Source organism: Streptomyces sp. NBC_01445 (assembly GCF_035918235.1).
Lineage (GTDB): Bacteria > Actinomycetota > Actinomycetes > Streptomycetales > Streptomycetaceae > Streptomyces.
In genome coordinates, this window is record NZ_CP109485.1 from 9984134 (window position 1) to 10097776 (window position 113643).

Annotated in this window: 103 protein-coding genes and 11 pseudogenes (2 of these 114 only partly in view); 54 read left to right on the top strand and 60 right to left on the bottom strand. The window is 68.8% G+C overall.

The genetic code is table 11. The features are described from left to right. From OG574_RS45685 to OG574_RS52915, 3 genes are all read left to right on the top strand, one after another. Nucleotides 1-1440 carry the 3' portion of an MFS transporter gene (locus tag OG574_RS45685; RefSeq protein WP_442816902.1) on the top strand. Its footprint begins 117 nt before the window's first position, so only the last 1440 of its 1557 coding nucleotides appear in the window; the start codon falls outside the window, past its left edge; it ends in the stop codon at nt 1438-1440. Between the two features lie 215 nt (nt 1441-1655). Further along, nucleotides 1656-2981 carry an ATP-binding protein gene (locus tag OG574_RS45690; protein WP_326778093.1) on the top strand — a complete coding sequence of 442 codons (1326 nt, stop codon included), beginning with the start codon at nt 1656-1658 and terminating at the stop codon, nt 2979-2981. A 419-nt stretch (nt 2982-3400) separates the two neighbouring features. Beyond that, a complete protein-coding gene (locus tag OG574_RS52915; protein WP_442816903.1) occupies nt 3401-3853 on the top strand; it encodes a DUF5959 family protein in 453 nt (150 codons plus the stop codon). Here OG574_RS52915 and OG574_RS45695 read toward each other — a convergent pair. Further along, nucleotides 3835-4053 (bottom strand): annotated as a pseudogene (locus OG574_RS45695) (IS5/IS1182 family transposase); the annotation flags it as partial. The gene OG574_RS52915 and the pseudogene OG574_RS45695 sit on opposite strands and share 19 nt — an antisense overlap. Before the next feature lie 25 nt (nt 4054-4078). Between OG574_RS45695 and OG574_RS52920 the strand changes: the two are divergent. Further along, the gene (locus OG574_RS52920; protein ID WP_442816904.1) at nt 4079-4330 is read left to right on the top strand and encodes a transposase; all 252 of its coding nucleotides are present in this window, start codon (nt 4079-4081) and stop codon (nt 4328-4330) included. Here OG574_RS52920 and OG574_RS45705 read toward each other — a convergent pair. Both OG574_RS45705 and OG574_RS45710 read right to left on the bottom strand, forming a co-directional pair. Next, the gene (locus tag OG574_RS45705) at nt 4319-4573 is read right to left on the bottom strand and encodes a hypothetical protein (protein WP_326778094.1); all 255 of its coding nucleotides are present in this window, start codon (nt 4571-4573) and stop codon (nt 4319-4321) included. The genes OG574_RS52920 and OG574_RS45705 overlap by 12 nt on opposite strands. A 416-nt stretch (nt 4574-4989) precedes the next feature. Next, nucleotides 4990-5619, bottom strand: coding sequence for a TetR/AcrR family transcriptional regulator (locus OG574_RS45710; RefSeq protein WP_326778095.1), 630 nt, complete (start codon nt 5617-5619; stop codon nt 4990-4992). 189 nt (nt 5620-5808) lie between these two features. Here OG574_RS45710 and OG574_RS45715 point away from each other — a divergent pair, with 189 nt between their 5' ends. The 3 genes from OG574_RS45715 to OG574_RS45725 all read left to right on the top strand — a co-directional run bounded on the left by OG574_RS45715 (nt 5809) and on the right by OG574_RS45725 (nt 9822). Beyond that, nucleotides 5809-7302 carry an APC family permease gene (locus tag OG574_RS45715; protein WP_326778096.1) on the top strand — a complete coding sequence of 498 codons (1494 nt, stop codon included), beginning with the start codon at nt 5809-5811 and terminating at the stop codon, nt 7300-7302. Continuing rightward, complete coding sequence (locus tag OG574_RS45720) at nt 7302-8402, top strand: alcohol dehydrogenase catalytic domain-containing protein (protein ID WP_326778097.1); 1101 nt, start codon at nt 7302-7304, stop codon at nt 8400-8402. Before OG574_RS45715 ends, OG574_RS45720 begins: the two co-directional genes overlap by 1 nt. An 85-nt stretch (nt 8403-8487) precedes the next feature. Continuing rightward, a complete protein-coding gene (locus OG574_RS45725; RefSeq protein WP_326778098.1) occupies nt 8488-9822 on the top strand; it encodes an NAD-dependent succinate-semialdehyde dehydrogenase in 1335 nt (444 codons plus the stop codon). A 369-nt stretch (nt 9823-10191) separates the two neighbouring features. On the opposite strand, the gene OG574_RS52925 is transcribed toward OG574_RS45725, so the two are convergent. Then, on the bottom strand, nt 10192-11151 hold the full coding sequence (locus OG574_RS52925) for a replication initiator (protein ID WP_398379206.1): 960 nt from the start codon (nt 11149-11151) through the stop codon (nt 10192-10194). Nucleotides 11152-11293: 142 nt separating this feature from the next. Next, nucleotides 11294-11872 carry a hypothetical protein gene (locus OG574_RS45730; protein WP_326778099.1) on the bottom strand — a complete coding sequence of 193 codons (579 nt, stop codon included), beginning with the start codon at nt 11870-11872 and terminating at the stop codon, nt 11294-11296. A 263-nt stretch (nt 11873-12135) separates the two neighbouring features. On the opposite strand from OG574_RS45730, the gene OG574_RS45735 reads away from it, so the two are divergent. After that, complete coding sequence (locus OG574_RS45735; protein WP_442816905.1) at nt 12136-13383, top strand: IS701 family transposase; 1248 nt, start codon at nt 12136-12138, stop codon at nt 13381-13383. Between the two features lie 141 nt (nt 13384-13524). Further along, nucleotides 13525-14321 (top strand): IS5 family transposase gene (locus OG574_RS45740; protein WP_442816954.1). Its coding sequence is split into 2 segments (ribosomal slippage): nt 13525-13837 and nt 13837-14321, totalling 798 coding nucleotides; the frame shifts between segments, so codons are not numbered across the junction. 217 nt (nt 14322-14538) lie between these two features. Here the strand turns inward: OG574_RS45740 and OG574_RS45745 are convergent. Further along, nucleotides 14539-14862, bottom strand: a complete 324-nt coding sequence (locus tag OG574_RS45745; RefSeq protein WP_326778100.1) for a hypothetical protein — start codon at nt 14860-14862, stop codon at nt 14539-14541. Between the two features lie 221 nt (nt 14863-15083). Further along, nucleotides 15084-15911, bottom strand: coding sequence for a class I SAM-dependent methyltransferase (locus OG574_RS45750; RefSeq protein WP_326778101.1), 828 nt, complete (start codon nt 15909-15911; stop codon nt 15084-15086). Between the two features lie 72 nt (nt 15912-15983). Between OG574_RS45750 and OG574_RS45755 the strand changes: the two genes are divergently transcribed. After that, on the top strand, nt 15984-16586 hold the full coding sequence (locus OG574_RS45755) for a TetR/AcrR family transcriptional regulator (protein WP_326778102.1): 603 nt from the start codon (nt 15984-15986) through the stop codon (nt 16584-16586). A gap of 12 nt (nt 16587-16598) precedes the next feature. On the opposite strand, the pseudogene OG574_RS45760 reads toward OG574_RS45755, so the two are convergent. From OG574_RS45760 to OG574_RS52930, 3 genes and pseudogenes are all read right to left on the bottom strand, one after another. Then, nucleotides 16599-16827: pseudogene (locus tag OG574_RS45760) on the bottom strand (IS21 family transposase); the annotation flags it as partial. A 1059-nt stretch (nt 16828-17886) separates the two neighbouring features. Then, nucleotides 17887-18252, bottom strand: coding sequence for a peptidoglycan-binding domain-containing protein (locus tag OG574_RS45765; RefSeq protein ID WP_326778103.1), 366 nt, complete (start codon nt 18250-18252; stop codon nt 17887-17889). Nucleotides 18253-18415: 163 nt separating this feature from the next. Further along, nucleotides 18416-18596: pseudogene (locus OG574_RS52930) on the bottom strand (hypothetical protein); the annotation flags it as partial. A gap of 362 nt (nt 18597-18958) precedes the next feature. Between OG574_RS52930 and OG574_RS45770 the strand changes: the two are divergent. Then, entirely contained in the window at nt 18959-19330 is a 372-nt protein-coding gene (locus OG574_RS45770) for a zinc ribbon domain-containing protein (RefSeq protein ID WP_398380972.1), read from the top strand. On the opposite strand, the gene OG574_RS45775 is transcribed toward OG574_RS45770, so the two are convergent. Then, nucleotides 19313-19831: a PP2C family protein-serine/threonine phosphatase gene (locus OG574_RS45775; RefSeq protein WP_326778104.1), complete on the bottom strand. Its 519-nt coding sequence runs from the start codon at nt 19829-19831 to the stop codon at nt 19313-19315. The genes OG574_RS45770 and OG574_RS45775 overlap by 18 nt on opposite strands. Nucleotides 19832-20283: 452 nt before the next feature. On the opposite strand from OG574_RS45775, the gene OG574_RS45780 reads away from it, so the two are divergent. The 7 genes and pseudogenes from OG574_RS45780 to OG574_RS45805 all read left to right on the top strand — a co-directional run bounded on the left by OG574_RS45780 (nt 20284) and on the right by OG574_RS45805 (nt 25329). Next, nucleotides 20284-20442 carry a hypothetical protein gene (locus OG574_RS45780; RefSeq protein WP_326778105.1) on the top strand — a complete coding sequence of 53 codons (159 nt, stop codon included), beginning with the start codon at nt 20284-20286 and terminating at the stop codon, nt 20440-20442. A 730-nt stretch (nt 20443-21172) separates the two neighbouring features. Then, nucleotides 21173-22225 (top strand): FUSC family protein, encoded by a 1053-nt coding sequence (locus OG574_RS45785; protein WP_326778106.1) that lies wholly within the window; start codon nt 21173-21175, stop codon nt 22223-22225. 377 nt (nt 22226-22602) lie between these two features. Beyond that, the gene (locus OG574_RS45790) at nt 22603-22740 is read left to right on the top strand and encodes a hypothetical protein (RefSeq protein ID WP_326778107.1); all 138 of its coding nucleotides are present in this window, start codon (nt 22603-22605) and stop codon (nt 22738-22740) included. Between the two features lie 64 nt (nt 22741-22804). Continuing rightward, a complete protein-coding gene (locus OG574_RS45795; RefSeq protein ID WP_326778108.1) occupies nt 22805-23104 on the top strand; it encodes a hypothetical protein in 300 nt (99 codons plus the stop codon). Beyond that, entirely contained in the window at nt 23101-23289 is a 189-nt protein-coding gene (locus tag OG574_RS45800) for a hypothetical protein (protein WP_326778109.1), read from the top strand. The genes OG574_RS45795 and OG574_RS45800 overlap by 4 nt, the downstream gene beginning before the upstream one ends. Nucleotides 23290-23736: 447 nt before the next feature. After that, a pseudogene (locus OG574_RS52935) lies at nt 23737-23940 on the top strand (DUF7691 family protein); the annotation flags it as partial. A gap of 186 nt (nt 23941-24126) precedes the next feature. Next, nucleotides 24127-25329: an RNA-guided endonuclease InsQ/TnpB family protein gene (locus OG574_RS45805; protein WP_326778110.1), complete on the top strand. Its 1203-nt coding sequence runs from the start codon at nt 24127-24129 to the stop codon at nt 25327-25329. 51 nt (nt 25330-25380) lie between these two features. Here the strand turns inward: OG574_RS45805 and OG574_RS45810 are convergent, their stop codons facing one another. Then, nucleotides 25381-26676 carry an MFS transporter gene (locus OG574_RS45810; RefSeq protein WP_326778111.1) on the bottom strand — a complete coding sequence of 432 codons (1296 nt, stop codon included), beginning with the start codon at nt 26674-26676 and terminating at the stop codon, nt 25381-25383. Next, nucleotides 26673-27212, bottom strand: a complete 540-nt coding sequence (locus OG574_RS45815; protein WP_326778112.1) for an ArsR/SmtB family transcription factor — start codon at nt 27210-27212, stop codon at nt 26673-26675. Before OG574_RS45815 ends, OG574_RS45810 begins: the two co-directional genes overlap by 4 nt. A gap of 256 nt (nt 27213-27468) precedes the next feature. Between OG574_RS45815 and OG574_RS45820 the strand changes: the two genes are divergently transcribed. Further along, on the top strand, nt 27469-27768 hold the full coding sequence (locus OG574_RS45820; protein WP_326778113.1) for a recombinase family protein: 300 nt from the start codon (nt 27469-27471) through the stop codon (nt 27766-27768). A gap of 622 nt (nt 27769-28390) precedes the next feature. Here OG574_RS45820 and OG574_RS45825 read toward each other — a convergent pair. The 3 genes from OG574_RS45825 to OG574_RS45835 all read right to left on the bottom strand — a co-directional run bounded on the left by OG574_RS45825 (nt 28391) and on the right by OG574_RS45835 (nt 30177). Beyond that, a complete protein-coding gene (locus OG574_RS45825; protein ID WP_326778114.1) occupies nt 28391-29071 on the bottom strand; it encodes an HAD family hydrolase in 681 nt (226 codons plus the stop codon). Nucleotides 29072-29165: 94 nt separating this feature from the next. Next, complete coding sequence (locus OG574_RS45830) at nt 29166-29711, bottom strand: SDR family oxidoreductase (RefSeq protein WP_326778827.1); 546 nt, start codon at nt 29709-29711, stop codon at nt 29166-29168. Nucleotides 29712-29937: 226 nt separating this feature from the next. Beyond that, nucleotides 29938-30177 (bottom strand): hypothetical protein, encoded by a 240-nt coding sequence (locus OG574_RS45835; RefSeq protein WP_326778115.1) that lies wholly within the window; start codon nt 30175-30177, stop codon nt 29938-29940. A 60-nt stretch (nt 30178-30237) separates the two neighbouring features. On the opposite strand from OG574_RS45835, the gene OG574_RS45840 reads away from it, so the two are divergent. Continuing rightward, nucleotides 30238-31092, top strand: a complete 855-nt coding sequence (locus OG574_RS45840; protein ID WP_326778116.1) for a hypothetical protein — start codon at nt 30238-30240, stop codon at nt 31090-31092. 476 nt (nt 31093-31568) lie between these two features. On the opposite strand, the gene OG574_RS45845 is transcribed toward OG574_RS45840, so the two are convergent. From OG574_RS45845 to OG574_RS45865, 5 genes are all read right to left on the bottom strand, one after another. Then, the gene (locus OG574_RS45845; protein WP_326778117.1) at nt 31569-32780 is read right to left on the bottom strand and encodes a DUF6236 family protein; all 1212 of its coding nucleotides are present in this window, start codon (nt 32778-32780) and stop codon (nt 31569-31571) included. Nucleotides 32781-32861: 81 nt separating this feature from the next. After that, nucleotides 32862-34115: an RNA-guided endonuclease InsQ/TnpB family protein gene (locus OG574_RS45850; protein ID WP_326778118.1), complete on the bottom strand. Its 1254-nt coding sequence runs from the start codon at nt 34113-34115 to the stop codon at nt 32862-32864. 1082 nt (nt 34116-35197) lie between these two features. Beyond that, complete coding sequence (locus tag OG574_RS45855) at nt 35198-35623, bottom strand: DUF4267 domain-containing protein (RefSeq protein ID WP_326778119.1); 426 nt, start codon at nt 35621-35623, stop codon at nt 35198-35200. Nucleotides 35624-36210: 587 nt separating this feature from the next. Further along, nucleotides 36211-36561, bottom strand: a complete 351-nt coding sequence (locus OG574_RS45860) for an antibiotic biosynthesis monooxygenase family protein (protein WP_326778120.1) — start codon at nt 36559-36561, stop codon at nt 36211-36213. Between the two features lie 46 nt (nt 36562-36607). Next, nucleotides 36608-37054, bottom strand: a complete 447-nt coding sequence (locus OG574_RS45865) for a DUF1772 domain-containing protein (protein WP_326778121.1) — start codon at nt 37052-37054, stop codon at nt 36608-36610. A 90-nt stretch (nt 37055-37144) separates the two neighbouring features. Here OG574_RS45865 and OG574_RS45870 point away from each other — a divergent pair, with 90 nt between their 5' ends. After that, nucleotides 37145-37723 carry a TetR/AcrR family transcriptional regulator gene (locus OG574_RS45870; RefSeq protein ID WP_326778122.1) on the top strand — a complete coding sequence of 193 codons (579 nt, stop codon included), beginning with the start codon at nt 37145-37147 and terminating at the stop codon, nt 37721-37723. A gap of 156 nt (nt 37724-37879) precedes the next feature. Here OG574_RS45870 and OG574_RS45875 read toward each other — a convergent pair whose 3' ends face one another. The 3 genes from OG574_RS45875 to OG574_RS45885 all read right to left on the bottom strand — a co-directional run bounded on the left by OG574_RS45875 (nt 37880) and on the right by OG574_RS45885 (nt 39788). Then, complete coding sequence (locus tag OG574_RS45875; protein ID WP_326778123.1) at nt 37880-38596, bottom strand: FG-GAP repeat domain-containing protein; 717 nt, start codon at nt 38594-38596, stop codon at nt 37880-37882. Between the two features lie 27 nt (nt 38597-38623). After that, nucleotides 38624-38854 (bottom strand): DUF6480 family protein, encoded by a 231-nt coding sequence (locus tag OG574_RS45880; protein ID WP_326778124.1) that lies wholly within the window; start codon nt 38852-38854, stop codon nt 38624-38626. A gap of 514 nt (nt 38855-39368) precedes the next feature. Then, on the bottom strand, nt 39369-39788 hold the full coding sequence (locus OG574_RS45885; RefSeq protein WP_326778125.1) for a hypothetical protein: 420 nt from the start codon (nt 39786-39788) through the stop codon (nt 39369-39371). 516 nt (nt 39789-40304) lie between these two features. Here OG574_RS45885 and OG574_RS45890 point away from each other — a divergent pair. Together OG574_RS45890 and OG574_RS45895 are read left to right on the top strand one after the other, a co-directional pair. Continuing rightward, nucleotides 40305-40802: a MarR family winged helix-turn-helix transcriptional regulator gene (locus tag OG574_RS45890; protein WP_326778126.1), complete on the top strand. Its 498-nt coding sequence runs from the start codon at nt 40305-40307 to the stop codon at nt 40800-40802. After that, nucleotides 40799-41257 (top strand): MarR family transcriptional regulator, encoded by a 459-nt coding sequence (locus OG574_RS45895; protein WP_326778127.1) that lies wholly within the window; start codon nt 40799-40801, stop codon nt 41255-41257. The genes OG574_RS45890 and OG574_RS45895 overlap by 4 nt, the downstream gene beginning before the upstream one ends. Before the next feature lie 30 nt (nt 41258-41287). Here the strand turns inward: OG574_RS45895 and OG574_RS45900 are convergent. After that, nucleotides 41288-41498: pseudogene (locus OG574_RS45900) on the bottom strand (hypothetical protein); the annotation flags it as partial. 135 nt (nt 41499-41633) lie between these two features. On the opposite strand from OG574_RS45900, the gene OG574_RS45905 reads away from it, so the two are divergent. Then, entirely contained in the window at nt 41634-42674 is a 1041-nt protein-coding gene (locus tag OG574_RS45905) for a hypothetical protein (protein ID WP_326778128.1), read from the top strand. Nucleotides 42675-42795: 121 nt separating this feature from the next. Here the strand turns inward: OG574_RS45905 and OG574_RS45910 are convergent. Beyond that, nucleotides 42796-43352, bottom strand: a pseudogene (locus OG574_RS45910) (RNA-guided endonuclease InsQ/TnpB family protein); the annotation flags it as partial. 127 nt (nt 43353-43479) lie between these two features. On the opposite strand from OG574_RS45910, the gene OG574_RS45915 reads away from it, so the two are divergent. Then, nucleotides 43480-43707, top strand: a complete 228-nt coding sequence (locus tag OG574_RS45915; protein WP_326778860.1) for a hypothetical protein — start codon at nt 43480-43482, stop codon at nt 43705-43707. On the opposite strand, the gene OG574_RS45920 is transcribed toward OG574_RS45915, so the two are convergent. Together OG574_RS45920 and OG574_RS45925 are read right to left on the bottom strand one after the other, a co-directional pair. Then, the gene (locus OG574_RS45920) at nt 43704-43940 is read right to left on the bottom strand and encodes a hypothetical protein (RefSeq protein ID WP_326778129.1); all 237 of its coding nucleotides are present in this window, start codon (nt 43938-43940) and stop codon (nt 43704-43706) included. The two genes, OG574_RS45915 and OG574_RS45920, sit on opposite strands and share 4 nt — an antisense overlap. Nucleotides 43941-44012: 72 nt before the next feature. Next, nucleotides 44013-44813: a helix-turn-helix transcriptional regulator gene (locus tag OG574_RS45925; RefSeq protein WP_326778130.1), complete on the bottom strand. Its 801-nt coding sequence runs from the start codon at nt 44811-44813 to the stop codon at nt 44013-44015. 110 nt (nt 44814-44923) lie between these two features. Between OG574_RS45925 and OG574_RS45930 the strand changes: the two genes are divergently transcribed. After that, complete coding sequence (locus OG574_RS45930; protein ID WP_326778131.1) at nt 44924-45661, top strand: SDR family oxidoreductase; 738 nt, start codon at nt 44924-44926, stop codon at nt 45659-45661. A gap of 55 nt (nt 45662-45716) precedes the next feature. On the opposite strand, the gene OG574_RS45935 is transcribed toward OG574_RS45930, so the two are convergent. The 7 genes and pseudogenes from OG574_RS45935 to dgoD all read right to left on the bottom strand — a co-directional run. Further along, entirely contained in the window at nt 45717-47861 is a 2145-nt protein-coding gene (locus tag OG574_RS45935; protein WP_442816906.1) for an alpha-galactosidase, read from the bottom strand. Further along, nucleotides 47858-48700, bottom strand: a complete 843-nt coding sequence (locus OG574_RS45940; RefSeq protein ID WP_100597860.1) for a carbohydrate ABC transporter permease — start codon at nt 48698-48700, stop codon at nt 47858-47860. Before OG574_RS45940 ends, OG574_RS45935 begins: the two co-directional genes overlap by 4 nt. Continuing rightward, a complete protein-coding gene (locus tag OG574_RS45945; RefSeq protein ID WP_326778132.1) occupies nt 48700-49644 on the bottom strand; it encodes a carbohydrate ABC transporter permease in 945 nt (314 codons plus the stop codon). The genes OG574_RS45940 and OG574_RS45945 overlap by 1 nt, the downstream gene beginning before the upstream one ends. Before the next feature lies 1 nt (nt 49645). Next, the gene (locus OG574_RS45950; protein WP_326778133.1) at nt 49646-50944 is read right to left on the bottom strand and encodes an ABC transporter substrate-binding protein; all 1299 of its coding nucleotides are present in this window, start codon (nt 50942-50944) and stop codon (nt 49646-49648) included. An 80-nt stretch (nt 50945-51024) separates the two neighbouring features. Beyond that, nucleotides 51025-53124: a glycoside hydrolase family 27 protein gene (locus OG574_RS45955; protein WP_326778134.1), complete on the bottom strand. Its 2100-nt coding sequence runs from the start codon at nt 53122-53124 to the stop codon at nt 51025-51027. A gap of 274 nt (nt 53125-53398) precedes the next feature. Continuing rightward, nucleotides 53399-54256, bottom strand: coding sequence for an SMP-30/gluconolactonase/LRE family protein (locus OG574_RS45960; protein WP_326778135.1), 858 nt, complete (start codon nt 54254-54256; stop codon nt 53399-53401). Nucleotides 54257-54267: 11 nt separating this feature from the next. After that, nucleotides 54268-55416 (bottom strand): annotated as a pseudogene (gene dgoD / locus OG574_RS45965) (galactonate dehydratase); the annotation flags it as partial. Between the two features lie 176 nt (nt 55417-55592). Between dgoD and OG574_RS45970 the strand changes: the two are divergent. Then, nucleotides 55593-56810: pseudogene (locus tag OG574_RS45970) on the top strand (RNA-guided endonuclease InsQ/TnpB family protein); the annotation flags it as partial. Nucleotides 56811-56891: 81 nt separating this feature from the next. On the opposite strand, the gene OG574_RS45975 reads toward OG574_RS45970, so the two are convergent. From OG574_RS45975 to OG574_RS45985, 3 genes are all read right to left on the bottom strand, one after another. Next, on the bottom strand, nt 56892-57650 hold the full coding sequence (locus OG574_RS45975; protein WP_326778136.1) for an SDR family NAD(P)-dependent oxidoreductase: 759 nt from the start codon (nt 57648-57650) through the stop codon (nt 56892-56894). Continuing rightward, nucleotides 57647-59062 carry a sugar porter family MFS transporter gene (locus tag OG574_RS45980; protein ID WP_326778137.1) on the bottom strand — a complete coding sequence of 472 codons (1416 nt, stop codon included), beginning with the start codon at nt 59060-59062 and terminating at the stop codon, nt 57647-57649. Before OG574_RS45980 ends, OG574_RS45975 begins: the two co-directional genes overlap by 4 nt. A gap of 88 nt (nt 59063-59150) precedes the next feature. Then, nucleotides 59151-60065: an aldose 1-epimerase family protein gene (locus tag OG574_RS45985; protein WP_326778138.1), complete on the bottom strand. Its 915-nt coding sequence runs from the start codon at nt 60063-60065 to the stop codon at nt 59151-59153. A 214-nt stretch (nt 60066-60279) separates the two neighbouring features. Between OG574_RS45985 and OG574_RS45990 the strand changes: the two genes are divergently transcribed. Continuing rightward, on the top strand, nt 60280-61008 hold the full coding sequence (locus OG574_RS45990) for a FadR/GntR family transcriptional regulator (RefSeq protein ID WP_326778139.1): 729 nt from the start codon (nt 60280-60282) through the stop codon (nt 61006-61008). A 432-nt stretch (nt 61009-61440) separates the two neighbouring features. Here OG574_RS45990 and OG574_RS45995 read toward each other — a convergent pair whose 3' ends face one another. Next, nucleotides 61441-61644 carry a hypothetical protein gene (locus OG574_RS45995; RefSeq protein ID WP_326778140.1) on the bottom strand — a complete coding sequence of 68 codons (204 nt, stop codon included), beginning with the start codon at nt 61642-61644 and terminating at the stop codon, nt 61441-61443. Nucleotides 61645-61719: 75 nt separating this feature from the next. After that, nucleotides 61720-62892, bottom strand: a complete 1173-nt coding sequence (locus OG574_RS46000) for an RNA-guided endonuclease InsQ/TnpB family protein (protein WP_326778141.1) — start codon at nt 62890-62892, stop codon at nt 61720-61722. A 304-nt stretch (nt 62893-63196) separates the two neighbouring features. Between OG574_RS46000 and OG574_RS46005 the strand changes: the two genes are divergently transcribed. After that, the gene (locus OG574_RS46005) at nt 63197-64858 is read left to right on the top strand and encodes an IS1182 family transposase (protein ID WP_326771527.1); all 1662 of its coding nucleotides are present in this window, start codon (nt 63197-63199) and stop codon (nt 64856-64858) included. A gap of 80 nt (nt 64859-64938) precedes the next feature. Here OG574_RS46005 and OG574_RS46010 read toward each other — a convergent pair. Beyond that, nucleotides 64939-66096, bottom strand: a pseudogene (locus OG574_RS46010) (MFS transporter); the annotation flags it as partial. A 158-nt stretch (nt 66097-66254) separates the two neighbouring features. On the opposite strand from OG574_RS46010, the gene OG574_RS46015 reads away from it, so the two are divergent. The 5 genes from OG574_RS46015 to OG574_RS46035 all read left to right on the top strand — a co-directional run bounded on the left by OG574_RS46015 (nt 66255) and on the right by OG574_RS46035 (nt 70951). Next, nucleotides 66255-67172, top strand: a complete 918-nt coding sequence (locus tag OG574_RS46015; RefSeq protein WP_326778142.1) for a sugar kinase — start codon at nt 66255-66257, stop codon at nt 67170-67172. Nucleotides 67173-67176: 4 nt separating this feature from the next. After that, nucleotides 67177-67923 carry an IclR family transcriptional regulator gene (locus OG574_RS46020; RefSeq protein ID WP_326778143.1) on the top strand — a complete coding sequence of 249 codons (747 nt, stop codon included), beginning with the start codon at nt 67177-67179 and terminating at the stop codon, nt 67921-67923. Then, nucleotides 67911-68540 carry a bifunctional 4-hydroxy-2-oxoglutarate aldolase/2-dehydro-3-deoxy-phosphogluconate aldolase gene (locus OG574_RS46025; protein ID WP_326778144.1) on the top strand — a complete coding sequence of 210 codons (630 nt, stop codon included), beginning with the start codon at nt 67911-67913 and terminating at the stop codon, nt 68538-68540. Before OG574_RS46020 ends, OG574_RS46025 begins: the two co-directional genes overlap by 13 nt. A gap of 888 nt (nt 68541-69428) precedes the next feature. Continuing rightward, entirely contained in the window at nt 69429-69797 is a 369-nt protein-coding gene (locus tag OG574_RS46030; RefSeq protein WP_326778145.1) for a hypothetical protein, read from the top strand. Nucleotides 69798-70804: 1007 nt separating this feature from the next. Further along, the gene (locus OG574_RS46035) at nt 70805-70951 is read left to right on the top strand and encodes a hypothetical protein (RefSeq protein ID WP_326778146.1); all 147 of its coding nucleotides are present in this window, start codon (nt 70805-70807) and stop codon (nt 70949-70951) included. Between the two features lie 194 nt (nt 70952-71145). Here the strand turns inward: OG574_RS46035 and OG574_RS46040 are convergent, their stop codons facing one another. Next, a complete protein-coding gene (locus tag OG574_RS46040; RefSeq protein WP_326778147.1) occupies nt 71146-72603 on the bottom strand; it encodes a multicopper oxidase family protein in 1458 nt (485 codons plus the stop codon). Between the two features lie 331 nt (nt 72604-72934). Here OG574_RS46040 and OG574_RS46045 point away from each other — a divergent pair, with 331 nt between their 5' ends. Then, a complete protein-coding gene (locus OG574_RS46045) occupies nt 72935-73621 on the top strand; it encodes a helix-turn-helix domain-containing protein (RefSeq protein ID WP_326778148.1) in 687 nt (228 codons plus the stop codon). 79 nt (nt 73622-73700) lie between these two features. Continuing rightward, nucleotides 73701-74345 (top strand): alpha/beta hydrolase, encoded by a 645-nt coding sequence (locus OG574_RS46050; RefSeq protein ID WP_326778149.1) that lies wholly within the window; start codon nt 73701-73703, stop codon nt 74343-74345. Here OG574_RS46050 and OG574_RS46055 read toward each other — a convergent pair. Beyond that, nucleotides 74320-74898 (bottom strand): SpoIIE family protein phosphatase, encoded by a 579-nt coding sequence (locus OG574_RS46055; protein WP_442816955.1) that lies wholly within the window; start codon nt 74896-74898, stop codon nt 74320-74322. The genes OG574_RS46050 and OG574_RS46055 overlap by 26 nt on opposite strands. A 515-nt stretch (nt 74899-75413) precedes the next feature. After that, nucleotides 75414-75569: a hypothetical protein gene (locus tag OG574_RS46060; RefSeq protein ID WP_326778151.1), complete on the bottom strand. Its 156-nt coding sequence runs from the start codon at nt 75567-75569 to the stop codon at nt 75414-75416. A gap of 99 nt (nt 75570-75668) precedes the next feature. Between OG574_RS46060 and OG574_RS46065 the strand changes: the two genes are divergently transcribed. After that, the gene (locus OG574_RS46065; protein WP_326778829.1) at nt 75669-76109 is read left to right on the top strand and encodes an SDR family NAD(P)-dependent oxidoreductase; all 441 of its coding nucleotides are present in this window, start codon (nt 75669-75671) and stop codon (nt 76107-76109) included. Between the two features lie 696 nt (nt 76110-76805). Here OG574_RS46065 and OG574_RS46070 read toward each other — a convergent pair. Next, on the bottom strand, nt 76806-77732 hold the full coding sequence (locus OG574_RS46070; protein ID WP_326778152.1) for an NmrA family NAD(P)-binding protein: 927 nt from the start codon (nt 77730-77732) through the stop codon (nt 76806-76808). A gap of 143 nt (nt 77733-77875) precedes the next feature. On the opposite strand from OG574_RS46070, the gene OG574_RS46075 reads away from it, so the two are divergent. Next, nucleotides 77876-78073: a recombinase family protein gene (locus OG574_RS46075; protein WP_442816907.1), complete on the top strand. Its 198-nt coding sequence runs from the start codon at nt 77876-77878 to the stop codon at nt 78071-78073. Between the two features lie 238 nt (nt 78074-78311). Further along, on the top strand, nt 78312-79061 hold the full coding sequence (locus tag OG574_RS46080) for an SDR family NAD(P)-dependent oxidoreductase (RefSeq protein WP_326778153.1): 750 nt from the start codon (nt 78312-78314) through the stop codon (nt 79059-79061). Between the two features lie 107 nt (nt 79062-79168). On the opposite strand, the gene OG574_RS46085 is transcribed toward OG574_RS46080, so the two are convergent. Beyond that, nucleotides 79169-80104 (bottom strand): GlxA family transcriptional regulator, encoded by a 936-nt coding sequence (locus OG574_RS46085; protein WP_326778154.1) that lies wholly within the window; start codon nt 80102-80104, stop codon nt 79169-79171. Between the two features lie 72 nt (nt 80105-80176). Between OG574_RS46085 and OG574_RS46090 the strand changes: the two genes are divergently transcribed. Further along, nucleotides 80177-80512, top strand: coding sequence for a cupin domain-containing protein (locus tag OG574_RS46090; protein WP_326778155.1), 336 nt, complete (start codon nt 80177-80179; stop codon nt 80510-80512). Nucleotides 80513-80524: 12 nt separating this feature from the next. On the opposite strand, the pseudogene OG574_RS46095 reads toward OG574_RS46090, so the two are convergent. Then, a pseudogene (locus tag OG574_RS46095) lies at nt 80525-80871 on the bottom strand (transposase); the annotation flags it as partial. A gap of 117 nt (nt 80872-80988) precedes the next feature. Next, nucleotides 80989-82176, bottom strand: a complete 1188-nt coding sequence (locus OG574_RS46100; RefSeq protein WP_326778156.1) for a UDP-N-acetylglucosamine--N-acetylmuramyl-(pentapeptide) pyrophosphoryl-undecaprenol N-acetylglucosamine transferase — start codon at nt 82174-82176, stop codon at nt 80989-80991. A gap of 182 nt (nt 82177-82358) precedes the next feature. Between OG574_RS46100 and OG574_RS46105 the strand changes: the two genes are divergently transcribed. Then, nucleotides 82359-82982: a hypothetical protein gene (locus tag OG574_RS46105; protein ID WP_326778830.1), complete on the top strand. Its 624-nt coding sequence runs from the start codon at nt 82359-82361 to the stop codon at nt 82980-82982. A gap of 54 nt (nt 82983-83036) precedes the next feature. Here OG574_RS46105 and OG574_RS46110 read toward each other — a convergent pair whose 3' ends face one another. From OG574_RS46110 to OG574_RS46130, 5 genes are all read right to left on the bottom strand, one after another. After that, nucleotides 83037-83258 carry a hypothetical protein gene (locus OG574_RS46110; protein ID WP_326778157.1) on the bottom strand — a complete coding sequence of 74 codons (222 nt, stop codon included), beginning with the start codon at nt 83256-83258 and terminating at the stop codon, nt 83037-83039. Between the two features lie 384 nt (nt 83259-83642). Next, nucleotides 83643-84815, bottom strand: a complete 1173-nt coding sequence (locus OG574_RS46115; protein ID WP_326778158.1) for an RNA-guided endonuclease InsQ/TnpB family protein — start codon at nt 84813-84815, stop codon at nt 83643-83645. Nucleotides 84816-85138: 323 nt separating this feature from the next. Beyond that, nucleotides 85139-85840 (bottom strand): GntR family transcriptional regulator, encoded by a 702-nt coding sequence (locus tag OG574_RS46120; protein WP_326778159.1) that lies wholly within the window; start codon nt 85838-85840, stop codon nt 85139-85141. 37 nt (nt 85841-85877) lie between these two features. After that, nucleotides 85878-86645, bottom strand: coding sequence for a maleate cis-trans isomerase family protein (locus OG574_RS46125; RefSeq protein ID WP_326778160.1), 768 nt, complete (start codon nt 86643-86645; stop codon nt 85878-85880). A 146-nt stretch (nt 86646-86791) separates the two neighbouring features. Next, the gene (locus tag OG574_RS46130; protein ID WP_326778161.1) at nt 86792-87676 is read right to left on the bottom strand and encodes a maleate cis-trans isomerase family protein; all 885 of its coding nucleotides are present in this window, start codon (nt 87674-87676) and stop codon (nt 86792-86794) included. Between the two features lie 468 nt (nt 87677-88144). Here OG574_RS46130 and OG574_RS46135 point away from each other — a divergent pair, with 468 nt between their 5' ends. Both OG574_RS46135 and OG574_RS46140 read left to right on the top strand, forming a co-directional pair. After that, entirely contained in the window at nt 88145-89161 is a 1017-nt protein-coding gene (locus OG574_RS46135) for a D-2-hydroxyacid dehydrogenase (protein WP_442816908.1), read from the top strand. Then, on the top strand, nt 89158-90594 hold the full coding sequence (locus OG574_RS46140) for an amidase (RefSeq protein ID WP_326778162.1): 1437 nt from the start codon (nt 89158-89160) through the stop codon (nt 90592-90594). The genes OG574_RS46135 and OG574_RS46140 overlap by 4 nt, the downstream gene beginning before the upstream one ends. 121 nt (nt 90595-90715) lie before the next feature. On the opposite strand, the gene OG574_RS46145 is transcribed toward OG574_RS46140, so the two are convergent. Together OG574_RS46145 and OG574_RS46150 are read right to left on the bottom strand one after the other, a co-directional pair. Then, the gene (locus OG574_RS46145) at nt 90716-91234 is read right to left on the bottom strand and encodes a DUF3830 family protein (protein WP_326778163.1); all 519 of its coding nucleotides are present in this window, start codon (nt 91232-91234) and stop codon (nt 90716-90718) included. A gap of 71 nt (nt 91235-91305) precedes the next feature. Continuing rightward, nucleotides 91306-92808 (bottom strand): NAD-dependent succinate-semialdehyde dehydrogenase, encoded by a 1503-nt coding sequence (locus OG574_RS46150; RefSeq protein WP_442816909.1) that lies wholly within the window; start codon nt 92806-92808, stop codon nt 91306-91308. Between the two features lie 218 nt (nt 92809-93026). On the opposite strand from OG574_RS46150, the gene OG574_RS46155 reads away from it, so the two are divergent. Both OG574_RS46155 and OG574_RS46160 read left to right on the top strand, forming a co-directional pair. Continuing rightward, on the top strand, nt 93027-94298 hold the full coding sequence (locus tag OG574_RS46155; RefSeq protein ID WP_326778164.1) for an aspartate aminotransferase family protein: 1272 nt from the start codon (nt 93027-93029) through the stop codon (nt 94296-94298). Nucleotides 94299-94495: 197 nt separating this feature from the next. Beyond that, entirely contained in the window at nt 94496-97444 is a 2949-nt protein-coding gene (locus tag OG574_RS46160; protein ID WP_326778165.1) for an FAD-binding and (Fe-S)-binding domain-containing protein, read from the top strand. 899 nt (nt 97445-98343) lie between these two features. On the opposite strand, the gene OG574_RS46165 is transcribed toward OG574_RS46160, so the two are convergent. Then, the gene (locus OG574_RS46165) at nt 98344-99021 is read right to left on the bottom strand and encodes a GntR family transcriptional regulator (RefSeq protein ID WP_326778166.1); all 678 of its coding nucleotides are present in this window, start codon (nt 99019-99021) and stop codon (nt 98344-98346) included. A 249-nt stretch (nt 99022-99270) separates the two neighbouring features. On the opposite strand from OG574_RS46165, the gene OG574_RS46170 reads away from it, so the two are divergent. The 3 genes from OG574_RS46170 to OG574_RS46180 all read left to right on the top strand — a co-directional run bounded on the left by OG574_RS46170 (nt 99271) and on the right by OG574_RS46180 (nt 103430). Next, on the top strand, nt 99271-100587 hold the full coding sequence (locus OG574_RS46170) for an amino acid permease (RefSeq protein ID WP_326778167.1): 1317 nt from the start codon (nt 99271-99273) through the stop codon (nt 100585-100587). A 17-nt stretch (nt 100588-100604) separates the two neighbouring features. Beyond that, on the top strand, nt 100605-101888 hold the full coding sequence (locus tag OG574_RS46175) for an aminotransferase family protein (RefSeq protein ID WP_326778168.1): 1284 nt from the start codon (nt 100605-100607) through the stop codon (nt 101886-101888). Nucleotides 101889-101972: 84 nt separating this feature from the next. Then, nucleotides 101973-103430: a purine-cytosine permease family protein gene (locus OG574_RS46180; protein ID WP_326778169.1), complete on the top strand. Its 1458-nt coding sequence runs from the start codon at nt 101973-101975 to the stop codon at nt 103428-103430. Nucleotides 103431-104020: 590 nt separating this feature from the next. Here the strand turns inward: OG574_RS46180 and OG574_RS46185 are convergent. Further along, complete coding sequence (locus OG574_RS46185) at nt 104021-104671, bottom strand: TetR/AcrR family transcriptional regulator (RefSeq protein WP_326778170.1); 651 nt, start codon at nt 104669-104671, stop codon at nt 104021-104023. A gap of 117 nt (nt 104672-104788) precedes the next feature. On the opposite strand from OG574_RS46185, the gene OG574_RS46190 reads away from it, so the two are divergent. After that, complete coding sequence (locus tag OG574_RS46190) at nt 104789-105487, top strand: hypothetical protein (protein ID WP_326778171.1); 699 nt, start codon at nt 104789-104791, stop codon at nt 105485-105487. A 565-nt stretch (nt 105488-106052) separates the two neighbouring features. Here the strand turns inward: OG574_RS46190 and OG574_RS46195 are convergent. Next, the gene (locus tag OG574_RS46195; protein WP_326778172.1) at nt 106053-106730 is read right to left on the bottom strand and encodes a hypothetical protein; all 678 of its coding nucleotides are present in this window, start codon (nt 106728-106730) and stop codon (nt 106053-106055) included. Nucleotides 106731-107144: 414 nt separating this feature from the next. On the opposite strand from OG574_RS46195, the gene OG574_RS46200 reads away from it, so the two are divergent. Together OG574_RS46200 and OG574_RS46205 are read left to right on the top strand one after the other, a co-directional pair. Next, on the top strand, nt 107145-108353 hold the full coding sequence (locus OG574_RS46200) for a HEAT repeat domain-containing protein (RefSeq protein WP_326778173.1): 1209 nt from the start codon (nt 107145-107147) through the stop codon (nt 108351-108353). Nucleotides 108354-108427: 74 nt separating this feature from the next. Beyond that, nucleotides 108428-108604 (top strand): annotated as a pseudogene (locus tag OG574_RS46205) (HNH endonuclease); the annotation flags it as partial. Nucleotides 108605-108637: 33 nt separating this feature from the next. Here OG574_RS46205 and OG574_RS46210 read toward each other — a convergent pair. Next, nucleotides 108638-109423 (bottom strand): RNA-guided endonuclease InsQ/TnpB family protein, encoded by a 786-nt coding sequence (locus tag OG574_RS46210; protein ID WP_326778174.1) that lies wholly within the window; start codon nt 109421-109423, stop codon nt 108638-108640. A 160-nt stretch (nt 109424-109583) separates the two neighbouring features. Here OG574_RS46210 and OG574_RS46215 point away from each other — a divergent pair, with 160 nt between their 5' ends. From OG574_RS46215 to OG574_RS46225, 3 genes are all read left to right on the top strand, one after another. Further along, entirely contained in the window at nt 109584-110822 is a 1239-nt protein-coding gene (locus OG574_RS46215; RefSeq protein WP_442816910.1) for a PP2C family protein-serine/threonine phosphatase, read from the top strand. A 437-nt stretch (nt 110823-111259) separates the two neighbouring features. Continuing rightward, nucleotides 111260-112675 carry an MFS transporter gene (locus OG574_RS46220; protein WP_326778833.1) on the top strand — a complete coding sequence of 472 codons (1416 nt, stop codon included), beginning with the start codon at nt 111260-111262 and terminating at the stop codon, nt 112673-112675. A 176-nt stretch (nt 112676-112851) separates the two neighbouring features. Beyond that, nucleotides 112852-113250, top strand: a complete 399-nt coding sequence (locus OG574_RS46225; protein WP_326778176.1) for a hypothetical protein — start codon at nt 112852-112854, stop codon at nt 113248-113250. Here OG574_RS46225 and OG574_RS46230 read toward each other — a convergent pair. Continuing rightward, nucleotides 113219-113643, bottom strand: partial view of an IS5 family transposase gene (locus OG574_RS46230; protein ID WP_326778177.1) — the end only. It continues 787 nt past the right edge of the window; the window shows 425 of its 1212 coding nt (coding positions 788-1212); the start codon falls outside the window, past its right edge; it ends in the stop codon at nt 113219-113221. The two genes, OG574_RS46225 and OG574_RS46230, sit on opposite strands and share 32 nt — an antisense overlap.

The window sequence follows — 113643 nt, forward strand, 5'->3', positions numbered from 1 at the left end:
CGATGGCGGGCCTTGTGGGTCACGCTGGTGGCGGGCTTCATGATCCTGCTCGATGTGACGATCGTCGCGGTCGCGCTGCCCTCGATGCAAAGGGAACTGGGCGCCTCCCCGGCCGCAGTGCAATGGGTGGTGTCCGGGTATGCGCTGACGTTCGCGCTTGCGCTGGTGCCGGCCGGACGTCTTGGCGATGCGATCGGCCGACGCCGGATCTTCCTCGGAGCGCTCGCGGCCTTTGTCTTGTGCAGCGTCGCAGCGGGGGCGGCCCCGACGATCACCCTGCTCGTCATCGCCCGCATGGCGCAAGGAATCGCCGCCGGCTGCCTTGCTCCGCAGAATTCTGCGCTGATCCAACAGATGTTCACTGGAGCCGAGCGTGCTCGTGCCTTCGGGTTGTTCGGTGCCACTGTCGGCATCTCCAGTGCGGTCGGTCCGATCACCGGAGGCGTCATCCTCGCCTTGGCCACCGGACCCGAGGGCTGGCGCTGGATCTTCTTCGTCAACGTCCCCGTGGGTGCCGTGGCACTCGTACTCGGCTACCGGCTGCTGCCCCGCGTCGCCCCGGGCAGGAGGGGACACCTCGATCTGTCGGGCGTTGCCCTGATCGGTTGCGGTGTCCTGGCGGTCCTGCTGCCGTTGGTCCAAGCCGACTCCGGCGGCGTGCGCCGTCTGTGGTGGCTCTTCCCAGTAGGGGCACTGCTGCTGGTCGGCTTCGGGCGGTGGGAGCGCCGAGTCGCCGCCCAAGGCGGGGAACCGCTGCTGCATCCAAGGTTGATTACCGAAACCCGTGGCTATGCGACCGGTGCCAGCCTGGCGACGCTCTACTTCATGGGATTCAGCGGTGTGTGGATTGTGTTCGCGCTGTTCTTCCAGAACGGCCTGGGCTATTCGCCGCTGCAGTCCGGACTGGCCGTGACACCGTTCGCCGTGGGCTCCGCGGGAGCGGCCGTCGTGGCCGGACGGCTTGTGGAGCGGATGGGCAGGCTGCTGACCGTGCTCGGCCTGGTCGGCGTCATTGCTGGGCTCGCCGCAGCGGCGCTGCTGCTCAGGTTCGCCCCGCCTTCGGTCGCTGTCTGGGCCGCTGTCCCCGCCCTCCTCTTGGGCGGTATCGGCAGTGGTTTCGTCATCTCCCCGAATGTGACGATGACGCTGCGGGATGTTCCGGTGCGGATGGCGGGCGCCGCCGGCGGTGCGCTGCAGACCGGACAGCGCCTGGGTGGGGCAGTGGGGACGGCCGCGCTGCCCGGCACGTACTACCTGGTACTGACCTCAAGCGGGGACGACTACCGGCTGGCCGTGGCAGCGTCCGTCGGCATCGGCATCGCCGCCATCTTGGCGGCGTTGGGCATCGCGCTCATCGAGTGGCGTACCGACCGTGGCGCAACAGCGGCCCCGTGCCCGCCCGAAGTCGTCCACGGGCACTGTCATGCCGCCCAAAGCTGAGACTGGTCGGGCTCCGACCCGGACAGTGGTCCTCGGCTCAGGCTGGAGCAGACAGTGCCGATCGCGCGAGTTGGCTGGCATCGACCGCGGCGATCCACGCAGGGAGCATGGCGCCGCGCCGGCCCTGTCTGTCGTCATCGGCGGATCTTTCGACGTGCGGCTGCGTGACGACGGCGCGGAGAATGGAGGAAAGGTCCGGTGGCGGGAGGACCGCCATGCCCCGGGGCAGTGGTGGTGACCTCCTCACGGAGGTGGTGACGATGCCGACGTGGCGATTGCGGGATTTCCGCGACGACGATCTGGACCGTGCCATCCAGATCTGGGACCAGAATCAGCAGGCGGACGAGGCACCTGCCGTCTTCCCCGTATCGGAGGTCGTGACCGCGGCCAGGGCCGACGGGCCGACCGTCGTGGCGGTGGTCGGTGACGAACTGGTGGGCATCGCTGTGGCGCAGACTCACGGCGAACGGGGCTGGATCACATTGGTGGCCCTGGGCGTCGGGTGGCGTAACCGCGGGATCGGAAGCTCCTTGATCGCCGAGATCGAGCGGCGCCTGCGGTCACAGGGGGTCCGCCGGATCGGTGCGCTCCTCGTGCCGGGGGCGACCGGATCCGCTGCTTTGGAGCACTCCGGTTACCGGTCCCGCGGTGGGCTCGTCTTCTACGAGAAGGTCGAGCACCTCGGCGCGAGCGACGCTGGACTTCTCGCGGAACTCGGGGGAAGGATGGTGCCTGGGGGACTGTGGGACAGCCTCGCGGGAATGGAACGGGTGAAGGAGACCATCGAGCGGCGGATCGTGCTGCCGCTGGCCCAGCCCGCGCTCGCCGAGCAGTACGGAGTGGTGCCGCCGAAGGCGGTCATCCTCTTCGGGCCGCCGGGCACTGGCAAGACCAGTTTTGCCAAAGGGGTCGCCTCCCGGCTGGAGTGGCCCTTCGTGGAGCTCTTCCCCTCCCGGCTCGCATCATCGGGGGAGGGCGGACTGGCGACCTCGCTTCGCGAGGCGTTCACCGATTTGGCCGAGCTGGAGACGGTGATCCTCTTCATCGACGAGGTCGAGGAGATCGCCTCCGTCCGGTCCGGCACGGCTGGCGACCCCGGTCACGGAGTCACCAACGAACTCCTCAAGCTGATACCCGGCTTCCGCGACCACGATGATCGGCTCCTGATCTGTGCCACGAACTCCGTCCGCTCCCTCGACCCAGCGTTCCTACGGCCGGGCCGCTTCGACTACGTCATCCCCGTCGGCCCTCCGGATCCGGTGGCCCGGACGGCGGTCTGGCAGCGCTATCTCCGCCCTGCCGCGGCCGATGTCGACCTGCAACGCCTGGTGGAAGCCAGCGAGATGTTCACACCGGCCGACATCGAGTTCGCGGCACGCAAGGGCGCGCAGACCGCCTTCGAACGCGAAGTCGCCCACGGGAAAGGCACACCGCCCAGCACGGAGGACTACCTCCAGGCTATTGCGCAGACCCGCCCCACACTGACTGAGCAAGCGCTGAAGGACTTCGCCGAGGACACCGAGCAGTACGTGCGCATGTGACCTCGAGACGCCGGCCCCATGCATGATGAGGAACTCCTCGCGCACGGCACTGAGCACGGAGTCCGCCTGTTCATCACCCTCGGGCGGGGCCCGGGCGATGGTCACGGCGCCCACGATGGAACTCACCGCCTCCCATGCCTGCCGATACTGCTCATCAGCAGTGCCGTGCGGGGCCGGGGCCAAAACAGTGACCGGGTCCGCCATCTGGCGTCTGTACGCGTCCCGCACGGAGTCGCCCGCGCGCGCCACGTCGGCGCTGAGCGGCGGCGTGACGCATCCGTCGGCGGGGTTGGCTTGGTGCTGCTCGCTGAGTCAGAAGTCCTAACGGAATGAGGCTGGGACAATCTGGTTGTGGCTGAGGCGCTGGTTCACCACCATGAGCCCTGGCGGTTGAATGCAGTCAGAACAGCGGGTGCAGGGTGGAACTGATCAGTCTCTCGGATGGGGACAACGGCTTCCGGGTGCGTGTGCTGGGGCGTCGGTCACCGGGTGTGCTGCACCTTCATGACCAACTCGACGCAGAGGCCTTGATTACGAGCAGTTTCGTCAGCGGTCGATTGACCATGTCCCTGTTCCCGTCCGACCTGGACGACTGGTCCTGTGCTCTGGATCTCCTCGCTGCAGGGCAAGACATCTGCTGGAGGGACGACGACCATAGCCCTGAGATCAGGATCCAGCCTCACAACGAAGAGCATGGGACTCTCACAGTTTATGTAGAGGATCCGAGCAGTTCGTGCGTCTCCGTGTTCCTTCCCATGAACCTTGAAGAGGGTTGGATCGACGAGCAACGGAGGCTGCTTGGGCGGGTGCTGAAGCAGTGGCCGAGCGAGGTCCTGCGGTCCTCACCAGGCGTCTATGAGTGGCGGCGCTGAACTGCTGCCAGGCGTCGCCAGCAGATGAGTGCGCATCCCAGGGTGAGGAAGGCTTCGTGGATGTCGTCGTGGATCTCCCAGCGGATCCGCAGGCGACGGAACCAGTGCACGTGAGCGAACGCGCGCTCCACAACTCAGCGTTGGGCGCCGAGCCCGGAGCCGTGCTCGATGCCCCGTCGAGCGATCAGCGGCTTCACGCCGAGATCCCAGACCAGACGGCGATACTTGTCGACTTCGCTCGCGAACACCTCGTCCCTGGCCCTGACCATCGTCAAGCGCCCCGACGACAGCGCCGGCTTCACCGTCTTGCCTCGGCGGTGGTGCGTCGAGCGCACCCTGGCCTGGCTGATACGCCGCCGGGGCCTGGTCCGTGACTACGAACGGCTGCCCGTGACGAGCGAGGTGATGGTGATGTGGTCGATGACCGTGCTCGTGGGACGCCGTCTGGCCCGGCTCCGGCCGCCCTCACCCGGCTGAGGCCCTCGCCGCCGCGAACCGCCCGGACGCCGACTGCACCACCCAGCCCCGTTCCTCCAGGCGCTTCAACTTCGCCCTCAGTCCCTCGACCTTCGCGGGGACCAGCTCGAGTTCCAGCAGCTGGGCCAAGTCCTTGGCCCGCAGCCCGCCTTGAGGCGTCCGGGCGGCAAGCGCCGGCATGATCCGCTGGTAGTCCGGCGCGAGCACCTCCACGTCGAGGCCCTCCCGGCGATGCGGCACCACCTAGCCCTGCTTCGGCACCACCCGGGCGTATCCGGGTAGTCCACCGCCGCCCATCAGCTCGTGGGCGACGTGACGCCGGGCTCTGCCTCACCGTCGCCGGCGCAGGGTGCTTCCCGAAGCTGGCCGGCAGCCGCAGTTCGTGGGCGTAGCGCCGTGACGGTCGAGTGCCCGCCGGAGCGACGGTGGACGGATCGAGGATCTCCCTTGGGCCACTGTCCCGTAGGAACTGGACCACCTTTCGACCCAGGTCTTGATCGCGTGAGACTGGCTCGTCAGCCTGTTGTCAGGTTCTGCAGTCCTTGATGTCCGGTCGGGTGGCTCGTCCACGACGTGCCCGGGCTCGACGCACGTCGCAGTTCTGCATCGTCGTCGAGGAAGTCTTGTCCTCCTCTCCTGGTGGGGAGTGGTCAGGGTGATCACAGACTGTCGGCCGGCAGGTCCAGCTCGGCCTCTGCGATCTTGCGGGCAAAGCCGGTGAGAGGTGCCGTGCGCTGATCGGCGCTGGTGTTGATGTATGCGCTGGCCCCGTCGACCACGGCGAGAATGCGCACGGCGGCCGCCCATGGATCGTTGCAGCGGAACGCCTGGTCCTCGACTCCCTCGGCGATGATCTGCTCGATGCGATGACACCAGCGCAGTTCCTGGCTCACCACCTGCTCGTGGAGCGCGGGGCGGTAGCGCGACAGGTTTCGCGCGTTGAGCCAGAGCCGGCTGATGTTGTCGAACTCGACGCCCGAGATCAGGGTGAAGAACCGCTGGAGGGTGTGCAGGGCGTCGCCGCTGCGGCGCTCGGGGGAGGACTCCGGCAGGAGACTGTCCAGCTCCGCCATGGTGGCACTGGTGAACGCCTCGGCCACGAGGTTCTCGACCGCCGGGAAGTAGTGGTGGATGAGTCCGGGCTGCACTCCGAGGTCGTCGGCGAGCCGCTGCCGAGTGATGCACTCCAGGCCTTCCTGGAGTCCGACCTGCGCGGCCGCTGTGACGATCTCGTGGCGGCGTTCGGCCGCTGACTTGCGAACTTGCTTGCCGGAGCCTCTTGACGTCATGGCGGCAATGCTATTGGCTTTGCAGCCAAATAGGCAATTGGCTCTACAGCCAATAGCTGGGTGCTGCCAGGGGCGACCGCCGCCGAGCAGGCCCCGTCACCCCGAGCAAGGCCGACTCGACAGTCGGCGACTCGGGGTGGGCGACGCGACCAGGGGCACCCGCACTTGAACCATTGCCAGGAGACCAACGTGCACGACACCCGCACCGATGCCGGTGATCTGGCCGAGTACGGCTACCAGCAGGAACTGAAACGCACCCTGTCCGCGTGGGCCGTGTTCGCGATCGGATTCGCGACGATCTCACCCGTGGTCGGCATCTACGCCGTCGTACAGCTGGGATTCGCCTTCGCCGGACCCGCCTGGATCGGGGCGGTCGTCGTCGCCTTCCTGGGGCAGCTGCTCGTGGCTACGGTCTATGCCGAACTGTCCTCACAGTTCCCCATCACCGGAGGCGTCTACCAGTGGGTCCGGCGGCTGGGCGGGCCACGGCTGGGCTGGCTGGTGGGCTGGATCTATCTCGCCTCGGCCGTCGCTTCCCTGACCACTGTGGCCTACCTGGGTGCGACCTGGCTGCACATGCTCGTCAGCGATGAGGCGCTGTCACCAGTGACCCACGTCCTGCTGGGCGTGGTCTTCATCGCCGTGGCTCTCGGCATCAACCTGCTGGGAGTCAACCCGGTCAAGCACTTCCTCAACGCGGGCATCATCGCCGAGGGCGTCGCCTCCATCGCCGTCAGCGTGATCCTGCTCCTCTTCGCGCGCCACAACGGGTTCGGCATCCTGCTCGACACCCTGGGCGCTGAAGGCGCCTCCGGCGGGTCAGTCGCGGCCGGGTTCCTGACATGCCTGGCGGTGGCCGGCTGGGCCTTCCTGGGTTTCGACGCCACGACGCAGGTCGCCGAGGAGACCGAGCAGCCCCGTCGCAGCGTGCCGCGGGCCCTGCTGCGCTCCTACCTGTTCGTCTCCTTCACCGTCCTGCTCACCTCGCTCGCCGTGACACTCGCGCTGCCCCGCCCCGAAGACGCCGTCTCCGGGAAGATCGTCGACCCCGTCTTCGCCGCCGTCACCGCAGGCCTGGGGGCATGGAGCGAGAAGCCCTTCATCGTCGTTGTCCTGATTGCCTTCTTCGCCTGTGCCATCTCGATCCAGACCTACATCGGGCGGGCCGTCTACGCCTTCGCACGTGACCGGCAGCTGCCCTTCTCCGCCCGGCTCGCCACCGTCGGACCGCGCCAGATTCCCTGGGTCTCGCTCGTCGTGACAGCCGCCCTCGCCGGCCTTGGCCTCGTGCTCGGCCTGAACGGCAACGCGGCGGCCACGCTGATCGCCTTCGGGTCGGGTGGCTTCTACTTCATCTTCCTGGCGGTCGCCGCCGTCGCACTCTTCGCGCGCCTGCGCGGTCGTTGGAATCCGACGGCGGGCGACCTGTGCCTGGGCCGGACCGGCCTGCTGATCAACGTGCTTGCCGTGGCGTGGCTGCTCTTCGAGGCAGTCAACATCGCCTGGCCCCGCGCCGAACTGGCCCCGGCCGGAGGCAGCTGGATACAGGTCTGGGCCGTGGTCCTGGTCTTCTCCGCGCTGTTCGCCGTGGGCCTGGCCTACGTCGTGATCGCCAAGCCGCACACCCAGCTTCCGCTCCACCAGATCACCGAACAGACCACCGAAGAAGTTGAGGCGTCCTGATGTCCACACAACTGTCTCCCGCCATCGCCTTCGACCCCGCCGTGGGACTCCACACCCGCGAGATCACCCATCGGCCTGCCGGGCCGGGCGAGGTCGAGATCGACGTGCGCGCTGCGGGGGTGTGCCACTCCGACCTCCACATCCTTACCGGCGACTGGCCCAGCGACCGCCCCCTCGTGCTCGGCCACGAGGCTGCCGGCGTGGTGACGGCAGCGGGGGAGGGAGTCACCGCACTGAAGACAGGCGACCACGTCGTACTGTCCTGGTTTGCTCCCTGCCGCCGTTGCCGCAAGTGCCTGGCCGGAATGGCCTGGCTGTGTACGGGCACCCAGGCTGTGGCCAACACACTGCCCGACGGAACGACGCCGTTCACGGATGCCGACGGCGAGGAGGTCTGGCCCTACCTGGGGCTGGGCGCGTTCACCAACCGGCTCGTCGTTCCGGAATCGGCTGCGGTCAAGGTTCCGGACGAGCTGCCGTTCGGCATCGGAGCCCTTCTGGGCTGCTCCATCTCCACCGGCATCGGCGCGGTCCTGAACACCGCTGGTGTCCGGCCCGGCGAATCCGCCGTCGTCATCGGCGCCGGAGGGGTGGGGCTGTCCGTGGTGATGGGCCTGCGGCTGGTCGGAGCCGACCCCATCATCGCGGTCGACCTCTCGCCCGAACGCCTCGCCGCCGCCGAACGCTTCGGAGCCACCCACACTCTCAACGGCGCCACGACCGACGTGGCCGCCTGGTGCCACGAGGAACTCGGCGGGGCCGACTACGCCTTCGAGGCCATCGGCAACCCCAAGGTCATCGAAACCCTCCCGGCCATGCTCACCTCCGGCGGGGCGGCCGTCCTGGTCGGCATGGCCGCCGTCGGGGCGACAGGCGCGTTCAACCTCTTCGACCTCGCCGACCAGGGCAAGCGCATTCTCGGATGCAACTACGGCTCCAGCGTCGGTGCGATCGACATCCCCAAACTGGCCCGTCTCTACCTGGCAGGCCGCCTGCCCCTGGACGAGCTGATCGGCTCCGTCCGTCCCCTTCGGGAGGCAGCCTCCGCGTTCGAGGACCTCGCGTCGAACGTCGGGGTCCGCACGATTTTGGAGCCGTAGAACTCCTCAACGCCGGTCCCGTGGTGCACATGTACGTGGGAACGGCCTCCGGCCCACCACACCCCCAACATTTCCTGGAGACTTGATGTACGCCGTCACCGACCCGTCCACCGGCACGACCGAAGAGACCTATCCGACTGCCACCGATGCCGAGGTCACGGCAGCCGTCGAGGCCGCCCACACGGCCGCCGCCTGGGGACGCGACAGCTCAGTGGCCGAACGTGCCACGCTCCTGCGCCGACTCGGCGACCTGCACAGCCGACACCGTGCAGAACTGGCGGGCAGCATCGTGCGGGAGATGGGCAAGCCGCTCGCGGAGGCCGAGGGCGAGATCGACTTCTGCGTCGACATCTACCACTACTACGCGGACCATGCCGAGGCATTCCTCGCCGATGAGGAACTCGACGTGACCTCGGGCCCCGGCCGTGCCGTCATCCGGCGCAGCCCGGTGGGCGTCCTGCTCGGCATCATGCCGTGGAACTTCCCCGCCTATCAGGTCGCGAGGTTCGCTGCCCCGAACCTCGCCCTGGGCAACACGATCGTCCTCAAGCACGCCCCGCAGTGCCCGGCCACCGCGGCGCTGCTCGAGCGGCTGTGCACCGAGGCCGGCTTCCCCGCCGGCGCGTACGTCAACGTCTACGCCACCAATGAACAGATCGCCCAGGTGATCGCCGACCCACGCGTCCAGGGCGTGTCCCTCACCGGCTCCGAGCGGGCAGGCGCCGCGGTGGCCGAGATCGCCGGACGGCACCTGAAGAAGGTCGTCCTCGAACTCGGCGGCTCCGACCCGTTCATCGTGCTGGCCACGGACGACCTCGATTCCGTCGTAGAGGCCGCAGTCTCCGCCCGGCTCGACAACACGGGCCAAGCCTGCAACGCCGCCAAGCGATTCGTCGTCGTGTCCGACCTCTACGACGCGTTCGTCGAGAAGTTCACCGCCCGGCTCCTCGCCCGTCAGACTGGCGCACCGTTGTCGTCGGTCGCCGCCGCCGACGCCCTCGGCCGCCAGGTGGACGCCGCCCTCGCCGAAGGCGCAACGCTGCACACCGAAGGGGAACGTTACGGCGCCTACTTCCCCGCCGGAGTCCTCACCGGACTCACCACGGAGCACTCCATGGCACGTGAGGAGCTCTTCGGCCCGATCGCGATGGTCTTCCCGGCGATCGACGAGGACGACGCGCTACGCATCGCCAACGACACCCCCTATGGCCTCGGCTCCTATCTCTTCACCACGGATCCGGCACAGGCCGCACGCGTCGCCGACCGCATCGAAGCCGGCATGGTCTTCATCAACGGCGTCGGCGCCGAGGGAGCCGAGCTGCCGTTCGGCGGCATCAAACGCTCCGGATTCGGACGAGAACTGGGCCGGCCGGGCATCGAAGAGTTCGTGAACAAGAAGCTCATCCGCACGATCGCATGAGTCCCGACGGGCGGCTGTCGGAGGGCAGTTGGAATTCCCGCCGACGGCCGCCTGACCGGGGACTTGCTTGGCCACGCCGATTTTCACCGGCTCCGGCTGCTGGGATGGCGAAGGCGGCCCGGGCGCCGTCGCGTTCGTCGTCGATGAACCGCTTGCGGCCGTCGACCGAAAACGCTGTGCCCAAGCTGGAGACAGGTTGCTCCCACCGCGAGAGCGCTTGATCATCGGCGACAGCTGACGTGGATCGCGGCGACCCAGGAACCGGCCGCGCTCATCGACGCCGGGGCTGCCGAGACTCGTCGGGCCGCACCTGCGCGGTGGCCGTCGCCTCCAACGCCAGCCGGTCCAACGCAGGGGCCCAATGCCACGTCAGAGCCCAATCGTCCGGGGGGCCGCACGGTTGGCTTGTGTGAGAGGCCGTGCGACGACGATGCCGCGCCGGAGTGTTCCGGCGGGGCAGGCGCGCGCTGCAGGGTGCCGTGTCAGGCGTGGGCATCGTTGTACTCGCGAGGCTCGCCCCGGTCCTCGCATAGCCCGTATCCGCCGGCGCCGGGGCGTTCCCGCGTTCTGGGGCATGACGTTTGGGGCCGTGCGCCTGCGAGCGCGGAACGGGCCCCTCTCGCGATCGCTATCAGAAGTGTCCGTCGCTGGAGGGCCGAGACACCGGGCCGTGAGCAAAACGGGACAAACACGTATGGATACCCAGGGTGTGTTGCAGGGGCGTCGGGATCCCATGCGTGCCCGCTGCTCAGGGCGGGGTGCTGCGTTGGGCTGATCATGAGCGACCGACGTGAACACGACGAATACGCCAGCGGCGTCCGTGCAGAACTCAACGGAAGCTACTGGCTCGACGCCCCCGAGCGCGACGGGCACAATCCAGGCGACTGCCGATGGTGCAAAGCCCTGGCGAAGGCCGAAGCCGAGGCGAGGCGGCGTAGGAATTCCCAGACCGGTACCGACTGAACCCCGCCCCCATTTCCGGCGGGCGCGCCCGAGTTCGCCACCTCGACACGCCCGCCGGTCCTCACCCGCAGGAGCGGCGGGTTTCGACGGGGTAGTGCACGCAGCCGCAGCTGAGAGGCCGTATGCGTTCGCAGTTGGCTGCTTCGCGGCGGGGCGGCGTCGTTCGCCAGATCGGTGGACAGGACCGAAGGCCGGCGCCGTCAGGATGACGAAGAGCCGGCGTCGATCGCCGACCGCCGGGGGCGTTCTTACTGCCCACGAGGCCGGCGAGGACGAGGTGGAAGGTGTTCCCGCGCGGAGTCGGGAGCACGGGACGCAGACGGCCGCGAGTCTGTTACGGCAGCGGACGGAAAGCCGCTCGCCCAGCTCGTGGCGGTTGGCCTCATCCTTATCAGGTCGATCACTGCGGGTTCCTGACGCTGTAAGTCGGCGAGCGCGCGGCGCCGGAGTGGTCGCTAGCGTCTGCCTCGATCTGACTCGGCTCTTGAGGGCTGGTTGTGTCCGGGTTCTAGGCCGAGGCTTCCTCCAGCAGCTTCTGGAAGGCCGGCGTGGCCAGCAACTCGGCGTTGGCCGGGTTGTCCAGCGCCGCCCGGAATTCGGGGGTGTCCAGCACCGCTTGGAACGCGTCGTCCACGCGCTGGTCCTTCCAGATCTGCTGAACGGTCAGATCGGGATACGAGCTGACGAAGACCCCCGCGGGCTCCTGATGGGCGACGAACCAGTCCTTCGCCCCTGGATCGCTGACGCCAGGGAACCCTTCGCTGTGCGAGAAGATCACGTCGAAGTTCGCGCCGACCACCGTTTTGCCGAAGTCGTCGATATATGTGTCCCAGGAGCCGTCGAAGACACTGGCGAACATGAACTGAGTGTCGTTGTCGAAGATCACGTGCCGTGCGTCATGCAGTGTGCCGATCTGGCGCAGCGCCGCACGGTTCTCCACGCTGGCGATCCTGGCGAGATCCTCACGCAGGGCATCCGCATGGCCCGGCTTGATCTTGGTGAAGACGGTGAACTCGCTGCAGACCCCATCTTTCCTGCCCGGGCGCTCGGGATGTGCTGATTGGGCTGCACCTGTCGTCGCAGTCATCGTGAGATCCTCCTGCCACGGATCGGTCCGAGGGTCGCCAAGCGCTCGGACATAAGGCGCCATCGCCCTCACCTCCAATCCTCACTCCAGACGCACCGCCTTGCACCCCTGGCCATGGGCCGTGTGATCATCCGCCGGCGCGGATTCTCGATTACCTGTGGATAGAGAGCCTCTATGGCTGGCAGGCAGGGCACGCGGTCGGCGGAGTCTTAGTACTCCAGTGAGATTTCGTGTCCTGAGCTGCTGTTTGTCGTTGGTCGGGTATGGACGTGATACCTGAAGTCGATTGCTGGAAGGCCGAGTTGGAGTCGGTTTTGGCTCGGGTGGCGGGCCGGTTCGGGCGGGCGGATCTGCGGTGGCGGATGCGTGACTACGTGCGGGGACTCATGGCGCCGGTCGGGCGGAAGAACGGCTGGCAGCTGGCCGAGTGGGCCGGCCACCGTGATCCGGCGGGCCTGCAGCACCTGCTGAACGGTGCCCGCTGGGACGCCGATGCCGTTCGCGACGACGTGCGGGACTATGTCGCCGAGCGGCTCGGCCCGGGCGGGGTGCTGATCATCGATGACACCGGGTTCGTCAAGAAGGGCACCACCTCGGCCGGGGTGGGCCGGCAGTACACCGGAACCTCGGGCAAGATCGACAACTGTCAGACCGGCGTGTTCGCCGCCTACGCCACCAGCTCGGGCCGGGCCCTGGTGGACCGGGAGCTCTACCTACCGAAAGCCTGGACCTCCGACCGCGAGCGGTGCCGGGCAGCAAAAATCCCTGATGAACGCGGCTTTGCCACCAAGGGCGAGCTGGCCCGGGAGATCGTGCGCCGCTGCCTGGCCGCGGGCCTCCCGGCCGCCTGGGTGACCGCGGACGAGGCTTATGGGCAGGACTGGAACTTCCGCCGCCTGCTCGAGCAGCTCGGCCTCGGTTACGTGGTTGCGGTGCCCAAGTCCCAGCAGATCAAGTCCCTAGCCGGCTGCTGGCGCATCGACCAGCTCATCGACGAAGCCCCCGCCGATGCCTGGCAGCGGCTGTCCTGCGGTGACGGGGCGAAGGGCCCGCGCGTCTATGACTGGGCCGCGGCGAAACTGCCCGCCAACATCATTTTCGACCCAGATCCGCCGACCCATAATCGCTGGGTGCTGGCCCGCCGCAGCCTGTCCGACCCCACCGAGATTGCCTACTACCTTGCCCACGCACCCGTCGGCATCGAGATCGACGAACTCGCCCGGATCGCCGGTAGCCGGTGGGCAGTCGAGGAATGCTTCCAGGCCGCGAAGAACGAGTGCGGCCTGGACGAGTACGAGGTCCGCCGCTATCCGGGCTGGTATCGGCACATCACCCTGGCCATGCTCGCGCATGCCTTCCTGACCGCCCTGGCTGCCCAAGAGGCCCACCGGGAAACCGCAGAAACGAACCGACCAGCCTCGTCTCCCTCACCGTGGCAGAAATCCGACGGCTCCTGGACACTCTGCTGCCCCACCCCAGACCCGAACTCAACCAGCGTCAGCATGCCCTGAGATGGTCCCACTAGCGCAGACACCACCAAGCCATCGCCCAACGATGCCACTACCGGAAAAGAGCCAGCTCAGGACACCAAATCTGACTGGAGTATTAGAGATCATCTCAATTGGCGATGCCGGTAACCTGATGATGTGTTGCTGACTGAGCGTCTGGTCCCTGATGGACTGTGGGAGTTGTTCCAGCGGGTGGTGCCGGAGGCGCCGACTCGGGCGCAGGGTGGTGGTCGGCGCCGTTATGGGGACCGTGAGGTGTTGGCGGCGATTGTCTTTGTGGCCACGACCGGTTGTACGTGGTCGCAGGTCCCGCCGGTGTTCGGGCCGTCGGGGGCCACTGCTCACCGCCGGTTCATGGAGTGGAGCCGACAACGGGTCTGGGCGAAACTGCATCGTCTGGTTCTGGACGAGCTGGGGGCTCGAGGCGAGCTGGACTGGTCACGATGCGCAATCGACTAGGTGAACATGCGAGCCCTCAAAAAGGGGACCTGACGGGTCCGAATCCTGTAGATCGGGGCAAGTACGGCTCGAAGATCCACTTGATCACCGAGCGGACCGGACTGCCGCTTTCCGTCGGCATCTCCGGCGCCAACCTTCATGACAGCCAGGCCCTCGAACCGCTCGTGCGCGGCATCCCACCGATCAGATCCCGGCGCGGTCCACGCCTTCGGCGCCCAGCCAAGCTTCACGCCGACAAGGCTTACGACAACCGTCACCTGCGGCAATGGCTCCGCTTACGCCATATAACACCGCGCATCGCCCGCAAGGGAGTTGAGACGTCCCAGAAGCTGGGGCGCCACCGGTGGACCATCGAACGCACCATGGCCTGGCTCGCCGGCTGCCGACGTCTCCACCGTCGCTACGAGCGGCAGGCAATCCACTTCCTGGCCTTCACCAGCATCGCCTGCACCCTCATCTGCTACCGCAGACTCACCAATTGAGATGATCTCTTAAATGACCCAGTCAAGCGTCGCTGCCCAGGTTCCGGGGCGTTGGCATCCGGAGGGCACGGGTTGCCGCTGGCCACCACTTTGGGAGCGAGGTGGAGCGAGGCGGGCCGCGACCTGCGACAACCCGACATCTGCTTCCCCTGCCAACCACTGGAGTTCCCCGTGGTTCCCTGCTCGATCTGGCACGTTTGTGGCACGCCCGCAGCGCTCAGACTGTTTCGCGATCCAGCAAGACAAGCCCGTCTACGTTACTCAGGCGGTCACGCATTTCGTCGTTCGGCGTCTCGGTGATGGTGAACAACAGCGTCCCAACCATGGGGTGTTCCGGAGCGTAGAGATCGACCGAGTGGTCATCACCAGGGATGGTGTTGGGCTGAATCTCGATCCTGCCGCAACTGGCCTGGGCAACGTGGTAGGCGCCTCGGTAGTCACTCTCGCGCTCAACGAACTGCACTCCGAGGGACGTGCTGATGAGGCGAATCAACGCAGTCGGGGTGTGAGCGTTCGTGCCGTAGGCGTCGTAGTCAAGCATCGCGCCGACCCTAGCCTGTGGGCGCCGGCCCCAGGACTTGAACCTGTGGCCTCATCCTTATCAGGTCGATCACGGGGCCCTGAACCGGTATCGGCAATCCGCCCGGGTAGCAACGCCTGGCCGAGATGGCCGTCAATGTGGCTGGCCGCACTGCGCCTGCGCGCGGCAGAGATTTGAACGGCTGCGTTGATCCTAGGTCGGCGGCGACTTGACGGATGGACTCAGCAGGCGCCGACGCGAACGGCGGTCGCGGCCAGGGTGGTGTAGTACATCGTGAAGCGTCCCCCCAGGGAGTCGATGGCGCCCCCGACGGCATCCAGTACCTCGGCCAGTTGATCGGGACGGAGTTGGGTGAGACCGCCGGTGGTGGGTAGCGGATCCAGCCATTGGTCGCGCGTGTAGGACTGCTCCCAGTCGAATCGCCACTGTTCGGGATCATTGAACTGTTCGGTCTCCCGGATCTTGTCGGCGAACTTCGCGTATGCCGCCTGGTAGAGGTCGAGCGGACGTCGGGCCGGTTGGCCGTTGAGCGGGGAGTCGGGCGCCGCCCGCCGGAAGGCAGCGGCGAACGGTTCGGCCACCGCGGCTGGCGGCTCGTACACGTGCCCGAAGATCGCCAGCCGTCCCCCTGGACGCAGCACACGTGCCGCCTTCACGGCGCCGGCGACCGGATCGACCCAATGCCACGACTGGGCGGCGATGACCGCGTCGAACGTCCGGCCGGCTGGCTGCCAGGCTTCGAAGGTCGCCACTTCGACCTCCAGGCCGCGGGCTCGCGCGACGTCGGCCATCCGCCCATCGGGCTCGACGCCGAGCACGGCGGAGCCGGCCGCCTGGAACTGGCGGGCTGCGATGCCGGTGCCGCAGCCGATGTCGAGCACGTCGGGCCCAGGGCTCCCGGCAACGATCCGCGTCACCAATGCATCTGGGTAGCCGGGCCGGGCCTGGTCATAGCGTTGCGCGTCCATGCCGAACGACTCGGCCATCCGCCGGGCCTTATGCGACTCCGCTGGGGGCGGTTCCGATTGCTCTGGCGGTAGAGTGGGCATGCGCCCACCTTAGTGGGCGCATGCCCACTCGACAACGGGTGCTAGCGAGCTGATGCACGAGAGGATCTGCGAGTGCCGACTGGGGTGCACCTTCGCGACGCGCGGCAGCAACTGTTCGACGCTGCCGAACGCGTGCTTCTGCGGGACGGGCCGAACGGGCTGACCAGCCGGGCCGTCACTGACGAGGCGGGATGCGCCAAAGGCGTCCTGCACCGGCACTTCTCCGACTTCGACGCCTTCCTCGCCGACCTCGTACTCGACCGTGCCGCGCAGCTCGAGACGCAGGCGAGTGCACTGCGCGAGTCCGCAGGCACCGGCACAGTCGCCGACAACCTCACCAGCGCGCTGACCAGTCTGTTCGGACCGATTCCGGTGGCAGTCATCCCGCTCATCACCTTCCGGGACGAGCTGCGCGCACGGCTGCGGCAAGCAATGCCCGGAGGCGGCATCGCGATACTCGCCCAGGCCACGACAGCGTTTTCCGCATATCTGGCCGACGAGCGTGAACTGGGCCGCATCGCGGCCGACACCGACATCGACTCACTCACTCTCTCCCTGGTCGGTGGCGGGCATCTCCTGTTCACAGACCGCGACCCCGGCCCGCCGACCACGGCAGTCGTCAACAAACTCGTGACAGCGGTCATCGCCGACGCCGTGCAACGACGACCGAATTAAGGGCCACTTGGCGATCTCGGCGGGCGGGAAGCACGGATCGCACGAGGCCAGCTCGCCAGGTCCATAGACCGTCCGGGACGCCGGATCGACGGGCCGGACGCAGTTCCCTGACGCGCTCTTTCAGCACGGTCAGGCCACGGCCCCAGCCGATTCGTTCGGCGATCACCGTCGCCGGCATCTGCGGCCACTGCTCGAGCAGTTCGCGGATCTGCGGCTCGACGACATCGATGATCGAGCCCTTGCTGCCCGCTGATACTGATCCGTCGGCTTCTCCGGGCCGAGGAGATGCGGTGAGAGTCATTGCGAGGAAGTTGAGCATCTCGAGGAACGCCGTTCGCAGAGCCATTGCGGACGATGCTCCACCGAGAGCCAGGCTGCTGGAGGGGCAACTGTCCAGCGTCCGATACCGGTCCACTTTTCAGCCGTGGCAGACAGGCCGCCGCTGTTCGCGTCTGTTGGTGTCAGCTGCTGACGTCAGGAACCGGGGCGCTCGACGAGTTCGGGCTACTTGCACGCCGGATCATCACCACAACGTGCACCGCCTGCTCCGGGTAGGCCCATAGCCGTACAGGCACTCCAGCCCCTTCACACTCGATCACCAGTGCTCTGGTCGGGACCCACAACATTTCGCGGAAGGTCGCTCGGCGCGCGCGGATGTAGCGCAGATCTTTCGGGAGTTCACGCAGCCGCGTCCTCGACCAGCGAGGCTTCCACTGGAACCTGCCGCCGGCGCGCACGTGACCAAGGCTGTATCGGCGCCCATCGTCAGGCAGGTTGGCCCCGACCTGGAAGTAGACTGCTTGCCCTGCTTCGGTCTGAGTGATTGTTCGCCGAGCTCGCCGCGCCAGGAGAAGCCTCCCGATCACCCCGCCGAGGAAGGCACAGAGCGCCGTAATCATGAGCGAAGTAGAACAGGCGGCCAACTCATCGCCAAGAGTTTTCCATGCATTCGGTCACGTACGCGGGACATCCCCGCAGGTGCGGGGAGCACGACAGGGCCAGAACAAGTGCAAACTCCATGACGCACCGGACGACGTCCACTTCCCCGGCACCCTCGGCGCCGAGGCCCTCGACGTCGTGTTGGACAACGCGCGCGTCCACGGGCGCGGCACTATCCGCCTGGCCGTGCGCTATCTCGACGACGCGCTCGCCTTCGACGCCAGTGACGAGGGCACCGTGCACGACGGGGCCCCACTGTTCGACCGCGGTCACAGCGGCGAAGTCACAGGAGCGGGCATCGGCCTCGCCCTCACCCGCGAACTGGCCATCTCCCTCATTCGGGGCGGGGGTAATCGGTTACTCAGGCTGGATATGAGTTGTAGCAGTCCAGGGCCGGGTGGTACAGCACTTGCCAGGTGCGGTCCTCGATGATGCCGCTCGCCGGGAGACCGTGGCAGCCCTGGATCCACTCGATCTTCTTCAGCATGACCGAGTCAAAGACCCCGTCGAGGGTGAGCTTGGGCGGCTCGCCTCCCCACGCGTTGCTCAAGCATTGCGCCTGCTTTACCCCCACACCGCTGTCCCCGAACATAACTGTGGGCCGAGACGCCGACGAGAGGTAGGAACACTGATGCGGGACGGCAGCGGCGACAGGTGGCACTGCCAGGCCTAGTGCTGCGGCTGTACACAGCGCCGCACCCAAAGTGGCCAGTCTGTGCTGTCTCATGCCGCTCCTTCCGGTCCGGCCGCTTGCTGGAGCGGCTCGGCGTCTGGGGGTGATGGATGGGACCCATTGTCCCCACAGTCAACAACGCCTGCGAGTTGCGACCGTTACGGGCGTGGCACCGGCGTAATGAGGCGGCTGGACGGTCCACTAGCTCGCGTACGTGGTGCGCCAGCTGCACAGCTGACGACCGGCCCATGTGGGGTCGCAGGGCAGCGGTGTGCATGGAACTCGGCGGTCTGATGTTGCCCGAGCGAGAGGTACGCGGAAAGTGCGAGGGAATCTCGCTCGGCCTGGTCGTAGAAGGCGACCATGCACACGGGACGGTGGGCGTCGGGGTCCTCGCGGTCTGGCGGGCTAGCTCAGCGACTCGGGCGTGTACCTCAGTCAGGTCGCGGGCGGCGGTGGCATGGTCGCGGGCATCGCGTGCGGACTCGGTGCCGACGGTCTTGGTGACTTGCTCGAGGGCGCCATCGAGGGCCCCGTCGGTGAGCTGCTTGCGCCGCCGCACGGCAGCATCTGCTCGGCGGGTCTCGGTGGCTGCGGCGACGCGAGCGCCGCCGGCGAACATGAGTCCCTCGGCGTTGGCGATCTTGCTCACTGCGGCGGCGCTGCGCCAAATGGTCCTCGCGATGTGGTTACGCGACTTGCCTCGGCGTGCAGGCGGCGCACTGCGTCGCGGTGATGGGCGGCGGTGATCGGCTCGGCCATGCGCTCACCTTCCGGCAGACATGCGTCTGCCCCGCGACGGGGCGAAGTGGCGGGGCAGACGAGTGAGGGGGCCGACGTTTCCGGGCACGCCGGAGGCTCCCGCATCTGCGCCCAATGTGGCCACATCGACAAGGCGAACCGGGCCAGTCAGGCCCGCTTCGTATGCCGGTCCTGCAGATTCGTTGCACACGCGGACTGGAACGGCTCCCGCAACATCCGCCACCGTGCGGAAGAGTTGTGGCGAAGCGGGGCGCAGTCATCCGCCCCAGACCCGCCTCCGGACACCGGGCGTGGGACAGGACGCAAACGCAGCACCACAGCCAGTGGCGCCCGTTGTGCAAGCCCAGGACTTCTAGTCCCGGGTGGGTGACATGAGGGCCATGGCGAGTACGGCCTGGTCGTCTGCCTCGGAGGTGGCCGACCAGTTTCTGGTGTCGGTCTCCAGGAACGCCACGACCGCCTCCGGATCCGTCCTTTGTGTGCCGCGGAAGTGTTCGGTGAGCCTTTCCAGGACGGGGTAGAAGTCGCCGTCGGAATTGCGGGCCTCGCTGATGCCGTCCGTGTAGAGGACGAGGACTTCGCCGGGCGGCAGCCTGTGCAAGGTCGTCAGCCCTGGGACGGGAGAGAGCTCCTTGAGTCCGAGGGGGAGTGCGGGGGCTGTCGCCAGGATGCGGGCGCCGTGGGGGCCGACGGCGATCGGGGGTGGGTGGCCGCGGTCCATGATGCGTACGGTGTCCTGCTCGAGTTCCAGGACCAGTGCGGTCACGAACAGCTCGGGGTCTCCGACCGTTCTGCGTGTCACGTTGCGGTCGATGCTGAGCTCCAGCCGGTCCGCCAGGAGGGGGAGATCTTTCCATTCGTGCGCGGACACCCGGAACCCCCCCCAGGACCGCGGCAACCGCCTGCACCGCGTCCAGTCCCTTGCCCCGCACGTCGCCGATGATCGCCCGTACTCCGAACGGCGTCTCACACACGTCGTAGAGATCACCACCGACGAGCGTGCCTCCCTCCCCGGCTGTGTAGAAGGCGGCGGCGCGCACATGCCCGATCCGGGGTGGTACGGGCCGCAGCAGGGTCCGCTGCAAGGCCTCCGCCACCGAATTCGCCCGGATCAGATGCCTCTGCGTGCGCTCCCGCTGCACGGAGAGCAGGATGCTGACCACGCCGATGAGGAATGTCGCCACATACAGCGCCACATGATGCTGCTCGTCGAAGTGGCCCGGACGTCGCCAGGCCATCAGCATCTGCAGTCCTAGACACACCACCACCGAAACGGCGGTGCCCCTGGGCCCGCGCGTCGCGGCGGCCAGCGCGGGAACGCCCGTGAGCAGGAAACTGACCGGCTCCCGCCCGCCCAGGGCGGCCTCCGAGATCAAGTCCAGGCCCACCGCCGCGAACGGCAGCCACCACACCCACCCGCGGCTCCACACGGACAGCCGCCCACTCGGCGAAGAGGATTCCAAGGACACCTGCGCACTGTAGAACCACACCGCCCGCCCCACCGCCCCGGCACGCGTGGCTTTGTCGGCCAGCTGAGGCCTGTTGTCCGCGCCGGGAGCCGACACTCATCGGCCGGAGCCCGTGGTGCCAGGCGGGCGGAGGAGCCGCTGGTAGACCCAGAGCTCCGCACCGCTGCCGCCGGAGTCGACCACCACCGACCCAGGCGGCAGGTCCACGCCTCCTCGATGGCGGCCGCGGCCTTGTTGATGTCGCTCGCTGGTCGGCCGGGCACGTGCTGCGCGTGTCCGACCAGCCGTCGTCGTGCTCCAGCACATCGAGCACCGCGCCCGGCAGCGGCCCGTTGGGGGAGGCGATCTCACGGTCCCAGATGTCCTGCGCTCCCTTGCCTCGCTGGAGGAACTGCCCCCGCCTGCGCTGCTGTTCGTGGTCCGTCATTGCCCCGCTTCCTGTAGATCGGCCCTGAACCTTCCGTTGTACCGACCGCGCCGCGCAGATGGACGGCGGAGGGATTCTTGGGCTGAGGTAGCCGCTTCGATGCCGTGAGGGCAACGTGTTTGCCTGGTTGGCTGGATCAGGGGGCGCTGTGGGGGACGCCACTCACTCAAACCGGGCAAAATGTGCGACTCTCTAAATTGTGCAATCTTCAACCATCGCTCCCCGGCAAGGCCGGGTGCCGTCATTGCCGGGCCCGCGGCTTCTGCTGTCGCGAATTGTCGGGGCGACCCGTCCGGGCTGGGGACGGCATGTCCTGGTGCACGGCACCAAGAATCTGATCGCGGCGCTGCTTGCCTGGGAGGCCGCCACTCTCTGGATCCCGGGAGAGTCGTCGTATGTGGCTGTGGCCACCGCGCTGCTCATGGTCAATGCTGCGACGGTGTACCGCTCTGTGACGCAGGCTGTTCGGAGCGTTGCCATCCGGGCGATGGGAGTGCTGTTGGCTCTTGGCACCGTGTGGTTGCTGGGGTCCACCGCCGGCAGCATCGCAGGCATCGTGGGGATCGCCCTGGTCGCGGCCGGGCGTCGAGCCTCCGACGACCGGCTCCAGGTTGCATCGACGGCGGTTCTCACGCTCACCACTGCGGCCGCTGTACCGGTCGGGAACGTCGTCTTCACGGCGGTCGCGGCACTGAGCGGCGCGGTGGTGGGTGTTGCGGTGAACGCGCTGGTCCTGCCGCCGATGCATCTGGAGGAATCCGATGACGCGGTGCGAGACCTTGCCCAAGTCATGGGGGCATTGCTGCGCGACATGGGCCACGGACTGCGAGAGCGGCAGCATGCCGCCCGCGCGCATGGCTGGGTGCAGGACGGCAGAGGCCTGGGGCGGCGCGTCGCGGATGCGCGCGAGCATGTGCAGCAAGGACAGGAGAGCCTGCGCTGGAATACCTGCTGGGTGGTGCGTCCGCGGCACCGGCCTGTGACTTACGGTGACATGCTCAATACTTTGCATGGCGTATCGCTCCAGGTGCGCGGAATCGCTCGAACGCTGGCCGACAACGTGTACGACGATCACGCCGACCACCACCTGGGACAGCAGTTCCTCGATCGGTACGCCGAGATGCTCGAGTTGGCGGGGCAGGCGGTCGAGGCGTTCGTCGAGGCCGAGGCCGAGAGCGCAGCCCGCCCGGCGGAAGCCCGCGAGGGACTGCGCGAAGCGATCGACGGTGCTCGGGCGTGGCACGAGACCATGACCGACCTCATCGGCCGGGGCGCGTTGGTCAAGCCGGGTGCCTGGCATGTCTACGGATCCCTCATGACCGACGTGGAGCGCCTCCTGACCGACCTGGACCACGCCGACAGGCTCTGACTCCGAGGGCGCAGCGCGAAGGTCTGGCCTCAGGGGTGATCGCACACCCACGGGCCGAGGCACGCGGCGCAGAAGTTCGATAACCCCGCCACCATTGCCGCCGTCCTCAGAACCCCGCCGGGCGCATTTCGTCTATCGCCGCCGACCGGGCGAACCACGACGGTCGAGGTCCTGCTTGCGGATGCCTCGAAGGGCGCGCGACGTGAGGGCGGCGGAACAGAGCACGGTCGCGCACGGCGTCCTGCGGATCGCGACCACGGCGAAGGGCCGCGCAGGGCCCGGCCAAACCCGACGAGGCGGCGAGCGTCTGCCTCACCGTCCTCGACGGCGAGGTCTCGGTCGCCCGCCACGACGTCTACCAGGACCGCCGCACCTACGTGTGGGACAACCGATCCGACACCGCCATCCTGCGCAACGACCATGACCGCTACGTCGACGACGCTTCCTGGGGCCGCCACGAGCACCAGGCTCGCGGCTGGAGAATCCTGAGCCGCACCCGCGGCGCGTGCCCCTGACTGCGGCCCCGTCGACCGTGAGCCCTGGTGGGGGTACGCGGGGTGGTGGGGTGCGCAGGAACATGTGGACGGGTTCAACGGACCGATGGGCCCGTACCCGAAGCGTCAGCTGCCAGGCGTATTCACCGACGAACCTTGCGGGGGTGCTGACAAGCCGCCGGCGGATCCACCGGCGGATCCACCTGGGGAGCAGCACGCGCCCAAGACGAAGAAGGGGGCGATCAAGCGCTACGAGCAATTCCTCCACGCCGTGGGCCGGGAGGACATCGACACGGTCTGCGAAGTGGCCGGGCCCGCGGCCAAGCAGGCCGAGGACCAAGGGTTCGGTCCGTGCAAGGGGACGTTCGTCATCACGTCCAGATGATCTCTCCGGCGCAGAAGAAGGCTCTACAGACCGCGACCGTCGACCCACAGCGCGTCGTCGAGCTGACGCCCGACAGGTTCGAGATGCCGACCGAGTCGATCAGGTCCTCGGTGACGTTCTCCGAGAGCGACCTCGGCGACTCCACCATGGAATACATGAAGGACGAGTGGTACATCGTCGACTGACGGGCTTTATCCAGCGTACAGTTGAGCGCGGATCGAGCTTTTGAGGTGTCGTCCATGGCCCGCCGGAGTCGTCGGCGTAGTCGCGCACTCGGGTGGCGGCGAGCTCGTGCTCGCGACCGGCGAGCGCGAAGTGCATGAGCGCCAGGGGCGTGGGCCTCGGCGACGACTTTCTGATGATGATCTCTGAGAGCGGTTCTCTCCCGGCTCATGTCGCCTGTGGACACCGTGAGGCACGAACCTCGACACGGCATCAGACATGGCCCCATCCCTGCATCCTTGATCACCTGTGGCTGCTGCCCGTTAGTCTTCCGGGGTGCACTCGTACGAGGAACTCACGTTGGCGGAGCAGCAGTTGTGGGACGCCTATCCCGCTGGCCATTTGGTGGACTTCCGTACCGGTGGTCCGGAGGACGACCCTGAGAACGAGGGCGGCCCAAACCCTCCACCTTCTTCAGCCTGATGGATGACGAACTGCGACGCCTGGGCGTGCCCCTCGATCTGCTGCCGTACGGCTATCTGTTCGCCGGGCCGCCCGATGAGATTCCCGTCCGCATCCCGTATCCCGTGGACGGCCCTCACATCGGCATGCTCCCGCTGGCTAAGGCCAAGCCCGCCGCCGACGCCTACCGTGCGGTCCTGGAACAGGTGGAAGTTTCACCGGATTCGTCCGAGAGTGCGCTGGCCTTTGGGCCGGGGAGGTATCGGATTCCTGGGGAGCAGGGCAGAGAAGGCCGGATCGTCGTCGGGGCGATCCGGCGTCCATCCCGCGTGATGATGAGGAACCCTAGCGAGATCGGTTGTGCTCAACTGTCAGTCCTCCCAGATAGGTTGTGCTTCGTGACGACCGGAGCGTTGGCGGCAGGTGGCGGGCATGCCCGCTACACTTTCCGGCTGCGTCTGTCGTCCACGGCCATCCGCGCGCTGGAAGCGGAATGGGCGCGCTGCCGCTGGGTGTGGAACGAGTCGGTGGCCAAGTCGAAGGCCGTGCATCTGCACAACAAGGCCACCGGCGAGAAGACAACGTGTGGCCCGGCGCAGCTCGACAAGATGCTGACCGCGGTCCGTACCGCGAATGCGTGGCTGCGTGAGGGCTCCAGCGTGGTGCAGCAGCAGTTGATACGGGACTTCGCGAAGTCCCGGGCGAAGGCGCTGAAAGACATCAAGGCCCGGTTGCCGATGCGGCAGCGGGCCGGTATGCCGAAGTACAAGAAGAAGCATCAGGTCGACCCGAGCCTGAACTACACCCAGCGCGGTTTCCGGGTGAAAGACGGCCGTCTGCATCTGGCCGGCGGCATCGCGGCGACGGTCGTGTGGTCGCGTGAGCTGCCCGAGCCGCTGTCCAGCGTGCGCGTCTACCGCGACAGTCTCGGCCACTGGTACGCCTCGTTCGTTGTCGCCACCAGCATCCAGGCGCTTGTCGAAACCGGCTGCGTGATCGGCATCGACTGGGGTGTGAAGGAGACCGCGACCACCACATCCGACGACTACGACCTTCCCCATCCCGAGCATGGCCACAAGGCCGCGCAGCGCCTCGCCCGCTACCAGCGGATGATGGCCCGCAGGAAGCCGAAGAAGGGCCGGCCCGGTTCGAACGGCTACAGGGGCGCCAAGAAGCAGGCGGCGAAGCTCCACAAGAAGGTGGCCCGGCAGCGCCAGGACACCGCCCGCAAGTGGGCCAAGCGTGTAGTCCGCGACCACGATGCCTTGGCGGTAGAGGACTTCCGCCCGAAGTTCCTGGCGAAGTCGACGATGGCCCGCAAGGCCGCCGACGCAGCGATCAGCGCGACCAAGAGCGCCCTGGTCGAGATGGCCCGCAAACACGGCCGCGCCGTGCACCTCGTCAACCCCGCGTACACCACCATGGACTGCGGGCACTGCGATGCGAGAGCCAAGCATCGCCTACCTCTCTCCGAGAGAACGTATACGTGCACCGCGTGCGGAACCGTGTCCCCCAGGGACAAGAACTCTGCCCGCGTGATGCTCGTCCGGGCTGGTCTCAACCCGGCTAGTGCTGATCTTGTAAGCCCTGCCACCTGCTAGGTGCCAGGCAAAGTGAGCTAGGAATCCCCCTGCTTCAGCGGGCGGAGGACGTCAAAACAAGTCGGGTGCACTCTCCTGGGCGGGATCCTGGGATGCCGGGTGATCCGGGCCGCCGGCCGGGGCAGCGGCACGCAGCGCCGCTTCGACCCGGCGGTTGCTGGTCATGGATGCCGTGACGGCCGTCATCGCCAGGAGGAGGCCGGCGGCGGCGTAGAGCGGGGTGCGGATGTCGTACGTGGTGGCCAGCCAGCCACCGAGGAACGCCCCGACGGGGGCGGCGCACATGGCCAGCATGCGAGAGGTGGAGGCGACCCGGCCCATCAGGTGGGCCGGGACGATCGCCTGCCGGAGGGAGGGCGCGAGCACCATCGTGGCGCCCATGCCGGCCCCGCAGACGGCGAGCGCCAGCCCGGCCACGTACGGGTTCGGGGCAGCGGCCAGGCCCAGGATGGCAAGCCCTTCGACGGCGGCCGTGCAGCTCAGTGCGGTGCCGGTGCCGAGTCGTCGGCCAAGGTAGGAGGCGATGCCTGCCCCGAGCAGACCGCCGGTGGCCTCCGCTGTGAGGAGCAGGCCGAAGCCGTAGGTGTCGATGCCGAGGCGGTCGTGCGCGAAGAGGGCGAGGACGGTCTCCACAGCGAGGAAGGCGACGTTCCCGACCGCTGGGCGGAGGGCGAGCCCCAGCAGCACCCGGTCCCGGAAGACGTATGAGGCTCCGGCCCGCGCCTGCCGAAGCAGCGACTCGCGGACCTCCGGCACGGGCCGGGGCATGGCGGGCAGTGTACGGACGAGCAGGGCGGAGAGCAGGAACGACACCGCGTCGGTGAGCAGCGGAACCGCCCGCCCGAGCGTGAGCAGCGCACTGCCTGCAGGCGGCCCCGCGAAGCCGGACATGGCGGTCTGGGCGCCGCGCAGGCGGGAGTTGGCGCTCTCCAGGAGTGCGGGGTCGCGGCGGAGCAGATCCGGCAGATAGGCCGTGGCGGCCGTGTCGAAGAAGAGTCCGCCGAGGCCGAGCAGGAAGGCGACGGCCGCGAGCAACGGAATGCTCAACGCGTCGAGTGCGGCCGCTGCCGCGGGTATCGCGAGCAGCACCGCACGTGCCGTGTCCGCGACCCACATCGTGCGCCGGCGGTCCCAGCGGTCCACCAGCGCACCGCCGAGCACCCCGAAGAGCAGCCACGGTAGCGTCCCGGCGGCCGTGACGACGGCGAGCGCCATCGGATCCCGCGTCAATGTCAACGCGAGCAGCGGCAGCGCGGCATGCGTTACCCCGTCACCGAGCGAGGAGATCGTCTGCGCGGTCCACAGCCGTCCGAACCCGGTCGGCAACTTCGGAATGCCTGAGGTCACTTGGCGCCCCCCTCGGCCTGCTCGCGCGATGCCGGGTGGAACAGTGCGAAGACGAGTGACGCGTCCGGCAGCGACGGATCGGACAGCTCCCGGTACTCGTCCGCCAGTGCCTGCAGCCGAGCCCCCAGCTCCGCGAACTGCTCCTCGGTGAGTCGCAGATGCGCCATCCGTACGTGCCGCTCGCCGTCCGCCGGCGCCGCCTCCAGGTCCGCCACCGCATGCCGCATCAGCACATCCGGCCCTCCCTCGCCCGGGTCCGGCAACGCGATCGCCCGGGCGGCCATGGCGTAGTACCGCTCGGTGACGCCCCGGACTTTCCGCGTCCGCACCACCTTCACCAGGCCGGCCCGCTCCAGCAGCCGCACGTGATAGCTGGAACTCCCCTTCGCAAGGCCCACCCGCTCGGCGATCTGCGTAATCGTCGCCGGCTCGAAGCGGAGCACGGCCATGATCCGGTGGCGCGTGAGATTGGAGACGGCGCGCAGCTGCTCGTCAGTGGTGACGTGAAACGTGTCGGGAAGATCATCGGTAGGCATGCGAGTAATGGTCAACGATTCTTGACCATTGCGCAAGGGGATTCGCACGAGCCTCCAGAATCTGCTGTCCGGCGCGCGAGGCCTTCTGTCAACCCCCCACCCCGCTGCCGATCCGGGGAGCTGTCAAAGAACCTTCGCTTTCTGAAGATCTCTCCCGATGAGTCCGCCCAGCCCCCTCGGAGCCTTCAAAAGGCCCTTCAAAAACCTCAGGCGTTCAAGAACCCCGGACCACCGTTTTCAGACATGATCCGGGGCCATGACGACCACTCAGGAGCCAGCGCACGACGCGGACGCGCTCGTCGCAGAGCCGCTCGTGCGCACCGACATCGGATTCGGGTACGTCCGGGTGTCGACCGGCGGGCAGGAACTGGAGCGGCAGCTCGACGCGCTCACCGCCGCCGGGTGCCAGAAGATCTTCGCGGACAAGAAGTCCGGGAAGGACGCGCTCCGTCCCGACCTGCCCACCTGCCGGTCAGTGCTGACGCGGATATACCCCACGATCCTCATGCGCGCATGGTGCCGCAGGGGACTGACATCCCCAGCGGCATATCTGTGACACCGAACCGTGCCGCCGGAGCCTCTGTCTGTGCCGTCGACGGCGAGGGGAGCGCCCGTGGCGACGTGGCCAACGCCCAGGGCCGGAGTGCCCTGCCCACTGGCGGACACTGGTGGGCAGGTGCGCCTGGCCGCAGCCCAAGGACGCTCTGTCTGGTTCCCGTCGACGCCGTCACGGAGGTTCCTCCTCCCGCGCGGCACGACGGTGTGCCCGGTACGCCTTCTGTCGGCAGGCGCCTTGAGCAGTACAGGTGCCGGCGTCCCCGCTGGCTCGGCGGCGCGTAGTGGCGGCCGCACTGGTGGCACTCCGAGTGATGGGCCAAGTGCGCGTCGGATGAAGGCTGGCTGATCGAATTCCTCCGCACGATGAACGACCGGCGAATTCTCGCCACATGGCTGATACTCCACGGAAGAACGTTTCCTCGCCACGAATAGTCGAATTGAGTTCTACGGTCGCCTGGGCCCGGAGGCACGGATGGATACGAGGATCCGGCGATCACCGTGAGTTGTGGATCGACGGCTGCCACGCAGGCACCGGGCTGGTCCTCGACGATTCTCGGACGCTCTGCCGGCAGCAACGTGGCCGCCGCCCAGCAGAGTGCAGGAAACCGTGCAGGACCGTGTCAGAACAGGTCCAGCAATTCCGCCAGGGACGCGATGGAAGGCACATCCGAGTTCGTCGAGTCCCGACAGACCGCGCGCCCCGCATATCCGAGTGCGACCGCGGCGGCGACCAGGCTCGGATCGTCGTCGACGAAGAGGCATTGTGCGGGCGCGAGATTCAGCGCGGTGCTGGCGTGGTGGTACATGTGCGGGTCCGGCTTGTCGCAACCGAGTTCGGCGGAGATCGCATACGCCTCGAAGAACTGGCCGATCCCAAGGCCTGCGTGGAGGTCGGGCAGATCGGGCCAGGCATCCGAGACCACCGCCATCCGCACGCCCCGCCGGCTCAGCTCTTCCAGAGTTCCCACTACCTCCGGGTACGTCTCCAGGACCGTGGCAGGTGGGACTTCGCGGCGCAGGTCGGCAAGGAGCTGCAAGGTCGGTTCCACGCCGAGGTCACGAAGCATCACCCGGTGGTATTCGTCGTAGTCGGGTGTCGATGACGAGGCGGCGAAGAATTGGTCGCCCCTGACAATGGCCGCGGCGAATTGTTCCGGCGTGATCGAGGGGGCGTAGGAGAGGACGGTCTGCTCGAAGTCGGCTCGTGGGTTCCACCGGCCGCCAATTGGCCGCATCAGCACGCCGCCTGAGTCGAAGAGAACAGCACGGAGATCTTCAGGGGTGGATGGTCGTGTCGTCACCCGCCCAGTCTGGTGACCGGACGCCCCGCTGGTCGCAGAAACGGCGCCCACTGGCATATGCCGCAGGTTGAGTTGCCTGCACTCTCTTGAGACATCATGCAGGTAACCGTCTCAGCCAAGTCCGGGCACCGTAGGTCAGGGGACCGCCTTGCCCAGGCCTATCTGAGAGTTCGTGGCTGTAGCCCTCCGTCGGCACGACTCCGGGGCTGATGATGTTGAAGCGGATGCGCCGGTCCTTCAGGTCGGTCGTCCAGCTGCGTGCCAGGGAGCGGACTGCTGCCTTCGTGGAGGCGTGGACAGCGAAGCCGGGAAGTCCCATGTCGGGGGTGATCGAGGCGTTGAGCGTGATGGTGGCCCCGTCACGCAGGACACCCAGCGGGCTCTGCACCGTGAGGATGACTCCCTTGATGTTGATGCCGAGTTCGCTGGCGATCTGCTCGTCGGTCAGTTCCGCCAGGGGTGGGGCGTGGCCGCCGCCCGCATTCGCGAAGAGGACGTCCAGCAGGCCGTGTTCGGCCTTGATGGTGTCGGCGACGCGCTGCATGTCGCTCTTGCTGGTGACGTCGGCCTGGATGCCCCTGACGGATGAGCCGAGCCTCTCGGCGGCGGCGTCAAGTACGTCCTTGCGGCGGCCGGTGATCTAGACGAAGGCGCCCTCGTCGATCAGTCGCTGGGCGGCGCCGAAACCGAGACCGGTGGTGTGCCTCCGGTGACCAGGGCGATGCGTCCCTTGTGTGCCTGCGTTGTCATGCCTTCTTCTCCGGTGGCGCTTGTTCCCTGACGAAGCGCCTGCGTGGCGCTTCGTCAGGGGAGGTGTGGTGCGTGCGTTGGCTTGCCGTGCCGGGGACTGGGCACGGGGCGCAGTGTTACCGGTTGATGGGTTTCTGCTGCGCTGCCGTGTAGCGCTCGCCCTGGATATGGATCCGGTCCAGGGCGGCCTCGATCCGCTTCAGGTCCTCGGCGGTCAGCTCGACGGCGTCCGCGCCGATGTTCTCCTCCAGGTGGTGCAGCTTGGTCGTGCCCGGGATCGGGGCGATCCACGGGTTCTGGGCGAGTCGGCCCGCGAAGCCCTTGCCGCCTACATCACCGCCCTCCATACCGCCCACGGCCCCGACGTCTGGACCACGCCCAAAACCCTGCTACGCCGCGCCTACCAGGAAGCCATCATGGCCTTGGCACGTCTGGGCGATCTGCGTGCCCTTCCGACCCTGCTGACGGCGCTCGACAGCGACAACGACACCTGGCGTGCTGTGCAGGTCGCCGCTCACCTACGACTGGCCACCGCCGAGCTGGTGCCGCGGCTCTCCCGGCTTCTGGCCGATGCCGACTTCTCCGGACAGTGGTCCGACATGAGCGCTGGGGCCCTGATATCCGCCCTGGCCGAACTGGGCGACTCTGCCGCTGTGTCGGTGCTCGTGCACGCCGTCATCGCCGCCGTCGAACACGAGCAGGGACACACAGCCGCCTCGGCACTCAAGGCCCTTGCCTCTGTTGGCCTCCGGGCCGCGTCTGCCCTTCACGCGATCCGTCCGCTGGCCGACGCACAGAACGTGAACGTCCGTGCCGCCGCCACGGCCACGGTATGGGAGCTCGAACGCGATCCAGAGCAGGCCGTGCCACGGCTGGAAGCCCTGCTCGACACCGCCTGCAGCCACGATGCGGCAGACACCTTGGGCCGGATCGGTTCGCCCGCACGCGCTGTGCTGCCGCACCTTCGGGAGATGATGATTGCCGGATACGAATGGACCCGAGTGCACGCCGCAGCAGCGCTGTGGGACATCGCAGGCGAGGCCGAAGTCGAGCCCGTAGTGCAGACGCTGCTGACGGCATGGGAGGCCAACGATGCCACCTCGAACCATGTCCTGGTCTGCCTGAACCGGATGGGGCCTGCTGTCGCACCGGCCCTGCCCCGCATCCAGGAGGAACTCGCACGGAGCCGCCGCAGTGGCCGTTTTGCCAGCATGTCCAATGACGAGGAACTCCAGCGCGCCTGCCGGGCCATCCTGATCCGACTCGTCTGACCTCGAACTCAAGTACGTCGGGGGCGGCCCGGTCCCGCCTCGGGCCGCCCCTCAGCGGGCAAGTGCCATCCGCGATGCACATTCAGTGCCAACTGGCCCGCGAACACATGGCCGTTCCATCTGCTCAAAGCTCGGTGCAGGTGTCAGGCAGCTCGAAAAGTCGCAGCGCGATAGTTGGCCTTACGTTCCTGGGACGGGATTGCCGAGCCCTTCGGATGGTTGGGCCGCCCAGGGGCGCCGGGTGTCGCTTTGAGTCGGCTGCCGTCCGTGGCTGCAGTGGCTTAGCCGCCCGGCGCCGCACGACGACCCAGCCGCCAGATTGGAAAGTACGACAAAGATCGCTGCGTAAGGCCACGCCGGCGCGCTCGCCTGCGGCAGACCTGCAGAGTGGCGGCAGGTTGGAGCTGGTCAGGTCGATTCTCGGGTTCTACGCCGTTCGCGATGACGGGGCCTCGGCGTACGCAGCGCCCCGGAAGTCAGGTACCGATTCCGCTCACCCTCCCGAGGGTTCCAGTCGCGCGGTGCACGAAGGAGGTCGGCCCAAGGCCCTCTGCCCTGACCAGGTAGGAGACTGGCGAGTCGGCCAGGATTTGATCGCGTGTTTGTGCCGTCACCTGACGCAGGGTTACCAAGCCGAGTGCGAGCGAACCGGCGGTGACATAGGGCATGTTGGCGGCTACACCTCCGATAGCTGCCCAGGCCGGCAGCTGTGCCTGGACGTTCATGACGCCGAGGCCGGCGCCGAACTTCAGCCCTCTGATGGCGGCCTTGAGGTCGCGCAGAGGCTGGTCGAACCGCTTCCTTTTCATGTCCCTTACATGGGCGGAGAGGATGCCCGGGTCGCTCACCTGCAGCAGTTCCTCGCGTAGGTCCGCGGCTGCCTCCGTCAGCAGATCGGTGAACCTGTCGAACTCGGATGCATATCTGGTCCGCAGCTCGACGATTTTCTCCACCGGGGCCTCGGCGATTGCTTCAGGAACGGGTAGCTCGGCCGCGAGTATCCCGAGGGTGGAGGTCGGCGACACCCCGTGAGGGTGCCAGTCGAAGAGCGCCGCGGCGATGCGCTGGGAATCCCAGTCGTGGAGCGTCTGCTGTACGCCGCTCTGGTCGGTCAGCGGCGTCAGATTGTTGCGCTTCGCCAGTTCTTCGGTGAGCGCCAGTTTGTATACCCAGGCCAGTTTGGGGTCCATGGACATCCAGGGGGCTTCGACGCTGCCGGAGCCGAGGGTGGGCCGCCAGGTGTTCAGGCCGAGCCCGGCATCGAGCATCGCTTGGCGCAGGTCGGGGGCGATCTCGCCCCAGTGGACTTCGACCAGGCTCGTTCCTTCCGGCCTACGTCGCCAGAGCTCTGCAGACGTGACATACCGATTGACCAGGCGCCACTCGGGGTTGTTGCCGGCGGCGTCGTCGATCTCCTCGGGCGTTACGCCGAAGTTGCGCTGCAGTTGATCCAGATTGTCGTGGATCACGCCGATGAAGCGAGCGGCGATGGCCTGGGCGGCTTCCTTCGGGTTGACAGGGATCAGGAAATCGAGGCCGTCTGCCAGGGCCTGCACTGTCGCCCCGTCGTGGACCGGATAGTCGGGCGAGACCACCCGGGCGATCTGGGGCCAGTACAGGGCGGTGGTCTTCAGCCAGGTGTCGTCACGGAAGTGAACATACGGAAAGTAGAGCCCTATCCGCCCCATGTTGCCCCATCCGGCAGCTACTTCGTCTTAACCGATCGACCGGTCACCGTCAATCATGCCCTCAGTTCTCACTGCCATCAGTCAACCACCCGGGACGAAAAGTCCTGGGCTTGCACAACGGGCGCCACTGGCTGTGGTGCTGCGTTTGCGTCCTGTCCCACGCCCGGTGTTCGGGGGCGGGTCTGGGGCGGTTGACTGCGCCCCGCGTCGCCACAACTCTTCCGCACGGTGGCGGATGTTGCGGGAGCCGTTCCAGTCCGCGTGTGCAACGAATCCGCAGGACCGGCATACGAAGCGGGCCTGACTGGCCCGGTTCGCCTTGTCGATGTGCCCGCACTGGGCGCAGGTGCGGGAGGTGTACGCCGGATTGACGTGCACCACCGGCACCCCCGCCTTGCGGGCCTTGTACGCGATGAACTCTCCGAGCTGGGCAAAAGCCCAGGAGGAGTGGGTGGCCCGTTGGGGCTTGCGAAGCCGTACCCGTGCGCGGATGCCCGTGAGGTCTTCCAGGGCGATTCCGCGACCGGTGCGTTCTGCCTCGGCCACCACATGTTTCGCGATCTTGTGGTTGATGTCCCGCACCCGCCGCGCCTCCTTACGGCGCCGCTTCTTCAGGCGCCGTTTGGCGGACGGGGTGTTCTTGCGCTGGAGTTTCATACGCAGGGTGCGTTCGCGCAGACGCCCGCGATTCAGCCGGCGCCCGGCCATGATCTGACCGTCCGAGGTGGTCGCGATGTTCACGATCCCCAGATCGATCCCCAGGAACTGGGTGACGGTGGTGTTGAGTTCGGCCTCGGGGACCTCGCAGGTGGCGATCAGGAACCACATGCCGTCGCGGAACAGCAGGTCGGACTCGCCCCTGCGGCACAGGGCCAAGCGGGCCAAATGATCGGGGGCGGCAGTGAACGCCACCTGCTTCATCCGGCCCGACAGCGTCCAGAGCGACACCGTGCGCTGCGTGTACTGCCAGGACAGCATCCGGTCGTCATACGGCTGCGCGCCCTCAGGCCGAAAGGCGATCGACTTCTCGACTGCCCGCCGGTAACGCTGCGAGCCCGGCTTGCCGAGATTCCCGGCCGTCAGGTTCGCCCTCAACGTGCGGTAGGCATCGCAGGTCTTCTTGATGACGTGCTGGGCGGCCTGCGCTCCCAGGCTCCAGCGGTCCTTGACCGCCGTGTAGGTGTGCTCGCGCAGGGCGAAGTTGCGCTTGATGTCCTTCTCGAACGCCACGGACGACACCCACGTCGCGGCCTCGTTGCAGGCCTTCAGGGTTGCCTCAAGTGCCGCCGCCTGCACGGGCGTCGGCAGGAGTTTCACCTGCACGGTCAACTTCACGGCCGTGACGTTACCTGCCGCCTGACGTACCGGCATTCGAACAGCGCACATTCCTCACCGGGCACTCCGACCCGGTCTCTTGCGGGCGCTCCGCGCCCGCTGCCGTGGCGATGCTCCGCATCGCCATCACCGGATGCGATTCCCCCCGGGGGTAACCTCCCAGGGTTCCTCGCAAGAACACGCTGAAGTTCCACAGTGAGGGTTGAAGCGCTGATGTCCTGCTGTGGGGGCCGAAAGTCTTTCGCCGCCGCCCCGCAAAGATGCGATCAGTCGTAGCGCGATGATGCGCTCAAACTTCGATGGCACACGCTCAAGATTCGCTTTCACAGGACACTGCGCCGATGGCCCTGTGTGATGGCGAGAACGCCTTGAAGGTCAGCCTAGGCGCTCGCTCTTCTCTAGGGAGAAGGCCGTCTGAGCAGGTAGCTACTCACACCGCGCACCCCTGTCGGCGGCGCTACCTGACGCGTGTCACCGTCACCATGGTGTGCCGGGTCGTCCCCGCTAAGACCTCCACCACGAGGCAGTGGCTGGTCGTCACGTAAGCCTCGCCGGCCGACGTCCGAGCCCTGCGCCCCGGCCCCGCGTCGAGGCCATGCCGGGCGATTTCCGCAGCGACAGAAGCTATCAGCGCCTGCGACAGCACGCGGCTCCCGTCCGGCAGCAGGACCGCCACACGGTGAGGCCGGGATGCCGGGCCGACGTAACCGACAACGTCGGCGTCGACGGTGTCCGATGCCGCACCTTCTTCCAGATCCGCCCGGCCCGGTACGGGGACGTGGCGCGCTTGCACACGACGCCCTCGACGCCGTGGTTGTTTACGCAGTGGGTGTGTCCCGTACTGGTCGCGTCTCATTGAGTTGGATCAGCGCGGGATCCGATGTCCCGCTGAGGCGGGAGTTGGTGTCGCTCTGCAGGGCTGCTGGAGGCCGCCGCCTTGGGTGATGTGTCGAACCGGCGTGTTGTCGCCTGCAGTTGCAGCTGGATGAGCTGCCTGGCCTTTCCCGGCGGACGCTGACACGGGAATACCGGCGCGCACCAAGGTGGCCCGGCCGGGTCCGGGCCACCTTGGACCGATGGGATCAGGCGGGCTGTGGGGCGGGCGTCGCCGGAGCGGCCGCGATCTTGCGGGTCTCGCGCATCATCAGCAGGCCGTTGACCATCATCAGCGTCGCGGTCAGGCCGTGGACGCCGAGCGCGGTGGCCACGGAGCCGTGGTGGGCCAGCACGTTGGTCATGTCGCCGTACGCGGCGAGGGCTTCCACGAGCAGCGCCCAGCCCAGCGCCCGGCGGTGGCGCGTCACCAGCAGGATGCCCAGGACCAGGGCCATGACGACGTCGCGGATTCCCTTGATGATCAGGAAGCCGTCACCGTCGCCGGACGGCCAGCTCGGCAGGCCGTAGCCCGGCGCAGTCGTCTCTGGGCTCAGGATGAACTCGGTCCCGAACCAGAGGATGAAGAGGATGAAGGCGGTGGCCAGGACGGTGTTGATCTTCTTCAGCGACATTGTTCTTCTCCATGCGAGTCTTCGTGAGCTTGGTGGAGCCTGGTGAGTCGTATGGGGCCTGGTCAGACGGCGCGGACGCGGCTGATGCGGCGGGCGTAGCGAGGGCGCCCGATGACGTGTCAGGTGTCGCGTACCGGCTTGGGGAGGGCGGACGGGAGCGTGCGCGCTCGGCCGGGTTCGCCTCCTCCAGGACGAGGCCGACGAGGGTGAGCTTGGGGTGCCCACCAGGTGGTCGCCCAGGGAGCCCCGTCCCTTTTCGGTGATGTGCTCGGCCGCGAGCGGAAGGAGGGTGGGTCTCCTCGCCGTCGAGGTAATCGAGCAGGACTGCCCGGTGATCGGCGAGGGTCGCCACGAGGGTGTCGCGCTCGTCGGCTCCGGCGGTGGCCGCCCACGCCGGGACCGCGGCGTCCGGCGTGGTCAGCGTGGCCTCAACGCGCTCGTGCTGGGCCTGCATACGCAGGACGATGGCCGCCTCCGGATCGACCGGGCAGGAGCCGCGGCCACAGTATTTCGGGCCGCCGCGCACCCGCCCGGACCATGTGCTGGGCGACAAGGGCTACAGCAGCCGTGCTGCTACAGCTGTCGTGTCATCCGTCGATCTGCTCGAAGATGTGCGGGTACGACACGATGTCGTCTGGGAACTCGGCCGCCATGCGCTGGAACTCCGGGCTACCGAACGCCGTGGCGAGCGCCTCGGTCGACTCCCAGACCGCGACGTTCATCAGAAGCTGACTGTCCGCCGTTCCCTTGTGCATCTGCAGGGAGACGAATCCCGGCTGAGCCTTCATGAACTCGGCCTGCCTCCGAAAGAGGGCCAGGAACGCTTCAGCCCTCTCCTTCGGGACGAAGAAGGTGTTGGCCAGGACGATGGGCCCGGTCTTCTCCTTGAACTGCGCGAACATCGGCGTGTGCGGGTCGAGACTCTGCAGCTTGGCCATTTTCGGTACTTCCTCTCCGCTGTCGGTTCAGTGGGTGGTGGGCGGCTCAGGTGAGGGCGGCGACCAGCAGGGCGAAGGCGGCGATGATGACGGCGACGCGGACGTAGTGGAAGCGGTCCCAGCGGTTCATCTGCTCCTTCCAGTCGGCGGGCCGGTTGTCAGGGGTCCACGTCTTGCCCCGGTTGTTGATCGGGACGAGCAGCAGGATCGACATGACCACGCTGAGGATCAGCAGCGCGCCGGCGGTGACGACGAGGCCGGTGCCGTTGTGGTGCCATCCGGCGACGGCCCAGACCGCGACGAGGACGAGCGAGCCGATGTACCAGAACGGCATCACGGCGCCGAGCATCCGGCCCCCGTGGGCCCGGCCGAGTTGGCCGCTGTCCTCCGGGAGTGCGTTGAAGATCCGGTTCATGACGAAGGCGACGGAGAACTCCACCCCCACCATCACGCCGACGACCACGGTGGTGACGATCTCAAGTGCGTTGAGCATGACTACCCCTCTGGGATCTAGCATCGCTAGGTGATGGGGCAACGCTAGTACTGTCGCCGCTTGCTTGTCTAGCGGTGCTAGGATCGAATCATGTCGGTAAAAGAACGCAAGGAGCGCGAACGGGCGAGCCGGGAGCGCCTCATCGTGGCCACCGCCCGCGAACTCGCCGAGCAGCAGGGCTGGGACGCCGTCACCACCCGCCAGCTCGCCGAGCGCATCGAATACAGCCAGCCCGTCCTCTACAGCCACTTCCGCGGCAAACGGGAGATCATCGGCGCCGTCGCCCTGGAGGGCGCCGCCGAGCTAGCCACGGCGGTGCGCACCGCGACCGCCGCCGCAGACGGCCCGCGCGAGCGGGTATACGCCCTCGCCCGCGCCTACCTCGACTTCGCCGCACGCAACCCGGCGGTCTACGACGCCATCTTCCAGCTCGACGGCGGTCTCCCGTACGCACAGGCCGACACCCCGGAACCTCTCAAGGACGCCTTCGCCGCACTGCTGGAGAGCCTGGGCGAGGTCGCCGGGGACGGCGTCCACCCGGGGCTGTTCACCGAGATGTTCTGGGCGTCCCTGCACGGACTGGCGACCCTGACCCGGTCGGGACGGCTGCCACCGGAAGACACCGAACCGAGGGTGGAGCTACTGGTGGACCGGCTCGCCATGGTCTGACACACCGTCCCGGCGAGCACGCAGCCGAGGCCCTCGGGCCCCGCTGCCTGCGGGCGGTAGCCCTTTTGGCCACTCGCGCCCACACGGCGCAGCCGCAGATCGCCGGGCCCCGTACCCCAGAGAGTCCGGAAGCTGCGATGATCACGTGATCATGCCTCAGCCGAGACACCGGACAGCAGCTGTCCCATGGCAGCGGGCACGGACGGTTCGACCCGGCAGTAGGCCCAGGTGTCGCGCCACTCCGGAGGCAGCGTGCAGTCGTCCTCTCCGGGAGCGGGCCGCTCCCTTGCCGCGGTCTATCAGGTCGAGGGACCCGTCACCGTTGACATCGGCCACGGCCTTCGCGAGGAACTGGCGCTGGGCGGCCACGGTCACCGGTTTGCCGCCGTTCATACCGCCGAACATGACCACCGCCTGGTAGGTGGCGCCCGGCTCGGCCTTTCGGTCCAGTCGCGTGGGTTCACGGGTGGCGACCAGGTCCGTGAATCCGTTGCCGTCGAGGTCGCCGTGGAGCAGCGGGCGGCTGTAGACGTCTCTGTAGCGCGTGGCGCGGGCCGCGTCCAGTCCGTTCTTCGAGCCCGGGACGACTAGGTGCCAGGCCCATGACTCGCCGGGGGCGCGGTTCGCTTCGACGGTGACGAAGTCGTCGTAGCCGCCCTTGTCGAAGTCGCCGGTGCCGGCCTCGCTGCGACCGTGGCGGCGCGGTGCGAGTCCTCCATGGCCTTCCTCTGGGCTCGTGACACTCCACGGGATACGACTAGGACCCAGGCGGCCGGCTTGTACTCGTGCCCGGACCTGTGAGGGACGCCGGGTGTCCGCTCGCGCGTCTGCTCGTGCCGACGGAAGCCCGGTAGCCGTCCAGCTTTCTCCCACCCTCCTGGCGCCCCGCACTTCCCACACTCAGAGCAGCAGCACGAGCGCGTACGCGAGGAAGAACGCCGCGACCAGCACCACGAGCACGAGGATCAGCGTCAGAGGCGCCCTCGCCCATCCCTTGAACGGGTTGTAAGTCTCCTGAGGACCCGCCCCCGACATGCTGCCTTCGGCCGGTGAGGCCTCCCCCGGCTGCACGCTCCCGCCGGGTTCCAGTCCTGTGGTCCTCTGCGGATCCGGATTCGTCGAAGTAGTCATGTAGTGCGAGTTCCCCGATCGCCACAGGATTCGCCTGCCACCACAGGACAAGTGGCGCGCGTGGGGATTGAGGTGCGTTGCCGAGGAGCCACCGACAGCTCTGGCATGCGAAGCCGGGAAAGAGTGGCCGGTCAAGCCTCGCACTGGGGGCCCGCCTGGAGCGTGATGCGCGCGTTGGGCGATCTGCACGGCGCATCCAACGTGCGGCTCGTTGTCTGGTTCCACTGACGTCGTGACTCCAAGCTGAGCGTTCGACGGTGAGACATCTTGTCCCGTCTCACTCGATCTGGTCCCAGTCTCAGATGATCTGGTACGTCAGGACACCTGTCGGCGGGAGGCTGCCCTGGGCCTGGGCCTGGGCCTGGGCCTGGGCGTCGGGGAGGCTGGCTATCGAGCGAGGTCGCGTCGCGGAATCCGGCGAGGCCGATAGCGAGGAAGGCGAGGGCCCGCGATCAGCGCGGTGACGGCGTCTGGGACAGACCGGTCACGGTGCGGATTTGAGAGCGTCCGCACATCAGCGCGGCCGCTGAGGCGGACGGCCCTGCGCCCACGCCTGGCCGCTGCCCTCTCGCTGGGACTCGTGCCAGCGAAGTCGCTCCCGCCGAAGACGGCGCCGTCGTCGCTCAGTCCTGATGCGCTTGCTGCACTCGGTTCCCACACCCACGATCAGCAGCAGCGCGAGGAGAACGGCCATGGCCACCTGGGACACACAGGCCACCGGCAAAGCGGCCAGAGAGCAGCCGTACCCAATGAAGGCCGAGGAAGCCGCCGCCACGCTCAGCGCCAGCACGTCCCGGCCCGTCCGATCGGGAACCGGTGCTCCCTTGGCAGCCCACCTCTCCATTGCTCCCACGAACCAGACAGCAAGCAGCCCCGCCACTTCGAGCCCTGCCAGCAGGACGGCCAGACCGACATCGAAAACCCACTTAGCCATGCTTTCCATATTGGGCACGCGAGCGGGCCGCACGACTGAGTACAGCTACTCAAATACGCTGGCCGGCACGCGAGATCAGGCAGCGCTCTCCGTCGGCCGCCATGGCGCTGCCCTGGCCGACGAGGTCGGCGATCTCGGGGTGCGCAGGGAGTACTGCGCCGGGCTGCCCAGAGCAGACTGAGACACCACCCCCTTTGCCCAGACTCGCGCGAGACGCGAGCCCTGTTGCCCAGAGAACTCCGCGACTGCCCACTCTTCGCTGAGACAGGACATTACTGACCAGCGGTGAAGACGCCTGCTGCCGGCTAGTTAGGTGTGACTGTGCACCGTCGGGCCAGATGGGGGTGCTCGCGAGGCCCTAGCTCTAGGGCTTGTCTTCAGTCCTGATCATGTGGCGGGGCGGAGGCGGTCCCGCTAGAGGTGTTCCGTCGGTCCGTTGCTGCGCCGAGTCGGGTGCGGCGTCACATTCGAGAAAAATAATAGCCATGGACATAGTATCCATGTACTCTATTTCGTATGAGCAAGGATTCATCGCCGGGCCCCACGCCCGGCTTCCTGGTATGGCGGCTCGCCAACAAGTGGCGTGTCGCGGTCGATCGCGCGGTGGCTCCGCTGGGTCTCACTCACGCGCAGTACGTACTGGTTGCGTCACTGCACGGCATGCAGGGCGCTGGCGAGCGGCCCAGTCAGCGCCGACTCGCCGACCACACCGGCCTGGAGGCGTTGTACGTCTCGAAGCTGGCGCGTGCCCTGGAGTCGGCAGGCATGATCGAGCGCACCCGTGATCCCCGCGACCCGCGCGCCGTGCAGCTCGCGCTCACCGAGCAAGGTCAGGCTGTCACGCGGCAGGCCATCGCGGTGGTCCAGGAACTGCTTCAGCAGTTGCTGGAGCCGCTCGGCGGCCTCGACGCCCTGCGGACGCGCGCGTTCACCGACGAGCTGACGACCCTGCTCGACGTACCTCTCGCTCCATCCGTACCGAACGACCAGAGCACTCGGAGGAGAACACCATGACCACCACCGCATCCACGGCTACCGCGCCCGTTGCCGACGCCCGCGGCCTCGCCCTGGCGCACCATGCCGCGCGCGGCGTCCTGGAGCACGTCCTGGCCCGGCACGGCGCCACGTTCCAGGAGCAGGTCGCCCTGCGCACCGCCATCACCACCGAGACCCCGCAGACGCCGGACGATCTCATCACCCAGGTCCAGGGCTCTCTCAAGTCCGATCCGGCCGACATCCGCACCACCCTCGACGAACTGCTGGCCAAGCGGCTGCTCGTCGCGGACGGCGAGCACCTTCACCCCACGGACGCGGGGCGCGAGCTGCTCGCCGCCGCCGGCGCAGAGACCGCCCCCATCTCCGCCCGCATCTGGGGCGGGATCCCCGCCGAGGACCTGGCCGCCGCCGGCCGCGTCCTCGCCCTGGTCACCGAGCGCGCCAACGCGGAGCTCGCGGCGCTGACCGCCTGACCTCCCGACCGGTCCTGTAACTGGCCCTGATCACAGGATGGTTCGAGTAAGGTCCTTGATCCAGATCATGGAGGCGCGGTGATGCAGGCCGGCGACGTAGCTTTCGGGTCTCTTGTCGTAGCGAGTGGCGATGCCCCGCCAGGCCCTTGTCCCCGGCGACCGCGTCGGGCCGGGTGCGGGGACGGCCGACCCACTGGCGGACCCGCACCTTCTTGAGCACCGGGATGAACTGAGGGCTGTCGGCGTCCATGACGCGGGCGCCCGCTGACACCCGCCGGCCCCCGTCCGCCCGGCCGGTCCGACTCTGGCCAGGTGGCCTGCAGGCGTGGACTTTCGGCCGATGCCCGCGCCGCCCGGCGTCCCTAGCGTCGACGTCATGCCCCACGAACTCGGACCACGCCACCGCCTCCTCCTCGCGGCCGCCCTGTTCCTGCTCGCCCCACTGGTGGGCGAGTTCCTCCTCGGCAACCAGCCGGTCACCGCGCTGCCCTCACTCGTCCTCCTGGCCCCGATGTACGGCGGCGGGGCCCTGCTGATCCGCGAGGCGACCCGACGCGCGGGGCGCGGCTGGCCGACGATGATCCTGCTCGGCGCGGCGTACGCCCTGCTCGAGGAGGGCCCGATCGACCAGATGCTGTGGAACCCGCATTACGGCGGCTTCGACATGGGGCTCGCCTACGCCGGAACCCATGTCCCGGTGCTCGGCGTCAGCGTGGAAATGGTCCAGGACGTGCTGTCGATGCACACGGTCTGGAGCATCTGCGTGCCGATCGCGATCGTCGAGACGTTCAGCCGCGACCGTACGCGTCCCTGGCTCGGCCCGGCCGGACTCGGGGTCACGGGCGTCGTGTTCGCCGCCGGGTCGCTGTTCCTGGCCTTCGCCCAGGCCGAGTCCGAGCACTTCATGGCGTCACCGGCCCAGTTCGGCGGCGCGGCGGTCGTCATCGGCGCGCTGGTGACGGCGGCGTTCGCGTTGCGCCCCCGCTCGACCTCTGCGACCGGGCGCACCGCTCCGACATCGTGGGTGGTGGGCGCCACGGCGTTCGCCGCGTCCAGCCTCTACTGGGGCCGCGAGTTCCTGCCGGACGGGGTGCCGGCCTGGGGCACGGTCGGCGCATGGTGCGTCCTCGTCGCCGCGGCCGTGGCACTGTGCGCCTACTGGTCGCGCGGCCGAGGATGGGGCGCGCGGCACCGACTCGCCCTTGCGGGCGGCTCGCTGCTCACCTACGTGTGGGTGGGGTTCGGGCACGCGCGCGACATGGGCGTCCCGTACGCGACGTCTCTGGTCGGCAATGTCGTCCTCGGCGTGGGCGCGATCGTTCTTCTGGTGGGGGCGGCGGCCGTGGTGCGCGGCCGCGAGAGCGCGCACCACGGACCTGGAACCCGTACAGCGCTGATCACTGCGAGAAATGAGTGAGTTGAGATGCGAGACATCATTCTGGGCATGTCGGTTTCCCCCGACGGTTACATCGAGGGACCGGACCGCGACATCAGCTGGCACCGGTACTTCGAAGTCATTTGAATGAGGGGACTTCTCGCTACGCCGGTGCGGCTTCGCGACGGACCAGCCCGGCCCGTAGAACGTTCAGGGCGCCCACCGTGTCAGCGTGCGCTGTGTGGCCGCACGAGACGCAGTGGAACTTCTCCTGTGTGGCCGGTTCTCCGCGCAGGTGTACCCGCATTCGGGGCATTGGCGGGAGGTGTTGCGGGGGTCCACGGCGATCACTTCCCGTCCGGCGCATTCAGCCCTGGCGGCCAGGATCGTCAGGAACACCCCCCATCCGGCATCGGCAATCGAGCGGTTGAGTCCCGTTTTCGCACTGGCCCCGTTGGGCAGGAAGGCTCCCGACTTGTCAGGGTCGGGCTTCGGCGCGGCACGCCGGACCATGTTGCGGATCTTGAGGTCTTCGTGCGGGATGAAATCGTGTTGGCGTACGAGGTCAAGGGCGGTTTTGTGTGCGTGGTCGAGGCGCTGCAGGCGGATCTTGCGGTGCAGCTTCGCGACCTTCTCGACCGCTCTCCGGTGGTTGGCTGTCCGCTTGTCGCGGCGCACACGCGGAAACCTCGACAGGGCCTGCTGTGAGGCTTCGAGCGCCTCACGGAGCTCTGTCCCCCTCCCACCCCCCACCAGCAGCCGGTGGACTGGGCACACGTCGAGTCCACTCTGGGCGCCCCGCTCCCCGACGGGAGCCGGTGCATCTCGCCGCCCTTCAACGACGCGAGTGAGCCTCGCCGCGGCGATGAACGCGCGGCTCCAACACCCCGAGCAGGCTGCCGCATTGCGCGTCGACCCCACGTTGTCCTTGGGGGCTTGGGAGGCAGCGCTGCGCTGGGACGCACCGATCCACTTCGTCTGGCGCGATCTGATCGCGCCGATGGAGGTGGCTGGACAGGAGGTAGAGGCCGGCACGCACATGGTGCTCGGCCTGGCCGCTGCGAACAGGGACTAGCGCATCACGGTGACCCGCGGCTGCACCATGCCTGTCGCGGCAGCGAGCTCGGTGACCCGGCGCGGCCCCGGTTCGAACGCGTCGAGCGGGGCTGCCTGGCTGCGCGTGATCCCGAACTCCGCTGCCCGGAAAAGGGCTTGGGTCAGCTGCCCGAGCCCCCGCAGCAGGCCGCGGGCGGCGCCTTCGATGGGCTGGGCCTCGACGGTGTCGGACGACCTCGAGGATAGATGCATACTCAAAATACATACATGCCGCAGGCAACCATTCAGCCGGGGCGGGCCCCTGCTCCCGGCGACCGCGTGGCCCTACTCCCGCGATCCGCCCGTCTCCGCGTAGATCACCAGCGTCCGCTCCGGCTGTCCGGCCACGTGGAACGCGGTGTAGTCGTACGTGACCACGCCGCGCCCCGGACTCCGCAGCCGCTTGCGCCCGCCCCGGCGCGCCTCGACCTCAAACCGGGGCCACCAGTCCCGTACTTCGGGGCTGCCCTCGTGGAGTTCGTCGACGAGTCGCGTGTAGCGGGGATCGCCCGGGTGCCCGCCGGCCAGCGTGCGCACCCGGGCGAGCAGGCCCCGCGCCTCGGGCTCCCAGTCGACCAGCACCTCCCGCGCCAGGGGCTCCAGAAAGACCCAGCGCACGAAGTTGGGCCGCCGGCCGTCCTCGGTGACCAGGCGCGGGAACACCTCTTCCGTCGCTCCGTTGTGACTGAGCACGTCGTACGTGCCGTCGATGACGTACGCGGGATGCGGCTGGAGCAGCAGCGGGACGGCGGCGACCTCCGGGGCGAGCGGCTCCACGTCGGGGATGTCGGCCGCCGGCGCGCGCCCGGCGAGCTGGAACAGGTGCTCGCGCTCGTGCGGTGCGAGCCGCAGGGTCGTGGCGAGCGCGTCCAGGACCTGGTCGGAGGCGCGGATCTCGCGGCCCTGTTCCAGGTACGTGTACCAAGTGGCGCTCATCCCTGCGAGCAGGGCCAGCTCCTCCCGCCGCAGCCCCGGGGTCCGGCGCCGGCCGGTCGACGGCAGTCCCGCCTCGACCGGCGTGATCCGCGCCCGGCGGCTGCGCAGGAACGCACCGAGTTCACGACGTCGCTCCGCCGTCTCGGACATGGTCCTACCACCTCTGGTTCCAGAATAAATGGGCTCTGGATACCAGGCTAAAGCCGGACCACACTGACAGAGAAGCCGGAGCAGAACCGGCGAGAAGTGAGGAGAAGACGATGTCAGGCATCACGGGCAAGGTCGTGGCCATCACGGGGGCGAGCAGCGGCATCGGCGAGGCGACCGCACTGCTGCTCGCCGAGCGCGGAGCGCGCCTCGTCCTCGGAGCGCGCCGCTCGGAGCGGCTGGAGGAACTGGTCGCACGCATCGAGAAGGCCGGCGGCGAGGCCGTGCAGATCCGTACGGATGTGACCCGCCTCGACGACGTACGCGCCCTGGTCGGGCTCGCGGGCGAGCGGTTCGGCCGGCTCGACGTGCTCATCAGCAATGCCGGGGTGGGCACCATCTCGCCCCTGGACGATCTGCGCACCGCGGAGTGGGACCACATGGTCGACGTCAACATCAAGGGCGTCCTGCACGGCATCGGCGCCGCACTGCCCGTCTTCCGGGCCCAGGGCTGCGGCCACTTCGTCACGACGGCGTCCACGGCCGCGTTCCGCGTCGCACCGGCGATGGCCGTCTACGCAGGAACGAAGATCGCGGTGCGGGCCATCTGCGAGGGCCTGCGCCAGGAGGCGGGTCCCACGGTACGGGTGAGCACCGTCTCACCCGGGGTGATCGACACGGACTTCCCCGAGGCGTCGACGAACGAGCGGGTCCGCGCCGAGATCGCCGGGATGCGGGACCGGGTCGCGATCCCGCCCTCGGCGATCGCCCGGGCCATCGCGTTCGCGATCGAGCAGCCCGCCGACGTGGACGTCAACGAGATCGTCGTCCGGCCGACCGCGCAGACCTGAGCGGAAAGAACGCGTCCCCTCGGATCCGGCCGGAGGCCCGCCGATTCGACGTGCGTCACAGGCGGCGCAGCACCGTGAGTTCGGCGTCGTACTCGGCGCTCCAGCAAAACGGCAGGCCCGCGTGACGCAGGTACGCGCCGCCGTACTCTTGGCCATCGGTCTCGTCCCGGTACCGCGCCCCGGCGTCAACTCCCTTGAGGCGCAGGCGATCGGGGCGGCCCGGGACCAGTGGCGATCCGTCGAGCCGGCCCGTGCTCAGGGCGGCGACCACGACACGGGCCCCGTCGGGCGCGACGGACTCGACGCCGAATGTCGGTTCGTCCGGCGAGCCCAGGACGTAGGTGTCGCCGTGGTGGACGACGTCCCGGACGTCCTTGTAGCGAGCGATCCACCGTGCGGCCGAAGCCAGTTGTTCCTCGCTCCACGTGCCGAGGTCGGCACCGATGCCGAGGACGCCCGTCATCGCGCTGACGAAACGGAACGCGAGGGAACGCGGCCGTGGGTCGAACAACCCCTGCGCGTCGGTGACCCAGGAGCTCATGGTGTGCGGTGCGTGCGCGTGGAGGTAGCCGTACTGGATCCGGAGCCGGTCCAGCGGGGCGGTGTTGTCGCTCGGCCACACCACATCGGTGCGGGCGAGCGTGCTGTGGTCGACCCGGCCGCCGCCGCCCGCGCAGCCCTCGACGGTGACGTGCGGGTGGCGGGCGCGGAGGTGGTCCAGGACGCGCAGGTAGCCCGCCACGTGCGCGGCGTCGAGGTCGAGCTGCTGCGCCGACTTCGGTCCGGGGCGGCCGCGTTCGGTGGGCGGGCGGTTCATGTCCCACTTCAGGTACGAGATGTCGTAGCGCCCAAGGAGTCGGTCGAGGGTACCGAGGACGAAGTCCTGGACGTCCTCGCGGCCGAGGTCCAGGAGGAGCTGGTTGCGGACACGGCGGTCCGTGCGATGCGGCAACTGGTAGATCCAGTCCGGGCGTTCGGCGTAGAGCTTCGATGCCGGGCTGACCGCCTCGGGCTCCACCCACAGTCCGAAGTCGAGGCCGAGGGCGCGTATGTCGTCGATGAAGCGGTCGAAGCCCTGGGGGAACAGTGCGGGATCGGGGTGCCAGTCGCCCAGTCCGCCGGTGTCGTCGTGTCGGCCGGTGAACCAGCCGTCGTCGACCACGAACAGCTCCGCGCCCAGGTCCGCGGCCCGGCGGGCGAGCGTGAGCTGGTGGTCGGCCCGCACGTCGAACTCGGTCGCCTCCCACGAGTTGTAGAGGACGGGACGGCGGCGGGTGAGCCGGTCGCCCGCCAGGTGGCGCTCGTAGCGGTGCCAGACGCGGGACAGACCGTCCAGGCCGTCCGGGCTGAACGCGCAGGCCAGCTTGGGCGTCACCAGTGTCTCGCCGGGGACGAGCAGTACGGCACCCTCGTGCGGGACCCGACCCGCGCGCACCCGCACTGCGCCACCGGGCTCCGCGTCGACGGCCATGTGCCAGTTGCCCGCCCATTCCAGGGCGATGCCGTACGTGGGGGAGTCGGCGCCACGGTCCGGGTGCGCCGCGTCCTGGACCGCGAGCCAGGGTGCGTAGGCGTGCCCCGGCACACCCTGAGTGCTGCCGAACTCCAATGTGCCGCGCGTCAGTTGGGTCTGCGTGAAGCTGAACTCCTGCGACCACTGGCCGGTCAGATACGTGACGCGGGCGCCCTGCGCCGACACGGGCACGTTGACGGCCGCCGAGTCGATCCGCTCCAGGCGTAGCGTCTCGTCGCCCGTGCAGGTCAGTTCGGACCAGCGGCGGATGACGTCGGTGCCGGGAACGATGGCGTAGCGGACCGTGACGCGCAGGCCGAGGACGTCGTCGTCGAAGGTGAGGTCGAGGGCGGTGTCATTCTCCTGGTGCGCCTCGGTGAAGCGCCACCAGACTCCGCGCTCGCCACCGGGGCGGCTCGCGGTCAGGTCGGCGCCGTTGAACGGGCGAAGGCCGTGCGGGATGTACTCGGCTGGCGCCAGGTCGGCGGGCGTGACGAAGTGCGTGCGGCGCGACCACTCCAGCGGGGCCGGACCGTCCTCCGCGCCCGCCGGCCCCCACACCGCCAGCTCGGGCCAGATCCCCGCGCCGGGACCGTCGCCCTCGCCGTCCCCGCCCAGTGTGACGGCGTAGACGGTGGTGGCCGTGCGCAGGACCCAGCGGTCCGACGGGCGGTCGGTGGTGCTCACTTGACTGCTCCAAGATTGAGGCCGGCCACGAAGTGGCGCTGGAAGCGGAGGAAGACGAGGACGGTCGGGGCCGCGGCGATGACGGAGCCCGCCGCGATCACGTTCCACTGCGAGACGTACTGGCCCTGCAGATTGATCAGCGACGCCGTGATCGGCATGTGTGTCTCCGTGCGGAGCACGCTGATCGCCCACAGCAGGTCGTTGAAGATCCAGGTGAAGGACAGGGCACTGAGCGCGGCGAGCGCGGGGCGGGCCAGCGGCAGCACGATCCGCCAGTAGATCGTCGCGGGCCCGGCCCCGTCGATCACCGCCGCCTGCTGCACCTCCGGCGGGATCGACCGCATGAAGCCGTGCAGCACGAAGACGTAGAAGCCGATGCCGAAACCGACCTGTACGCCGATGAGAGCCCACAACGAGTCGTAGATGCCGACGAGTTCGCTCATCTTGGAGACGGGGATGAGCAGGATCTGCGGGGGCAGGAGGTTGCCTGCCAGCATGACGAGCAGCAGGGTGCGCCGACCTGGCAGGGAGTAGCGGCTGAGCGCGAACGCGGCCATCGACGCGAGCAGCAGGGAGATGAGGACGCTGGGTACGGTGACGAGCAGGCTGTTGATCAGAGCCTGCTTCTGTCCGCCCTCGGTCCAGGCCTGACGGAAACCGTCGAGGCTGAAGGAGTGCGGTGCCGAGCCGAGGCCGTTGGCGGCGATGTCGTCGAAGGTGCGGGTCGCGGTGATCACGACGAGGACGATCGGGACGAGCCACAGCACGGCGAGGGCTCCCGCGCCGAGGTGGAACCCGGCGGTGGCGGCGCGGCGGCGCAGCAGGGTGGGGCTGTTCATCAGTCGGCCTCCCGGAAGGCGCGGACGAGATAGGAGGCGATGACGCCGAAGGCCAGCAGGAAGATGACGACGGCGAGCGCGGAGCCGTAGCCGAGGCGCAGCGACTGGAACGCCGTCGAGTACATGTAGGTGCTCAGGAGCTCGGAAGAGTGGTACGGGCCGCCGCGGGTCAGCGACCAGACCACGTCGAAGGAGCGCAGCGAGTCGATGATGATGACCGAGAGGACGACCGCGTTGACGCTCTTGAGCTGGGGGAGTGTGACGTGCCGGAGCTGCTGGAGACGACTGGCGCCGTCGACCTTGGCGGCCTCGTACAGCATCGGGTCGATGCCCTTGAGGCCGGCCAGGTAGAGGACCATCACGTACCCGATCTGCCGCCACAGCGCGGGCAGCAGGACCGCGTACAGGGCGGTGTCGCGGTCTGCGAGCCAGGAGCGGGTGAGGTTGTCGAGGCCGACGCCCTCCAGGACCTGGTTGATGAGTCCGTCCGGCTGGTACATCGCCTGCCAGACGAGGGCGGTGGCGACGAGCGAGAAGACGACGGGCAGGAAGAGCGCGGCGCGGTAGAAGCCGACGCCGCGGCGCTCCTGCTGGAGCAGCAGCGCGGCGCCGAGCCCGAGTACCGCGGACAGACCGCCGAACAGCACCAGCCACTTCGCCGTGTTGGCCAGGGCGTGCCAGAAGACCGTGTCGTGCGCCATCTCGCGGAAGTTGCCGAGGCCGATCAGGTGGGCGGCGGAGATGCCGTCCCAGTCGGTGATCGCGAGATAGAAGCCCTGGAGGGCGGGCCAGAACACCCAGAAGCCCTCGGCGAGCAGGGGGACGAGGACGAAGGCGACGACGAGGGGCGGTACGCGGGTGGCGGCGCCCCGGCGCGGGCGGCGGGCGGACGACGTCTTGCGCGGGCCCGCGGCCGGGCGGGTGTCGGTGTCGAGGAGGGCCATGTCACTTCCCCCAGATCTTCTCGGCGTCCCGCTGCCACGTGGTCAGGGTCGACGCGATGCGGTCCGGCTCGGACAGATAGCGGATGAGGGCGGTGTCGGCGGTGGGGGATAGCTCGTCGCTGGAGTCACGGTTGAAGAACTGGGTGACCTCGGCGGCCGACTCGACAAGCGCGCGGCCCTTCTTCACCAGGGCGGTCCCGCTGTCCTTGGCGTCGGGATGCGTCGGCAGCGCGGTGCCGGAGGAGCTCTTGAGGTAGGTCTCCTGCGCCTGGGCGGTGGCGAGGTAGCGCAGGAACTCCTTGGTCTGGCGCCCGCGCGGAGTGCGCGCGCCGGCGAAGTAGCCGTCGGTGGGCGCCTCTTCGGCCATCGGCACCTTCGGGTCGATCTCGGGGAACCGGAAGAAGTCGATGTCGTCGAGCTGGTCCTTGGGCACGGAGTCGGCGAAGAACGTGCCGATGAGCATCATTCCCGTACGTCCCTGGAGCAGTTCGGTGGTGGCGTCCTGGAAGGCGAGGGCCGTGCCGCGCTTGTCGATGAAGGGGCGTGCCTCGTCCCAGCGGTCGAAGACGCGCCGTACCTCCGTGTCGTCGAAGCGGTGCCGGCCCGCGAGCAGGTCGCGGTGGTACTGGGCGCCGTTGATGCGGATGTTGAGGTAGTCGAACCAGGAGGACGCGACCCACGCGGTGCCGCTGCCCGCGCCGAGCCCGATGGGGGTGACCTTCTTGCGCTGCAGGGTCTCGCACAGGTCGAGGAAGTCGTCCCAGGTGCGCGGCTCGTCCACGCCCCACTTCCTGAAGTTGGACTTCCGGTAGAAGAAGCCCCACCAGTAGTAGCTCGTCGGCACGAACACCTTGTGGCCCGCGCGCGACGTGCACAAGCTCTTGAGCGCCTTGCTGTAGCGGGACAGGTCCGGGCTCTGCCACACGTCGTCGAGGTTGAGCAGGAGGTCGCGGCGCGCGTACGCGTCGGCCACCGAACCCGGGTACCAGGTGTACAGATCGGGCGGGTTGGCCGAGGTCAGGTAGGTGGGCAGCTGAGTGCGGAAGGTCTCCGAGGCCACGGTGTTCAGCGAGGCCGAGGCGCCGCCGCGCTGGTTGAAGCCGTCGACGACCTTCTGCAGCGCGGTCTTCGCCTGCGGTGCCGAGAGGTTGGACTGCAGGGTGACGTCGCCGCCGGAGGAGACGTTGGAGCGTACGGACGTGACGCAGCCGCTCAGTGCGGCACCGGCGCCGAGGGCTCCGACGCCGGTGAGCAGGCGCCGTCTGCTGGGACGTGAACTGCCGGTGGGCAAGGGGGACATGGTGACTCCTGGAAGGCCCGGGACCGGACCGTGCGGTGGCGGTCCCGGGCGGTGTGCGGGTGGGGGAGAAGGCCTGCCGGTCAGTCGGAGGCGGGCAACGGGGCCTGCCACAGCTGCCCGTCGACACCCCGGAACGTGGCGGTCAGCGGCGTGCCGGTGAGGGAGGGTGTGCCCGCGAGGGCCGCGCTGGCGAACTCGGTGCGCTTGGACCAGCCGCTCCACGCGTCGTCGCCCTGGCCCGCGGCGAGCGAGCGCTGCCACACGGTGTAGTCGCCGGCCCGGGACACGAGTCGTACGGTGTCGCCGTCGAGGGCGAGGGCGGGCGAGGCGCTGGTGGCGCCGCCGAGCGAGGCCCAGGGGGACCAGGAGCCGTCGGTGTCGTGGACGCGGGTCCACACGGCGCTGTCGGTGGCGCGCACCGCGACATGCACGCGCCCGTCGGCATCGGTCACGGCCGCCGGGTCGTCGTACAGGCCGAGACCGTCGGGGGCGCCGAGCCGCTGCCAGTCGCCCGCGGCCGAGCGGACGAGGAGGCCACCGTCCTCGCCGCGCACGGCGAGGGTGTCGGGGGCCGTGCCGGTTCCGGCCGTCGCGGGAGCGGAGGAGACGGCCGGGCCCGCGACGCGCCGCCAGTCGCCGACGGCCCGGCCGTCGTTGATCTGCCTGCGGTACAGGTGGCCGTCGGTGGCGCGTACGTACACCTCGATACGTCCCTTGCCGTTGGCGCGAGCCACTGGCTTGCCCGTGACACGACCGTCGCCGGGACGTCCCAGCGAGGTCCCGTTCTCAACCACCGTTCCAGAGGCGGTGGTTGAGAACACGTCGTCGCCGACGGCGGCCGGATCGGCGGGCGAGCGCACACCCAGACGCGTGCCCGGCGCGGTGTCCTTGCCGTCCAGCTTCAGGAAGGCCGTGCCGTGGCCGGGGACCTCGACCGTGTACGAGCCGTCGTGGACGCCGCGGTCCGCGCGGGCCCGCAGATCGCGCACCCGCACAGGACCGGTCAGACCCGCGTCGGCGAAGTCGACGGTGAGGCGCGCCGCCTTGTCGGAGCGGTTGAGCAGGGCGACGGCCCGGTGGCCCGCCCCCTGGAGGACCTTGCTGTAGACGTCGCCGGTCGCGTCGCTCGCCACGCGCACGCCCTGAACGGCGAGCGGGTCCTGGTCGACGTCGATGATCTCCGGGTTGCGCAGCGTGTCGACCATGTCCTGCGGCAGGGTGCGGGGATCGGAGCCGATGACCAGCGGCGAACCCATCAGTGCCCACATGACGAGCTGAGTCATGGACTCCTCGGTGGTGAGTTCGGGTGTGCCGTCCTCCAGCTTGCGCAGCGGGATCAGGTAGTCCGGGTCGTTGTAGTGACCGGGGGTCTGCGCCTCAGGGTGCGCCATGTTGGCGTCCATGTTGCGCAGGATGTTCGGCCACTGGTTCTCGTGCGGCGTGCCCCAGGCGACGTCGGTGCCGGTGCGCCAGGAATCCGCCAACCGGGGCCCGAACCGGTACGAGTTGTGCGCGTCCTGCGCCGGGGTGTGCGGCACGCCCCAGTCGTCCGTGAGCGGGTTGCACAGGTTGAGCAGCATGGGCCGGCCCGTCTTGCGGACGGCCGCGCTGAACTCCTTGAATGCCGGCTCCGGATCGGCCTTCTCGGCGATGCCGCACAGGAAGTCGACCTTGATCGCGTCGACCTTCCAGTCGGCGAACTGCCGGGCGTCCTCGGCGTAGTGGCCGCGGCTGCCGAGCCCGCAGCTCTTGCCGCCGTCGTACGTCCCGGCATCCGTGTAGATCCCGGCCTTCAGGCCGCGTCGGTGCAGGTAGTCCACGAGGGACGGGATGCCGGACGGGAAGCGCTCGCGGTTCGCGGCGAGGTGGCCCTCGGCGTCGCGTGGGGTGTCGGCCTGCCAGCCGCCGTCCAGCCACACGATGTCGTAGCCGCTCTTCTTGAGCCCGCTGCTCACGAGGAAGTCCGCGACGCTCTTGACGTCCTTCTCGGTGGGCGCGCCCAGGCCGAAGTAGGTGTTCCAGCCCATGTACGGGGTCGGGGCGAGGGGCGTGGGGGTGGGCTCGTGGGGTGCCGCAGGGCGGTCGGCCGCGGCGACCGGGACCGCCGGCGACAGCACGGCCGCGACGAGGAGGGCGGCGAGGGTGGCCGTCCCGGTCGTCGCTGCGCGGGGTGAAGTCACAGAGCTCTCCTGAGGTGATGACCGACGTGGGTGGCGTCGTCCGCCGGTGTGGGAGCCGGTTGGGAAGCGCTCGGACGACTGTTGCCGCAGGGGCCGACCCTGTCAATAACAATTCCTAATTAACTAAAAATCGAGAGACGGATGTGACCGTCGCGATCGTCCGTGCGGTCCCGGCACCCGTGGTGCGGTCCCACCGTCCGCGGGCATGCCGACGAGCCGGCCGGACTCGCCCGCGCAGGGGCGTTCCGGTCGGCTCGTCGGCCGTGTTCTCGTCCTAGCCGACCAGCCCGGAGTCGGGCCGGAACGCGCAGGCGGACGGGCCCGGGACAGCGACCCGCAAACGCAGCAGCGCGCCGTCCAGCGGGCCGGGTTCATCGAGGCCGATGTGCGCGCTCGTCACGAACAGGGTCCGACCGTCCGCGCCGCCCAGGCACAGACCGGCCGGCTGCCGTACGGGCACGGGGACGACCTCGTCCAACCGCCCGTCGGCACGGTAGTGGTGGAGCACTCCCGCTCCCCAGACGGCACTCCACAGCCCGCCGTCCTGGTCCACCGCCATGCCGTCCGGGCTGCCGGACTCCACGGTCGCGAAGACCTCGCCCTCGTCGACGTCGCCCGTCTCCGGGTCCACGCGGTGGCGCAGAATGCGCCCAAGGGGGCTGTCCGCGAGGTACATGGTCCGGCCGTCCGCCGTGAACGCCGGCCCGTTGGGCACACTCAGCCCGTCGAGGGCCTGGGTAACGGTCCCGTCGCGGTCCACGCGGAGCAGCCCGCCCCGGCCGGGAGCCGCGTCGTACGCCATGAAGCCGGCCCAGAAGCGCCCCGACGCGTCGGCCACCGCGTCGTTCATCCGGAACGGCCCCGCCGGGTCCTGTTCCGGGCGCAGCAGCCAGCGAGGCGACTCGCCCGCCCGCAGCAGGCAGATGCCGGTGTCGGCCGCGGCGATCCACGTGTCCGGCGCTCCGGCCACGGGCGCGACCGCACCCAGCGGGAACGGCAGACGCAGTTCTTCCCGCAAGGTGGCGCCGGTGAGGTCGGCGGACAGCAGCCGGCCGGTGAGGATGTCCGTGAGGACGAGACCGCGCTCCGTCCAGCGCACGCCCTCGCCGAGTTCCAGTCGTTCCGTGCCCACAGGGCTTGGGGTCACCATTCCGCGAAGCTCCCGTCGTCGTGCCGCCACACAGGATTACGCCACCGGTGCGCGGAGCTGTCGGCCTTGCGTACGGCGGCCTCGTCCACCCGCACTCCGAGGCCCGGCAGCGTCGTGCGGTGCGCGTGACCGTCGGTGAAGCGGAACGGTTCCGGATCGAGGACGTACGAGAGCAGGTCGGCCGAGCGGTTGTAGTGGATGCCCCGGCTCTGTTCCTGGATGAGGAAATTGGGCGTGGCGAAAGCGACTTGGAGGCTGGAGGCGAGGGCGATCGGGCCCAGCGGGCAGTGCGGCGCGAGGAGCACCCCGAACGTGTCGGCCAGCGAAGCGATGCGGTGCACCTCCGAGATGCCGCCCGCGTGCGACAGATCGGGCTGCGCCACGGCGATACCGGCCTGCAGCGCAGGCAGGAACTCCCCTCTGCTGTACAGGCGTTCACCGGTCGCGACGGGCACGCTCGTGCCCTCCACCAGACGCGGCAGCAGATGCCCGTGCTCGGGCAGCAGGGGTTCCTCGGCGAACAGCGGGCGCAGCGGCGCGATCCCCTCGAGGACTTGGCGCGCCCCGGCCGGGGTGAACCGGCCGTGGAAGTCGACGGCGACGTCACGGCCGGGGCCGAGCACCTCGCGCGCAGTGGCGACGCGCTGGACGACCTCCTCGATCTCCGCGGGGCCCGGCATCGGGGAGACCCGGCCCGAGGCGTTCATCTTGACCGCGGTGAAGCCGTGCTCGATCTGGGCACTGATCTCCTCGGCCACCTGGGCCGGTTCGTCGCCGCCCACCCACGCGTACACCCTGACCGAGTCGCGCACGGGTCCGCCGAGCAGCGCGTGCACGGGCGCGCCGTAGGCCTGGCCCGCGATGTCCCACAACGCCTGGTCGATCCCGGCCACCGCGCTGGAGAGCACCGGACCGCCCCGGTAGAAGCCGCCCTTGGTGAGGACCTGCCAGTGGTCCTCGATACGCAACGGGTCCTGGCCCACGAGGTATTCGGCGAGGGTGTCGACGGCGGTGCGCACCACTTCGGCCCGGCCCTCGACAACGGGCTCGCCCCACCCGACGATGCCGTCATCCGTCTCGATACGGCAGAACAGCCAGCGCGGGGGTAGCTGGAACGTTTCGATGCGAGCGATCTTCACCGGATTCCTCCGAGGGTGCCCCGGCCTTCAGGCCGGGGAGGAATAGGAGTCCTGCGGAGCGGGGCAGGAGAAGCCGATTCGTCGGCAGGGCGGATCGGCGTGCACCCGCCGTGGTGGTGTGGCAGCCCATATTGGATCTGAGCTCTCAATTGTCAGTCCTCCCGGATAGGTTGCTGTTCATGACGACCGCGGCGCAGGAGACGGCAGGTGTGGGGCATGCCCGATACACCTTCCGCCTTCGTGTGTCGTCCACCGCGACGGGCGCCCTCGAAGCGGAATGGGCGCGGTGCCGGTGGGTGTGGAATGAGTGCTGCGCTCGCTCGAAGAGGGCGCACGCCGAGAACGAGAAGTGCGGTCCGGCCCGGCTGGACAAGATGCTGACCCAGGCGCGTGCCTGTATGGGCTGGCTGCGCGAAGGCTCCAGCGTTGTTCAGCAGCAGTTGATACGCGATTTCGCGAAGTCGCGGGCGAAGGCGCTGAAGGACATCAAGGCCGCTGTGCCGATGCGGCAGCGGGCCGGGATGCCCAAGTACAAGAAGAAGCACCAGGACGACCCGTCGTTGAACTACACCCAGCGGGGTTTTCGGCTCAAGGACGGCCGCCTGCACTTGGCAGGCGGCATCGCCGTGACGGTCGTGTGGTCGCGTGCCCTCCCTAAGCCACCCTCCAGCGTCCGCGTCTACCGCGACAGCACCGGAGCTTGGTACGCGTCGTTCGTCGTGGCGAGCATGACCGAGACGCTGCCGGGAACCGGCCGGGTGATCGGGATCGACTGGGGTGTGAAGGAGACCGCGACACCACCAGCGACGACCACGACCTTGCCCACCCGCAGCACGGGAAGAACGCCGCCCAGCGTTTGGCGCACTATCAGCGGATGATGTCCCGGCGTAAGCCGAAGCGTGGACACGCCGGATCGAAGGGCTACCGCCAGGCGAAGCGGCAGACGGCGAAGCTGCACAAGAAGGTGGCCCGGCAGCGTCAGGACACCGCCCGCAAGTGGGCCAAGAAGGTCGTCCGCGACCATGACGCCCTGGCCGTGGAGGACTTCCGGCCGAAGTTCCTCGCGAAGTCCACCATGGCCAACAAGGCCGCTGACGCGGCGATCGGCGCGACGAAGACAGCCCTGGTCGAGATGGGCCGTAAGCACGGCCGGTCCGTACACCTGGTGCACCCGGCGCACACCACGATGGACTGCGCAGACTGCGGAGCGAGAACCAAGCACGCGCTGCCTCTCTGGGAACGAACGTATACGTGCACCACGTGCGGAGTGTCCCGACCTCGGGACAAAAACTCAGCCCGTGTGATGCTCGTCCGGGCTGGTCTCTGTCCCGGCTAGCGCTGATCGTGTAAGACCTCTATCCCCGCCGGGGATCAGGCGACGTGAGCTAGGAATCCCCCTTAGCTGGGGGAGGTTTCAAAGGGTGTGTGCACCTTTCGTCGTCGGGTTGAGATCGGAGGGGCGGGAGTCCGTGAGGTCGTCAGGAGGAGGCCTTGACGACGCTCCAGCCGCCGTCGACGAGCAGGCTGGTGCCGGTCACGAAGCCGGCCTCGGCGGAGGCGAGGAAGGCGATGGCCGCCGCGACGTCTTCCGGCGTGCCGAAGCGCCGGGCCGCCGTCTCGGCGACGCTGCGCGCCCGGCTCTCCTCATCGATGCCGTCCCAGGCGCCGGTCAGGATCGGTCCGGGCAGTACGGCGTTCACGCGGATCGACGGGCCGTACTCCACGGCCAGTTGACTGCACAGCGAGAGCACGGCGCCCTTGGTCGCGGCGTACGCCGGCCGGCCCGGGAGCCCCATGTGCGCGTGCACGGACGAGGTGTAGACGACTGAGCCGCCATGCTCCGACATGTCGGGCTGTACAGCCTTGAAGCCGAGGAACCCACCGGTGAGGTTGACGGCGACCTGCCGCTCCCAGGAGGCCTGAGTCATCTCGCCGGCCGGGGCCAGCTCCACGGTGTACGCGTTGGAGACGAGGACCCGCACCGGGCCGTAGGCGTGAGCCGCGTCCAGCACGCGCTCCCAGTCCGCCGCGTCGGCCACATCGGCCCGTACGAACGAGGCGCGGGCGCCCTGTTCACGCAGCTCGGTGGCGGTCCGTTCGCCGCGCTCGGCGTCGATGTCGCTGAGTACGACGGCCGCGCCCTCGGCGGCGAGCCGGGCCGCCGTGGCCGCGCCGATGCCGACGGCGGCCCCGGTCACCACGGCGACCTGATCGGTGAAGCGTTGCATGCCGGTCATCCCATCTCCTCGAGAGTCCTGCCCCGGGTCTCGCGCACGCACTTCGCGGCGAAGGGCAGGGAGAACAGCGCGAAGGCTGCGTAGATCAGATACGTCCCGCCCAGACTCCAGTCGGACAGGCTCGGGAACGACGCGGTGATCACCCAGTTGGCCACCCATACGACGGACGAGGACACACCGAGCGCGGCGGCGCGGATCGAGGCCGGGAACATCTCGCCGAGCATGACCCACAGCACGACACCCCACGACGAGGCGAAGCACAGCACGAAGACGTGAGCCGCGACCAGCGCCACGAGCCCTTGGGTGTGGGGGAGCCGGCCCTCGACGAGGTCCGCGGAGAACGCCCACGCCTCACAACCGAGCGCGAGCGTCATCCCGGCCGAGCCCGCCAGGATCAGCGGCTTGCGTCCCACCCGGTCCACCAGCAGCATCGCGACGACCGTGCCGACGATGTTGATGAGCGACGTCGTGAACGAGTACAGGAACGAGCTGTTCGGGTCGATGCCCACCGACTGCCACAGCGTCGCCGAGTAGTAGAACGCCACGTTGATGCCGACGAGTTGCTGGAACAGCGCCAAGCCGATGCCGACCCAGACGATGCCGCGCAGCCCCGCCGCCTTGCCGCGCAGGTCGCGGAAGGTCGAGCGGCGGTCGCGGCTCATGTGCTCACGGATCTCGGTGATACGTACGTCGAGCGCGGGTCCCTCGCCCTCCAGCCGGGCGAGCACCCGGCGCGCCTCGTCCATGGCGCCGCGGGCGATCAGGTGCCGGGGAGACTCGGGAATGGTGAAGGAGAGGATCCCGTAGACGAGCGCGGGCACCACCATCACACCGAGCATCCACTGCCAGGCTTCAAGGCCGGCCAGGCGGCCACGCTGGTCGTCGTCGGCGAGCGTGAGGATCAGCCAGTTGACGAGCTGGGACACGGCGATGCCCAAGACGATGGCCGCCTGCTGGAACGCGGCGAGGCGTCCCCGGTACGCGGGCGGGGCGACCTCCGCTATGTAGGCGGGGCCGATCACGGAGGCCATGCCGATGCCGAAGCCGCCGATCACCCGCCACAACGACAGGTCCCACAGGCCGAACGGCACGGCGGAGCCGATGGAGCTGACGGTGAACAACGCAGCCGCGATGCGCATGCAGCGGATGCGCCCGATGCGGTCGGCGAGGCGCCCGGCCACCGTCGCCCCGGCGGCCGAGCCGATCAGGGCGATGGCGATGACCTGGGCGAGCGCCGCGGGCCCGACGTCGTAGCGGTCGCGGACGGCCTCGACGGCGCCGTTGATCACCGAACTGTCGTAGCCGAAGAGGAAGCCGCCCATCGCGGCCGCGGCGGCGACGAAGACGACGTGGGCGAGGTGGGGCGGGCGTCCGGTGGCGGAGGCGGGGGGAAGTGTTCGAAGGTGCGCCATGTTCTTTCCCGGATGGTTCTTCCCGGAGAGGACTTTCCGGATGGGTGGCCCGCTTCGCAGGGCGGGCCGGGACGTGTGGTGGGGGTGGTCAGGGCACGCGGATGCCCCAGGCGGCGGACCACTGTTCGCCGGGGGCCAGGACGATCACGTCATGGCCGCTGTTGAACGCGTCGGGCGGGCAGGTCATCGGTTCCACGGCGAGACCGGTCCGCCCGACGTGGTCGGCGGTGTAGAGCTGGAGCCAGCCGAAGGACGCGTCGGCCCAGAGGTCGACGGCGTCGCCTTCGGGGGCGCGGAGGCGAGCCCACGCCAGGCCGTCGCTGTCGCGGTGCAGCCCGGTGTAGGCGTGATTGAGCACCGTGCCGGTCAACTGCCTTGGGCTGCGCAGATCGTGAGGGGTTCCTTCGACCGGGCGCGGATTCCCGTCGGGCAGCATGCGGGCATCGGGGTGCAGACAGTGATCGGCGGCCAGCTGCACGGAGCACCGGTCGATGGAGCCACCGAAGGTCAGGTACGGGTGGGCGCCGAGACCGAAGGGGGCGGGCCGCGACGACCGGTTGACCACGGTGACGCGGGCGGTGAGCCCGCTGCCCGCGTCCAGGCGGTACTCGGCGAACAGCCGCAGTGCGAAGGGATAGCCGGGCCGGGCTGCCAGGTCGAGGGCGAGACGGACCCCGTGGGCGTCGTCGTGCGGCTGCGGAGTCCAGGTCTGCCACGCGACGAGGCCGTGCAGCGCGGAAGGGGGCTCCCGTTCGTCCAGGGCAAGTTGGTGCTCGGCGCCGTCGAATGCGTAGCGCCCCTGTGCCAGTCGGTTGGGCCAGGGCGCGAGGAGCTGTCCGTGGGCGGCGGGCGCCGGTTCGTCGGCGTCGAAACCGAGGATCAACGGCCGTCCGTCATAGGCCAGTTCGCGCAGTGTCGCGCCGACGCCCGCGACGGTCGCGGTGTACGGCCCGGCAGTGAGCGGGAGCTGGGTGCCGGACAGCGGAAGCGGGGTGTGGGACAAGGGTCGTTCCTCGGGGCGTACGGACGGGCACGGAAGGGCTACGACCAGGACTGCACCACTCGGCACCGGCCCCCGTCAAGGATTATTCATAATTAATTCTCCTGGTGGGGCTGAGCGGGACCCCCTGGTTGAGCTTCCAAAAATTATGAATTAAATTGGCCGCCGGAGGTGGTGCGACCGGCAGTCGGCCCGTCGCACCAGAGGGGAGCAGAGCATGGTGTCCTACGCCGGGCGCGGAGTGCACGGAGGCGTCGTCGAATCGCTCGGCTCCCGGGTGGTCGGGGGCAAGGTGGCCGTCGGCGCCACCCTCGATCCGCGCACCCTGGTCGACAGCATGGGCGTCAGCCTCACCGTCATCCGCGAGGCGCTCAAGGTCCTCGCGGGCAAGGGCCTGGTCGCCTCCCGCCAGAAGCGCGGCACCTTCGTCCGGCCGCGCACCGAGTGGAACGTCCTCGACGCGGATGTGATCCGATGGCGCATCGAGGGCGGCGAGGCGGACGCGGTCCTGCGCGACCTCGCGGAGATGCGCTCCATCGTGGAACCCGCCGCTGTGCGACGGGCCGCCGAGCGCCGCACCGAACAACAACTGGGCGACCTCGAAGCGGCACTCGACCGCATGGCCCGGGCCGGTAACGACGCGGCCGAGGCGGTGGCCGCCGACTCCGACTTCCATCACGCACTCCTCGTCGCGTCCGGCAACGAGATGCTGGCCATGCTGCACGACCTGATGGCCCCCGCACTGCGGGCGCGCGACAGCATCGTGCACGGTGAGCACGGCTGCGCCGACGACCCGGTGCCCAGCCACCGCGCGGTCCTGGACGCGATCCGGGACCGCGACGCCGCGCGCTCGGGTGCGGCCATGGCGGACCTGCTGGCGAAGGCGGACCGCGACCTCGACCTGGCCGTGCGCGGCCAGGCTCGCGCGGCATCCGTCCAGGGCTGAGACGGCGGGCCGCCCGCTCGGCGGCCTCAACTCGGTTTTCCGCGGGGCGGTACGGGCCTCTTGGCGCGAGAGTGATCAGGCCCGGAATCTACATCGCGGCACTCGACGCCGTCGCCGCGGTCATCGTCGTGATTGCCGCGACGCAGGAACAGCCCGCCCACACGACGCGGCCCGTCTATGCCTATGCGCCGGAGGCGGGGGCGCTTCTTGTCGTTGCCCGCACCGGACTCCGCCTCAGCTGTCGCCCCCCGGCGCCCGTGCTGCCAGCACAATCGAAGCGATCTTCGCTGCATCGAGGTTCTCAGACCCGCCCGGACAGCGGCGTACGCGCCCTCGACCTCCGACATGACCCAGCCAGTGCCTGCTACCAGGAGGCGTTCGACACCCGCGTGCCGTATCCGCGATTTCGTGGCACGGGCGCCGCGCAGCAGGTTAGCTTCTGCCCTTGGCGCGGGCCGGCGCGGTCTCCGGCAGGCGCCACACGCACAAGGCGCTGGCGAGTCCGGCCGCGGCCATGTAACCGGCCAGGTACCAGGGGCGGTCGCCGCCCGCGTCGACCAGCAGCGTCGCCACGAACGGCGAAGTCCCCGCGAAGATGACCCCGTTGATCTCGCGGACGAAGACAAGACCGGTCAACTGCCCGGTCGTGAAACGACCGGGCTTGCTGCTCGAGTCATCACTGGCTGTGATGGGTTCGGCTGCGTCCAGTTCTCACGCGATGAGGGTGAGTTCGGGGGCCGTTGACTGAGCCCCGCAGACCCACCCCATCCACCCGCGTTGGCGGATGTTGTGGGACGCGTTGTGGTCCGCGTGCTCAACGAAGCCGCAGACCCGGCACGAGAAAACAGCCTGGGCAGGCCGGTTTCCACGTGCGGTGTGATGACACTTCGAGCATTCCTGGCTGGTGTAGGCCGGGTCGACGTAGACGACCGGCACCCCGGCCCGCTTCGCCTTGTAGGCGATGAACGAGCCGAGCTGGGCAAAGGGCCAGGAGTGGAGCGTGGTGCGTTGGGGCTTTCTCAGCCGTGCCCGCTCGCGAATGCCCTTCAGGTCTTCCAGGGCGATCCCGCGACCGGTGCGTTCAGCCTCCGCCACGATCCGCTTCGAAATCTTGTGGTTGATGTCCTTGTTCCGCCGGGCTTCCCTGCCCGCATGCTTCTTTGCCCGCCGCTTGGCGGACTTGGTGTGCTTCTTCTGCAGCTTGGAACGCAGCTTGCGATCCTGCTCCCGCTTGCGATTGACACGGCGACCGCAATGTCGTCCCCCGTCGGAGGTGACCGCGATGTTCACGATCCCCAGGTCCACCCCGAGGAACCCGACCGGGTGGGCGTTCGGGGCAGCTTCAGCAATCTCGCAGGTCGCGATCAGGAACCACTTCCCGCCCTGACACACCAGGTCGGACTCACCCTGGCGGTGCGCAGCCAGGACCTCCAGCTGCCCGGCCTGCCCAGTGAACGCCACGCCCTTCAGCCGGCCTGCCATGGACCAGATCGACACGGTGCGTGCCTGGTGCTGCCAGGACAGCATCCGGTCGTCGTACGGCTGCGCCGCCTGGGGCCGGAAGACCACCGGCTTGCCCGAGGCGCGAGTGTGCCGCTTGGTCCCGGGCCGCCCGTAACGTCCCGCCCGGAGGTTCGCCTTCAGGGTGGTGTAGGCATCGCAGGTCTTCTTGATCGCGTGCTGGGCGGCCTGCGCGCCAAGCCCCCACCTCTCCCGGATCTCGGCATAGGTGTGCTTGCGCAACTCCAGCGGACGTCGCGCGTTTTCCTCGAAAGCAACCCCGGCCGCCCAGGTCGCCGCTTGATTGCAGGCGTGCAGGGTCGCCTCAAGTGCCGCCGCCTGTACGGGCGTCGGCAGCAGCCTCACCCGCACCACCAGCTTCACGATCACCGAACCTATACACCTGAACGAAGACCCACCACACGTTCGCCCCACCTCACCCGAACGAGCGATACCGGCCCCGGCCCTCCCGGCGCACACCGCCGTAGCCCGGCTCCGCCGGAATGCCTCCCGGCCGCTGCGCGGCCGTCATGGCCTGCGGCACATCGCGGCGACGCTCCGCGTCGCACCCCGTGGATGCGATTCCTCCCGGGCATGAACGACTCCGTTGGGAAAGTCGTGATTCGGGCAGTGCTGTGTCGTTCGTCTTGCTGATGGCTATGGTCGTTGGCGGGATGGGGAGAGCGGGATGTCGTTGGAGTCGCGGTCGGATGACGGAGTGCCTGAGCTGACGGCTCGGGTGGTGCGGGCCTCGTTCCCCAAGGGGACTTTGGCCATCCGGATCAGGGAAGTGCTCGGTCCGGTGTTCACGGACGAGGATTTCGCCGGGGCCTTTGCTGATCGAGGCCGGCCCGCGATCTCGCCAGGGGCTCTGGCGCTGGTGTCGGTGCTGCAATATGCCGAAGGACTCTCCGACCGGCAGGCCGCTGACCAGGTGCGAGCGCGCATGGACTGGAAGTTCCTGTTGGGGCTGGAGCTGGATGATCCCGGCTTCGACTTCACCGTCCTGGGGGATTTCCGCTCCCGTCTGATCACGCACGGGCTGGAAGAGCGGGTCTTGGAGGTGGTGCTGGCGCGGCTCTCGGACGCCGGGCTGCTGCGGGCGGGCGGCCGGCAGCGCACCGACTCGACGCACGTGCTGGCCGCGGTGCGCACGCTGAACCGGATGGAGTTCGTCGGTGAGACGCTGCGGGCGGCGCTGGAGGCGCTGGCCGCGGCCGCTCCGGACTGGCTGAGCGGATTGATCAGCCCCGGGTGGGTGGAGCGCTACGGGGCCAAGGTCGACAACTACCGCTTCCCGAAAGGGGAGAACGTCCGTCGGGAATGGGCCGAGCAGGTCGGCCGGGACGGGTTCGCTCTGCTTGACGCCATTGATGGGCCGGCCGCTGTGGCCTGGCTGCGCGAGGTGCCCGCAGTGCGGATCCTGCGCCGGGCCTGGGCAGAGCAGTATCACCGGGACGGGCAGGGGGTGCGCTGGCGGGAGGGCAAGGACCTCCCGCCGGCCAGAGACCGGCTGTCCTCGCCCTATGACACCGACGCCCACTACGGCATCAAACGCGGGACGGGCTGGTGCGGATTCAAAGTCCACCTGAGCGAGACCTGCGAGCCGGACGCACCCCACCTGATCACGAATGTGGAGACCACCAACGCCACCGTCAACGACACCGAGGTCACCGCAACCATCCACCAGCATCTGGATGAACGGGGGTTGAGGCCGCGTGAGCATGTGGTGGACGCCGGTTACGTCACCGCCGCCCACATCCTGGCCGCCCACGAAGACCATGGCATCGACCTGGTCGGTCCCGTCGGCGCTGATACCCACCACAACGGACGGGACGCGCAGGCACCGGACCTGACTCAGGCCGCCTTCACCACCAACTGGAACGCCAGGAAGGTTATCTGCCCTCAGGGCGCGTCCAGTGTCAGCTGGTCCCAACAGCGCAAGGCCAGTGGGACCGTGCTCGTCCGGGTGCACTTCGCACTCGCCGACTGCGATCCATGCCCGCTGAGAGCGCGCTGCACCAAAGCAGCCAACGGCAAATGGGGCCGCAGCCTGACCCTGCTGCCCCGAGAGCAGCAACAGATCCTCGAAGAACGACGTGCCGAGCAGCAGACCGACGAGTGGAAGGCCCGCTACGACGTGCGAGCCGGGGTGGAGGGCACCATCTCCCAGGCCGTCCGCCGCACCCATCTGCGCCGCACTCCCTACCGAGGCCAGCACAAGACCCACCTCGCCAACGTCCTCTCCGCCACCGCCCTCAACCTCACCCGAATCGACGCCTGGCTGCGGGGCACCCCACTCGGCACCACCCGCGTCTCCCACCTCGCACGCCTCACCCTCGCGGCATGACCCGCCCCCGAGAGCCGATTTATGGATTTCCCAACGGAGTCGTGAACGCCCGGGGTTCCTCGCAAGAATCCGCTGAAGCGGACCTCGGTCGGCAGCGACTCGGCGTAGAGCGTGCCGGTGACCGCGAAGACGGAGTTGAGTATCAGGGCGAAAGCGACGGTGATGGCCAGGTAGATCAGCCACGGCTCGCGGGTGTCCACCAACCAGAAGAACGGATACGCGAAAAGCGTGATCGCCACCGCGCCGCCGATCATCACCGGCTTGCGGCCGACCCGGTCGGACAGGGCGCCCGCCAGCGGGATGGTGAGGATGGAGATCGCCGAGGCGATGGTGATGCCGAGGACCGAGGTACCGGAGGACAGGCCGAGCTGGTTGGTGAGGTAGCTCGGCAGGTAGCCCTGGATCGCGTACGAGGCGATGGCGGTGGCGCAGCCGGAGCCGATGAGCAGTGCGATCGCCTTGGGGCGGCTCTTGATCGCGGCGAGGACGGGGAGCTTCTCGCGCCTGCCGCTGTCGCGAGTGGCCTCGAACTGCTCGGTCTCGGGCGCCGCGTTGCGGATGACGAGAGCGATGATCACGACCAGGGCGCTCGCCAGGAACGGGATGCGCCAACCCCAGTCGAGGAAGTCGTCCTGGGGGAGCGTGGAGACGGCGGCGACCGCGCCGGAGGCGATGACGACGCCGATGAACTCGCCCGCGCCGGGCAGCGATCCGTAGAAGCCGCGCTTCTCGGCCTTCGCCGCCTCCGTCGACATGACGTACGCGCCGCCGAGTTCGGCGCCGACGCCGAAGCCCTGCATCATCCGGCAGAGCACGAGTAGCACTGGGGCCCAGATGCCGATCTGGTGGTACGTGGGGAGGAAGCCGATGGCGAGGGTGCCGGCGCCCATCAGAACCACGGTGAGGATCAGCACCGGGCGGCGGCCCAAGCGGTCGCCGAGGTGGGCGAGGACCAGGCCGCCGATGGGGCGGACGGCGAAGCCCAGGCCGAAGGTCGCGAAGGAGGCGAGCGTCGCCGCGAACGGGGACACGTTCGGGAAGAAGACCTTGTTGAAGACGATCGCGGCCGAGGCGCCGAAGAGGAAGAAGTCGTACCACTCGAGGATCGAGCCGACGACGCTGGCGGCGGCGGTGCGGCGCTGCCGGGTGCGGGCGCTCATCGCCGCCTGCGGTCCGGTCTCCTGATGGGCGTTCTGATGGGCGTTCTGGTGTGTGGATGCGCTCGGCGGCGTGCTCATCTCACTCCCTTTCGCTTCACGCTGGTGGGGGGATTCTGTGCGGCTCACACCTCGTGTTGCAACATATGCACGCCTGTTGCACGGGGGCTGCTAATGTTCTTCATGACCACTGCGGGATGTCAATGGCATGTCACCCATGCCAATGGAGGGACGGCGCGATGACCACCACGGCCGCTACGGCTGTCTGCCTCGGCGAGACGATGGCGCAGGTCACGCCCGCCGACGGCGCAGGCCTCGAGCACAGCGAGGAGCTGCGGCTCGCCGTCGCGGGCGCCGAGTCGACCGTCGCCCAGTACCTCGCCGACCTCGGCCACGGCGCCGCCTGGGTGAGCCGGGTCGGCGACGACCCGTTCGGGCGGCGGATCGTCGCGGCGGTCGCGTCACGCGGCGTGGACGTCACCGGCGTACGGCGCGACACCTCGGCCCCGACCGGCATCTACTTCAAGGACCCGAGGCCTGACGGCACGCGCGTGCACTACTACCGGGCCGGCTCGGCGGCCTCCCGGATGAGCGCGGCCGACGCGGACGGCATCGACCTGACCGGCGTACGGCTGCTGCACCTGACCGGGATCACACCCGCCCTCTCCGACACGTGCGCGGTGCTCGTGACCACGCTTCTGGAGCGGGCGGCCGGCACAAAAACCCTGGTCTCGTTCGACATCAACCACCGTCCCGCGCTGTGGAGTTCGCGCGGCGAGGCGGCCGAGGCGCTGCTCGCCCTGGCACGCCGCGCCGACATCGTGCTCGTCGGGCGCGACGAGGGCGAGACCCTGTGGGGCACCGCCACCGCACAGGACATCCGTGACCACATCGCGCCGCGTGGCACGCTCGTCGTCAAGGACGGCGCCGTGGGAGCCACTGAATTCACCGACGGGACACAGGAGTTCGTGGCCGCGCCCGCCGTGGACGTGGTGGAGGCCGTCGGCGCGGGTGACGCCTTCGCCGCCGGATACCTGAGCGGGCTGCTCGACGGTGCGGCGCCGCGCGAGCGCCTCGCCCTCGGTCACCGTCTGGCCGGGCGCACGCTGCGCAGCATCGAGGACTACGTCCCCATCTCGCCAAACGACAGGAGCTGAGGTCGTGTCACAGACCGTACGGCGGGCCATCGATATCCTGGAGTGCATCGCCCGCAGGCCGCGCACGCAGACCGAGGTCGGCGAGCACCTGGGCGTGCACCGGTCGACCGCGCTGCGCCTGCTGGAGTCGCTGGCCGAGGGTGGACTCGCCCGCCGCCTGCCCGACGGGCGGTACGCGGTCGGCCACCGGCTCGCCGGGCTTGCCCAACTCGCCCGGGAACAGTTCGGCTTGAAGGACGTCGCAAGCGAGCACCTGCGCGGGCTTGGTGAGCGCAGCGGACACACCGTGCACCTCGCAGCGCTGGAGGGCGAACAGATCGTGTACGTCGACAAGGTCGACCCGGTGGACGGAGTGCGGCTGTACTCGCAGATCGGCCGGCCCGTCACGCTGCACACCGCGGGCGTCGCCAAGGCGATCCTCGCCCACGTACCCCGCGATCGGGCCGACGCGCTCCTCGCCGGCTGCGACTTCGCGCCGCACACCGGCACGACGATCACCGACGCAGCCGCCTACCGCGCGGCCCTCGACGAGACCCAGGCGCGCGGCTGGGCCGTCGACGACGGTGAGTACGAGGACTACGTGAACTGCCTCGCCGTCCCCGTGCGCGACAGCGGCGGCGACGTGGTCGCCGCCGTGTCCGTCACCGCTCTGAAGGCGAAGGCCGACCTGGCTGCCCTTGAGGCCGACGTATTGCCTGACCTGATGACCACCGCCGAGACGATCTCCAAGGAGCTGGGATGGCGCCCCTGACCCCCGTAGACGCCGAGACGCCTACGTTCGACGAGTTGTTCGCCAAGTCGCCCGTGATGGCGATCCTGCGCGGAATGCCGGCGGACAAGTCCGTGGAACTCGCCGTACGAGCATGGGACTTGGGCATCGAGTGCGTCGAGGTACCGGTGCAGACCGAGGAGGCCGCGCGGGTGCTCGCCGCCGTGGTGGCTGCGGGCCGCGAGCGCGGCAAGGCGGTCGGTGCGGGCACGGTCACCACGACCGAGCGCCTCGAGTGGGCGGTGTCGGCGGGTGCCGCGTTCACGGTGGCCCCCGGGCTCGCTGCCGAGGTGGCGCAGGCCAGCATCGACGCGAGCCTGCCGCATCTGCCCGGCGTCGCCACCGCCACCGACGTCCAGGCGGCGCGGGCGCTCGGCCTGACCTGGCTGAAGGCGTTCCCGGCGAGCGTGCTCGGTCAGGGCTGGTTCAAGGCCATGAGGGGCCCGTTCCCGGAGGTGCCGTTTGTGGCGACGGGCGGCATCGACGCGTCCAACGCTGCCGCTTACCTGGCAGCCGGAGCCAGGGTCGTCGCCGTGGGCTCAGCCCTGGAGGACCCGGAACAACTCCCGCTGCTGGCTGATCTGTTGGCATCCCGCTAGGCGCGCGGGCGACCTGCTCTTCAGCGGCTTGAACCCGGGCTCGGCCTCGAAGAAGCCATCGGCAACTGGAAGCCGGCCACCGTTTTCGCACGCCGCACCCGCCCGTCACGGACCTTGGCCGGTGGCGGCGCTGTGCGTGGCCATGGGTACGGTCATCGCCCAACTCTCCACCGACGGGGGAGTGCAGGTGAGTCTGCGGGGGTTCGTTTGGTCATGTCTTGCGCTGGCCGACGGTGCCTCCAGGGAGAACCGCAGGGAGCCAGAGTCGCCTCGAGCACCCAGCTCGGCGCCCCACCTACTCGGGAACTGGGATCGCTGACCCTCACCACCTACGCCAGCGCGCTCGCGTCGGCGCTGCTGTTCATCGCCGCCTTGGTCACCGAGGCTGTGACCGGGGCGCCCGCCCTGCGGCTCCCGACGGACGACGAGTTCTCGGCGCTGATCTTCCTCGCCCTCGGGGTGACCAGCGTCGTCTTCCTTCTATGGTATGGAGCCGTCGAACGCCTCGGGCCCAGCCCGTACCGAACTGTTCAACGGCCATTTGCCGTCGCCTCCTGCTTGCCCTGTTCCTCGCTGGCTCAGGCGCTCCGCGCGCGGGTCGTAGTCGCAGGCGCGCATGGCCTGGGCGGCGGTCTGGCGGACGTCAGCGCGGCCGTCATAGCCGATGCCGAGACAGACAGTCATCCCGGTCCTGCCGGCCGTGGACATCTCCGCGCGGTCGACTGCGATGCAGGCGGCGCTGGCGGTCGGCTTCGGCGGCGTGGGGCGAGCGAAGGCAGGCGCACAGCACGTCGATGCAGGTTTGGCGCAACTCGCGTGTGGGGGCATCGTCGGCACGTCCGGCCAGGGTCCCGCGCCGGCGGGTGCCGGGCAGGGAGCATGGAGGGCATGACCACTGAGCATCCTGCCGAGCGGGGCGGCACCGGGCGCGACTTGTTCGCCGCCTTCTCCGAGCGGGCATCGAACGTCACCAGCTCGCCGCTGTTCTCCGTCCTGTGTGTGCTTCTGGTCCTCGGCATGGTCGCCATACACCTTGCGCACCTGCCGTTGCCCTGGCTGATCTTCGCGGGGGACGTCGTGGCGGTCGTCAACCTACTTTTGCTCGCTCTGCTGACGAACACCGAACGGCGTGACGCGCACGCGGTTCAGCGCAAGCTGGACGCCATCGCGGCGGCCATGCTGGAGCAGAGCGAGGGCACGAGCCACACAGCGGCCGACGAGCTACGGCGTGCCATCCGCATGGAGGAGAAGCAGTAGCGGGACTGCGTCACGGACATCCGCCGTCGAGGAACGCGACCTGCCGCGGAGGGCTTGGTCGAGGGCCTCGGCAATGGGGCGTGCATGCGAGAGGCCGCGCTGAGGGCGTCGCGAGGTCGGGCGGGCCCAGTGGCGCTCAGGGCAGGTGCCCGAGATCGGGGAGTGGGCCGGCGCGGCTCGAGGACCCGCTCGACGACTTCATCGGCCGCTATATGTTCGCGTTCTGGCGGCTCATCAGCCGGGGGATCACAGCTGCCGAGCCGGCGCCCGCGCTTCCGTCCCCTTCACGGGCTGTGGTCGACCACCGTCACGGTGCCATCCTCCCTGACCCACGAGTCCGGGTCTTCCGGTTCCCCCTGTCCATCTTCCGCTGGCACCCGAGTCTTGCCTGGCAAGGAAACGCAGCGCCCTTCACGAGCAGTGAGCCGAACATCGGCGAGTCGGGCAGGACGGTGGCGTCCCGCCGGCCTGGCTCCCAACCCGCTCGCGTTCCTCGATTCTGCGCAATGCCGTAACTACTCACCGAGCGAGAGCAAAGATCCTCCCGCGGGAACCGCACTGCTCGGCGGGCTTCCGCGCTGCCACGAATTCCCGACAGCAACCCACCGAGGAAGGCCGGAGGCCAAGACCATCCCTGCGCCTCCCGACCCCGGTTCTCCGGTGAGGGCATAGGCGCCCCTCATCGCCCGCCTTCGGCGGGACGCAGCGATACGCCTGGCCACGTGCCCCCTCTGGCCCTGCCGACCTCATCGCCGCCACACCGCCAGCTTGAATGACTACGAGGGCGGCTGGAACACCTGCGGCAGCGGGACCCTGCGGGTCTCCCCGCCTCACGCCCGCCGCAACGGCGGCGTGAGGCGGGACTGGGTCAGACGACGCCTCGTTCATCACCGGCCGGACCATCCAGGCCGACGGCGGCTGGTTCTGACCAGGAAACACCGTGGGTCATACAGCCGCACAGCCATGGCGCGCCCATCTGGTGATTCGTGGACTGGAGCCGGCTGGCCGTGGCAGTGCCCGTCGGCGTCGGCATCGCCGCCATCTTGACGGCGTTGGGCATCGCGCTCATCGAGCGGCGTACCGACCGTGGCGCAACAGCGGCCCCGTGCCCGCCCGAAGTCGTCCACGGGCACTGCCATGCCGCCCAAAGCTGAGACTGGTCGGACTCCGACCCGGACAGCGATCCTCGGCTCAGGCTGCACAGACAGCGCCGATCGCGCCTCTTCCACGGCACGCTCGCCCTCGCCTCGACTCGGCTGTGACTCCGTCAGCGGCTCCGTTCCGAAGCCTTGCGCCTGCCGGGAGGTAGTCTCTGGGCCGCGTCGAGCGCCGTCACCGCATCGGCTCGTTACTTGACGATCTCCAGCACCGCCATCATGCCCGCGTCCTCATGGTTGAGGATGTGGCAGTGAAGCACGGTCTTGCCGGTGTAGTTCCTGAATTGGGTCCGGAGGACGAGCTTCCCCTTGGCGGGCACGCTCGCCGTGTCCTGCAAGCCGTGGCCGTGGTGCGGTCGGCCGTTGATGCTCATCAACTGGAATTTGTTGACGTGCACGTGGAACGAGTGTTCCTCGTTGCTGTCGTTACGCACGGTCCACTCCTCGACCGTGTTCAGCTTGGACCGGACGTCCACCCGGTTCGGGTCGAACTGCTTGCCGTTGATGTAGAACTTGCTGCCGTCCTTGTTCTCGGAGAACGCGAGGGTGCGCCGGGCGGCGATCGCCGAGTGGCTCAGGTCCGTGACCGGCGCGAAGGCTGAGGTGGGCAGGGCCGCCGGGTGCGCGGAAGGTCCTTCGGAGACCAGGGTGGCCAGGGTCGCCTGTGGGAACTTGTTGCCGGCCGGCCCGGTGTTGTACGCGAGCGTCTGCAGCTGGGTACGGCCGGTCGGACCGCCTTGTACGAGCACGTCGAAGCGCGCGCCTGCCGCGAGCAGGAGCGAGTCGGCCGTCCAGATCCGGTCGACGGGGGTGCCGTCGTGGGCGATCACATGGAACCGCTGACCCTGCAGGTGGATGTTGTAGTAGATGTTGGCGCTGATGTTGGCCAGCCGCCACAGCTGGGTCTCACCCGGCCGGATGCGGATGGTCGGGTTCAGCTGACCGTTGACGGTGCGATTGGTGGACGCGCCGATGTGCAGGTTCTGGGTCCTGACCGCATCACCCTGGACCTGGAAGTCCTTGAGCCCGATGACGTGCTCGGTGATGTGGCGCAGCTTCGCCGGGAGGTACTCCTGCAGCCCGTCGACGATCAGGACGCCCGACATGCCCCCGGCGACCTGCGGTGCCGAGATCGAGTGTGCATGTGAGTGGTACCAGTAGGTGCCGGGCCGCAGGGTGTTCGGAAACTGGTAAGCGTAGTGAAACGTCTGGCCGGGATCGATATGGACGAAGATGTTGTCGGAGTTGCCGCTCGGCGACACATGAAGTCCATGAACATGCAGATTGGTGAACTCGTTCAGCGAGTTCTTCATCGACAGGTCCACCTTGTCCCCCGGCCGGATGCGCAGCGTGGGAGGCATGTAACTGCCGTTGTAGGTGAGGGCCCACAGCTTGCGGCCGCCCACCTCGACCTTTCGCCTCTCCACGACGAGTTCCACCCGCAGGACCCCGTTGCGGCTCACGAGCTGCGCCGGCTCCTTCAGCGGCGCGCCCTGCGCAACCGCAGGTGACTGCAAGGGGACAGCCACCGGCTGCTCCTGCGCCGGTTCCCGCTCCGGCGACTGCTCGCCGGAACAGCCACCGACCAGGAGGGCGATGACGACAACGACGGCAGTGGCCAGTTCGGGCAGCTTGAACCGAGACCGCATTACCTCTCCACTCCTGGGACTCCCACATCGCACGTAGCTCACTCCCAGCAAGCACGTGATCCCGCCTGTGCGCTACCCCGGTGGAGCGTTCGCGCGACACAGCCACCCCCGATGTACGGACGTCGCCCGGCTGCGGGCGCGGACGACGGTCCACTGGGGTGTGGGCATTCCTGTGGTTGGGATCCGCCGAATCCGGAGGATGCGGAGACCCCGGGCCTGATCAACCGCGGATGCCGGGCAAACCGAGTGCATCCGCAAGATCCATCCACGCCACAGGGTTGTTCTCGCCGCCGCGTCTAAAACTGACCGACGGTATTGACGGTTGGGTCTCATGTGCCGAGGAGATCTGCATGATGACCGAACCGAGCTATCGAGGCGTGCGAGGCACCGGTTGGCGGCGCTGCGCCATGTGGAGAAGGTGAGCGGCAGCGTTGCCGCCACCTGTCGCTACTCCGGCATCAGCCGCCAGTGCTACTACATCTGGCTGCGGCGCTACGAGGCGGAGGGTGCCGAGGGATTGAGGGACCGCTCCAGCGCGCCGCACCAAACGCCGCATGCCACCCAGGCAGACATCGTGGAGAAGAACCTCTGGCTGCGGCAGCAGTACCACTTCGATCCGGCCAAGATCGCGATGTACCTGCAGCGCTATCACGACGTCAAGGTCAGTGCGTCCGGTGTCTGGCGCATCCTGCGGAAGGTGGGCCTCAACCGGCTGCCGGCCTCCCAGCGCTACAAGCGCCGCTCCACCCGCTGGAAGCGGTACGAGAAGCAGCGCCCCGGCCACCAGCTGCAGGTAGACGTCAACCATCGCCCCACAGCGCCCTCACTGGCCAGACACTCTACGAACGCCTCCGACGGAAGGATCAGAACTCACTGTCATGAACCTCCGTCAGGTGCACACCTAGCGCCTGTTGGCTTGCCCCGTTCCTATCCGGCATGGTGGGTGTGTATCCGTCCCAGCCTGGCCGCACCTGCGCGTCAGCCTCACCGCCGCGGAGGTGGGGCCGTGTTTCGATGACCGGTCCATACGAGTCTGGATAAGGTCATTCGGCCCGTGATCCGAATACTGCACCCCGCCGACGAAAGAAGACGCTGAGATGTCTGTGCATGTGATCGTGCTGCCCGGAGGCGGCTACGCGGTGCACGCCGCGCACGAGGCGGAGCCAATCGTTGGTTGGCTCGAAGGGCTGGGTGTGTCGGCGAGCGTTTTCCGGTATCCGCTCAACACTCGGCATCCCGCACCGCTCGCAGCACTTCGTACCGAGATCCAGCGCCTGCGGGACAAGGGGGCCGAAACGATCGGAGTCGTGGGCTTCTCCGCCGGTGGGCACCTCGGCGGCCTCGCAGCCCTCACTCCGAACGCTGACGAGCGGACATCGGTTCAGTTCGCCGTCCTCGGGTATGCGATCACGTCGATGGAGACCGAGACGTATCGGCCCGCGCAGGACATTCTATTGGGCGAGAACGCATCGCCGGAGCTGCGCCGATCGACCTCGCTGGATGCGCTGGTCACTCCGTCGTCTCCGCCGTTCTTCCTGTGGCACACGGCGGAGGATCCTTATGTTCCGCCTGAGCACACCTATCGTCTCGCGATGGCCTTGGCCGCTTTCGATGTGCCCCACACGGTGCACGTCTTCCCTCACGGCCCCCACAGCCTGGGCCTTGCTCACGGGGCGGGAGAGGCATCGACATGGACACGCTCCGCCGCGTCGTGGATCAGCGAGCAGACTCGATCCGCATAGGAAGTATGGGAGTGCCAGGTGCTGCCCTCCCTGTCTGCATGGCAGGTTGGGGCGACGGCCCTTCATCGGCCAGGTGGGAATTGCTCCCCGAACATCGGCGATCCACTCGCAGACTCGGTTCGGGTTGCTTCGTCCTCCCATACGTCCCCGTGCTCGGCGAGCTTGTTCCTTCACCGATGTCCAGCATCCAGATGCCACGGGGCCGTCGGTACAGAGGGCGAGGACGGTGCCGTGCGGCAGGCTGAACTCGGCTGTATCGAAGGGGGAGTGGCGGCGCCAAGTGGGAGTTGACGGGAAGGCCGAGCACGTAGCTGATTCCGCCGGGCGGGAGTATGACGGGCGGAAGCTGGCCGGCAGTATTGGCCTGGCGCATGCGGCTCACCGGGTCGTAGACGATGCAGAGGCAGGTGGCGTGGAAGCCGTCCCCCAGCCCGCTGACGATTTCGTTTAGGTGGAAGAAGAGCTCATCCAAGGGCTGCTCGAGATCGAGGAGCGTACGGCCCGCTGTGCGCAGCCGACCCATCGTGACGGCCGCTGACAGACCGTTTCCCATCACGTCCCCGGTCACCAGAGCGACCTGCTCGGCCGACAGCGGGATGACGTCGTACCAGTCGCCGCCGACAGCCGTGCCTTCACCGGCGGGCTGATAGCGGGCGGCGGTGGTCACAGCGGGCAGGAGCTCCGCCCCTAGCTGTCGCCGCGGTTACCGAGTATCAGGTCGCCCGGATTGCATCGGGCATCGGGTGGCGGCCGTGGGCGGCCCAGACCGCTTCGATGGGTCGGGTCTACTGGTCGGCCAAGCTGGCCTGCGGGTTGAACACGGGGTTGCCTGCCGCGGCGGCCACCTCGTCCTGAGAGACGTCCCAGTGCTCTACCACCAGGCCGGTGAAGCGGAAGATGCCATCCGAGGAGGTGTGTGTCGAACCTGCAGGAGTGCCCGCCGTGGACCATGAGCAGGTCACCCTCGGTGGTGATCGCTCCTGGCTCGTAGCGGGTGGCGTCGGGCGGGCAATAGGTGTGGCCGGGGGCGACGCTCTGAACTGGTGGCCCGGTGGTGAGGGGTGTGGGTCAGGCGGAGTGGCTGCAGAGTTTGTCGACGTACGTGCGCACATCCACATCGGGCAGCGTCCAGGGCAGGAAGATGACCCGGTAGACGACGGGGGCGGCCACCTGGTCGATGACGTCGTCGCCGCTGAAGGTGCTGCTGGCCCGGGGTGCAGCCAAGGTGTATGCGGGCGTCCGCAGCCCCGAGGGCTTTCGGGAGCCGGGGTCGAGGCGTTGCGTCTCGATGTCGCCGATGCGGACCAGATCGCGGCTGCGGCGGTGGCGGCGTCCGACGCGACCATCGTCATCAACAACGCTGGTATCCAGGCCGGGCCGGCCCTGTTGGAGGGGTCTTTGGAGGGTGCTCGGCGCGAGCTGGAGGTGAACTATCTGGGTGCCTGGGCGGTCTCGCGGGCTTTCGCGCCGGTGCTCGCGGCCAACGGGGGCGGAGCCCTGGTGAACATGCTGTCGGTGGCGTCGTGGCGGGTGAACAATCGGTGGCCCAGTTACGCGGCATCGAAGGCTGCCGAGTGGTCGCTGACCAATGCCTTGCGCGTTGGTCTGCGACAGCAGGGAACACTTGTTGTCGGGGTGCATGTAGGGCCCTGTAGACACAGACGCCACCGCGAGTGTCAACGTTCCGAAAGTGCCGGCTGCGGAAGTGGCGGCGCAGACCATGGACGAGATCAGCCGCGACGTGACCGAGGTATTGGTCGATGAGGCTTCCCGCCGCGTGCGCGCGGCGTTGTCCGGCCCCGTGGAGCTCCTGGAACCAGAGCGCTGAGCGGTAACGGAGAGGCAGAGCTGCCTGCGATGTCGTCGTCCGCGGGGCGGGGCGATCGGTTCTGCGCAGCCGGGCTCGTACGGCCGGCGCGGGGGGCTCCGGGCTGTGGGCCTGGAGCTCGAGAATCGGTCCACCCCAGCGCCTCCCAGCTGGTTGTGATGCTGACGTCGTTGATGCGGATCGGGGCGATCATGCGCTCCCGGGATCCGGCCCATCACGGGCCGTCTCTACCGTGGCCTTCACATACGGCTTGCGGTTGGGGGAGGTGCCCAGCGCCAAACTCATCAGCGCGGCCAAGTGTTCTGTACACGATCACGACGCCCCGCGCGGATCACTGCGTACTCCCGGTTCTGTCGGCGCCGAGCAGCACAACCCCCACGACCACAGCGCAACAGCAAGAAGAGGAGGAGTTACCCGGCCGCCACCCACGGCATCGAAGAAGGCTACGCGACATCTGGCTGATGGCTGGGGGACTCACTCGGGGATGTCAGCCCCTTCGGCGAGGGTGCGGGACACGGTGGCGATCGAGGCCTCGGCCCGTCATCAGGACGGTGAAGGCGTGTGCACCCTCGGGAACCGTCGTGGGCTTCCTCAACGAGGTGGCATAGCTGTCTCAGCTGGCGTCCCAGGGCCTACCCCTTCCCAGCCCGCAGTCCCGGTGTAGCTTCGACGAGGCTGTCGAAGCCCGATGGCGGGCGGCCCAGGAGTTCCGTCACATCGTTGGTGCTCCGGTCGTAACGGTTCTCCCTGTGCAGGCGGGCCATCGTGGAGATGTGGGCAAAGACATGCGGCGTCAGGCCCAGCGGCTTGAGGTCGCGCTCAACCCATTCGTCGTACGGCACGTCGAGGTACGTCACGGTGCGTCCCAGCGCATCGGAGAACTCGGCGGCGATCATGGTCATGTCGCGGGAGGCGGCGCCGGTCAGTTCGTAGACCCGGCCGACCGGTGGTGAAGGGTCGAGCAGCAGTCGGGTGACCACCTCAGCCACGTCGCGGGTGGCCACCGGCGAGGTGCGTGCGGTGCCGAAGGGGAGGCGGATGGTGTTGTCGCGTCGGATGGAGGCCACGGCGAGCATGCCGAAGAGTGGGTTCTCCATGAACACCGTCGGCCGGATGTGGACGACGGGCAGCCCGGACCAGTTGAGGACGTGTTCGGAGAGCCAGTGCAGCCGCTGCTGGCTCGACTCCGTGCTGCTGGTGAGGTTCATCTGAGAAACGGTCATCTGTGAGATGTTCACCAGCAGTTCGAGCTGACCGCTCTCAAGGCCCGCTGCCGCCACGGTTGCCGTGGCCTCCAGATAGTCGGCCGAAGGACTCATCCCGAAGTAGGCTCTGCGGCATCCCTCCAGGGCCGCCACCACGTCCGTTCCACGCGTGAGATCACCGACCACCACCTCGACGCCGCTGATGGCCCGCAGAGCGGCGGCACGGTCGTCGTCGTGGTGCACCAGGGCTCGCACCGGCACCCCGTGTTCGCGCAACTCCCTGACGACCTTCCCACCCACACCCCCGATGCCACCGGCGGCACCGGTGACCAGGATCGGATCAGCACTCGGCAAGGTGCCCTCCCGCAGTCGACAACTCGTTCCGTCTATCTATGGCACGCGGACCGCCCCCCTGCGCGCGCCGGCCGCGGGGGCCACCCGTCAGGAGTAGCCGCCTTGGGCGGTCGACGCCGCAGATGTCGGGCCCGGTACCGCCAGTGCACGCGTCACTCGACACCACCACGCCCAGCGGCCGTCCGGTGTTCCACGTGTTCGCGGCGCTCGCGGAGTTCATCCGCGAACTGATCGTGCAGGGCACCCACGAGGGCCTGGAGGCGGCGTGGGCCCGCGGCGAACGGATCGGCCGGCCGGCCGCCACGGCGGAGGCCCCGGACTCCAGGCACCGCTCAGCTTGAAAGTCAGAGCCCTCCCGTTGGCTGATCCAGAGGTCGAAACTCCGCAGGCGAGTACCCCTCCGGTGCAGCGCGCCGCTTAGGGTTTTTACTAATATGTACAAATCGAACTAGACCATGCAGTCCGTGAGGTAGGACGGCGGAGGACTCCGCCGTCGGTGAGGTCGTAGTTGCCGCATACCGGCGCGCTGGGCCCTCGGTCGGCCTCTGGCCGAGCTGCCGCAAGGGAGATGTGGACATCATGGGACAGCTTGATGGCAAGATCAGTCTGGTGACTGGTGGCTCGACCGGGATCGGTCTGGCTATAGCCCGTCGGTTCGTCGCCGAGGGCGCCACCGTGTACCTCACAGGCCGGCGCAAACCCGAACTTGATGCGGCTGTCGAAACCCTCGGGGGACGGGCCATCGGCATACAAAGCGATGTCTCGCATCTCGACGCTCTGGATGAGTTGTTCGCGATCATCCAGGGCGGTAGCGGACGCCTGGATATCGTCGTCGCCAACGCCGGCGGCGGCGAGCTGGCTCGACTGGGAGAGATCACCGAGGAGCAGTACCGTTCAACCTTCGACATCAACGTCAAGGGGACGATCTTCACAGTTCAGAAGGCACTCCCGTTGCTGCCGGACGGGGCCTCAGTCATCGTGCTCTCGTCCACCAACGCGTCGATGGGCGTCCAGGCCATGACGGTCTACAGTGCCACCAAGGCCGCCATCCGCAACCTGGCCCGCACCTGGGCCGCCGAACTCGCGGGGCGCGGCATCCGTGTCAATGCCCTCAGCCCGGGACCGATAGAGACCCCGGGCATCCGCGGGCTGGGCAGCCCGGCAAAGGGCGAACAGCAGTTGGCGGACCGTCTCGCCGACGAGATTCCCCTCGGCAGGATAGGACGCCCCGACGAAGTCGCCGCCATGGCCGTCTTTCTCGCCTCTGACCAGAGTTCCTTCACCACGGGAGCCGAACTCTTCGTTGACGGCGGCCTTGTCCAGGTCTGAATGCGGCCGCCCTATGCCGGCATGGCCGCGATGAGAGGCCGGACGATGGCTTGGCCCACCAGCCGGCGGTAGTTATTCACGGGTTTTCTTAGGGCCTGTCCGGCGGATCACGGGACCCGGAACGCTCGCCGGTAGGCGCCCGGGGTCGTGCCTATCTCGGAGCGGAAGCGGCGGCGCAGGTTGACCGCGGAGGTGAGGCCGACGCGGGCTGCGATTGCCTCGACCGGCAATTCCGTCTCCTCCAGCAGGGTGCGGGCTGCGGCCACCCGACGGGAGAGCAACCATGCACCCGGGCTCGTGTCGAGCTGGTGGGCGAAGCGTCGGGCCAGGGTGCGGGGCGATACGCCGAGGTACGCGGCCAGGTCGTCTACCGACAGCGGTGTGTCGAGGCGCTCGTCAGCCCATTTGAGCAGGCTGTTGAGCGCATTCCCGGGCGGTGGGGGCGGCGCGTGCGGAGCCTGACCGGCCTCGCGGTGCGGCGGCAGCACCATGTGCCGCGTGAGCAGAGCGGCGTACGCGGCCCCATGATCCTTCCGGACCAGATGCAGGCACAGGTCGAACCCCGCGCCCGCGCCTGCGCTGGTGGCGACGTCACCGTGATCCACGTAAAGCCTGTCCGGCTCCACGCGCACCCGGGGGAACTCACGCCGGAGTTGCTCGGCACGCGCCCAGTGCGTGGTGGCCGAGCGGCCGTCCAGCAGTCCCGTGCGGGCCAGCGCGAACACCCCAGAACAGATCGTGACCAGCCGCGCCCCACGCGCGTGCGCCCGCCTCAGCGCGCGGCGCACGACATCTGTGAGCGGCGCGTCCACCGGCAGCCAGCCCGGGATGATCACGGTGTCCGCGGTCTCGAGCGCCGATAGGCCCTGCGACACGGACATCGCGTACCCGCCCGTGGTCGGCACTGAGCCGGGCGTCTCCGTGCACGATTCGAATTCGTAGTGCTGCGGCACCCCGGGCCGCTTGGTGCCGAAGACCTCGACGGCGCAGCCGAGCTCGAAGACCGACTGCACCGGCCGTACCAGGGCCACCACGCGATGCATGGCAGGAAAGTACCCCATGATGTCATCGGAGTCTCTGTCCTGCCACGGCCCGCGCACGGCACTGTTGCAGGCATGCACCCTGAGATCCTCGCGCAGGAGGGTTACACCTCCGTCTCTGTCGACGAAGCCCCGGTCCGTGAGCTGTTCCCCGGGATCCGGCTGCGTCCCCTGTGGCGAGGACCGGCCGGCGCGCACGCCAACGTGCTGGAGATGGAGGCGGGTACCTCCTGGCCGCGCCGCGACGTCCACGAGCCCGGCCCGGAGGAGGTCTACGTAGTTGCCGGCACCTTCAACGACGGAGCACGCGACTACCCTGCTGGCACGTTCCTGCACGCCCCGGCCGGGTCGTGGCACGTGCCCTCGACCACCACCGGCTGCACGCTGTTCCTCTTCTACCCAGAGGGCTAGCGGTCCGCCGGATCATGGGCGGAGCCAGAGTCGGATCGCGGTAACGGTGACGGTGCCGTGGAACATGTAGGCGCGCTTGTCGAACCTCGTAGCTACGGCCCTGAAGTTCTTGAGGGCGTTGATCGTTCGCTCGACTTCGTTCCTGCGCTTGTAGATCGTCTTGTCGAAGCCAGCAGGTCGGCCGCCCTTGCTTCAGCGGTGCCTGCGGTTGGCCCGCTGGTTCTGCGGCTCGGGATGGTGTGCTTGATCTGGCGCCGTCGCAGGTAGCGGCGGTTGCGGCGCGAAGAATAGGTTTTGTCGCCGCCGAGATGGTCGGGCCGGGTGCGCGGGTGGCCGCCACCCAGCCGGTCCACGCGGATGCATCCTCCAGGGCGAGACCCTCGCGGCGATGCACTACAGCCGGGACATCAGCAGGCTGGGAGACCGCGACAACTGGACCCGGGCCACCTCCACCGGCAGCCCCTGACCAGGTACCGCTATCTGGCGGAGCGTGCGGCGTCCAGCAGTACGTCGACGAGCTGCTCCGCCGCATCGGGCCGCCCGTGCTCGCGGGCGGCCTGCGCCATGGCCGCCCGCCGTTCCGGGTCCGTCAGCAGCGGGCCGAGCGCGTCCGTCAGCCGGTCCGCGCTGACCTCACCGACGAGCGCGACGGCCGCGCCGGCCTCCTCCAAGTGCCGGGCATTGTGGGCCTGTTCGTTGCCCGCCGATGAGGCGAGCGGAACGAACACGGCAGGCTTGCCGAGCGCGGTGAGTTCCGCGAGGGTTCCGGCCCCGCTGCGGGACACGACGACATCGGCCAGGGCCAGCACGTCCGGCAGCTCCGACCCGACGAACCCGGTCAGGTAGTACCGCCCGGCCAGGTGGACCGGCAGGCGGGCCGCGTTGCCACGCAGCCCTTCGACGTTGGCCGGTCCGCACTGGTGCACCACGTTGGCTCGTTCCAGCAGCCACGCCAGCGCGTCACGCACCACGTCATTGATCTGCTGCGCACCTTGGGCACCGCCGGTGACGTAGACGGTGGGCAGGCGCCGGTCGAAGCCGGTGAGGCCCAGGGCGGCGACGGCCTTGTCCGCGTTTCCCGTGAGGACCTCTGGCCGCACAGGGTTACCCGTGACGACAGCGGAGGCGCGCACGGTCTCGGGCAGCAGTGCGAGGGACGACTCCGACGACAGCGCGATGCGCGTTGCCGAGGCGGCGAGCTTGCGGTTCGCCAGGCCCAGGCGCACCGTCTGCTCGTGGAGCACGAGAGGACGGCGGCAGAGGCGGGCGGCAAGTCCGGCAGGGACGGCGACGTACCCGCCTGTGGCGAGGACGACGTCCGGCTCGAACTCGGAGATCTTCGAGCGGGCTTGAGCGACGCCGAGCGGGACGCGGGCCATGTCCTTGACGTTCGCGGGGCCGAGCATCTTGAGCGGGTTCGAGGAACGGCGGATCTTGCCCGTAGCGACCGTGGTGAACGGAATGCCCTCGGCCGGAGCGACCCGAGCCTCGAGCCCCTCCGCCGTGCCGATCCACAGCACATCGAGACCGCGGCCCTCACCTGCGAGCCGGTCCCGCAGCGCGCGGATGGCCGTGAGTGCCGGGTAGGTATGACCACCCGTTCCGCCGCCGGTGACGAGGAGGCGGAACGGCGTGTGCGGAGCGCGGCTGGTGTCGCTGGTCACGAGACGTCCAATCTGGCTGCGTAGGGCATCGCCCGTCGTGCCCTCAACTCCCGCCGACGAAAGGCGGTCTGCGAGGTGCAGCCTTCCATACCGGTGCCATACCGCTCTTGCTCCCGTTCGACCGCACCTGTAGGCATCGTCCCGAAAGGATAAGTAGGGTCGTCGGCGTGCACGATGTGCGGGTGGTATTGATCGGCGGGACGTCGAACGTCGGAAAGTCGACCGTTGCCCATGCGGTGGCGGAGAAGCTCGGGTTCGAGTGCCTGACCACTGACGGGCTGGCGCGGCACCCCGGGCGACCTTGGAGAACCCCGGAGTGGGAGGTGCCGGCACACGTCGCCGAGCACTACGGATCACTCACGGTTGACGAACTGATCACGTCCGTTCTCGGCCACTACGATCGGCTGTGGCCCCGCATCGTAGAGCTGATCACGACCTATGCGGCTGAGGGCCATGGCAGGACGGGCCTGGTCATGGAGGGGTCGGCGCTCTGGCCCGTCCGCGTCGCGAGGCTGCAGGTCCCGCGCACGGCCGCCGTGTGGCTCACCACGGACGACACCGTGGTGAGCGCACGCGTTCATGCAGCGGGCCGCTATGAAGCAGCAACAGACGCAGAACGGCGTCTGATGGACAAGTTCCTGGCCCGTACGGAGCGTTACCAGACACTCATGATCGATGCCCTCGACAGGTTGGGTATGGATCGCATCGACGCGGGTGGCGGACGGTCCGTTGAAGAGCTGGCTGACATGGTGCTCGCTGCAGTAGACGCGCAGAACGCGGTGGGGCGGTCATCCTTCGGTCGGTGACCAGTCGTCGCGGCTCACCTATGGCAGAGCCCGACGCCAAGCCCTCGGTGGTCGTCACGAGGGGCGCAGCTCAGCGTGTGAAGGAATGCGGGTAGGGCCGTGCGGGTGCTCGGTCAGCTCTCGGGAGGCTCGCGCGTGGGGCCGCCGGAGCAGGTCGCGATGCCGTCGCGAGATGGTGTCCGGACGGACGAGCAGCCGCAGCCGGCGCAGCACTGCACGGGGCAGCGGGGCCAGGAGCGCGGCGAGGACGACCCGGTCTACGGGGGTGAACTTCAACTCTTGACGAGCCGAGTTGGTGCTCGAGGACGGCGAGCTGGTGGCGTAGGGCGAGGATTTCGGTGACCTTGGCGTGGTCACTCGTGCGCGGCAGGCGCAGGGCGGCGAAGAGGTGAGCAGCGGTCAGGTAGGTGAGACGGAGCAGCACGAGTGACCAGCCTGCCGTGCCGTGCGATCGACGCCATGACTGCGGTGACCCACTCGGACGTAATTGTCGGCACACACAACCTCGACACCGTGGCCGCTGAGCACAACAGCCGCCCGCGCAAGACGCTCGGCGGGGAAACCCCAGCCGAGCGCCTGTGTCAACTACCCGGTCGTGAAACGACCGGGCTTGCTGCTCGAGTCATCACTGGCTGTGATGGGTTCGGCTGCGTCCAGGACTCACGCGATGAGGGTGAGTTCAGGGGCCGTTGACTGAGCCCCGCAGACCCACACCATCCAGCCGCGTTGGCGGATGTTGTGGGACGCGTTGTGGTCCGCGTGCTCAACGAAGCCGCAGACCCGGCACGAGAAAACAGCCTGGGAGGGCCGGTTGCCGCGTTCGGTGTGATGGCACTTCGAGCATTCCTGGCTGGTGTAGGCCGGATCGACGTAGACGACCGGTAATCCGGCCTTCTTCGCTTTGTAGGCGATGAACGAGCCGAGCTGGGCGAAGGGCCAGGAGTGGAGCGTGGTGCGTTGGGGCTTTCTCAGCCGTGCCCGCTCGCGGATGCCCGTGAGTGTCTCCAGGGCGATCCCGCGACCGGTGCGTTCAGCCTCCGCCACGATCCGTTTGCTGATCTTGTGGTTGATGTCCTTGGCGCGCCGGGCTTCCCTGCCCGCGTACTTCTTCGCCCGCCGCTTGGCTGACTTGGTGTTCTTCTTCTGCAGCTTGGACCGCAGCTTGCGATCCTGTTCCCGCTTGCTGTTGATCCGCCTGCCGCAGTGGCGCTCGCCGTCGGAAGTGGCCGCGATGTTCACGATCCCCAGGTCGACGCCGAGGAACCCGACCGGATGCGTGTTCAGATCCCCCTCGGGGATCTCGCAGGTCGCGATCAAGAACCACTTCCCGCTCTGGCACACCAGGTCGGACTCACCCTTGCGGTGCGCAGCCAGGACCTCCAGCTGCCCGGCCTGCCCGGTGAACGCCACGCCCTTCAGCCGGCCAGCCGTGGTCCAGATCGATACCGTGCGTGCCTGGTGCTGCCAGGACAGCATCCGGTCGTCGTAAGGCTGCGCAGCCTCGGGCCGGAAGACCACCGGCTTGCCCGAGGCCCGGGCATGACGCCTGGAACCGGGCCGCCCGTACCGGCCGTTACGCAGGTTCGCCTTCAAGGTGGTGTAGGCGTCGCAGGATTTCTTGATGGCGTGCTGGGCGGCCTGCGCGCCCAGCCCCCACCTCTCCCGGATCTCGGCATAGGCGTGCTTGCGGAGCTCCAGCGGACGTCGCGCGTTTTCCTCGAAAGCAACCCCGGCCGCCCAGGTCGCCGCTTGATTGCAAGCATGCAGGGTCGCCTCAAGTGCCGCCGCCTGTACGGGCGTCGGCAGCAGCTTCACCCGCACCACCAGCTTCACGATCAGCGAACCTATACACCTGGACGAAGACCCACCACACGTTCGCCCCACCTCACCCGAACGAGCGAAACCCGCCCCAGCCCTGACCGCACACACCGCCGTAGCCCGGCTCCGCCGGAACGCCCCGGGCCGCTCCACGGCCGTCATGGCCTGCGGCACGTCACGGCGACGCTCCGCGTCGCACCCCGTGGATGCGATTCCTCCCGGGCGTGAACGCCCAGGGTTCCTCGCAAGAATCCGCTGAACTTCTCGCCACCACACGTCAGTGATCACGTGTTGCGACGATCCCTGGAATTCGCCCTGTGCCGGGGCCTCCTCGTGTATCAGCCTGCCGCCGCGTCCGCGGTGGCGGATTCCGGCGCCCGGTCCGGCCCCGTCAGGCGGTGGACCGCGTCCTGCATGTGGTCGTCGAGCAGTGCGAGGAGCCGGGACTCCTCCTGGTCGCGGAGTGCCTCGATGAGGCCCGCGTGCTCCTCGACCAGGGCGTCGGGGTCCGGGTGGTCCTCGGTGAGGGCCGACAGACACATACGGGTCTCCACGAAGAGGGTTTGCGCGATCCGCTGCAGGCGCGGACTGCCGGACTCCTCGACGAGAGCCTGGTGGAAGTCCATGTCGGCCGCGCTCAAGGCGGCGTAGTTGCCGCGGCGGGCCGCCGCCTTCATGGTGCGGTGCACCTTGGCGAGGCGGTCCGCCGTACGCTGCGGATCTCCCTGCAGCACGAGGCGGCAGGCGGCGGACTCCATGGCGGTGCGGGCGAGGTAGATGTCGCGGACATCGTGCTCGTCCAGCCGTGTCACGAAGACGCCGCGGTGCGGGGCGCTGACGGCGATGCCCTGCTGCACGAGGCGTTGCAGTGCCTCGCGCAGTGGTCCCCGGCTCACGCCGAGCTGGCCCGCCAGCTCGGCCTCGCCCAGCTGGGTGCCCGGGGCGAGGCTGCCATCCATGATCGCTTCGGTGAGCTGGGCGGCGATGATGGTCGCCGCGGGTTCCCGCTTCACCGGTTGCAGAGGTTTCGCAGTGGCCATATTCAGTTCGTTTCCTCGGATCGGCGCGGCCGTCGGCTCAGACGGTCGCGGGGGTGGTATCAGGCTGCCGGGTCAGACGGAAGAGGGATCCGAGTCCCTCGCGCGGCTCCGTGTCGCCCGCGAGACGCAGCCCTTCCCAGGCGGTGACCTGGTTTGCCGTCAGGACGGGCTTGCCGACGGCCTCTTCGAGTTCGTCGAGCCAGGCGGCGCTGTGCAGCGCGGTGTCGGGGAGCAGGATTGCCTCGGCGTCCGGGTGGTCGTTGCTCCTCGTCAGTTCCAGTACCTGTTCGCGGCCCAGCGTACCGACCTCGGCGGCGGTGATGATGCCGCGACCGGAGACCTGTACGACCTCGGCGCCGTGGTGCTCCAGGAACCGCACGAAGTAGTCGGCCACGTCGTCCGGGTAGGTCGCTGCGATGGCCAGGCGGCTCACGCCGAGCGCCTGCACGGCGTGAGCGAAGGCGAACGAGGTGGAGGAGGTGCGCTCCACGGGAAGACCGGCGGCCTCGGCGAGTTCGGCGACCTGCTTGCGGGCGCCTTCAGGACCGAAGATGAAGCTGGCGCTGGTGCACGCCCAGACGACCACGTCCTGCGGCTGCGCGAGGAGCTCGCCGAGGGACGCCTTGAGGCGGTGCGTGGCACCCATCTCCAGGAGGTCGTCCACCCGGTGGGCGTCCGTGCCGATGTCCGTGTGGACGAGGGTCAGCCGGACGTCGCCGCCGATCAGCTGCTCCAGGCGCGGGTAGTCGTCCTCGGCGGAGTATCCGGGGTAGAGGAACCCGACGCGGGCCGTCTTCTCGCTCATGCTTCGGTCGTCCTTTCGTGCCGGTAGTCTACTGCGTAAACAAGCCGGATGTAGATTGTTGACAGTCGGTCATCGGCTGTCGGTACGTGCGAAGAGGTGTGCGCACCGGCGGCGTCTTGCACGGAGGCCGCCGGTGCGGTCGTGCGTCAGCCGAGATCCAGGCTCGTGGCCGGATCGTCCGGCGGCGTCGGCGCTGCGGGCTCCGGGGCGGCGGCGAGCGGGCTCCACTCGACAGCGGCCGACGGGGCGGAAGGCCCGGCGCTCTTGCTGCAGTACGGGGCCAGGGCGGCGCGGGCCGCAGGGTCGATCAGTGACTGGTAGTCGCCCGTCGGCTGCGCGCCCGCGTGGCGCAGCGCCGACCACATGGTGACCTGGTTGGCGGAGATCACCGGGATCCGCAGCTCGGCCTCCAGCTGCGGGATCACGTCGTACGTGGCCAGGTTGGTGCAGCTGATGAAGAGGCAGTCGGCGTCCGTGAGGTCCGCGGACCTGGCCAGCTCCACGACGTCCCGGTAGCCGACCTGCCAGATCTCTCCGGTCAGGCCCATGTACTCGCGGCTGACGACGTCGATGTCCGCCTCGGCCAGGTAGTCCGCCAGGGCGTCGGTCAGCGACTGCGTGTACGGGGTGATCACGCTGACCCGGCGCGCCCCCAGCTCCTGCAGCGCCTCCAGCAGGGCGCCGGAGGTGGTGACGGAGGGCATGCCGCGCCCGGAGCCGCTCATGGAGGCGCACATGGCCCGCTCGTAGGCGATACCGCCGACGAAACTGCCGGAGGTGCAGGCGTATGCGAACGAGACCGGACGTACCGCATCGAGCGCGGTGACGGCGTGCTGGAGCGTCTCGTGCTCGCTGATCAGGCGAGCCATGTCCACGCTGACCTCGACCGGCACATACGGGGTGCGCGTCAGGTGGAGGGAGACCTCCTCGGGGGTCCAGCGCCACAGTTCGCGGTCGAGCGCGAAGTCGAACGGGGCGACTACGCCGATGCCGCGCTGCGGTACAGGTCCGCCGAAGGTCGTGATGTCCAATGCAGAGCCCCTTCGTGGCTGCACGCGTACGGATGCGGTCCGTGCGCCTGAGGTGGACGTGGTGACAAGGTCGTGCTGAAGGGCGGTAGGAAGTGGCCGCCCGGCCCGCGGACGGTGCGGGTTTCGGTCGGTCGGCCTCCGGGTAAGCGAGGTGGACTGTAGATTGTTGACAACGTAAAGACGTGGTGCATAGCGTGTCAATCCCCAGCGGGGAAAGGCTCGTTCCCCGAGGTGAGCGAGCGGGTGGACGGCGGGGGAAGGAACAGCTCCGGCCCCGTCGGGCACCCCGCTCCTTCCATGATCCTTCTTCGTCCGTCGTCCTGCATGCTGCGTCCGTGAACTGCTGCCGATCATGTGGGGACACGCCGTCGTCCGCCCGTATGCCGCCCCCAATCCGTCGGCGTACGTCCCCGTCCGCACCCTGTCCCACCGACCGTCGCCGCAGTGCCGAGCGACCGAAGGACCGCCGTGACGAAGTCCGAGAATTCCCGAGCCCCCCGTGTCCTGGTGCTTGCCGACCAGCGGCCACCCGGCATGGACGACGTGGCCGCCCACGCCGACCTTGTCTGCATCCCCGAGGAGCGGCTGGCTGTAGAACTGCCGCACGCTGACGCGCTGCTGGTCTGGGAGTTCGGCACCGAGGCGCTGCCCGCCGCCTGGCCGGCGCAGGGCGGCCCGCGCTGGGTCCACACCGCCAGCGCCGGAGTGGACCGGCTGATGTTCCCCGCCCTGTGCGACTCCGACGTCCTGCTGACCAACTCGCGTGGCGTCTTCGAGCAGCCCATCGCCGAGTACGTGGCCGGCCAGATCGTCGCCCTCGCCAAGGACTTCAAGGGGACGTACAACCGGCAGCAGGGCCGACTCTGGCAGCACCGGGTCACCGAGCGGGTCTCGGGAACGCGCGCGGTCGTCGTGGGCGGCGGGCCCATCGGGCGGGCCGTCGTGCGCACCCTGCGGGCGCTCGGACTGCGGGCGGACCTGGTGGGGCGCACCCGCAGGGACGACGACCCGGAGGTCGGCACGGTGCACGCCTTCGACGAACTCGACACGCTGCTCCCGGTCGCCGACTGGGTGGTCTGCGCGGCACCGCTGACGGACCAGACCGAGGACATGTTCGACGCGGCGGCGTTCGCGCGGATGAAGCGCGGCGCCCGGTTCCTGAACGTGGGGCGCGGACCGATCGTCGTCGAGAAGGACCTGCTGGCCGCCTTGGAGGAGGGGCAGCTGGGCGGCGCCGCCCTGGACGTGTTCCGGCAGGAGCCGCTGCCCGCCGACAGCCCGATGTGGGACGCGCCCAACCTGCTGGTGTCGCCGCACATGTCGGCCGATACCGACACCTGGCTGGAGGACCTCGCCGAGGTCTTCGCCGACAACTTCGCGCGCTGGCGCTCCGGCCGCCCGCTGCGCAACGTCGTGGACAAGGAACTGGGCTACGTACCGGTCTCGGCCGGCGCGCAGACCGCATCCCAGGAGGGAACCCGATGAGCACCTCGTCTCCCCAGGAGCCGTACGCGCTGACCGCCACCGAACTGCTCACCGCGTACGAGAGCGGCGAGCTGTCCCCGGTGGAGGCCACCGCCTCCGTGCTGGACCGCATCGAGGCGGTCGACAGCAAGCTGAACGCCTTCTGCCTGGTCGACCGGGACGAGGCACTCGCCCAGGCGCGCGCGAGCGAGGAGCGGCGCGGCAGCGGCGAGCCGCTCGGCCTGCTCGACGGCGTGCCGACGTCCATCAAGGACCTGCTGTACACCAAGGGCCGCCCCACGCTGCGCGGTTCGCTGAGCATCTCGGGCGACCGCGAGTGGGACGAGGACGCGCCGTGCGTGGCGCGGATGCGGGAGCAGGGTGCGGTGTTCGTCGGCAAGACGACGACCCCGGAGTTCGGCTGGAAGGGCGTCACCGACAACCCGCTGACCGGTGTGACCCGCAACCCGTGGGACCCGTCGACCACATCGGGCGGCTCCTCCGGCGGCAGCGCCGCCGCGGTCGCCGCGGGCATGGCGCCGCTCTCGGTGGGCACGGACGGTGGCGGCTCGGTACGCATCCCGGCCGCGTTCTGCGGCATCTTCGGCATGAAGCCGACGTACGGGCGGATCCCGCTGTACCCGGCGAGCCCGTTCGGCACCCTCGCACACGCCGGGCCGATGACCCGCACCGTCGAGGACGCGGCGCTCCTGATGGACGTCGTCACCGGCTTCGACAGCCGCGACTGGTCGGCCCTCGAGGCGCCGCGCGGCAGCTACCGCGTCGCCGTCGCCGAGGCGCTCGCCCGGGGCTCCCTGAGCGGGCTGCGGATCGCATACGCGCCGACGTTCGCGGGCGCCCCCGTGGACCCGCAGGTCGCCGAGCGCGTCGCCGCTGTGGCCCGTCTGCTTGCCGAGCTCGGCGCCGACGTGGAGGAGGCCGACCCGGGCTTCGACGACCCGGTCGAGGCTTACCACACGCTGTGGTTCTCGGGCGCGGCCAAGGTCGTCGAGAACCTGCGTCCGGAGCAGTTCGCCCAACTCGACGCGGGCCTCCAGGAGGTGTGCCGCGAGGGCGCCGCCAAGAGCGCGCTCGACTACCTGGGCGCGGTCGACACCCGGATGGCGCTCGGCGTGCAGATGGGCCGCTTCCACGAGAAGTACGACCTGCTGCTGACGCCGGCCATTCCGATCCCCGCGTTCGAGGCGGGCGTCGAGGTGCCACCGGGCGGCGAGCACAAGCGCTGGACGGGCTGGACACCGTTCACCTACCCGTTCAACCTGACGCAGCAGCCGGCCGCCTCGGTGCCCTGCGGCGTGACGGCCGCGGGCCTGCCGGTGGGCGCCCAGCTGGTGGCGGCCCGACACGGCGACGAGCTGGTGCTGCGTGCCTCGGCGGTCCTGCACGCCGCGCTGCGGGACGCGGGTGTGGTGGACTTCGCGCCGGTCGGCTGACACGAGGCCGCACGAAGGGGCGGGCCCGGGATGTCGTCCCGGGCCCGCCCCTTCGTGTGCTGTCCTGCTGTGCCCGGCGCTGCGCCGTTGAAGCGCCGGGCACAGCACGTGTGGTGCTGCGTCAGGCGCGCTTGAACTGCAGCGACTCGCCGAGTGCGCCCGCCCGCCACAGGTCCTGCGATGCCTCGGCGAGGCGGTCCAGGCCTTCGATGATCGTGCCCCAGACGATGCCGGGGACCCAGCCCTGGTCTCCGTTGATGAGCAGGTTGTTGCGCTCGTAGAACAGGGCCAGGTCCACGACGATGTCGCGCTCGGCGTGCGCGGCCTTGGCGTCCTGCTGGTCGGCGGCGGCCTCGTAGCCGTACGAGGCCGTGCTCATCTGGGTGTTGGAGAAGGTGAAGTAGCAGAGGTCACCCGGGATGGGGGTGATCGTGGGGTTCTCCAGCGGGGGCTCCTGCGGGGCGAAGGCGGGGACGAGGGTGTAGATCTCGTTGCGCGCGTACTTCGCGTGGTAGACGTCGCTGCCCAGCGGCAGGGCGTTCCAGATCGCCTCGCAGGTGATCGGGGCGCGGTCGTCGAGCAGCTTCGCGGTGGCGGTGACGCCGCGCTTGGGCAGGGAAACCTCGATGAAGCGGTCCATGAGTGGGGTGGCTCCGGTCTGTTCGTCGCTCAGCAGGATTGCGGGTGGGGCAGGTGGTGCGTGGGGTGGCGTCAGCCGAGCGGCATCGCCAGGTAGCGGGTCTCCAGGAACTCGTCGAGACCGATGCGGCCGCCCTCGCGGCCGAGGCCGGAGGCCTTGACGCCGCCGAACGGTGCGGCCGGGTTGGACACGACGCCCTTGTTGAGGCCGATCATGCCGGTGTCCAGCTTCTCGGAGATCCGGAAGGCGCGCTCCAGGTTCTCGGTGAAGAGGTAGGAGACCAGGCCGTACTCGGTGTCGTTGGCCGCGGCGATCACCTCGTCCTCGTCGGCGAAGGTGAGGATCGGGGCGACCGGGCCGAAGATCTCCTGGCTCATCAGGGCCGACTCGGGGGAGACGCCGGTGAGCACGGTGGGGGCGTAGAAGTAGCCCTCGCCCTCGGCGTGCCCGCCGCCGGTGAGGACCTTCGCGCCGCGCTTGACGGCGTCCGCGACCAGCTCGTCGACCTTGCTGCGGCCGGCCTCGTCGATCAGCGGGCCGACCTCGGTGCCGGTCTCGGTGCCGCGGCCCACGGTCAGCGCGCCCATGCGGGAGGCGAGGCGCTCGGCGAACTCGACGGCGACGGACTCGTGCACGTACATGCGGTTGGCGGCGGTGCACGCCTCGCCGATGTTGCGCATCTTGGCGGCCATGGCGCCCTCGACGGCCTTGCCGAGGTCGGCGTCGGCGCAGACGATGAACGGCGCGTTGCCGCCCAGCTCCAGGGAGACGCGCAGGACCTGCTCGGCGCTCTGCTCCAGAAGGAGGCGGCCGACCTGCGTGGATCCGGTGAACGACAGCTTGCGGATGACGCCGCCGCGCAGCAGCGGCTCGACGACCTCGCCGGGGCGGGAGGTGGTCAGCACGTTGAGGACGCCCTCGGGCACGCCGGCCTCGACCATGATCTCGGCGAGCTTCAGCATGGTCAGCGGCGTCTGCTCGGCGGGCTTCACGATCATCGTGCAGCCGGCGGCGATGGCCGGGCCGATCTTGCGGGTGCCCATGGCGAGCGGGAAGTTCCACGGCGTGATGAGCAGCACCGGGCCGACCGGGCGCTTCATGACGACGAAGCGGTCCTTGCCGTCGGGGGAGGTCTGGTAGCCGCCCTCGACACGAACGGCCTCCTCGGCGAACCAGCGGAAGAACTCGGCGGCGTACGCCACTTCGCCGCGCGCCTCGGCCAGCGGCTTACCCATCTCCAGGGTCATCAAGAGGGCGAGCTCCTCCTGGCGCTGCATCAGGAGCTCGTAGCCACGGCGCAGGATCTCGCTGCGCTCGCGGGGGGCGGTGGCCGCCCACTTCTCCTGCGCGGCGGCGGCCGCCTCGACGGCGGCTCGCGCGTCCTCGGCGCCGGCGTCGGCCACGGTGCGCAGCTCACGGGCACGCGAGGGGTCCTCGACGCCGAAGGTCGCACCGGAGGCCGCCGGGCGCCAGCTGCCGCCGATGAACAGACCGTCGGGCACGGACGCGACGACGGACTCTTCCTGCTGCAGGCGCTGCTCCTGCTGTGTCTGCTGCTCGGTACCTGCGCTCACTACAACTCCCGGCTCGATTTGTTGTGCTCCCGGCCAGATCACTCGTGGACAGCCGTGGAATTGCATGCTTGCATGAGTGTAGGTTGTTGACAATCCTACGAAGCGGCCTGATGTTGATCTCCATAGATCCGCAGGTCGGCGACGCGGTCCGCGACCCACCATGCAGTCCGCCCTGACCACGATGCAGTCCGTGTCGGTCACCGAGCGAGGAGCAGTCCATGAGTGCCTTGTCCCCTGTCCTCAAGCAGGCCACCCCCGTCCTGGCCGAACGCGGCGAGGGTGTCCATCTCTACGACACGTCGGGGCGACGCCACCTGGACTTCACCGCGGGCATCGGCGTGACGTCGACCGGTCACTGCCACCCCAAGGTCACCGCGGCCGCCCAGGAGCAGGTCGGCAAGCTGGTCCACGGCCAGTACACGACGGTGCTGCACCAGCCACTGCTCACCCTCACCGAGCGCCTCGGCGAGGTGCTGCCCGAGGGCCTTGACGCGCTCTTCTTCGCCAACTCCGGCAGCGAGGGAGTCGAGGCGGCGATGCGCCTGGCCAAGCAAGCCACCGGCCGCCCCAACATCGTGGTCTTCCAGGGCTCGTTCCACGGCCGCACCCTCGGCGCCGCCTCCCTGACCACCTCCGCCGCCAAGGTCCGCTCCGGCTTCGGCCCACTGATGCCGGGCGTGGCCGTCGCGCCCTTCCCGAACGCCTACTACTACGGCTGGGACGAGGAGACGGCGACCAAGTTCGCGCTGCGCGAGCTGGACCAGATTCTCGCCACCATCAGCGCGCCCGCGGACACTGCCGCGTTCATCATCGAGCCGGTGCTCGGCGACGGCGGCTTCGTGCCGGCCAACACCGCGTTCCTGCAAGGTCTGCGCGAGCGCGCCGACCGCCACGGCATCCACCTCATCCTGGACGAGGTGCAGGCCGGCTTCGGGCGCACCGGCAAGTTCTGGGGCCACGACCACTTCGGCGTCCACCCCGACATCCTGGTCACCGCGAAGGGCCTGGCCAGCGGGTTCCCACTGTCGGCGATCGCGGCCTCCGAGGCGCTCATGGCGAAGGCCTGGCCGGGCTCGCAGGGCGGCACCTATGGCGGTAACGCGGTGTCCTGCGCCGCCGCCATCGCCACCCTTGACGTCATCAAGGAAGAAAAGCTCGTCGAGAACGCGGCGGAGCGTGGCGACCAGCTGATCGCCGGCCTGCGCGAGATCGCCGCCGCCCACCCGGCGAGCGAGGGCGTCGGCGGCATCGGCAACGTCCGTGGGCTCGGCCTGATGCTCGCCTCCGAGATCGTCGACAGCGAGGGCAACCCCGACGGCGCCACCGCCGGCAAGCTGCTCGCGGCCGCTGCCGAGCGCGGCCTGCTGCTGCTTCCCTGCGGCGCACACGGCAACGTGGTGCGGATGCTGCCGCCGCTCGTCGTCAACGAGAACCAGATCGACGAGGCCCTGCACCTGTGGGGCGAGACCGTCACGGCGGTCCTCGGCTGACCTCCCGGCAGGCCGCGGGACGGTGCCCGTGCGATGTCCGTGACACCTGCGATGCCGCCCCGCTCCCGCCCGCGCGCCCCGGCCGGCCCTGCCGAGCCGGGGCACTGCCACGTCCGGGACATACGCCCCGGCCCCGGTCCGGTTTCGCACCACCGACGTTCCGTAAAACCTTGAAGACCCGCCGCTGAGGAGCCGCCATGTCCGCCCCCGCGCCCGTATCCGCCGCGCCGCGCCCCGATGTGCCCGACGAGGCGACGCTGCAGAAACTGGAGCGTGCGCTGAGGGAAGTCGTGCCGAACGGGGAGGTCGCCTTCGGGCGGCTCCGCCGTGCCGAGTACGCGCAGGACGCCTCCGTCTACCGACAGGTGCCGGCCGCCGTCGTGCTGCCCGCCGACACCGACGAGCTGGCCGCCGCCCTGGCCGCCTGCCACGCGCTGAACGTCGCGGTCACGCTGCGCGGTGCCGGTACCTCGATCGCCGGGCAGGCGGTCGGCGACGGCGTCGTCATCGACACCTCGAAGTACCTGAACCGCGTCCTGGAGGTCGACCCCGAGGCGCGCACCGCCAAGGTCGAGCCGGGACTGGTCCAGGCCGCGCTGCAGAAGGCGTGCAAGCCGCACGGCCTGCGCTTTGGCCCCGACCCTTCCACGCACGCCCGCTGCACCATCGGCGGCATGATCGGCAACAACGCCTGCGGCACCCACTCGGTGGCCTGGGGCCGTACCGCCGACAACATCGTCGAGCTGGAGGTCCTCACGTACGACGGCGTCCGCATGACGCTGCGCTCGCTGAGTGCCGAGGAGCTGCAGCAGGTCATCGACGAGGGCGGCCGCCGCGGCGAGATCCACGAGCAGCTGCGGAACCTGCGCGACAACCATCTGACCATGTTGCGCACCGAGTTCGGCCGCTTCCGCCGCCAGGTCTCCGGGTACAGCCTGGAACACCTGCTGCCGGAGAACGGCTTCGACCTGCCCGCCGCCATGGTCGGCACCGAGGGCACCTGCGCCGTTGTCGTCTCCGCGACCGTGAAGCTGGTGGAGATCCCCGCCCGCCGCACCCTCATCGCCCTCGGCTTCTCCGACCTGCCCGCGGCCGGCGACGCCGCCCAGCACGTCCTCAAGCACCAGCCCATCGCCTGCGAGGGCCTGGGCGGCGACCAGGTCGCCGCCCTGCGCCGCAACGTCCCCGACGCCCGCCCCGAGGAAATGCTCCCCGAGGGCGCCGGCTGGATGCTCTGCGAGTTCGGCCACGACGACGACACCCCGGACCCCGAGGCCGAGCAGGCCCGCGCCGAAGTGCTCAAGGCGGACACCGGCGCGATAGATGTCCGCCTCGTCCAGGACCCGGCCGAGCAGGCCGCGCTGTGGCGCATCCGTGAGGACAGCTCCGGCCTGGCCACTCGCGCGCCCGACGGCTCGGAGGCGTGGCCCGGCTGGGAGGACTCCGCCGTGCCCGTCGAGAAGCTCGGCGACTACCTGCGCGACCTGGAGAAGCTGCTCCAGAGGCACGGCCTGCAGGGCACCCCGTACGGCCACTTCGGCGAGGGCTGCGTCCACATCCGGATCGACTTCGACCACGAGACGCCCGAAGGCGTCCAGATCTTCCGGCAGTTCATGTCGGACGCCGCCGACCTGGTCGCGAGCCACGGCGGCACGCTGTCCGGCGAGCACGGCGACGGCCAGGCCCGCGCCGAGTTCCTGCCGCAGGTCTTCAGCGAGGAGGCCATGGACGCCTTCTCCGACTTCAAGGCGATCTGGGACCCGGGCAACCGCCTCAACCCCGGCATCCTCGTCCACCCGCGCCCGGCCGACGAGCGCCTGCGCATCAAGCCCGGCCATCGGCCCACCCTGCCGATGACCACCACCCTCGCACTCGCCGAGGACGACGGCGACCTGTCCAAGGCGCTGCGCCGCTGCGTCGGCATCGCCAAGTGCCGTACGTCGTCGGGCGGCGTGATGTGCCCCAGCTACCGTGCCACCGGCGACGAGACGCACTCCACCCGCGGCCGCGCCCGCGTCCTGTACGAGATGGTGCAGGGCGAGGTCATCACCGACGGCTGGCAGTCCGAGGAAGTCGCCGACGCCCTCGACCTGTGCCTGTCCTGCAAAGGCTGCAAGAGCGACTGCCCGGTCGGCGTCGACATGGCCACGTACAAGGCCGAGTTCCTGCACCACCACCACAAGGGCAAGATCCGTCCGATCACGCACTATTCGCTCGGCTGGCTGCCGCTCTGGTCCCGGCTCGCCTCGTACGCACCGGGCGTGGTCAATGCGATCGGCGGCAACAGGGCCACTGCCGCGCTCCTGAAGAAGGCCGGCGGCATCGCGCCCGAGCGCCCCATCCCGCCCTTCGCGAAGCGCCGCTTCCGCCAGTGGTTCCACCGCAGCCACAAGCCCGCCCTTCCCGGCAGCCGCGGCAAGGTCCTGCTCTGGCCCGACACGTTCACCGAGTTCATGTCGCCGCAGGTCGGACAGGCCGCGGTGGAGGTCCTGGAGTACGCAGGCTTCGAGGTCGTGCTGCCGCCGGACCGCCTGTGCTGCGGTTTGACCTGGCACACCACGGGCCAGCTCGACACGGCGAAGAAGGTCCTGGGCCGCACGCTCGACGCCGTCGACCCGTACCTCAAGCAGGGCATGCCGCTGATCGGCCTGGAACCCAGCTGCACCTCGTTGTTCCGCACGGACGCCACCGAGATGTTCCCGGGCGACGAGCGCGCCGTGCGGCTCGCGAAGCAGACCATGACGCTGGCCGAACTCCTCGACCAGAAGGCCCCGGACGTCGAGTTCGGGCGGCTCGGCGACAAAACGGTGACCGCGATGACCCAGACCCACTGCCACCAGCACGCCACCCTCGGCAGCAAGGCGGACGACCGGGTCCTGGCCCGTGCGGGTGTGGACTCCGGCCGCCTGGACTCCGGTTGCTGCGGACTGGCCGGCAACTTCGGCTTTGAGAAGGGTCATTACGACGTCTCGGTGGCAGTCGGCGAACAGGCGCTGCTTCCCGCACTGCGGGAGGCCCCCGAGGACACGGTGGTCCTTGCGGACGGCTACAGCTGCCGCACCCAGATCACCCAGCTCTCGGACCGCTCCCCCCGCCACCTGGCAGAGGTGCTGCGCGACGCACTGAGGTCCCGCCGCTCCGACTGACGCAGTGAGGAGTGGGCCCCTTCACCGCTCGCAGTGAAGGGGCCCACTCCTCACTGCAGGTGGCCCGGACATCGGCGCCCCTCATGAGGTGTGGTGCTGTGTCGATATGCGGCTCCGTCGCCGGGCGCGCCCGGTGATGCCGCACCCGCACCCGTCATCGAACCCTCACTGTGCAACGGCGAGTTGACACATCTGCCCGACCGGACGCGGGACATCACACGCCAGGCGTGAGACCGGCACGGAAACATCCGTCTCGACCGCCACCCGGTCACCGCCGGCAGGCCCATCCGCCCGCCACGACCGCCCCGCGGTCTCCGGCATCCGCACCAACGGCACCAACGCGAGCGCAGCAGCCGCAGCCGTCGATGCCGCGATCGACGCGGCGAAGTACCCGGGCAGCGACGCCGTCCCGATCATGCAGGGCGAAGGACCGAAGGCGGCCACGGTCCGCATCTCGCCCCGCTGAACCCCGCAGTTCGCAGTCGCAGGTCATCGAGGACGTGGCCTGTTGAGGTGAGCGGATCGTGGTGCGGGAACAGACTCCCATGCAGTGCTGCCCGACGCGCCCGTATCACCGGCCACATGGATCCGACAGAACTTGAACATGGGCCGTGGCCTCTGCGCGCCTTCGACCAGGGCTGCGCCACGCGATGGTCGATGCCGCTCGATACGGGTCGGATCCGGATCCCGACCGGGCCGGCTCCACCGCCGCTTCCGCCACTGTCCAGGCCACGGTGGTCCGGGCTACGGGGATCGTCGACCAGCATGGCCCCGGCCCCGTCGGCGACCGGGCAAGGTCCGCGCCGGCAAGGCGTACTTCCCCGCCGAACACTTCGTCCGGCTCCGCTCACGAGAACTCCTCGGCCGCCTTGAGCGCGACATGGCGTGCCGGCCTGGCGTCAGTCGCCGTCGCGATCCGCCAAAATCCCCTGTACCCGGGCTGCATTGGTTGCGATGTGATGCCTGGCCTCGCGCTGTGCCCGCCCTGCATCCCCCGCCCGGATCGCGGCCATCAGCGGTTCGTGTTCGGCGACCACCTTGCTGGGGTTCTCGTCCTCGCGTTCGTGTGCGGACAGGGCCATGAGGTAGAAGCGCAGCTCACGGGTGAGCGTTGCGTAGAAGGAGTCGATGCGGCTGTTGTCGAGGGTCGCGACGATCGACGCGTGGAAGGCGAGGTCCGCGGCGACGGTGTCCGCGCGCTCTCGTGTGCCGGCGGCCGCGACGAAGTCAGCGAACGCCTGCTCCACCGTGGCGAGCTGACCATCTGTCAAGGGTGTCGCCAGTGCCGCCGACTCGAGGTGTTCGCGCGCGGTGTAGAGCTCGTCGACCGTCGCGGGTGTGGGGGAGACGGTCACGGCGCCGCGGTTGCCGTCGAAGCGGACCAGGCCGCCGTGTTCGAGCAGGCGCACCGCCTCGCGGACCGTGTTGCGGGCGATGCCGAGCTCGGCGGCGATCGCGCTCTCTCGCAGCCGGTCGCCGGGGCGGAACGCGCCCGCGAGGATCCGCTCCGACAGGCCGTCCGCCACCTGCTGGGCGGCCGTTGTTCTGCGTACGGCAAGGCCGTCGAGTGCCGTCATGTGCGTCATCGTACTGAGCCGCGCCCCCTGGTGTCGCGCAGTAGAACTGTTCTACAGTTGCGCGCGTTCCGACTGACTGTGCACCAACTGGCATCCCGGCCAAGGGCTTTCACCCCGCGCCCCGCTCGCGGCGCGCACCGTCCACGCAGCCGCAGGAAGGGTCACGACCCCGTGCAACCACCTTTCGAGCTTGCCCCGGAACAGACATCCGCAAGGCCGACCGGAACCCTCAGACCGCGCCACGTCCGCATGATCGCCCTCGGCGGCATCGTCGGCGCCAGCCTGTTCGTCGGCAGCGGCGCCGTCATCCACACTGTCGGCCCCGCCGCGATTCTGTCGTACGCCCTCGGCGGCGTCCTCGTCGTCCTGGTCATGCGGATGCTGGGGGAGATGGCGACGGCCTCGCCCACTCTCGGCTCGTTCATGGAGTACGCGCGCACCGCCCTCGGCGGCTGGGCGGGATACACCATCGGCTGGCTGTACTGGTACTTCTGGGTCGGCGTGGTGGCGTTCGAGGGGGTGGCGGGCGCCAAACTCCTGATGCTGTGGATACCGGGTGTGCCTCAGTGGGTCTTCTCGCTGATCCTGATGACCCTGCTCACCGCCACGAACCTCGTCTCCACGCGTTCGTTCGGCGAGACCGAGTTCTGGCTGTCGTCCATCAAGGTCGTCACGATCGTCGTGTTCCTTGTCGCGGGCACGCTGTTCGCTCTCGGCATCTGGCCGGACTCCACGCTCTCGGTGGGCAACGTCGCCCTGGACGGTTTCGCTCCCCATGGCACGTCCGCGATCCTGCACGGCGTCGTCCTCGTGATCTTCTCCTATGTCGGCACGGAGATCGTCACCATCGCCGCCGCCGAGTCCGCGGATCCCGTCAAGTCGGTGGTCAAGGCGACCTCCTCGACGGTGTGGAGGGTCATCATCTTCTACGTCGGTTCGGTCACGCTGCTCGTGATGATGACGCCGTGGGACCGGATACCGACCCAGACCAGCCCGTACGCGGCCGCCTTCGGCACGATGGGCATCCCGGCGGCGACGACCATCATCAACATCGTCGTCCTCACCTCCGTCCTCTCGGTTCTCAACTCCGGCCTCTACACCGCCTCGCGCATGCTGTTCGCCCTGGAACGCAACAAGTGGGCGCCGCGCTGGGTCGCCGACCGGGGCCGCAACGGCACCCCGTGGAAGGCGATCCTCGCCTGCACCTCCGCCGGGTATGTCGCGGTCGCCATGAGCTATGTCGCCCCCGACACCGTCTTCGACTTCATCATCAACTCGGCGGGTGCCGTCGGCCTGTTCGTGTACGCGATCATCGCCGGCTCGCAGCTGCGCATGCGCCGTCGGTTCGAGCTCGAGGCGCCCGAGCGCCTCAAGCTGCGTATGTGGGGCTATCCGTACCTGAGTTGGATCACTCTTGTCGCGATCATCGGTGTGGTCAGCTCCATGCTCCTGGTGCCCGACGCCCGCTCGCAGCTCTACCTGAGCGTGCTCAGCCTCGCCGCCATCCTCGCTTCCTACCTCGTGGTGCGGCACAGCGCACGCAGTGCCGCAGCCGCCCGCGCGTAAGACACCCGGAGACCACCATGTCGTACAAGAACGAGAACGAAGCGGCCCCGATCGCCGGCCCCGCCCTGTGGAGCGCGCAGGCCCACCTCCCGTCCGTTCTGGGACGTCAGCTGATCATCGAACGCGCGGAAGGCAGCTACGTGTTCACCACCGACGGCCGCCGTCTCTTCGACGGCACCGCGGGCCTGTGGCACGCCAACGTCGGCCACGCACGCCCCGAACTCGCCGACGCCGCCCAGGCGCAGATGCTGCGCCTGGAGACGTACCACGTCTTCGGCCGCTATCTGAACGACCGCGCCGTCGAGCTGGGCGAGCGCCTCGCCGCCATGTCGCCCGTCGCCGACCCCAAGGTCATCCTGAACAGCGGTGGCAGTGACGCCATCGACGTCGCCTGCAAGCTCGCCCGCCGGCACTGGCAGCATGCGGGTCACGGAGACAAGACGGTGATCCTCAGCCGCGAGTTCGCCTACCACGGCCTGCACGCCTACGGCACCAGCATCGCGGGCCTCGACTTCAACCGGGACGGCTACGGCACCGAGTCCCTGGTCCCGGAGACCGCGCGCGTATCGACGTACGACATCGACGCGGTCGAACGCACCGTGCACGAGATCGGCGCGGACCGCATCGCCGCCATCGTGGCCGAGCCGATCCAGGGCACCGGCGGCGTGATCACGCCCGCCCCCGGATACCTGGAGGGCCTGCAGCGCATCTGCCGGGAGAACGACATCCTCCTGATCATCGACGAAGTGATCACCGGATTCGGACGCACCGGCCACATGTTCGCCACCGAACGCTACGGCCTCGAGCCCGACCTGATCACCTTCGCCAAGGGCGTCACCTCCGGCTACGCACCGCTCGGCGGCGTGCTGGTGGCGCCGCACATCTGGCAGCCGTTCTACCGGGACTCGGCACAGACACCGATGTTCCGGCACGGTGCCACCTACTCGGGGCACGCCACGGCCTGTGCCGTCGCCCTGCGCAACCTCGACATCCTCGACGAGGAGAAGCTGGTGCCGCGAGTCGGCGAGCTTGAGCAGCTCCTCGTCCGCGAACTCGACGCACTGGCCGGCCACGAGGCGGTCGTGGAGACCCGCGTGGCTGGACTCCTCGGCGGCGTCGGCCTCGTCGACGACGTCAGCGCCGAAGCGGTCACCGACGAACTCGTCGAGCACGGCTTCGTCACGCGCCCGCTGCGTGGCAACACCGTGCAGATCAGCCCGCCGTTCATCACCACCGACGACGAACTGCGCCAACTCGTCGCCGCGATCGGCGCCGTCCTGGATGCCCGCGCCGCCCGGTGACCCGGTCTTCGGCCCGCTCGATCCGTAACCGTTGGTACATGCACGCGAATTGATCTCCGAATCCACTGCGAACAGGGTGTGCTCATGGCGGATGAACATGCAGGCGGTCTCGTCGAGTCACGGTCCATCGACGTGGTGCCGGACGCCGAGCGGCACGGCACCGCGTTCAGCCAGTTCACGCTGTGGGTGGGCGCGAACCTGCAGATCACCGCGGTGGTCACGGGCGCACTCGCGGTGGTCCTCGGTGCGAACGCCTTCTGGGCGGTCATCGGGCTGCTCGTGGGGAATCTGCTCGGCGGCGCGGTGATGGCACTGCACTCGGCGCAGGGGCCCCGGCTCGGACTGCCTCAAATGATCTCCTCGCGGGCGCAGTTCGGGGTGCGCGGAGCCGTGGTGCCGCTGGTCCTGGCTGTGTTCATGTTCATCGGCTGCACCGCGAGCGGCACCGTCCTCGCCGGTGAGGCCGTCGGCGAGCTGACCCATCTGGGACCGACCGCCGGCATCCTGATCTTCACGGCGGTCACCGCGGTCGCGGCCGTCGTCGGCTACCGGCTGATCCACTTCCTGGGACGGCTCGCCGGCGTCGTGTGCGGGGTGGCGTTCGTCTATCTCGGCGTGCGCCTGCTGCAGCACGACGACATCGGCGCGGTCGTCGCCGACCACACCTTCGCGCTGCCGGTGTTCCTGCTCGCGGTGTCCCTCGCGGCGTCCTGGCAACTGTCGTTCGGGCCGTACGTCGCCGACTACTCGCGCTATCTGCCGCGTGCGACCTCCGCACGGGCCACTTTCGGCTGGACGCTGGCGGGGACGGCGCTCGGCGCCCAGTGGTCGATGACCTTCGGGGCGCTGGCCGCGGCGGCCGCGGGGGAGGCGTTCGTCGGACACGAGGTGACCTACGTGGTGTCGCTCGGCGGGGCGGGCGCAACGGCGGCGCTGCTCTACTTCGTTATCGCCCTGGGGAAGTTGACGGTCACGGTGCTCAACACATACGGCGCTTTCATGTCGACCGTGACGAGTGTGACCGGGATGCGGCGGCGTGGCGCGGTGCCCTACCGCCTTTCGCCGCGCGGGCGGGTCGGCTACATCGCCGCCATCATCGTGGCGGGTGCGGTGCTCGCCCTGGCCGGGCGGGGCAACTTCCTCGACACGTTCTCGACGTTCCTGCTGATCGTGCTGGCCTTCTTCACTCCGTGGAGCGCGGTCAACCTCGCCGACTACTACCTCGTCGCCAAGGAACGCTACGACATTCCGGCCCTCAACGACCCGGACGGGCGCTACGGGTCGTGGCGGATGCCGGCGCTGGTCTCCTATGGGTTCGGTCTCCTCGTCCAACTCCCGTTCATGGCCACGGACTTGTTCACCGGCCCTCTCGTCGCCCCGCTGGGCGGTGCCGACATCTCCTGGCTCGTCGGCCTGACGCTGCCGGGATTCCTGTACTGGATCCTGGCCCGGCGCGAGCGGGACCGTGTCCCGGACCGGATGATCTATCCCGAGGCCCCGGGGGAGGAGGTCAGGGCGCGGGAGGAAGTCGCGGCGGGCTGAGCGGTCGCTTCTGACCCTGCGGTCTAATGCACGCGGGTCAGAGACAGAGCCGTTCCGTCAGATCGTCGTCCTGGCGTACACGATCGAAGGCATCCGGGAGCGGCCCTTCCAGCAGCGGGAGCAGGGCGCTTCCGGGAAGTGGGCGCCCGCCGGGTCGTGGGATGTCAGCGGCGCTGGGCCAGTTTCGCCCCGGCGGCGTCCTGGTTCGGTCCGGGCGGTACGAAGTCCAGCGCGTACCCGAGTCGGTGCACTGTCTACGGTCCAAGGACGCATGTCTCGCCGCGATTCACACGGTGAGGCGCGCCTGAGGTTCCGTCGTCGTGCCGCGCGGCGCGTTGGTCGACGGCATGCCGCTCGCGGTCAGTGGCGTGCAGGCCGATATGAACGTCTGCAGGGGGCTGGGCGGTGCCGGCGATCGCGTTGCGGGAGAGGCGAGTTGACGTCCTCGGTGTGCCCGTACTGTGGGGGCGGCTGGGGGGGCAAGCCGGTGATCGGTTTCGGCGTGGGCCTCTGGGGCGTCTTCGAGTGGCGCCGCTGGCTTTGAGGGACTGCCGACGACTGTGTGGAACGCGCGGCGTGGTGCGGGCGGCTCAGGTGCGGGCGGTGCCCCGGTGGTCGGGTGTGAGGAGGTAGGCGATCGCCATGTCGCTGAGTTCGTCCGCGTAGCGGCGTTGGGCCGCCTCACCGATCGCGGGGTCGGGGCGTACGGAGTTGTGGAAACAGGCGCCTAGGAGGGCGCGGGCCGCGGTGTCCAGCGCCGCCTGCGGGTCGGAGCGACGGATCTGGTCCGCGTAGGGAGCCGCCGCTTCGAGCAGGAGTCGATGGACCTCGGTGATGGTGCGGGCCCCGCGGTCCGAGGGCTTGGCGCCTCGCGCGCGCAGCAGCTGGGGGAAGAGGTTGGTGCTGTCGGCGAAGGACTGCAGCAGGGTGTGCGCGTAGGCGTACATGACGCCGGACAGTGATGGCTCGGCCTTGCGGAGTTGCTCGGCCACGTACTCCTCGCGCCGATCCAGCATCCGCTCCGTCAGGACGTTGATCAGCTGCTCTTTGTCCTCGAAGCGGCGGTAGATCGTGCCGACCGAGACGCCGGCGCGTTCCGCGACGCCAGAGATCGTCATCTCCTCCAGACCGGCCGAACCGGCGATCTCCTCGGCCGCCTGCAGTACGCGGGCCAGTGTCGCGGCGCTGCGCGCCTGCTGGGGCTCCCGGTACGGCGCTGGGCGGTCGTGCTCGTCGGTCATGTCCCGCATCGTATCGGCGGCGGTCCCACCAAGAATGTTTGACAAGTGGTCCACCTCCCTGAGTACCCTCATGATGCGAATGTGAATTTACATTCGCATTCTACTGGAGGTTTGACCATGACCGACAACCAGACTTCCCCGGCTGTGACCGTGACGCTCGAGTCAGGGCCCACCGGCCCCGGGAGCATCGACGACTCCGAGCTGTTCTCCGCGCGCCGTGCCCTGGACCGCTTCAGGACGCGACTGGGCCGCCAGGGCCTGCTCGATCTGCTGGCCGCGGACATCGAGGAAGGCAACGCCTTCCTGCGGGAGTGCGCGCGCACCTCCGACGGTGCCTTCAGTGCGGGCACGACGGTGCTCAAGGCACGTGGCCTGACCTCGGGCGAGTTCCTTGACTGGATGGACGGGGCCTTCGCGGGCGACGACGAGCGCCCGCTTCTCGCGGCGCACCCCGAGCACTACGTGATGGGCACCGATGCCATCGGAGCGCGCGTGGTGGAGAACATCGGCCCCCACGTCTGCTCCTTCTACATGGGCGGCTGGGGAACGGACGCGATGGCCTGGGCCGAGGACGCGGACGAACTCCTCCCGGAGTCGGAGTTTCCGCGCAAGATGTCCTCGAACCTCTTCCTGGAGGACGGCACCGTCGTCGGGCGGGCGCTGATCCAGTTCGGCGACACCGCCGACGGGTTCACCGCAAATCTGACGGTCTACTTCCCCACGTCCTGCCCGAAGGACGTCCTGGACCACCACCTGCGGCACTACGCCGTCGAGTTCAGGAACTGGATCGTCGCCGCGGCGGAGGCCCGCGCCTGACCGATGCGGGTGGCGCTCACCGCCGGTTGACGACCTCGGGCCGGATGTCGGGCGGCTCCGGCCTCAATGAAGTCGCAGCCGCCCGGCACGTACGGGGACGGTCCCGTCCCTTCGTTAACAGGTACGAGGTATCCCCGCACCGGGACTACCCGCACCGGCCACGTCCACTCTCACCGCGGCCTCGGGCATACGTGGATGTGTCCTTGCGCTGGGCGTCGACGCCCGCGCTGGCCAGGCCCGCGACGACCGCGGCCCCCCCCATGACCTTCGTCGACCGGTGTCGGCCTGTTTGGAGCGCCCCGTGCGAGAGCGCGGCTGCCACGAGTCGCGCGTAAGCGCGTAAGGGTGGCTGAGAACTCGCAGTCGACGTGAACGTGTGCCGGGGGCCAGGCGGTGCTGGCCATCGCATTGCCGGACAGGTGGTTGAGGTCTTCGGCGCGCGCGTACGGTCGGGAACGGCCGCGAGATCCTGTCAGTAGGTTCGAGAACTGCACGCTCCAGTACTGCAGCCGTAGATCGTTACGGTCGTGGCGTCAGGTGGCCAGGTCGCATAGCCAGCCCTGTCCTATCCGGGTGTGATGGTCCTGCCCAGCCACGGCCTCAGGCTCCGCTGCGCGACCCGCAGTACCTCATCCGGGGGCAGTTCATCGGCTCGTTCGATCACAACGAGACCCCAGTCCTTCCGGCCGACTGCGCCGAGTGTCACCGCACGCTCGCGGAGCAGGTACTTCACCGCCGACGCGACGTCAGCCACTGGAGGGCTTACCTCGTAGGCGGCGAGTTTTCCGACGTACCATTCCAGCCACTGCGCTCCCTCTCTCCTCGTAGCTCGGGATAGTGCGGTCTCGGCATTCCCATCGAGAAAGACCATGACCGGGCCGATCGGCGCGAGCACCTCTGTGAGGTCAGCCATGAACGCGTCGATCGTGTCTTCGCCGTGCCCCATGGCCAGCAGCGAGGGCACGAACGGCACCAGTGCGTCCGCGATCACCACGTCATCACCACTCGCCAGAACCGAATCAACGAACTGCGCAGTGGCCGAGATCAACGTCCCCAGCTCGACCGTGCCTGCCGCCTTGAAATCCTCAGCCACCACAGCGAACTGCGGCCGGGTCAAGATCTCCTCCTCACGGAAGTGGTCCACCCGCAGCCCCGCATCGGCCAGCCACTGCGACAGTCCAGCACACAGCGTCGACTTGCCCACTCCGGGAGATGCGCCCCACACCGTGATCAGAACCGCCATGGCTGCCGAGCCTAGGAGCAGCTGCCATCACTGCCAACCCCGCCGCATCCGCGCCCGTCCTTGCCGCAGAACGTGACCTTCATGCCGGAACGGCTCGGCGCCAGTAGTGGCCGGCCCGGGATCGGGCCTGGTGGCGGCGTCGCCAGTCCGACCAACCGAGCCGATGGGCGGCGCCGAGGGCTGACCGGCGGGGCATTGCGCGCTGGTTCCAGGTGGCGCTGGGGGGCCACCTGTTGACTGGAGCGCCTCCCTGCAGGCACGCCAGCGCGCCCGCACGGACAAGCGGCCGCCGACGGGGCCGCCGACGGGGCCGATGTGGCGTACCTAGACTGAGTTGGGCTAACGCGACGGGGGAGCGGACGTATGGACGTGGGTACGGGCCCGGAGGACGTAGCGGAGAATGAGTCTGCTCTGATGTCCGCGGTGAGGGATGGGGACACTGCCCTAGTGAAGGTCCTTCTTCATGCGGACAGCGAGCCCGGCATGGTGGATGGCGCCTTTCGCCTGGCGATACGGGCGTACGCCGGGCATATGGCCCAGCTGCTGCTCCAGGACGGGGCGGATGCCAGTGCGAGCCGGCCGGAAGAGTTCCTGTCCTTGCACGAGGCAGTCGATTCGGGGTCGCCTGCGCTGGTCGAGGCGCTCTTGGACCACAGCATCCGCGCCCGCTACTCCAGGCCCGAGCTGTCGGAGATGCGTGACCTCGCGCGCGCCTGGCACGAGGCGGGAGTCGAAGCCGAGCTGCGGCGCCGCACGGGCTCCCACGACGTCCTTGTCCGCACCCGGGTCCTGGACGACGAGTACTACAGCGTCGGCGAGTTCACCCTCGGGGGGACATCCGTCCGAGACGGGCACGGAGCGATCCTCACGGACCTGGAGGAGTTGCTCGGCGTCCGCGCCTCCTTCGAGGAGCTCATGGCACGCGCGTTGCACCATGGCCAGCACCACAGTGCATGGGGGCATGCCGTCATCCTGCTGGCCAGTCGCCGTGATCACGAGACCTGGGCAGCTGCCGCGGCACTGCGCACGCATGCAGGGCCGCTCCACCGTTTGTTCGGCGCCGGGGTGCTACGGCTGACTCATCTCTTCGACGGCAGCGACGAGGATGCGTTCGCCGGCCCGGCCCTGGACCTTTTCACCGACTGGTCGGCCGGGGAAGAAGACCTCGCTGTGCTCACCGAGGTGCTGGTCGCGCTCGGTGAGCACGCCGATTCGCGTGCCGACGCCGCCCTCCTGCCCTACGTCGGGCACCCCGACGTCGGGATTCGGTGCGCGGTGGCGAGCGGGTTCGGCACGTGGCCCGAGCCACCTGCCTTCCTGGATGAGGTTCGTGAGGCGCTGCTGGTGCTGATGACGGATACGGATGCAGCGGTACGGCAGACCGCCTGCCGCACGGTTGCCGAGGGCAAGGACCACGATCCCGTCTTCGCCCATGCCATGGCTGCCCTGCTGGACGACGCGGACCGCCGAGTCCAGGTCACCGCCGCATACGGGCTTGCGCTGCACGACGACGAGCGGTGCGTGGAAGCGGCACGCCGCCTCCCCCCAACACCACCCGGCTCGCCTCACGAGCACGAACTCGACGCAGTATGGCGATACGAGTGGCGCCGCGACGGCCACTGACACCACCCCATGAGCCGGTCAGGCACGCTGGGGAAGCAGGTAATACCGCACGGTTCGAATGACGTACCCCGCCAGCCGGCGCCTCCGCCTGGAGTGCCGGCTGAACGGCAGGCGTATGCCAACGATCTCGGGGACGAGCGCTCCCTCATTGCTGTGTCGGCGAAGTCGAACCGCTCATGGACCAGGACCCGTCCACCTGGATGCCGCCGTTTGAAAGGGACCGGTGCGAGTACATCGCTGACTGGATGACCACTGGCTCTGATGAGTTCGGCTGCGTCCAGGAGTCACGCAATGGGGGTGAGTTCGGGGGCCGTTGACTGGGCCCCGCAGACCCACACGTACCACCCGCGGTGGGCGATGTTGTGGGACGCGTTGTGGTCTGCGTGCTCAACGAAGCCGCAGGACCTGCACGCGAAGCGGGCCTGGGAGGGCCGGTTTCCGCGTGCGGTGTGATGGCACTGGGAGCATTCCTGGCTGGTGTAGGCCGGGTCGACGTAGACGACCGGTACTCCGGCCCGCTTCGCTTTGTAGGCGATGAACGAGCCGAGCTGGGCGAAGGGCCAGGAGGGGAGCGTGGTGCGTTGGGGCTTTCTCCGCCGTGCCCGCTCGCGGATGCCCGTGAGTTCTTCCAGGGCGATCCCGCGACCGGTGCTCCCCCAAGCTCTCGGCTGCGCTCGAGCAGGGAGGTGCCCCCCTGCCTCCGCCACGATCCGCTTCGAAATCTTGTGGTTGATGTCCTTGTTCCGCCGGACTTCCTTGCCCGCATGCTTCTTCGCCCGCCGCTTGGCGGACTTGGTGTTCTTCTTCTGCAGCTTGGAACGCAGCTTGCGATCCTGTTCCCCCTTGCGGTTGACGCGGCGACCGCAGTGGCGTGTCCCGTCGGAGGTGACCGCGATGTTCACGATCCCCAGGTCCACCCCGAGGAACCTGGCCGGATGAGTGTTCAGATCCCCCTCGGGGATCTCGCAAGTCGCGATCAAGAACCACTTCCCGCCCTGGCACACCAGATCGGACTCACCCTTGCGGAACGCCTCCCTGCCGCTCCGCAGCCCTGACGGCCTGCGGCACATCACGGCGACGCTCCGCGTCGCACCCCGTGGATGCGATTCCTCCCGGGCATGAACACCCGGGTTTCCTCGCAAGAATCCGCTGAAGAGCCGCCACGATCGGATCGCCCTCCACGCGCGAGCCAGGCACCCCGATGTGAGACTGCACAGGTACGTGTCAGCCATGGACCGGACCAGGATCCGAGCGAGGGGTGATGAGGTGGCGGTCCCTGACGTCCCTGACGTTGCCCTTGGTGAGTTCCTCGCGGATCTCGGCAACTCGGCGCTCGACCTCAGCACCGCTGTGGCGCGCTGCACCAAGGCCCTGGGCCTTCAGCACTCCGTGGTGTACCTGGCCGACCTGCAGCAACGGCAGCTGACTCCGCTCAACGACGTGGTACCGAACCTTCCCATCGATGATTCGCTCGCCGGCTGGACCTACCGCACCCAGTCCCTGCGTGTCGAGGAGTCAGAGCTTGGAGGGATGACAGCTTGGTTGCCCTTGGTGGACGGGGCGGAACGTCTCGGCGTTCTTGCTGTACGGACGCCCGCTCTCGATCCGCTCTCGCTGCGCCGCGGCAGGACGCTCGCGTCCCTGCTCGCCATGATGATCACGTCGAAGCGGGCGTACAAGGACACCTACGTCTGCCGGACCCGTACGGAGCCGATGCGGCTTCCGGCCGAGATGCTGCGCGCCTACCTCCCGCCCCGCACGATCGGCACCACACGGGTCGTGTCGACGGCCGTCCTGGAACCGGCATACGAGGTCGGCGGGGATGCGTTCGACCATGCGCTGACCGACTCGATCCTCCACGCGGCGATCCTGGATGCCATGGGACACGATCTCGCGTCGGGTCTGACTTCTGTAGTGGCGCTGGCTGCCTGCCGCAACGCCCGTCGCACCGGAGCAGACCTCCCAGAACTTGTGGCCTCCGTCGACGCGGCCCTGTCCAAGTGGCTGCCGAACCAGTTCTGCACCGCGGTCCTCACTCAATTGGACCTGGCCACCGGCAAGCTCCGCTGGATCAACTGCGGACACCCGGCACCGCTCCTCATCCGTGGCCAGCGCCTGGTCCCTGGTGCCATGGACCGCGACGCGGACCCGCCGCTGGGGATGTCGGCCGTCTTCAGCCCGACGCCGCGGGGTGTGCACGAGATTGCACTGGAGCCGGGTGACCGCGTGATGATGTTCACCGATGGCGTCACGGAAGCCCGTACGGCGGACGGCGGCGAGTTCGGTCTCGAACGGTTCGCGGACTACGTCGTCCGGGCCGCCGCGACGGGAGAGTTGGCGCCAGAGACACTACGGCGCCTCATCCACGCGATCCTGGATTCGCAGGAGAACCGTCTTCGGGACGACGCGACGATCCTCATGCTCGAGTGGCGGCTCACGCCCCGGGAATCAGAGGCGCAGAGGCGCTGACGTCCGAACTCTTTCGGCGGGATACCGGCAGATGCCGCGCCGCGTGCGGTGACGGAGCACCTTCGCCCCTCCCGTTGCAGCGGGGCGAAGGTTCGTGGCTCTCGTGTGGGCGAGCGGCACCATGTGTGCGACGGCGGCGTCTGGGCACCTGGCGGATATTGGATTCTCTGGGGCCCGCGGGGTGCGGCCGCCCGGACGAGGAGGTAGCCGTCGTGATGACCCCCGCCGCACCGAAGGAACCTGAGGGCAGGGAGCAGGGCTCGGTTGGTGGAGGCGGTGGGACCGCGCCGGATGGCAGCCGGGGTCCGGGCAAGGTACGCGGCCAGCGACCTGATCCGCTCGACGAGGCCGCCGCGCCAGGGAGTTCCGGGCTCGGCGTCATCACCACGGCTGTACCGGCCCGGCTGGACCGACTGCCGTGGTCGCGCTGGCACTGGATGATCGTCATCGGTCTGGGCACCGTGTGGGTTTTGGACGGCCTCGAAGTGACGACGGTCGGCAACATCGCGAGCCGGCTGTCGGAGGAGGGGTCGGGGCTGGCTATCACGTCCGCTCAGGTCACGGGCCTTGCCGCGGCCCTCTACGTGGCAGGTGCCTGCACGGGTGCACTGTTCTTCGGCTGGCTCACCGACCGGTTCGGCCGCAAGAAGCTGTTCATGGTGACGCTCGCGGTCTACCTCGCCGCGACCGCGATGACCGGGCTGTCCTTCAGCGCGTGGTGGTTCTTCCTCTTCCGCTTTCTGACCGGTTTCGGCATCGGCGGGGAGTACGCGGCCATCAACTCGGCGATCGACGAGCTGATCCCCTCGAAGTACCGGGGCCGGGTCGACCTCGTCATCAACGGCAGCTACTGGCTGGGCGCGGTCGGCGGGGCGCTGCTGTCGATCGTCATGCTGAACACGGACTACTTCCCCAAGGACCTCGGCTGGCGTCTCACCTTCGCTCTCGGTGTCGTCCTGGGCCTGGTGATCCTCCTCGTGCGGCGGCACGTGCCGGAGAGCCCGCGGTGGCAGCTCATCCATGGGCACCGCGAGGACGCCGACAAGCTCGTCGACTCCGTGGAGCGGGAGATCGAGGATGAGAAGCACGAGGAACTGCCGCCCCCGGCGAGCGAGATCACGATCCACGAGCGCAAGAGCATCGGCTTCGGGCTCATCGCGAAGACCGTCTTCCGCAGCTATCCGAAGCGCGCGGTACTGGGGCTGTCTCTCTTCATCGGGCAGGCCTTTCTCTATAACGCGATCACCTTCGGCTTCGGCGCGATTCTCACCACGTTCTTCGACGTCGAGAGTGGCCACACCGGCTACTACTTCGCGGTGATCGCGGCCGGCAACTTCGTCGGCCCGCTTGTGCTCGGCAAATTGTTCGACACGGTCGGGCGGCGCATCATGATCGCGGGTACGTACATCGTGCCCGGCATTCTGCTGTTCATCACGGCCTGGCTCTTCGACCGGGGCTCGCTCACGGCCAACACCCTCACCGCGTGCTGGTGCGTCGTGCTGTTCTTCGCCTCGGCCGGGGCGAGCAGTGCCTACCTGACGGTCTCCGAGGTCTTCCCGATGGAGACCAGGGCCATGGCCATCGCGTTCTTCTACGCGATCGGTACAGCGGTCGGCGGGATCAGCGGCCCGCTCATCTTCGCCGACCTCACCGCATCGGGCGTCCCCGGCGATACGGCCCTCGCCTTCTCTATCGGGGCGGCCCTGATGTGCGCGGCAGGACTCGTCGCGGCGTTTCTCGCGGTCAACGCCGAGCAGCGGTCCTTGGAGGACATCGCGAGGCCCCTTTCCCAGACGGACAAGAGCGGAAGACAACGACCCGACAGCGGAGGTGGCCCAGCCCCCGTGGGCTGAGCGACCGGCGCCCCGTCTCTCACGCGCCGGTGGGCCGAGGAAGGTAAGAGCCAACATCGCTACGTTGAGGGCGAACCTGAAGGCTGGGAATCTCGGCAAGCCGGGCTCTCACCGTTACCGGCGGGCCATCGAATGACCCACGCCGAGAAGGCCCGCACCACCCGCGACACCGCCGCGTGATCATCCTCGACACCGGCGCAGTCAAGGCCCTCGCAACCGGACACAAGGCGCTGAACCTGCTCGCCGGCAACATGGCCACCACCCCAGGCGACCAGCTCCGCATCCCCGCCCTGAGCCTGATGCAGGCCGAAGCCGACAAGGAACACCTGCCCCGCCGCGTACTGGCGTTCTCCTCCGTCGTCGTCCACCCGCTCGACACCATGGCCGCCGCCACCGTCGGAACGATGATCCGCGACGGATACGGCGGCCCCGACACCTGCCACGCCCTGTACTGCGCACTGCCCCGCGCGGAGTTCACCGGCATGTCGATCCTGCTCACCGAGGACGAGAACCGATATCCGCCCGGCGTCGTCACCGTCGACGTCAACTCGCCCGGCATGCTCGGCTTCCACTGACCTTGAAATCCTCGCCCACCTGGAGGAGGGCGATTCCCGACTGGCTGCCGGATGCCCGGCTCGCCTTCGGGTGGGTTCCTGCTTCTTTGCGCTGTGTCGGGACAAGTCCCCGTCTTACCCGCGCTCGACAGGCTGACACCGCAAGTCCTGCGGCCTTGGTGACGTTGACCGCCGGGTTGATGTCTCGATCGAGGACGGCACCGCAGCCCCTGCACGTCCACTCCCGGACATGCAGGGGTTCGGGGCCGTCCTTGACGCCGCACTGCGAGCAGACCTGAGAGGTCGGCTCGAAGCGTCCGATCCTTACGAGGGTGCGCCCGAACCGGGCGGCCTTGTATTCGAGCATGGTCACGAACGCAAGTTTCGCGAGCTTCTTGTAGCAGGTCAGGGCGG

What these genes read in the sequence shown, in the direction of transcription:
- OG574_RS45690 (WP_326778093.1), top strand. Translation starts at nt 1,656, where the DNA reads ATGCCCCGGGGCAGTGGTGGTGACCTCCTCACGGAGGTGGTGACGATG.
- OG574_RS45710 (WP_326778095.1), bottom strand. Translation starts at nt 5,619, where the DNA reads ATGACGTCAAGAGGCTCCGGCAAGCAAGTTCGCAAGTCAGCGGCCGAA.
- OG574_RS45720 (WP_326778097.1), top strand. Translation starts at nt 7,302, where the DNA reads ATGTCCACACAACTGTCTCCCGCCATCGCCTTCGACCCCGCCGTGGGA.
- OG574_RS45725 (WP_326778098.1), top strand. Translation starts at nt 8,488, where the DNA reads ATGTACGCCGTCACCGACCCGTCCACCGGCACGACCGAAGAGACCTAT.
- OG574_RS45730 (WP_326778099.1), bottom strand. Translation starts at nt 11,872, where the DNA reads ATGACTGCGACGACAGGTGCAGCCCAATCAGCACATCCCGAGCGCCCG.
- OG574_RS45735 (WP_442816905.1), top strand. Translation starts at nt 12,136, where the DNA reads ATGGACGTGATACCTGAAGTCGATTGCTGGAAGGCCGAGTTGGAGTCG.
- OG574_RS45745 (WP_326778100.1), bottom strand. Translation starts at nt 14,862, where the DNA reads ATGCTTGACTACGACGCCTACGGCACGAACGCTCACACCCCGACTGCG.
- OG574_RS45750 (WP_326778101.1), bottom strand. Translation starts at nt 15,911, where the DNA reads ATGCCCACTCTACCGCCAGAGCAATCGGAACCGCCCCCAGCGGAGTCG.
- OG574_RS45765 (WP_326778103.1), bottom strand. Translation starts at nt 18,252, where the DNA reads ATGAGACAGCACAGACTGGCCACTTTGGGTGCGGCGCTGTGTACAGCC.
- OG574_RS45770 (WP_398380972.1), top strand. Translation starts at nt 18,959, where the DNA reads ATGCGCTCACCTTCCGGCAGACATGCGTCTGCCCCGCGACGGGGCGAA.
- OG574_RS45800 (WP_326778109.1), top strand. Translation starts at nt 23,101, where the DNA reads ATGATCTCTCCGGCGCAGAAGAAGGCTCTACAGACCGCGACCGTCGAC.
- OG574_RS45815 (WP_326778112.1), bottom strand. Translation starts at nt 27,212, where the DNA reads ATGCCTACCGATGATCTTCCCGACACGTTTCACGTCACCACTGACGAG.
- OG574_RS45820 (WP_326778113.1), top strand. Translation starts at nt 27,469, where the DNA reads ATGACGACCACTCAGGAGCCAGCGCACGACGCGGACGCGCTCGTCGCA.
- OG574_RS45840 (WP_326778116.1), top strand. Translation starts at nt 30,238, where the DNA reads ATGGCCTTGGCACGTCTGGGCGATCTGCGTGCCCTTCCGACCCTGCTG.
- OG574_RS45845 (WP_326778117.1), bottom strand. Translation starts at nt 32,780, where the DNA reads ATGGGGCGGATAGGGCTCTACTTTCCGTATGTTCACTTCCGTGACGAC.
- OG574_RS45855 (WP_326778119.1), bottom strand. Translation starts at nt 35,623, where the DNA reads ATGTCGCTGAAGAAGATCAACACCGTCCTGGCCACCGCCTTCATCCTC.
- OG574_RS45860 (WP_326778120.1), bottom strand. Translation starts at nt 36,561, where the DNA reads ATGGCCAAGCTGCAGAGTCTCGACCCGCACACGCCGATGTTCGCGCAG.
- OG574_RS45865 (WP_326778121.1), bottom strand. Translation starts at nt 37,054, where the DNA reads ATGCTCAACGCACTTGAGATCGTCACCACCGTGGTCGTCGGCGTGATG.
- OG574_RS45870 (WP_326778122.1), top strand. Translation starts at nt 37,145, where the DNA reads ATGTCGGTAAAAGAACGCAAGGAGCGCGAACGGGCGAGCCGGGAGCGC.
- OG574_RS45880 (WP_326778124.1), bottom strand. Translation starts at nt 38,854, where the DNA reads ATGACTACTTCGACGAATCCGGATCCGCAGAGGACCACAGGACTGGAA.
- OG574_RS45885 (WP_326778125.1), bottom strand. Translation starts at nt 39,788, where the DNA reads ATGGCTAAGTGGGTTTTCGATGTCGGTCTGGCCGTCCTGCTGGCAGGG.
- OG574_RS45890 (WP_326778126.1), top strand. Translation starts at nt 40,305, where the DNA reads ATGAGCAAGGATTCATCGCCGGGCCCCACGCCCGGCTTCCTGGTATGG.
- OG574_RS45895 (WP_326778127.1), top strand. Translation starts at nt 40,799, where the DNA reads ATGACCACCACCGCATCCACGGCTACCGCGCCCGTTGCCGACGCCCGC.
- OG574_RS45905 (WP_326778128.1), top strand. Translation starts at nt 41,634, where the DNA reads ATGCCCCACGAACTCGGACCACGCCACCGCCTCCTCCTCGCGGCCGCC.
- OG574_RS45920 (WP_326778129.1), bottom strand. Translation starts at nt 43,940, where the DNA reads ATGCATCTATCCTCGAGGTCGTCCGACACCGTCGAGGCCCAGCCCATC.
- OG574_RS45925 (WP_326778130.1), bottom strand. Translation starts at nt 44,813, where the DNA reads ATGTCCGAGACGGCGGAGCGACGTCGTGAACTCGGTGCGTTCCTGCGC.
- OG574_RS45930 (WP_326778131.1), top strand. Translation starts at nt 44,924, where the DNA reads ATGTCAGGCATCACGGGCAAGGTCGTGGCCATCACGGGGGCGAGCAGC.
- OG574_RS45940 (WP_100597860.1), bottom strand. Translation starts at nt 48,700, where the DNA reads ATGAACAGCCCCACCCTGCTGCGCCGCCGCGCCGCCACCGCCGGGTTC.
- OG574_RS45945 (WP_326778132.1), bottom strand. Translation starts at nt 49,644, where the DNA reads ATGGCCCTCCTCGACACCGACACCCGCCCGGCCGCGGGCCCGCGCAAG.
- OG574_RS45950 (WP_326778133.1), bottom strand. Translation starts at nt 50,944, where the DNA reads ATGTCCCCCTTGCCCACCGGCAGTTCACGTCCCAGCAGACGGCGCCTG.
- OG574_RS45975 (WP_326778136.1), bottom strand. Translation starts at nt 57,650, where the DNA reads ATGACCGGCATGCAACGCTTCACCGATCAGGTCGCCGTGGTGACCGGG.
- OG574_RS45980 (WP_326778137.1), bottom strand. Translation starts at nt 59,062, where the DNA reads ATGGCGCACCTTCGAACACTTCCCCCCGCCTCCGCCACCGGACGCCCG.
- OG574_RS45990 (WP_326778139.1), top strand. Translation starts at nt 60,280, where the DNA reads ATGGTGTCCTACGCCGGGCGCGGAGTGCACGGAGGCGTCGTCGAATCG.
- OG574_RS46005 (WP_326771527.1), top strand. Translation starts at nt 63,197, where the DNA reads ATGTCGTTGGAGTCGCGGTCGGATGACGGAGTGCCTGAGCTGACGGCT.
- OG574_RS46015 (WP_326778142.1), top strand. Translation starts at nt 66,255, where the DNA reads ATGACCACCACGGCCGCTACGGCTGTCTGCCTCGGCGAGACGATGGCG.
- OG574_RS46025 (WP_326778144.1), top strand. Translation starts at nt 67,911, where the DNA reads ATGGCGCCCCTGACCCCCGTAGACGCCGAGACGCCTACGTTCGACGAG.
- OG574_RS46030 (WP_326778145.1), top strand. Translation starts at nt 69,429, where the DNA reads ATGACCACTGAGCATCCTGCCGAGCGGGGCGGCACCGGGCGCGACTTG.
- OG574_RS46040 (WP_326778147.1), bottom strand. Translation starts at nt 72,603, where the DNA reads ATGCGGTCTCGGTTCAAGCTGCCCGAACTGGCCACTGCCGTCGTTGTC.
- OG574_RS46045 (WP_326778148.1), top strand. Translation starts at nt 72,935, where the DNA reads ATGTGCCGAGGAGATCTGCATGATGACCGAACCGAGCTATCGAGGCGT.
- OG574_RS46050 (WP_326778149.1), top strand. Translation starts at nt 73,701, where the DNA reads ATGTCTGTGCATGTGATCGTGCTGCCCGGAGGCGGCTACGCGGTGCAC.
- OG574_RS46055 (WP_442816955.1), bottom strand. Translation starts at nt 74,898, where the DNA reads ATGGGAAACGGTCTGTCAGCGGCCGTCACGATGGGTCGGCTGCGCACA.
- OG574_RS46080 (WP_326778153.1), top strand. Translation starts at nt 78,312, where the DNA reads ATGGGACAGCTTGATGGCAAGATCAGTCTGGTGACTGGTGGCTCGACC.
- OG574_RS46085 (WP_326778154.1), bottom strand. Translation starts at nt 80,104, where the DNA reads ATGCATCGCGTGGTGGCCCTGGTACGGCCGGTGCAGTCGGTCTTCGAG.
- OG574_RS46090 (WP_326778155.1), top strand. Translation starts at nt 80,177, where the DNA reads ATGCACCCTGAGATCCTCGCGCAGGAGGGTTACACCTCCGTCTCTGTC.
- OG574_RS46120 (WP_326778159.1), bottom strand. Translation starts at nt 85,840, where the DNA reads ATGGCCACTGCGAAACCTCTGCAACCGGTGAAGCGGGAACCCGCGGCG.
- OG574_RS46125 (WP_326778160.1), bottom strand. Translation starts at nt 86,645, where the DNA reads ATGAGCGAGAAGACGGCCCGCGTCGGGTTCCTCTACCCCGGATACTCC.
- OG574_RS46140 (WP_326778162.1), top strand. Translation starts at nt 89,158, where the DNA reads ATGAGCACCTCGTCTCCCCAGGAGCCGTACGCGCTGACCGCCACCGAA.
- OG574_RS46145 (WP_326778163.1), bottom strand. Translation starts at nt 91,234, where the DNA reads ATGGACCGCTTCATCGAGGTTTCCCTGCCCAAGCGCGGCGTCACCGCC.
- OG574_RS46155 (WP_326778164.1), top strand. Translation starts at nt 93,027, where the DNA reads ATGAGTGCCTTGTCCCCTGTCCTCAAGCAGGCCACCCCCGTCCTGGCC.
- OG574_RS46160 (WP_326778165.1), top strand. Translation starts at nt 94,496, where the DNA reads ATGTCCGCCCCCGCGCCCGTATCCGCCGCGCCGCGCCCCGATGTGCCC.
- OG574_RS46165 (WP_326778166.1), bottom strand. Translation starts at nt 99,021, where the DNA reads ATGACGGCACTCGACGGCCTTGCCGTACGCAGAACAACGGCCGCCCAG.
- OG574_RS46170 (WP_326778167.1), top strand. Translation starts at nt 99,271, where the DNA reads ATGATCGCCCTCGGCGGCATCGTCGGCGCCAGCCTGTTCGTCGGCAGC.
- OG574_RS46175 (WP_326778168.1), top strand. Translation starts at nt 100,605, where the DNA reads ATGTCGTACAAGAACGAGAACGAAGCGGCCCCGATCGCCGGCCCCGCC.
- OG574_RS46180 (WP_326778169.1), top strand. Translation starts at nt 101,973, where the DNA reads ATGGCGGATGAACATGCAGGCGGTCTCGTCGAGTCACGGTCCATCGAC.
- OG574_RS46185 (WP_326778170.1), bottom strand. Translation starts at nt 104,671, where the DNA reads ATGACCGACGAGCACGACCGCCCAGCGCCGTACCGGGAGCCCCAGCAG.
- OG574_RS46190 (WP_326778171.1), top strand. Translation starts at nt 104,789, where the DNA reads ATGACCGACAACCAGACTTCCCCGGCTGTGACCGTGACGCTCGAGTCA.
- OG574_RS46195 (WP_326778172.1), bottom strand. Translation starts at nt 106,730, where the DNA reads ATGGCGGTTCTGATCACGGTGTGGGGCGCATCTCCCGGAGTGGGCAAG.
- OG574_RS46200 (WP_326778173.1), top strand. Translation starts at nt 107,145, where the DNA reads ATGTCCGCGGTGAGGGATGGGGACACTGCCCTAGTGAAGGTCCTTCTT.
- OG574_RS46210 (WP_326778174.1), bottom strand. Translation starts at nt 109,423, where the DNA reads ATGTGCCGCAGGCCGTCAGGGCTGCGGAGCGGCAGGGAGGCGTTCCGC.
- OG574_RS46215 (WP_442816910.1), top strand. Translation starts at nt 109,584, where the DNA reads ATGGACCGGACCAGGATCCGAGCGAGGGGTGATGAGGTGGCGGTCCCT.
- OG574_RS46220 (WP_326778833.1), top strand. Translation starts at nt 111,260, where the DNA reads ATGATCGTCATCGGTCTGGGCACCGTGTGGGTTTTGGACGGCCTCGAA.